This is a genomic window from Telluria sp. ZT3P26, from assembly GCF_059686035.1.
The window spans coordinates 171,211-283,255 of sequence record NZ_JCASII010000002.1 but is presented as its reverse complement, the minus strand read 5'-3'; the positions used below and the strand labels follow the sequence as shown (position 1 = coordinate 283,255).

Annotated in this window: 103 protein-coding genes and 1 tRNA gene (1 of these 104 cut by a window edge); 46 read left to right on the top strand and 58 right to left on the bottom strand. The window is 64.7% G+C overall.

Features of this window, described 5'->3' with window-relative positions:
* A protein-coding gene (locus AC56LN_RS09075; protein ID WP_499571601.1) for an alpha/beta fold hydrolase crosses the window boundary here: on the bottom strand, positions 1-558 show its 5' portion. 228 nt of this gene lie to the left of the window's left edge; the window shows 558 of its 786 coding nt (coding positions 1-558); its start codon is at positions 556-558; its stop codon lies beyond the left edge, outside the window.
* A gap of 1,154 nt (positions 559-1,712) precedes the next feature.
* Between AC56LN_RS09075 and AC56LN_RS09070 the strand changes: the two genes are divergently transcribed.
* Positions 1,713-2,480 (top strand): 5'-methylthioadenosine/adenosylhomocysteine nucleosidase, encoded by a 768-nt coding sequence (locus AC56LN_RS09070; RefSeq protein WP_499571104.1) that lies wholly within the window; start codon positions 1,713-1,715, stop codon positions 2,478-2,480.
* Here AC56LN_RS09070 and ald read toward each other — a convergent pair.
* Positions 2,477-3,592, bottom strand: coding sequence for an alanine dehydrogenase (gene ald / locus AC56LN_RS09065; RefSeq protein ID WP_499571102.1), 1,116 nt, complete (start codon positions 3,590-3,592; stop codon positions 2,477-2,479). The two genes, AC56LN_RS09070 and ald, sit on opposite strands and share 4 nt — an antisense overlap.
* A 111-nt stretch (positions 3,593-3,703) precedes the next feature.
* Positions 3,704-7,360 carry a trifunctional transcriptional regulator/proline dehydrogenase/L-glutamate gamma-semialdehyde dehydrogenase gene (putA, locus tag AC56LN_RS09060; RefSeq protein ID WP_499571100.1) on the bottom strand — a complete coding sequence of 1,219 codons (3,657 nt, stop codon included), beginning with the start codon at positions 7,358-7,360 and terminating at the stop codon, positions 3,704-3,706.
* A gap of 213 nt (positions 7,361-7,573) precedes the next feature.
* On the opposite strand from putA, the gene AC56LN_RS09055 reads away from it, so the two are divergent.
* Complete coding sequence (locus tag AC56LN_RS09055; RefSeq protein ID WP_183554882.1) at positions 7,574-8,029, top strand: Lrp/AsnC ligand binding domain-containing protein; 456 nt, start codon at positions 7,574-7,576, stop codon at positions 8,027-8,029.
* Positions 8,030-8,044: 15 nt separating this feature from the next.
* Here the strand turns inward: AC56LN_RS09055 and AC56LN_RS09050 are convergent, their stop codons facing one another.
* On the bottom strand, positions 8,045-10,015 hold the full coding sequence (locus AC56LN_RS09050) for a PKD domain-containing protein (protein ID WP_499571098.1): 1,971 nt from the start codon (positions 10,013-10,015) through the stop codon (positions 8,045-8,047).
* Positions 10,016-10,189: 174 nt separating this feature from the next.
* Positions 10,190-11,143 (bottom strand): LysR family transcriptional regulator, encoded by a 954-nt coding sequence (locus AC56LN_RS09045; RefSeq protein WP_183554886.1) that lies wholly within the window; start codon positions 11,141-11,143, stop codon positions 10,190-10,192.
* Between the two features lie 138 nt (positions 11,144-11,281).
* On the opposite strand from AC56LN_RS09045, the gene AC56LN_RS09040 reads away from it, so the two are divergent.
* Entirely contained in the window at positions 11,282-11,500 is a 219-nt protein-coding gene (locus tag AC56LN_RS09040; protein ID WP_499571096.1) for a hypothetical protein, read from the top strand.
* Positions 11,501-12,115: 615 nt separating this feature from the next.
* On the opposite strand, the gene AC56LN_RS09035 is transcribed toward AC56LN_RS09040, so the two are convergent.
* The 4 genes from AC56LN_RS09035 to AC56LN_RS09020 form a co-directional block, all read right to left on the bottom strand.
* Complete coding sequence (locus tag AC56LN_RS09035) at positions 12,116-12,376, bottom strand: YfhL family 4Fe-4S dicluster ferredoxin (RefSeq protein WP_183554890.1); 261 nt, start codon at positions 12,374-12,376, stop codon at positions 12,116-12,118.
* A 16-nt stretch (positions 12,377-12,392) separates the two neighbouring features.
* Positions 12,393-12,893 carry a pantetheine-phosphate adenylyltransferase gene (gene coaD / locus AC56LN_RS09030; RefSeq protein ID WP_183554893.1) on the bottom strand — a complete coding sequence of 167 codons (501 nt, stop codon included), beginning with the start codon at positions 12,891-12,893 and terminating at the stop codon, positions 12,393-12,395.
* 123 nt (positions 12,894-13,016) lie between these two features.
* Complete coding sequence (gene rsmD, locus AC56LN_RS09025) at positions 13,017-13,673, bottom strand: 16S rRNA (guanine(966)-N(2))-methyltransferase RsmD (protein ID WP_499571094.1); 657 nt, start codon at positions 13,671-13,673, stop codon at positions 13,017-13,019.
* Between the two features lie 78 nt (positions 13,674-13,751).
* Positions 13,752-14,645: a DUF6279 family lipoprotein gene (locus AC56LN_RS09020; protein WP_499571092.1), complete on the bottom strand. Its 894-nt coding sequence runs from the start codon at positions 14,643-14,645 to the stop codon at positions 13,752-13,754.
* A gap of 25 nt (positions 14,646-14,670) precedes the next feature.
* Here AC56LN_RS09020 and glmU point away from each other — a divergent pair, with 25 nt between their 5' ends.
* Entirely contained in the window at positions 14,671-16,047 is a 1,377-nt protein-coding gene (gene glmU / locus AC56LN_RS09015; RefSeq protein WP_499571090.1) for a bifunctional UDP-N-acetylglucosamine diphosphorylase/glucosamine-1-phosphate N-acetyltransferase GlmU, read from the top strand.
* 146 nt (positions 16,048-16,193) lie between these two features.
* Here the strand turns inward: glmU and AC56LN_RS09010 are convergent, their stop codons facing one another.
* The gene (locus AC56LN_RS09010) at positions 16,194-16,670 is read right to left on the bottom strand and encodes an Lrp/AsnC family transcriptional regulator (protein ID WP_499571088.1); all 477 of its coding nucleotides are present in this window, start codon (positions 16,668-16,670) and stop codon (positions 16,194-16,196) included.
* A 155-nt stretch (positions 16,671-16,825) separates the two neighbouring features.
* Between AC56LN_RS09010 and glmS the strand changes: the two genes are divergently transcribed.
* Complete coding sequence (gene glmS / locus AC56LN_RS09005) at positions 16,826-18,655, top strand: glutamine--fructose-6-phosphate transaminase (isomerizing) (protein ID WP_482896737.1); 1,830 nt, start codon at positions 16,826-16,828, stop codon at positions 18,653-18,655.
* Between the two features lie 138 nt (positions 18,656-18,793).
* Here glmS and AC56LN_RS09000 read toward each other — a convergent pair whose 3' ends face one another.
* On the bottom strand, positions 18,794-19,228 hold the full coding sequence (locus AC56LN_RS09000; protein ID WP_499571086.1) for a barstar family protein: 435 nt from the start codon (positions 19,226-19,228) through the stop codon (positions 18,794-18,796).
* A 549-nt stretch (positions 19,229-19,777) separates the two neighbouring features.
* On the opposite strand from AC56LN_RS09000, the gene mqo reads away from it, so the two are divergent.
* Entirely contained in the window at positions 19,778-21,367 is a 1,590-nt protein-coding gene (gene mqo / locus AC56LN_RS08995; protein ID WP_499571084.1) for a malate dehydrogenase (quinone), read from the top strand.
* A 78-nt stretch (positions 21,368-21,445) separates the two neighbouring features.
* On the opposite strand, the gene AC56LN_RS08990 is transcribed toward mqo, so the two are convergent.
* Positions 21,446-21,976 carry a DNA-binding protein gene (locus AC56LN_RS08990; RefSeq protein WP_499571083.1) on the bottom strand — a complete coding sequence of 177 codons (531 nt, stop codon included), beginning with the start codon at positions 21,974-21,976 and terminating at the stop codon, positions 21,446-21,448.
* Between the two features lie 198 nt (positions 21,977-22,174).
* The gene (gene tssK, locus AC56LN_RS08985; protein ID WP_499571081.1) at positions 22,175-23,527 is read right to left on the bottom strand and encodes a type VI secretion system baseplate subunit TssK; all 1,353 of its coding nucleotides are present in this window, start codon (positions 23,525-23,527) and stop codon (positions 22,175-22,177) included.
* A gap of 171 nt (positions 23,528-23,698) precedes the next feature.
* Between tssK and tssE the strand changes: the two genes are divergently transcribed.
* The 4 genes from tssE (at position 23,699) to AC56LN_RS08965 (ending at position 27,687) form a co-directional block, all read left to right on the top strand.
* Entirely contained in the window at positions 23,699-24,229 is a 531-nt protein-coding gene (gene tssE, locus AC56LN_RS08980; protein ID WP_499571079.1) for a type VI secretion system baseplate subunit TssE, read from the top strand.
* 1 nt (position 24,230) lies between these two features.
* Positions 24,231-26,072: a type VI secretion system baseplate subunit TssF gene (gene tssF, locus AC56LN_RS08975; protein WP_499571077.1), complete on the top strand. Its 1,842-nt coding sequence runs from the start codon at positions 24,231-24,233 to the stop codon at positions 26,070-26,072.
* Positions 26,036-27,205: a type VI secretion system baseplate subunit TssG gene (gene tssG / locus AC56LN_RS08970; RefSeq protein WP_499571075.1), complete on the top strand. Its 1,170-nt coding sequence runs from the start codon at positions 26,036-26,038 to the stop codon at positions 27,203-27,205. The genes tssF and tssG overlap by 37 nt, the downstream gene beginning before the upstream one ends.
* A 74-nt stretch (positions 27,206-27,279) precedes the next feature.
* Positions 27,280-27,687, top strand: coding sequence for a DUF2750 domain-containing protein (locus AC56LN_RS08965; protein WP_499571073.1), 408 nt, complete (start codon positions 27,280-27,282; stop codon positions 27,685-27,687).
* A gap of 22 nt (positions 27,688-27,709) precedes the next feature.
* On the opposite strand, the gene AC56LN_RS08960 is transcribed toward AC56LN_RS08965, so the two are convergent.
* Positions 27,710-29,695: a PAS domain-containing hybrid sensor histidine kinase/response regulator gene (locus AC56LN_RS08960; RefSeq protein WP_499571071.1), complete on the bottom strand. Its 1,986-nt coding sequence runs from the start codon at positions 29,693-29,695 to the stop codon at positions 27,710-27,712.
* A 236-nt stretch (positions 29,696-29,931) separates the two neighbouring features.
* Between AC56LN_RS08960 and AC56LN_RS08955 the strand changes: the two genes are divergently transcribed.
* Positions 29,932-32,193, top strand: a complete 2,262-nt coding sequence (locus AC56LN_RS08955; RefSeq protein WP_499571069.1) for a PhoX family protein — start codon at positions 29,932-29,934, stop codon at positions 32,191-32,193.
* Positions 32,194-32,268: 75 nt separating this feature from the next.
* On the opposite strand, the gene AC56LN_RS08950 is transcribed toward AC56LN_RS08955, so the two are convergent.
* Positions 32,269-33,168, bottom strand: coding sequence for a LysR family transcriptional regulator ArgP (locus AC56LN_RS08950; RefSeq protein WP_499571067.1), 900 nt, complete (start codon positions 33,166-33,168; stop codon positions 32,269-32,271).
* A 94-nt stretch (positions 33,169-33,262) separates the two neighbouring features.
* Here AC56LN_RS08950 and AC56LN_RS08945 point away from each other — a divergent pair, with 94 nt between their 5' ends.
* Together AC56LN_RS08945 and AC56LN_RS08940 are read left to right on the top strand one after the other, a co-directional pair.
* Positions 33,263-33,880 (top strand): LysE/ArgO family amino acid transporter, encoded by a 618-nt coding sequence (locus AC56LN_RS08945; RefSeq protein WP_499571065.1) that lies wholly within the window; start codon positions 33,263-33,265, stop codon positions 33,878-33,880.
* A gap of 79 nt (positions 33,881-33,959) precedes the next feature.
* Positions 33,960-35,297, top strand: coding sequence for a Xaa-Pro dipeptidase (locus AC56LN_RS08940; RefSeq protein WP_499571063.1), 1,338 nt, complete (start codon positions 33,960-33,962; stop codon positions 35,295-35,297).
* A gap of 148 nt (positions 35,298-35,445) precedes the next feature.
* Here AC56LN_RS08940 and gcvPB read toward each other — a convergent pair whose 3' ends face one another.
* The 3 genes from gcvPB to AC56LN_RS08925 are packed head-to-tail and all read right to left on the bottom strand — an operon-like array spanning position 35,446 to position 39,619.
* Positions 35,446-37,059 (bottom strand): aminomethyl-transferring glycine dehydrogenase subunit GcvPB, encoded by a 1,614-nt coding sequence (gcvPB, locus tag AC56LN_RS08935; RefSeq protein WP_499571061.1) that lies wholly within the window; start codon positions 37,057-37,059, stop codon positions 35,446-35,448.
* Positions 37,049-38,455 carry an aminomethyl-transferring glycine dehydrogenase subunit GcvPA gene (gene gcvPA / locus AC56LN_RS08930; protein ID WP_499571060.1) on the bottom strand — a complete coding sequence of 469 codons (1,407 nt, stop codon included), beginning with the start codon at positions 38,453-38,455 and terminating at the stop codon, positions 37,049-37,051. The genes gcvPB and gcvPA overlap by 11 nt, the downstream gene beginning before the upstream one ends.
* 33 nt (positions 38,456-38,488) lie before the next feature.
* Complete coding sequence (locus AC56LN_RS08925; protein ID WP_499571058.1) at positions 38,489-39,619, bottom strand: ATP-NAD kinase family protein; 1,131 nt, start codon at positions 39,617-39,619, stop codon at positions 38,489-38,491.
* A gap of 138 nt (positions 39,620-39,757) precedes the next feature.
* On the opposite strand from AC56LN_RS08925, the gene AC56LN_RS08920 reads away from it, so the two are divergent.
* From AC56LN_RS08920 to nfsB, 3 genes are all read left to right on the top strand, one after another.
* Positions 39,758-40,330 (top strand): TetR/AcrR family transcriptional regulator, encoded by a 573-nt coding sequence (locus tag AC56LN_RS08920; RefSeq protein WP_499571056.1) that lies wholly within the window; start codon positions 39,758-39,760, stop codon positions 40,328-40,330.
* A gap of 299 nt (positions 40,331-40,629) precedes the next feature.
* On the top strand, positions 40,630-41,637 hold the full coding sequence (locus AC56LN_RS08915) for a zinc-binding alcohol dehydrogenase family protein (protein ID WP_499571054.1): 1,008 nt from the start codon (positions 40,630-40,632) through the stop codon (positions 41,635-41,637).
* A gap of 67 nt (positions 41,638-41,704) precedes the next feature.
* On the top strand, positions 41,705-42,361 hold the full coding sequence (nfsB, locus tag AC56LN_RS08910; RefSeq protein ID WP_499571052.1) for an oxygen-insensitive NAD(P)H nitroreductase: 657 nt from the start codon (positions 41,705-41,707) through the stop codon (positions 42,359-42,361).
* 81 nt (positions 42,362-42,442) lie between these two features.
* On the opposite strand, the gene AC56LN_RS08905 is transcribed toward nfsB, so the two are convergent.
* Together AC56LN_RS08905 and AC56LN_RS08900 are read right to left on the bottom strand one after the other, a co-directional pair.
* Entirely contained in the window at positions 42,443-43,090 is a 648-nt protein-coding gene (locus AC56LN_RS08905; protein ID WP_499571050.1) for a DUF6624 domain-containing protein, read from the bottom strand.
* 129 nt (positions 43,091-43,219) lie between these two features.
* The gene (locus AC56LN_RS08900; protein ID WP_499571048.1) at positions 43,220-43,726 is read right to left on the bottom strand and encodes a GNAT family N-acetyltransferase; all 507 of its coding nucleotides are present in this window, start codon (positions 43,724-43,726) and stop codon (positions 43,220-43,222) included.
* A 150-nt stretch (positions 43,727-43,876) separates the two neighbouring features.
* On the opposite strand from AC56LN_RS08900, the gene AC56LN_RS08895 reads away from it, so the two are divergent.
* On the top strand, positions 43,877-44,653 hold the full coding sequence (locus tag AC56LN_RS08895; protein WP_499571046.1) for a glutaminyl-peptide cyclotransferase: 777 nt from the start codon (positions 43,877-43,879) through the stop codon (positions 44,651-44,653).
* Here AC56LN_RS08895 and AC56LN_RS08890 read toward each other — a convergent pair whose 3' ends face one another.
* Both AC56LN_RS08890 and AC56LN_RS08885 read right to left on the bottom strand, forming a co-directional pair.
* Positions 44,654-45,679, bottom strand: a complete 1,026-nt coding sequence (locus AC56LN_RS08890) for a zinc-dependent alcohol dehydrogenase family protein (RefSeq protein WP_499571045.1) — start codon at positions 45,677-45,679, stop codon at positions 44,654-44,656.
* Between the two features lie 26 nt (positions 45,680-45,705).
* Positions 45,706-46,995, bottom strand: a complete 1,290-nt coding sequence (locus tag AC56LN_RS08885) for an SDR family oxidoreductase (protein ID WP_499571043.1) — start codon at positions 46,993-46,995, stop codon at positions 45,706-45,708.
* 36 nt (positions 46,996-47,031) lie between these two features.
* On the opposite strand from AC56LN_RS08885, the gene AC56LN_RS08880 reads away from it, so the two are divergent.
* Positions 47,032-47,505, top strand: a complete 474-nt coding sequence (locus AC56LN_RS08880) for a hypothetical protein (RefSeq protein ID WP_499571041.1) — start codon at positions 47,032-47,034, stop codon at positions 47,503-47,505.
* Between the two features lie 7 nt (positions 47,506-47,512).
* Here AC56LN_RS08880 and AC56LN_RS08875 read toward each other — a convergent pair whose 3' ends face one another.
* Genes AC56LN_RS08875 through AC56LN_RS08865 form a run of 3 tightly spaced genes read right to left on the bottom strand, consistent with a single transcriptional unit; the run spans position 47,513 to position 49,462 of the window.
* Entirely contained in the window at positions 47,513-48,373 is an 861-nt protein-coding gene (locus AC56LN_RS08875; RefSeq protein WP_499571039.1) for an oxygenase MpaB family protein, read from the bottom strand.
* A gap of 1 nt (position 48,374) precedes the next feature.
* Positions 48,375-49,307: a DUF808 domain-containing protein gene (locus tag AC56LN_RS08870; RefSeq protein WP_499571037.1), complete on the bottom strand. Its 933-nt coding sequence runs from the start codon at positions 49,305-49,307 to the stop codon at positions 48,375-48,377.
* Entirely contained in the window at positions 49,286-49,462 is a 177-nt protein-coding gene (locus tag AC56LN_RS08865; RefSeq protein ID WP_499571035.1) for a hypothetical protein, read from the bottom strand. Before AC56LN_RS08865 ends, AC56LN_RS08870 begins: the two co-directional genes overlap by 22 nt.
* Before the next feature lie 49 nt (positions 49,463-49,511).
* Here AC56LN_RS08865 and AC56LN_RS08860 point away from each other — a divergent pair, with 49 nt between their 5' ends.
* The 9 genes from AC56LN_RS08860 (at position 49,512) to AC56LN_RS08820 (ending at position 57,692) form a co-directional block, all read left to right on the top strand.
* Positions 49,512-49,721: a BrnA antitoxin family protein gene (locus tag AC56LN_RS08860; RefSeq protein WP_183554960.1), complete on the top strand. Its 210-nt coding sequence runs from the start codon at positions 49,512-49,514 to the stop codon at positions 49,719-49,721.
* An 89-nt stretch (positions 49,722-49,810) separates the two neighbouring features.
* Positions 49,811-50,098, top strand: a complete 288-nt coding sequence (locus AC56LN_RS08855) for an HU family DNA-binding protein (protein WP_183554962.1) — start codon at positions 49,811-49,813, stop codon at positions 50,096-50,098.
* Between the two features lie 114 nt (positions 50,099-50,212).
* Positions 50,213-50,851, top strand: coding sequence for a LysE family transporter (locus AC56LN_RS08850; protein WP_499571033.1), 639 nt, complete (start codon positions 50,213-50,215; stop codon positions 50,849-50,851).
* A 141-nt stretch (positions 50,852-50,992) separates the two neighbouring features.
* The gene (locus AC56LN_RS08845; RefSeq protein WP_499571031.1) at positions 50,993-52,912 is read left to right on the top strand and encodes a DUF6600 domain-containing protein; all 1,920 of its coding nucleotides are present in this window, start codon (positions 50,993-50,995) and stop codon (positions 52,910-52,912) included.
* 82 nt (positions 52,913-52,994) lie between these two features.
* Positions 52,995-53,261, top strand: a complete 267-nt coding sequence (locus AC56LN_RS08840) for a DUF493 family protein (RefSeq protein ID WP_482896700.1) — start codon at positions 52,995-52,997, stop codon at positions 53,259-53,261.
* Between the two features lie 15 nt (positions 53,262-53,276).
* On the top strand, positions 53,277-53,984 hold the full coding sequence (gene lipB / locus AC56LN_RS08835) for a lipoyl(octanoyl) transferase LipB (RefSeq protein WP_499571029.1): 708 nt from the start codon (positions 53,277-53,279) through the stop codon (positions 53,982-53,984).
* Positions 53,981-54,973, top strand: coding sequence for a lipoyl synthase (gene lipA, locus AC56LN_RS08830; RefSeq protein ID WP_258836883.1), 993 nt, complete (start codon positions 53,981-53,983; stop codon positions 54,971-54,973). Before lipB ends, lipA begins: the two co-directional genes overlap by 4 nt.
* A 232-nt stretch (positions 54,974-55,205) precedes the next feature.
* Positions 55,206-57,212: a helicase-related protein gene (locus AC56LN_RS08825; RefSeq protein WP_499571027.1), complete on the top strand. Its 2,007-nt coding sequence runs from the start codon at positions 55,206-55,208 to the stop codon at positions 57,210-57,212.
* A gap of 57 nt (positions 57,213-57,269) precedes the next feature.
* Positions 57,270-57,692, top strand: a complete 423-nt coding sequence (locus tag AC56LN_RS08820; protein WP_367610061.1) for a PaaI family thioesterase — start codon at positions 57,270-57,272, stop codon at positions 57,690-57,692.
* A 4-nt stretch (positions 57,693-57,696) separates the two neighbouring features.
* Here the strand turns inward: AC56LN_RS08820 and AC56LN_RS08815 are convergent, their stop codons facing one another.
* From AC56LN_RS08815 to AC56LN_RS08795, 5 genes are all read right to left on the bottom strand, one after another.
* The gene (locus tag AC56LN_RS08815; protein WP_499571025.1) at positions 57,697-58,215 is read right to left on the bottom strand and encodes a TlpA disulfide reductase family protein; all 519 of its coding nucleotides are present in this window, start codon (positions 58,213-58,215) and stop codon (positions 57,697-57,699) included.
* An 81-nt stretch (positions 58,216-58,296) separates the two neighbouring features.
* Positions 58,297-58,944 (bottom strand): BON domain-containing protein, encoded by a 648-nt coding sequence (locus tag AC56LN_RS08810; RefSeq protein ID WP_499571022.1) that lies wholly within the window; start codon positions 58,942-58,944, stop codon positions 58,297-58,299.
* Entirely contained in the window at positions 58,937-59,533 is a 597-nt protein-coding gene (locus AC56LN_RS08805) for a phosphoheptose isomerase (protein WP_183555000.1), read from the bottom strand. The genes AC56LN_RS08810 and AC56LN_RS08805 overlap by 8 nt, the downstream gene beginning before the upstream one ends.
* Before the next feature lie 56 nt (positions 59,534-59,589).
* Positions 59,590-59,949 (bottom strand): YraN family protein, encoded by a 360-nt coding sequence (locus tag AC56LN_RS08800; protein ID WP_499571020.1) that lies wholly within the window; start codon positions 59,947-59,949, stop codon positions 59,590-59,592.
* Between the two features lies 1 nt (position 59,950).
* Complete coding sequence (locus AC56LN_RS08795; protein ID WP_499571018.1) at positions 59,951-61,258, bottom strand: penicillin-binding protein activator; 1,308 nt, start codon at positions 61,256-61,258, stop codon at positions 59,951-59,953.
* A gap of 11 nt (positions 61,259-61,269) precedes the next feature.
* Here AC56LN_RS08795 and rsmI point away from each other — a divergent pair, with 11 nt between their 5' ends.
* Both rsmI and AC56LN_RS08785 read left to right on the top strand, forming a co-directional pair.
* Entirely contained in the window at positions 61,270-62,175 is a 906-nt protein-coding gene (rsmI, locus tag AC56LN_RS08790) for a 16S rRNA (cytidine(1402)-2'-O)-methyltransferase (RefSeq protein ID WP_499571016.1), read from the top strand.
* Between the two features lie 58 nt (positions 62,176-62,233).
* A tRNA-Pro gene (locus AC56LN_RS08785) sits at positions 62,234-62,310 on the top strand.
* A gap of 96 nt (positions 62,311-62,406) precedes the next feature.
* On the opposite strand, the gene AC56LN_RS08780 is transcribed toward AC56LN_RS08785, so the two are convergent.
* From AC56LN_RS08780 to AC56LN_RS08715, 14 genes are all read right to left on the bottom strand, one after another.
* The gene (locus tag AC56LN_RS08780) at positions 62,407-63,318 is read right to left on the bottom strand and encodes a hydroxymethylglutaryl-CoA lyase (protein WP_499571015.1); all 912 of its coding nucleotides are present in this window, start codon (positions 63,316-63,318) and stop codon (positions 62,407-62,409) included.
* A 1-nt stretch (position 63,319) separates the two neighbouring features.
* Positions 63,320-64,249, bottom strand: coding sequence for a 2-hydroxyacid dehydrogenase (locus AC56LN_RS08775; protein WP_499571013.1), 930 nt, complete (start codon positions 64,247-64,249; stop codon positions 63,320-63,322).
* Positions 64,250-64,290: 41 nt separating this feature from the next.
* Positions 64,291-66,288 (bottom strand): acetyl/propionyl/methylcrotonyl-CoA carboxylase subunit alpha, encoded by a 1,998-nt coding sequence (locus AC56LN_RS08770; RefSeq protein WP_499571011.1) that lies wholly within the window; start codon positions 66,286-66,288, stop codon positions 64,291-64,293.
* A gap of 201 nt (positions 66,289-66,489) precedes the next feature.
* A complete protein-coding gene (bioB, locus tag AC56LN_RS08765; RefSeq protein WP_499571599.1) occupies positions 66,490-67,515 on the bottom strand; it encodes a biotin synthase BioB in 1,026 nt (341 codons plus the stop codon).
* A gap of 26 nt (positions 67,516-67,541) precedes the next feature.
* Complete coding sequence (gene bioD / locus AC56LN_RS08760) at positions 67,542-68,369, bottom strand: dethiobiotin synthase (RefSeq protein ID WP_499571009.1); 828 nt, start codon at positions 68,367-68,369, stop codon at positions 67,542-67,544.
* Entirely contained in the window at positions 68,366-69,553 is a 1,188-nt protein-coding gene (gene bioF / locus AC56LN_RS08755; RefSeq protein ID WP_499571007.1) for an 8-amino-7-oxononanoate synthase, read from the bottom strand. Before bioF ends, bioD begins: the two co-directional genes overlap by 4 nt.
* A gap of 4 nt (positions 69,554-69,557) precedes the next feature.
* On the bottom strand, positions 69,558-70,901 hold the full coding sequence (gene bioA / locus AC56LN_RS08750) for an adenosylmethionine--8-amino-7-oxononanoate transaminase (protein WP_499571005.1): 1,344 nt from the start codon (positions 70,899-70,901) through the stop codon (positions 69,558-69,560).
* Positions 70,902-70,916: 15 nt separating this feature from the next.
* Entirely contained in the window at positions 70,917-71,702 is a 786-nt protein-coding gene (locus AC56LN_RS08745; RefSeq protein WP_499571003.1) for an enoyl-CoA hydratase/isomerase family protein, read from the bottom strand.
* A 10-nt stretch (positions 71,703-71,712) separates the two neighbouring features.
* Positions 71,713-73,320, bottom strand: coding sequence for a carboxyl transferase domain-containing protein (locus AC56LN_RS08740; protein WP_499571001.1), 1,608 nt, complete (start codon positions 73,318-73,320; stop codon positions 71,713-71,715).
* 44 nt (positions 73,321-73,364) lie between these two features.
* Positions 73,365-73,823 carry a YchJ family protein gene (locus AC56LN_RS08735; RefSeq protein WP_499570999.1) on the bottom strand — a complete coding sequence of 153 codons (459 nt, stop codon included), beginning with the start codon at positions 73,821-73,823 and terminating at the stop codon, positions 73,365-73,367.
* A 73-nt stretch (positions 73,824-73,896) separates the two neighbouring features.
* Positions 73,897-74,220 (bottom strand): type II toxin-antitoxin system RelE/ParE family toxin, encoded by a 324-nt coding sequence (locus tag AC56LN_RS08730; RefSeq protein WP_499570997.1) that lies wholly within the window; start codon positions 74,218-74,220, stop codon positions 73,897-73,899.
* Between the two features lie 6 nt (positions 74,221-74,226).
* Positions 74,227-74,499: a type II toxin-antitoxin system Phd/YefM family antitoxin gene (locus tag AC56LN_RS08725; RefSeq protein ID WP_183555028.1), complete on the bottom strand. Its 273-nt coding sequence runs from the start codon at positions 74,497-74,499 to the stop codon at positions 74,227-74,229.
* A gap of 64 nt (positions 74,500-74,563) precedes the next feature.
* A complete protein-coding gene (locus AC56LN_RS08720) occupies positions 74,564-75,799 on the bottom strand; it encodes a D-amino acid dehydrogenase (protein ID WP_499570995.1) in 1,236 nt (411 codons plus the stop codon).
* 115 nt (positions 75,800-75,914) lie between these two features.
* Positions 75,915-77,252, bottom strand: a complete 1,338-nt coding sequence (locus AC56LN_RS08715; protein ID WP_499570993.1) for a serine hydrolase domain-containing protein — start codon at positions 77,250-77,252, stop codon at positions 75,915-75,917.
* A 158-nt stretch (positions 77,253-77,410) separates the two neighbouring features.
* Here AC56LN_RS08715 and AC56LN_RS08710 point away from each other — a divergent pair, with 158 nt between their 5' ends.
* From AC56LN_RS08710 to AC56LN_RS08675, 8 genes are all read left to right on the top strand, one after another.
* The gene (locus AC56LN_RS08710; protein WP_332531239.1) at positions 77,411-78,151 is read left to right on the top strand and encodes a GntR family transcriptional regulator; all 741 of its coding nucleotides are present in this window, start codon (positions 77,411-77,413) and stop codon (positions 78,149-78,151) included.
* Positions 78,152-78,254: 103 nt separating this feature from the next.
* The gene (gene murQ / locus AC56LN_RS08705) at positions 78,255-79,133 is read left to right on the top strand and encodes an N-acetylmuramic acid 6-phosphate etherase (RefSeq protein ID WP_499570991.1); all 879 of its coding nucleotides are present in this window, start codon (positions 78,255-78,257) and stop codon (positions 79,131-79,133) included.
* Between the two features lie 48 nt (positions 79,134-79,181).
* Positions 79,182-80,447: an AmpG family muropeptide MFS transporter gene (locus AC56LN_RS08700; protein WP_499570989.1), complete on the top strand. Its 1,266-nt coding sequence runs from the start codon at positions 79,182-79,184 to the stop codon at positions 80,445-80,447.
* A gap of 90 nt (positions 80,448-80,537) precedes the next feature.
* On the top strand, positions 80,538-82,127 hold the full coding sequence (locus AC56LN_RS08695; RefSeq protein WP_499570987.1) for a glycoside hydrolase family 10-like protein: 1,590 nt from the start codon (positions 80,538-80,540) through the stop codon (positions 82,125-82,127).
* 36 nt (positions 82,128-82,163) lie between these two features.
* The gene (locus AC56LN_RS08690; RefSeq protein ID WP_499570985.1) at positions 82,164-83,132 is read left to right on the top strand and encodes an N-acetylglucosamine kinase; all 969 of its coding nucleotides are present in this window, start codon (positions 82,164-82,166) and stop codon (positions 83,130-83,132) included.
* Positions 83,129-84,118 carry an N-acetylmuramoyl-L-alanine amidase gene (locus AC56LN_RS08685; protein WP_499570983.1) on the top strand — a complete coding sequence of 330 codons (990 nt, stop codon included), beginning with the start codon at positions 83,129-83,131 and terminating at the stop codon, positions 84,116-84,118. Before AC56LN_RS08690 ends, AC56LN_RS08685 begins: the two co-directional genes overlap by 4 nt.
* A 23-nt stretch (positions 84,119-84,141) precedes the next feature.
* A complete protein-coding gene (locus AC56LN_RS08680; RefSeq protein WP_499570981.1) occupies positions 84,142-85,041 on the top strand; it encodes a LysR family transcriptional regulator in 900 nt (299 codons plus the stop codon).
* A 14-nt stretch (positions 85,042-85,055) separates the two neighbouring features.
* Positions 85,056-85,667: a M15 family metallopeptidase gene (locus AC56LN_RS08675; RefSeq protein ID WP_499570979.1), complete on the top strand. Its 612-nt coding sequence runs from the start codon at positions 85,056-85,058 to the stop codon at positions 85,665-85,667.
* 3 nt (positions 85,668-85,670) lie between these two features.
* On the opposite strand, the gene AC56LN_RS08670 is transcribed toward AC56LN_RS08675, so the two are convergent.
* The 3 genes from AC56LN_RS08670 to AC56LN_RS08660 form a co-directional block, all read right to left on the bottom strand.
* The gene (locus AC56LN_RS08670) at positions 85,671-86,810 is read right to left on the bottom strand and encodes a GGDEF domain-containing protein (RefSeq protein WP_499570977.1); all 1,140 of its coding nucleotides are present in this window, start codon (positions 86,808-86,810) and stop codon (positions 85,671-85,673) included.
* Between the two features lie 245 nt (positions 86,811-87,055).
* Positions 87,056-88,528 (bottom strand): D-alanyl-D-alanine carboxypeptidase/D-alanyl-D-alanine endopeptidase, encoded by a 1,473-nt coding sequence (gene dacB, locus AC56LN_RS08665; protein ID WP_499570975.1) that lies wholly within the window; start codon positions 88,526-88,528, stop codon positions 87,056-87,058.
* Between the two features lie 10 nt (positions 88,529-88,538).
* Entirely contained in the window at positions 88,539-89,777 is a 1,239-nt protein-coding gene (locus AC56LN_RS08660) for a nucleoside recognition domain-containing protein (RefSeq protein WP_499570973.1), read from the bottom strand.
* A 215-nt stretch (positions 89,778-89,992) separates the two neighbouring features.
* Here AC56LN_RS08660 and AC56LN_RS08655 point away from each other — a divergent pair, with 215 nt between their 5' ends.
* The 3 genes from AC56LN_RS08655 to AC56LN_RS08645 all read left to right on the top strand — a co-directional run bounded on the left by AC56LN_RS08655 (position 89,993) and on the right by AC56LN_RS08645 (position 96,096).
* Positions 89,993-91,786 (top strand): ABC transporter substrate-binding protein, encoded by a 1,794-nt coding sequence (locus AC56LN_RS08655; RefSeq protein WP_499570971.1) that lies wholly within the window; start codon positions 89,993-89,995, stop codon positions 91,784-91,786.
* Positions 91,787-91,996: 210 nt separating this feature from the next.
* Positions 91,997-94,852, top strand: coding sequence for a TonB-dependent receptor domain-containing protein (locus AC56LN_RS08650; protein ID WP_499570969.1), 2,856 nt, complete (start codon positions 91,997-91,999; stop codon positions 94,850-94,852).
* Between the two features lie 206 nt (positions 94,853-95,058).
* Complete coding sequence (locus tag AC56LN_RS08645; RefSeq protein ID WP_499570967.1) at positions 95,059-96,096, top strand: S66 peptidase family protein; 1,038 nt, start codon at positions 95,059-95,061, stop codon at positions 96,094-96,096.
* A 4-nt stretch (positions 96,097-96,100) separates the two neighbouring features.
* Here AC56LN_RS08645 and AC56LN_RS08640 read toward each other — a convergent pair whose 3' ends face one another.
* The 6 genes from AC56LN_RS08640 to AC56LN_RS08615 all read right to left on the bottom strand — a co-directional run bounded on the left by AC56LN_RS08640 (position 96,101) and on the right by AC56LN_RS08615 (position 101,523).
* Complete coding sequence (locus tag AC56LN_RS08640; RefSeq protein ID WP_499570965.1) at positions 96,101-96,649, bottom strand: GNAT family N-acetyltransferase; 549 nt, start codon at positions 96,647-96,649, stop codon at positions 96,101-96,103.
* A complete protein-coding gene (locus tag AC56LN_RS08635; RefSeq protein WP_499570963.1) occupies positions 96,646-97,773 on the bottom strand; it encodes an acyl-CoA dehydrogenase family protein in 1,128 nt (375 codons plus the stop codon). Before AC56LN_RS08635 ends, AC56LN_RS08640 begins: the two co-directional genes overlap by 4 nt.
* A gap of 19 nt (positions 97,774-97,792) precedes the next feature.
* Entirely contained in the window at positions 97,793-98,461 is a 669-nt protein-coding gene (locus AC56LN_RS08630) for an SDR family oxidoreductase (RefSeq protein ID WP_499570961.1), read from the bottom strand.
* An 87-nt stretch (positions 98,462-98,548) separates the two neighbouring features.
* Positions 98,549-99,748: an acetyl-CoA C-acyltransferase gene (locus tag AC56LN_RS08625; protein ID WP_499570959.1), complete on the bottom strand. Its 1,200-nt coding sequence runs from the start codon at positions 99,746-99,748 to the stop codon at positions 98,549-98,551.
* Between the two features lie 26 nt (positions 99,749-99,774).
* Positions 99,775-100,959 carry an isovaleryl-CoA dehydrogenase gene (locus AC56LN_RS08620; RefSeq protein WP_499570957.1) on the bottom strand — a complete coding sequence of 395 codons (1,185 nt, stop codon included), beginning with the start codon at positions 100,957-100,959 and terminating at the stop codon, positions 99,775-99,777.
* 141 nt (positions 100,960-101,100) lie between these two features.
* Entirely contained in the window at positions 101,101-101,523 is a 423-nt protein-coding gene (locus AC56LN_RS08615; protein ID WP_499570955.1) for a MerR family transcriptional regulator, read from the bottom strand.
* A 133-nt stretch (positions 101,524-101,656) separates the two neighbouring features.
* On the opposite strand from AC56LN_RS08615, the gene AC56LN_RS08610 reads away from it, so the two are divergent.
* The 3 genes from AC56LN_RS08610 (at position 101,657) to AC56LN_RS08600 (ending at position 103,709) form a co-directional block, all read left to right on the top strand.
* The gene (locus AC56LN_RS08610; RefSeq protein WP_499570953.1) at positions 101,657-102,721 is read left to right on the top strand and encodes an MBL fold metallo-hydrolase; all 1,065 of its coding nucleotides are present in this window, start codon (positions 101,657-101,659) and stop codon (positions 102,719-102,721) included.
* Between the two features lie 261 nt (positions 102,722-102,982).
* Positions 102,983-103,396, top strand: coding sequence for a hypothetical protein (locus tag AC56LN_RS08605; protein WP_367610020.1), 414 nt, complete (start codon positions 102,983-102,985; stop codon positions 103,394-103,396).
* Positions 103,397-103,535: 139 nt separating this feature from the next.
* Positions 103,536-103,709 carry a hypothetical protein gene (locus AC56LN_RS08600; protein WP_183555071.1) on the top strand — a complete coding sequence of 58 codons (174 nt, stop codon included), beginning with the start codon at positions 103,536-103,538 and terminating at the stop codon, positions 103,707-103,709.
* Between the two features lie 33 nt (positions 103,710-103,742).
* Here the strand turns inward: AC56LN_RS08600 and AC56LN_RS08595 are convergent, their stop codons facing one another.
* Positions 103,743-104,345, bottom strand: coding sequence for a UbiX family flavin prenyltransferase (locus AC56LN_RS08595; protein WP_499570951.1), 603 nt, complete (start codon positions 104,343-104,345; stop codon positions 103,743-103,745).
* 4 nt (positions 104,346-104,349) lie between these two features.
* Positions 104,350-104,664 (bottom strand): Grx4 family monothiol glutaredoxin, encoded by a 315-nt coding sequence (grxD, locus tag AC56LN_RS08590; RefSeq protein WP_183555074.1) that lies wholly within the window; start codon positions 104,662-104,664, stop codon positions 104,350-104,352.
* 96 nt (positions 104,665-104,760) lie between these two features.
* Here grxD and AC56LN_RS08585 point away from each other — a divergent pair, with 96 nt between their 5' ends.
* Positions 104,761-105,096, top strand: a complete 336-nt coding sequence (locus tag AC56LN_RS08585) for a hypothetical protein (RefSeq protein WP_499570949.1) — start codon at positions 104,761-104,763, stop codon at positions 105,094-105,096.
* A gap of 80 nt (positions 105,097-105,176) precedes the next feature.
* Positions 105,177-105,461 carry a hypothetical protein gene (locus AC56LN_RS08580; RefSeq protein ID WP_482896654.1) on the top strand — a complete coding sequence of 95 codons (285 nt, stop codon included), beginning with the start codon at positions 105,177-105,179 and terminating at the stop codon, positions 105,459-105,461.
* Positions 105,462-105,471: 10 nt separating this feature from the next.
* On the opposite strand, the gene AC56LN_RS08575 is transcribed toward AC56LN_RS08580, so the two are convergent.
* Positions 105,472-105,921 carry a GNAT family N-acetyltransferase gene (locus tag AC56LN_RS08575; protein ID WP_499570947.1) on the bottom strand — a complete coding sequence of 150 codons (450 nt, stop codon included), beginning with the start codon at positions 105,919-105,921 and terminating at the stop codon, positions 105,472-105,474.
* Positions 105,922-105,931: 10 nt separating this feature from the next.
* Complete coding sequence (locus tag AC56LN_RS08570; protein WP_499570945.1) at positions 105,932-108,283, bottom strand: Tex family protein; 2,352 nt, start codon at positions 108,281-108,283, stop codon at positions 105,932-105,934.
* Positions 108,284-108,517: 234 nt separating this feature from the next.
* Between AC56LN_RS08570 and AC56LN_RS08565 the strand changes: the two genes are divergently transcribed.
* Positions 108,518-111,631 carry a DEAD/DEAH box helicase gene (locus tag AC56LN_RS08565; RefSeq protein WP_499570943.1) on the top strand — a complete coding sequence of 1,038 codons (3,114 nt, stop codon included), beginning with the start codon at positions 108,518-108,520 and terminating at the stop codon, positions 111,629-111,631.
* 99 nt (positions 111,632-111,730) lie between these two features.
* Here the strand turns inward: AC56LN_RS08565 and AC56LN_RS08560 are convergent, their stop codons facing one another.
* Positions 111,731-111,979, bottom strand: a complete 249-nt coding sequence (locus AC56LN_RS08560; protein WP_499570941.1) for a DUF3297 family protein — start codon at positions 111,977-111,979, stop codon at positions 111,731-111,733.
* Positions 111,980-112,045 lie beyond the last annotated feature (66 nt).

Here is a 112,045-nt window from a genome sequence, read left to right as displayed (position 1 = left end):
GAAATTGGCGCGGTAATAATTCAGTGCTGCCGTCAGGCGACCTGGCGGCGCAAGTGCCGCGATCCAGATCTCTTGCTGTTCACGGCTGCGGATCATTTTTCGCAGTGCGGCCCAATCCCCTGCTTTCAGCAATGCTTCTGCGACCACGGGCGTTTTGAACACCAGCATGTACCAGAAGCGCAGTTTCTGGCCGAGACCTGACGCTGCAATTGCCTTGGGATGGCCGACCGATAACGCGGCGTATCGCACAATACGTTGCGGCGCATGCATGGCCAGGTGCCAGCCGATCAATGCACCCCAGTCGTGACCGACGATGACGGCCTTCTCGATTCCCAGCGCATCCATCAATCGCAGCACATCATCGGCCAGGAACGACACGGCGTAAGCGCCAACGTCCTGCGGCATATCCGTCTTGCCGTAGCCACGCAGGTCGGGCGCAATCACACGCAATCCCGCGGCAGCAAGCGCAGGAATCTGGCGGCGCCAGATCTCGTGTGTATCGGGGAAACCGTGCAGCAGGATGACGGGTGGACCGTCGCCAGCTGTCACGTAGTGCATGTTCAGGCCATTGACCCTGGCGTACAGCGACGTGATTTCCATGCGGTTCCCCTTGGCGCTGACTCGATGAAACACAGCTTACCAGAACGTAAACGCCTGTCCAGACCCCACCTGTGGATAAGCAAATGGATATCCACAGGTACGGTTTGTGCAGAACTACGCTTTTGTACATAAGCGAAAATCTTGTCCAGATTTACCACCAGGAAGCCGGGCAACTAGTGCACTGGCTTATGCGCACTGTAAGTGGATGATTTTGTTCTCGTTAACCGGGTTGTCCACAGAAGCTGCCTGCCCTTACTTATTACTATCAATGTTGTATACAGTAATTGGTTGTAAACCTGAGATGCCTGTTTTAAAAAAAAATTTCTGACGTGGCAGATCAACCCCGTCCAGTGTTGCCAAACCTGATTGCAGGTCTGTGGAGAACCCGCTGCATATCCACAGGGCAGAATGTGCACAAACCCGTTTTGCAAGACGTCCGGCATTTCTATCCACCTTTGCTGCACGACGATCCGCATGGTTCTCCAGTCAGTTGGCGACCAGGTAAACCATTGATGTTGTGGAAAAATACTCGCTTATCCACAGAATGTGCCGCGTTTACTATTACTACTATTTTGTATACAAGCCTTTAAGTAAACAAACTGCATAACTTGCGCGCTGAACATCCAGAGCCAGCAACCCGACTGCAGATCGTCCTGAAAACGTTTTTCAAAAAAAAAGTGCACGTGGCCTCGACGATCTGCTGACAGATCAAACAGACCAGCCGCTCCGTTCACCGGAAACCAGCGCCAGGCCTGATGAGCTTGTGGACAAGCCGCTGCATATCCACAGCATCAGATGTGCAGAACCCGGACTTTTTCACCCATCCCATTTTTTGTCCCCGATCCGTGCCTGACTCACGCAAGCGTTGTCCCGCTCAAAAAAGCGCATTTAACGCGCTGATTCTGTTGAGAAAACCAGGCTTATCCACAAAAATTCACGCGTTTACTTACTACTACTAAATTTGTATACAGATCTCTTAATTAAATAAGCAAACAACGTGCACGCAAAAAAAAGCGTTTTCCAGAACGACCATTCAGGTCACGATATTTGTCTCCAATGCCTGGCAATGCTGTGTACAATCCGGCGCTTATGCACAACGGCCCAGTAAAAAAATGCGTTTAGGCATCATCAGCGCGTTGCACGAAGAACAGGCAGGGCTCGTGGAAGCCTTGCAAGGGCCCGCCACGCTCATCCATGGCCGGCGTGAGTACTTTCTCGGACAGCTATGGGGAATCGACGCCGTGTGCGTCCTGTCGCGAATTGGGAAGGTTGCTGCCGCTATGACGGCGACAACGCTTGTGGAGAAGTTCGGAGTTACCCACATCCTGTTCACGGGCGTGGCTGGTGCCGGGGATTCGACGATCAGTGTTGGCGACATCGTGGTGGCCGAATCGCTGGTCCAGCACGACATGGATGCCAGTCCTTTGTTTCCGCGCTTCGAGGTGCCACTGACCGGGAAAACCCATTTTCAGCCGGACGCCCGGCTGTCGCTGCGGGTGTCCAGTGCAGCGCATGCATTTCTCGACGACGACCTGGCGCATGTGATCGCCTCGGCGGACCGCACCACATTTGGCTTGAACCAGCCGCGCGTGCACCGTGGCCTGGTGGCCAGCGGCGACCAGTTCGTGCATGACGCGGCGCGGATCAATGCAATGAACAACGCGCTGCCTGGCCTCGTGGCCGTGGAAATGGAAGGCGCTGCAGTGGCGCAGGTGTGCCACGAACTGGACGTGCCGTTTGCCGTCATCCGCGCAATCTCGGATAACGCCAACGAACACGCGGCGCACGACTTCATGGGCTTCGTCAAGACCGTGGCCGCGCAGTACGCGTTTCACATCACCCGGCGCCTGTGCCGGGATCTGGCCCAGGCGCCGCTCTAGTCCAGCAGCGACCCGGCCGCGACGTAGTCGTAACCCAGCGCACGCGCCACGGCCTCGAACGTGACCTTGCCCTGGCAGACATTCAGGCCCTGGCGCAGGTGAACATCGTCCGCCAGCGCGCGCCGCCAGCCTTTGCCGGCCAATGCGAGCGCGTGGCCGATCGTGGCGTTGTTCAGTGCGAAGGTGGACGTGCGTGCCACTGCACCAGGCATGTTCGCCACGCAGTAATGCACCACGCCATCGACGACGAAGGTCGGATCGGCGTGGGTGGTGGCGTGGGACGTTTCAAAGCAGCCGCCCTGGTCGATCGCCACGTCGACCACCACTGCGCCCTTTTTCATGCGTGACACCATGCTGCGCGTGACGAGCTTTGGCGCTGCAGCACCCGGCACCAGCACACCGCCGATCACCAGGTCGGCCGAGAGCACGGCTTCTTCGAGCGCCTGCGCGCTGGAATGCAGCGTGGCGATGCGGTTGCCAAACACCAGATCGAGCTGGCGCAGGCGATCGACGTTCTTGTCGAGCACCGTCACCCGCGCGCCCGTGCCGACGGCCATCTGCAGCGCATTGGTGCCCACCACGCCGGCGCCGATGATGACGACGTGGCCCGCGGCCACACCCGGTACACCGCCCAGCAGCAGGCCCATTCCGCCCCTGGATTTCTCCAGATGCGCGGCGCCCGCCTGAATCGACATGCGCCCCGCCACCTCGCTCATCGGCGCGAGCAGCGGCAAGCCGCCGCCCGGGCCGGTCACCGTCTCATAGGCGATGCAGACGGCCCCTGAACGCACCAGGGCTGCCGTTTGTTCGGGATCGGGCGCCAGGTGCAGGTAGGTGAAGAGGATCTGGCCTGAGCGCAGCATCGCGCATTCGGCTGCCTGCGGCTCCTTGACCTTGACGATCATGTCAGCCTGCGCAAACACTTCCTGCGCGCTCGCCACGATACTGGCGCCGGCCGCGACGTAGTGCGCGTCGGGCAAGCCGATCTCGTTGCCGGCGCCCTGCTGGACGATTACCTGGTGGCCTTGCACCACCAGTTCATGCACCGACGCCGGCGTGAGGCCGACGCGGTATTCGTTGTTCTTGATTTCGGTTGGAACGCCTACAAGCATGGTGAGTCTCCTTGTTGTTGGTATGGTCCCTGCGACTGCCCTTGATGCTCCTGCTGGTTGAGTGCGTGTCAGAAAGCACATCGGCGACCGAAGTCGCCGATGTGGTGTGCATTACAGGCCCAGCGTCATCAGGCTGGCGTTACCGCCGGCCGCTGTCGTATTGACGCAGACGGCACGTTCGGCCACCAGGCGCCACAGGTCGATCGCTGCCAGTGGTTCGGTATCGACCACCCCGATGATAGCGCCGCTGCGCGCTGCCAGTTGCGTGCGCAGCGAGCCGGCCAGGCCCGATTCGACCAGGGCGAGCGCGAACTCGCCCGCATCCACCTCGTCCTTGCCGATGAAGCGCACGCGTTCCTTGACCGCCTGCGGCAGGTTGGCCGGGATCGCCTCCGGCGACGTGGTCAGCACCAGTGCACGGTTGCCGGTGGCCAGCGCAGCTGCCACTTGATTGAGCAGGCCTGACGGCGTGCCCGATGCGCACAGCACGACGCCGCGCGGCGTGAACGACAGGCGATTGCGCTCGCCGGTCGGTCCCGGCAAGTCAATTGACACGCCATTCAGCGACGTGCGCGCATAGCCCTCTGCCAGTGCCACCACGGGTTGCTGGTCACTCATGCGCAGCCAGGCGATCAGCGCTTCGAGCGCGGTGTCAGGCTGACGGACGTGGTCCATCAATGGCGCCGCGCCGCGCTGCAGGCGCTTGATGTACAACGGGCCGCCGGCTTTCGGACCGGTGCCGGACTTGCCTTCGCCACCGAACGGCTGCACGCCGACAACCGCGCCGACGATATTGCGGTTGACGTAGATATTGCCGACGTGGGCATGGCTGACGATGTAGTCGATCGTTTCATCGATGCGTGAGTGCACGCCCAGCGTCAGGCCGAAGCCGGTGGCATTGATCGACGCGATCACCTTCGGCAGATCGGCGCGGCGGTAGCGCACGATGTGCAGGACCGGGCCGAACACCTCTTGCTTGAGTTCCGACAGCGACGCAATCTCGAGCACCGTCGGCGGCACGAACGTGCCGCAGCTGGTGATGGCGGTCGGCAGCTCGAGCGCGAAGTGGCTGCGCGCCGTGGCCTTGGTGCGCTCGATGTGCGCCAGCAGGTTGCGCTGCGCTTCTGCATCGATGACCGGGCCGATATCGGTTGCCAGGCGATCCGGGCTGCCCACGCGCAGTTCCTGCATCGCGCCCTTGAGCATCTTGATGGTCTTGTCGGCGATATCTTCCTGCAGGAACAGCACGCGCAGCGCGGAGCAGCGCTGGCCGGCCGAATCGAAGGCCGAACTCAGCACATCGCCCACTACCTGTTCGGGCAGCGCCGACGAATCGACGATCAGCGCATTCTGGCCACCCGTTTCGGCCACCAGCGGAATGTCGATGCCTTCCTGTTCCGCGCGTTTGGCCAGCGTGCGGTTGATCAGCTGCGCGACCTCGGTCGAGCCGGTGAAGATCACACCCTTGATGCGGCTGTCGGCCGTCAGCGCGGCGCCGACGACTTCACCGCGGCCCGGCAGCAGTTGCAGCGCAGCGCGCGGCGTGCCGGCCTCGAGGAACAGCTCCACCGCGCGGTGGGCGATCAGCGGCGTCTGCTCGGCTGGCTTGGCCAGCACCACGTTGCCGGCCGCCAGTGCGGCGGCGACCTGCCCCGTGAAGATCGCCAGCGGGAAGTTCCATGGGCTGATGCAGCTGACCGGGCCCAGTGCCTGGACGCCTGACTGAAGGTTTGCAGCGCGGATCTGCACCGCGTAATAGCGCAGGAAGTCGACCGCTTCGCGCAGTTCGGCAATCGCGTTCGGCAGCGACTTGCCGGCTTCGCGCACGGCCAGGGCCATCAGCTCGACACCATGCTGTTCAAACAGGTCGGCGGTGCGTTCGAGGATCGCGGCGCGCTCCGCCGTGCCGGTGGCGGCCCATTCGCCGGCAAAGGCACTGGCCGCTGCCAGCGCGGCGTCGACATCGGCGCGCGAGGCTTCCTGCACCAGGCCGACGATATCGGCCGACTGGGCCGGGTTGACCACGTTGGCAAGCGGGCCGGCGTCGACCTTTGCTGCGGTCAGCGGTGCAGCGACATGGCGGCGCTGTTGCGACAGGCCATTCGCCAGCTGGCCCAGGATGTCTTCGTTGACCAGGTCCATGCCGGCGGAGTTCTTGCGCTCGCTGCCGAACATGTCCACGGGCAGTGCAATTGCCGGATGCGGCTTGCCGCCGCTGGCGCGGGCAGCCTCGAACGGATCAGTGATCAGGGTGTTGATGGCGACGCTCTCGTCGACGATCTGGTTCACGAACGACGAGTTGGCGCCGTTTTCCAGCAGGCGGCGCACGAGGTAGGCCAGCAGCGTTTCGTGCGAACCCACCGGTGCGTAGATACGGCAAGGCTTGTCGAGGTTCTTGCTGCCCACGACCTGGTCGTACAGCGTTTCGCCCATGCCGTGCAGGCACTGGAATTCGTAGTTGCTGATATTACCCAGGCGCGCCCAGGTATAGATGACCGACAGCGTGTGCGCGTTGTGGGTGGCGAACTGCGGGTACAGGATGTCGGCCGCGCCGAGCAGCTTGCGTGCGCAGATCAGGTAAGACACGTCGGTGTGGACCTTGCGCGTGTACACCGGATAGCCGGGCATGCCGTCGACCTGGGCGCGCTTGATCTCGGCGTCCCAGTAGGCGCCCTTGACCAGTCGCACCATGAACTTGCGGCCGCTTCGCTTGGCCAGGTCGATCACATAATCGATCACGTACGGGCAGCGTTTCTGGTACGCCTGCACCACCAGGCCAATGCCTTCGAAGCCGGCCAGCTCGGGGTCGAACGCCAGCACCTCGAGCATGTCGAGCGAGATCTCGAGGCGGTCGGCTTCTTCGGCGTCGATATTGATGCCGATGTCGTAGCGCTTGGCCAGCAGCACGAGGCTGCGCACGCGCGGCAGCAGTTCGCCCATCACGCGCGCGGACTGCGCGCGGCTGTAGCGCGGGTGCAGCGCCGAAAGCTTGATCGAGATGCCCGGGCCGTCCTTGATGCCGCGGCCATTCGAGGCCTTGCCGATCGCATGGATCGCCTGCTCGTACGATGCGTAGTAATGTTGCACATCGAGTTCGGTCAGCGCCGCTTCGCCCAGCATGTCGTACGAGTAGCGGTAGCCGCGCGTTTCGTTCTCGCGGCTGTTTTTCAGCGCCTCATCGATGGTCTGGCCGGTGACGAACTGGTTGCCCAGCATGCGCATCGCCATGTCGACGCCCTTGCGGATCAGCGGTTCGCCGCCCTTGGCGATCATGCGCGTGAGCGCCGAGCCCAGGCCTTGCTCGCTATTGGTCGAGACCAGCTTGCCGGTGATGAGCAGCCCCCAGGTGGCCGCGTTGACGAACAGTGATGGCGACTCGCCCAGGTGCTTGCGCCAGTCGCCCTTGCTGATCTTGTCGGCGATGAGGCGGTCCGCCGTTTCGCTGTCCGGAATGCGCAGCAGTGCTTCAGCCAGGCACATCAATGCCACGCCTTCTTCGGATGACAGCGAGAATTCGTGCATCAGGGCGTCCACGCCCGACGAGCGGGTGCGTTTTTCACGCACGGCAGCAACCAGGCGGTGCGCCAAGGCCTGGGCATCATGGCTGGCGCCGGAACCCTGGGCCAGCAGCCACTGCACTGCCTCGGTTTCATCGCGGCGGTAGGCGGCCGTGATGGCGGCGCGCAGGGGAGTCTGGTCGCGTTTGATTTCAGCGTGAAGGGCGTCGAACGGAACGAAGGTGGAGGCCGGGTGAGCAGCAATCTGCATGGCTATCTAGTCAAAAGAAAAATACACAACGAGGGCCACCGCACAGCAAAAGCGCCGTGCTGTTCGTAACAGCCGGCGCAGATTGGAACTTGGTGGAAATGATTCGATTGTAGAAGGATTTCTTCTGGATTTATTCTGGATTTAACCGATACTGGCAATAGATAGTTTTTGATGCGACAATCTGACCAAATAAAATTTATAAGGAGAGATAGCATGCTCGACAAGATTAGCAAAAAGATTCTGGCCGAGTTGCAGAACGACGGCCGCATCAGCAACGTCGAACTGGCGGCGCGCGTCAACTTGTCGCCGGCAGCCTGTCTCGAACGTGTGCGCAAGCTGCACGAATCCGGTTACATCATGGGCTACACCGCCCAGCTCAACCCGCAGTTGCTGGACGTGTCGCTGCTGGTGTTCATCGAAGTCGTGCTCGACCGCACCACACCTGAAGTGTTCGATGCCTTCAAGCAGAGCGTGCAGATGATTCCCGAAGTGCTCGAATGCCATATGGTGGCCGGCGGCTTCGACTACCTGGTGAAGGCGCGTGTGAAAGACATGGCAGCCTACCGCGAATTTCTGGGCAAGACGCTGCTGCAGAAAGGTGTGCGCGAGACGCACACCTATGCGGTGATGGAAGAAGTGAAGAATTCCACCAAGCTGCCGATTCGCTGAGTTATTTGCTATTTGCTATTGCTGGCCAGCCTGGCCAGTCTGACCCGTCAGGCGTAAAGCGCCGCGGTACAGGATGTCGGCTGGGAGCGCTTGCGCGGCCTGCTTGGCGTCCTGATCCATATCCTGCTGCGTATGGGCGCCGCGGCCTGCTTCGAACACTGCCTTGCGCAGCGCCCCCACCCCAGCCGCTTCTTCGATGCGCACCGCCATCCTGCTGGCGCTGGCTGGCTCGGCGCCCTCACCCGCCACGGCATCGATCACGAAGCGGTAACCGGGGCGATTGTCCAGTTGGCCCGTCCCTTCCAGTGTGATCCGGTTGCCATCGCGCGCGACCCGATCAAGCGTTGTACCCATGAACGACGTGCTGCCCAGCAGACGAAACACGAACGGCGTATCGCCCCCGGTCTTGAGCGTGAGTGGCGCTGCCAGCCGGAACAATGTTCTGGCAGCGGGCGCATTGACGCGGCTGCCGGCGCCCACGCCCGATGGCAGCATACCTTCACCCATCACCTGCGCGCCGTCGAGAAAGCCGACCCGGACCAACGCAGACATCGTCGTACGCCTGCGCCCCGAATCGGTGACGATCACGGTCGCGCGGTAATCCCCTGCAAACGCATATATGTGTTCAGCCTGCACCGTACCGGCGCCATTGCGCCCGCGCACGACCGCCGGCAGCGGCCCGCCGCCATCGCCCCAGTCAACAGTGGCGCTATGGGTATCGCTTGCATTGCGGTCGCGAAATGACAGCGTGAGCCTGGCAAGCTCTTTCTCGCGCAGCGCCGGTATTTGCAGCGGGCCCAGCACCGGCGCATCGGTACCGCTGCCAGCGCAGCGCAGGAACACCAGGCCGGCGTTCGATTGGGCCAGGATGTCGCCGTTGGCGGCAATACCCAGCCCTTCGGTCACCACCAGCCCTGCTGGCGCGTTGTGCAGGCGCAGATTTAGATCGGTTGCCACGCCCGTGCGCGACCAGCGATACGCGCGGCCTTCGTCGAGCATGCCGGAGCGGACCAGGCCCACGCTCACGCCATCATCGTTCAGAGCGTTGGCCTCGGACGTGAACATGCCCGCCGGGTGCAGGCTGAGAAAGCCGCGCGCACGCGAATAACGGAAGGCGCGAAACTCGTTCGTGGTCGGGCCCCGCACTGCGCCGATGACCTCACCCGCTTCGTTGAGTGTGGCCGGATAGGCGGCATTGATGCTGACTGCCGCCTTTCCCGGGCTTGACAGGAAGAAGCCCCGGGTCGCCGCGTCGACGATGCGCCATCCGAGAACGTCGCCCTGGTTATTGATGCGGATACCGTAGGCGCTGCGTGCCCCGAACGTTCCCAGATTCGTTGGCCGGCCGTCCGCGTTCCAGACCAGCGTGGTCGTGCTGCCATTGACAGCGCTGCCCGAGCCGACAACGGCATCGAGATCGTTGATACCGTAGGCAGCGCCTGGCACGAAGCCGGTGACGCCGGGTAGTGTCGACAGGCGATTTGCCGAGTTCCAGCGCACTGCACGCACGCTGCTGTTGTCGCTGGACGTGGCGGACAGGCCGGCGATCTGGCCATGTTCGTTGATCGCGTCCAGCGAGGCGTATTCGCGCGCATTGAGCGACGGTAGCACGACCCGGCCCCGCGCGGCCGACCAGCGCAACGGCTGGTACCGCAGGCCGCCGGGGCTTTGCGCATCAAGGAAGCGTGCGTTGAAAATCACTGCACCCTGTTCGTTCAGACCGCCGACAAACGTACGGTCATTGCCCGGAGGACTGATATCGACAATACGATCGCCATCGAAGAACGCCACTTGTGTGCGATCTTGCGGACCCAGGTACTCGAATGCCGCCTGACCTTGTGCATTGACAAAGCCGTTGTAGCTCGTCGGTGGGGCGAGATTGACGATGCTGTAGAGATCACCACCAGCGCGCTCGCTGCCAGTGGCACCATCGGCGACGGCCGCCCTGGCGCCACCCGGTAGCGCAAGCATGAATAGCAGCAGCATTGCAAACACCCTGTTTGGGCCCGTCGATAAATTGCGCATCGTCATCTCCATGTATGCACGGATGCGGTATGCACCGTGCATGACTATTCTGGAACGTGACGAATCGTGCAGGACGATCTGGCGCAAATTCGGTGGGGGAACGGTGGCGCGTGCGCGCCACCTGGGGTTACGACGTCAGACGACCTTGCGCACGCCGCCCTTGGAGGCGCTTTCGGCCATGCCTTCGAGGTTCTTGCGCAACCAGCGGTGCGCCGGGCTGCGGCCGTCGCGTTCGTGCCACAGCATGTCCAGGTGGACCGCCGGCAGCTGGAGTGGCAGTTCTTTCCAGATCAGCACATCGGCCATGCCGGTCGAGACCAGCAAGTGCTTCGGCAATACGGTGATCAGGTCCGAGTTGGCCACCACCCGGCCAGCCGTGAAGAACTGGTTTACCGTCAGCAGGATGCGCCGTTCGCGGCCCATCTGGCCCAGTGCTTCGTCCACCAGACCATGGGCGCGCCCCGAGAAGCTCACCAGCAGGTGGTTCGCCTTGCAATACGTGTCGAGATCGAGTTTTTCCTTGGCCAGCGGGTGATCCTTGCGCATCACGCACACGTACACGCCGGAATACAGCCGTTCGTGGCGGATCGGCGAGCCGGTTTCGTACGAGAGCTGCGCCGCGACACCAGGGAAGAAGCCCACTGCCAGGTCGATGTCGCCGCGCAGCAGCATCGGCCGGGGCTCACGCGTGGTCAGCGGCACCATGCGGATGTTCACGCCGGGCGCCTCGCCTTCGATCGAGCGCATCAGTGACGGCAGCCACAGGGCAGCAGTGGCATCGGCCATCGCCATCCGGAACGTTGCCTGCGCCTTGGAGACATCGAATGTTTCCGGCATCACCGCTGCTTCGAGCGCTGCCAGGGCCTGCCGCACGGCTGGCCACAATGCTTCGGCACGCGGTGTCGGCTTGACACCGTAGGCGGTGCGGATCAGGAGTTCGTCACCCAGGCTTTCACGTAATCGCTTGATGGCATTCGAGACAGCAGGCTGGGTCATGGCCAGGTGGCCGGCGGCGCGCGTCAGGTTCTGCTCGGTCATGACGGCGTCGAACACGCGCAGCAAATTCAGGTCAAGCGTCAGAAAGCTCATGGGATTCGGGGAAAAACTGTCGTGAATACAAGTGTACCTCAACTCATTCACAAACAGTATAAGGGCCATCAGCGATGGGAATTAGATTTATATGTTGCGATGCACTAGAGTTATCCACAATTACAGAACGAGTACATCATGTCTTCCACCGCAACCCTGGTTCAATCCGTCAACGCAGTCCCATACAGCCTGTTGTTCAGCCTGACCGTCTATCTCGCCCTGTTCGGCGGGATTGCCCTGTTCTTCCGGCCGCTGCTGGTGGGTATCGGCCGCGCGCTGTATCTGACAGTGCGCCCGCGTCCCGGCAAGTCGGCGGTGCAGGGCACCACCGCGTCGAGGCCGCCAGAATCGGCGTGATGACGCGCCCTCGCTGATCAGCTTTCCCCTACTCTCGCAAACGCGGCGCCGGACACGGTAGCCGCGTTTTTTTTCGCCGGTTGCTTCGTAACCCGGAAAAGAATGCCCAACTGTGCTGTTTTTCAGGGTGACTCGGTGTCACCTGACTTTTCACGACCTCAGTATTTGACAAAGTTCACATAGAATTACATAAGATCGAGATGTTGAAAACGAATTTGAATGAAATTGAACGATGATACCTGCGTTATAGCATCTTTATGACGATTTTTACGCAAATAAACCTTCGCCATCAAAAATCCAACAAATAAAAATTTATAGTTAAAAATGCTGTAAATTAGAAGATGAAATATACTTTTAAGAGATAAATAGCGGTATTTAACACAGTTCACGTTTTATTCAAAATTATCGATAACTAAAAGTAGTAATTACAGCGCGCAAAATTATTCTACTAAAAGTAGTCGCTCAAGCTAACCAGATGGCACGTCAAGTGATCTGGGGTGGAGGAAGAGAATTCAATGCACGAGCGAACACCGCCTGCCGGGGAAGCTGGCTAGCGGTAGAACAGTGATGGGAGGAAGGCAGGCGGCCGACAGAGGGTGTCGGCCAGAGGGGCAATCAGGCGGCGGCTTTGTCAGCCGTCAGACGTTCGTACTTGATGAGGAGTTCCTCACGCGATTCGCGCCAGGCCGGGTCGAGCGGGATGCAAGCGACCGGGCACAGGAGCTGACACTGCGGTTCTTCAAAGTGACCGACACACTCGGTGCACTTGTTCGGATTGATCTGGTAATACTCGTCGCCCATCGAAATGGCATCGTTGGGGCATTCGGGCTCGCAGACGTCGCAGTTGATGCAGTCGTCGGTAATCAGGAGGGCCATGGTACTTCCAGGTGGATCAGGCGACCGGTGCCGGGGGCAGGCTGGCGATCTTGTTTTGCAGCCAGCGGTCGACCGATGGGAAAACGAACTTGGAGACGTCGCCGCCCAGCATCGCGATCTCGCGCACGATGGTGCCCGAAATGAACTGGTACTGGTCGGACGGGGTCAGGAACAGGGTTTCGACATCCGGCAGCAGGTAGCGGTTCATGCCCGCCATCTGGAACTCGTATTCGAAATCGGATACCGCGCGCAGGCCGCGCACGATCACACGGGCATCATGCTTGCGCACGAAATCCTTGAGCAGGCCCGAGAAACTCTCCACCTGCACGTTCGGATAGTGGCCCAGCACTTCATTGGCGATCTCGAGCCGCTCTTCAAGCGTGAAGAAAGGACGCTTGTTCCGGCTATCGGCAACGCCGACCACCAGACGGTCGAACAGGCCGGATGCGCGGCGTACCAAATCCTCGTGGCCGCGGGTGAGCGGATCGAAAGTACCTGGATAGACAGCTACAACCATTGCGGCTCCTGTGAAAAATACACCGTGATAGAACGCGCATTATGCCTTAAATACCCGGCATTCGCCCCAGCTTGGGGCGCGGTTTGCCCAATGGCTGTGCAGTTTCCACAGCCTTTCAACAACTCATGCCTGCTTTTCTTGCAGCTTGAGCAGGTGATAGTAGACCATGCCGGCCTTGTCCGCACGTACAGCTTCCCAGCCTGCCAGCCAGTCGGGTACCTCATCGCCTTCGGCCAGCAGCGGCGCTTCGGCTTCCGCATACACCATGCCGCCCTCTGTCAGCAGCGCCGCGCACAGCGGCAGCGTCTTGGCCAGCAAGTCTTGCTGGTAGGGCGGATCGAGAAAGATCACGTCGAAGCGCTGGCCACGGCTGGCCAGGTCGCGCACGAGCGTCAGGGCGTCGGCGCGCAGGATGGTGACGTTGGTTGCCTTGAGCTTGTCGCGGTTGGCTTCCAGCTGGCGTACCGCCGGGCTATGGTTGTCGACCATCAGCACCGACGCCGCGCCGCGGCTGGCCGCTTCGAAGCCCAGCGCCCCGGAACCCGCGTACAGGTCGAGCACGGCAGCGGTATCCCAGTCACTGCCGAGCTGGTGATTGATCCAGTTGAAGACGGTCTCACGGACGCGGTCCGGCGTGGGCCGCAGGCCAAGGGCGTCGACAACGGGGAGCAAGGTTCGTTTGAAGGCGCCGCCGATGATGCGGACCTGGTGCTGCGCCATGCGCGGCGCGCCGTGCGGCCTGGGGCCGGCAGGCTTGGAATTGGTGGACTTTCTGTGCATGGGCGGCACTATAGCATGGGGTTTACATGCGATTGTGCGCCGCCCTTTGCGTGCTTCTTCAGTTACTTATTTACTGACTTATTTACCGGCCGCCAGCGCCTCAAGGTCGCCAATCCAGCCCTGGATACGCTCCTGCGCATGGGCTTTCTGCTGGGGCGTGGCGATGCGGATCGCCGTCAGGATGAACCTTGTGGTGTGGTCGATGCTGGCATCATAGAAGCCCTTGCGTTCCGGCGAGTCCATGCGGCTGGACAGTTCCCGCATCAGGCCGGATACGCGCGCTGACGCCTGCTCACGGTTGAGTTTCTTTTGCTGGATCTCTTGCAGCACGGCCAGCACGCGGCGCTGGCGGTACTGGCGCTCTTCCAGCCACAGGTTGTTGTCCAGCGGACGCAGATCGGACGCGCGGCGCAGGGTTGCCTCCTGTTCGCTGCTGAAGTTGCCGAACCAGAGTTCCATCTGTTCCATCGATTTCTTGAAACGGGCGCGCTGGCGCTTGTCGACGCTGCCATCCATGAACTTGCGACGGTATTCGTCGTTCTTGTCCTTGAACTTGCGCTCCATGTGGGTAATCTGTTCAGGCGTGATCGACATGGCGAGCGTCGTCAGTTCCGGCACGGCGCGCTGGCCCAGGCGATCGGCGCGCACGCGGATTTCGCGGTAGTCGCCGAGCAGGTCGGCCTGGGTCGGGTTGCCAGCCAGTTGACGCTTGAAGGTGCCCAATAATGCAGCATAGTCACGCAACTCGGTCTTGCGGTGCCACTGGAACACGGCTTTGATATCGCGCTTGGCCACATCCGCTTGTTGACCTTCGAAGTCGACGTACGAATTCATCCACCAGTACAGTAGAGTGTCGCCCTGGTTGTACGAGAAGCGAATCGAGCTGCAACCGGCCGCCATGACCGTCATGGCAAGCAGCAGGAGCGCAAACACGCGTCGGAACGCGCCATCGCGCATGCTAAAATTTTTCATATATTCAACTTTTTGAGAACGGCTTATGAACGTTGTGATCCTCGCCGCCGGTATGGGCAAACGCATGCAGTCTGCCTTGCCGAAAGTACTGCATCCACTGGCTGGTAAGCCCCTTTTGCGCCACGTCATCGATACTGCGCGTGGCCTGAGTCCGCAGAAATTATGCGTGATTTACGGACATGGAGGCGCAGCGGTGCCAGAGATGGTCGCAACAGTGGCAGAATCCACCGGCAGCACGATCGATACCGCGCTGCAGGAACCGCAGCTGGGCACCGGTCACGCCGTCATGCAAGCCGTGCCGCAACTGGACGATGGACAGCCAACGATCGTGCTGTACGGCGACGTGCCGCTGACCACGGTCGACACGCTGCGCCGCCTGGTCGAGGCTGCAGGCAGCGACAAGCTGGGCATTCTCACCGTCGAGCAGGCCAATCCGTTCGGGCTGGGCCGCATCGTGCGTGAAGACGGCAAGATCGTGCGCATCGTCGAAGAGAAGGATGCGACCGAGGCCGAGCGCGCCATCAAGGAAATCAACAGCGGCATCATGGCGATTCCAACCCGCCACCTCAAGAAGTGGCTGGCGGCGCTGTCGAACACCAATGCCCAGGGCGAGTACTACCTGACCGACATCGTCGCGCAGGCCGTGGCCGACGGCGTGCCGGTCGTCTCCAGCCAGCCGTCCGGCGAATGGGAAGTGGCAGGCGTCAATAGCAAGGTGCAGTTGGCCGAGCTCGAGCGTCGTCACCAGTTGAACATCGCCCACGCACTGCTGGAACGCGGCGTGACCTTGATGGATCCGGCCCGCATCGATGTGCGCGGTGAACTTGTTTGCGGCCGCGATGTCACGATCGATGTCGGCTGCGTGTTCGAAGGCCGCGTCGAGCTGGCCGACGGCGTGCGCATCGGCGCGCACTGCGTGCTGGTCAACGCCACCGTCGGCGCTGGCGCCAATATCAAGCCGTTCTGCCACATCGAGGACGCCACGATCGGCGCCGCCTCGCAGATCGGGCCGTACGCACGCCTGCGCCCGGGCACGGCACTTGGCGACGATGTCCACATCGGTAACTTTGTCGAGGTCAAGAACAGCACGGTCGCCGCGCACAGCAAGGCCAATCACCTGGCGTACGTGGGCGACGCCACGATCGGTTCGCGCGTCAATATCGGCGCCGGCGTCATTACCTGCAACTATGACGGCGCCAACAAGTTCCGCACCGTGATCGAAGACGATGTATTCGTTGGCAGCGACACCCAGCTGATTGCCCCGGTCACGGTGGGCAAGGGCGCCACGCTGGCCGCCGGCACGACGCTGACCAAGGATGCGCCAGCCGGCAAGCTGACCATCTCGCGATCGAAGCAAATCACCATCGACAGCTGGAAGCGTCCAGTGAAAATCAAGAAGTAATCCACCGGCCGTACACAGGCTAACCACAGGCTAACCACAGGAAATGAACAAGATATACACAGGGTAATACCCTGCTTATCCCATGTTCTTCCCTGTGGTCATCCACATTGTTATCCACAGGCATTGGCGTGGATTTTCTGGCCTGATTACACGGCGATACGCGTTTCGAACTTGCTGCGGTAGGTCGCAAAATAAGCCTTCACGTTACGCACATTGGCGTGCGCCGTGAACAGCCGGTGCGCCAGCTCGTGGTAGGCCGGCATATCAGCCACCTGCACGATCAGCACGAAATCCGGGCCCGGTGACACGCGGTAGCACTGCAGCACCGCGGCTTCTGTTTCTGCCAATCCCTCGAATTCGGCCATGCGCTCGGCCGCCTGCACATCCAGCGTGATTTCGACGATGGCGCTCAGGCTTGCTCCCACCTTCTCGGGCGCAACGATGGCCACCTGGCGCTGGATGACGCCGCTATCGGTCATGTTCTTCACGCGGCGCAGGCAGGTCGGAGGCGACACGTGCACCTGCTCCGCCAGTTGTGCGTTCGTCTGCGATGCGTCAGCCTGCAGAATGGTCAGAATGCGACGATCGATGTCGTCAAGGACGGGAAGAGCATTGGTTGGCATGAAATTTAAGAGTATTTATAGCTTCTATATGAAACAGGATTTCACAGAACACTGTTCGTGAAATAATATGACAAATATAGCTGCACACTGTACGCTTATTTCATGGTACTTGCTCTACGATAATACTCATTGAATACTTTGAAGTGAGGTTAGCCATGTGCGGTATCGTCGGAGCAGTCGCAAAACGCAACATTACCCCCGTCCTGATCGAAGGTCTCAAGCGCCTCGAGTACCGGGGCTATGACTCCTGCGGCGTGGCCGTGCACCTTGATGGCCGCCTGACTCGCTCGCGCTCGACGTCGCGCGTGGCCGAACTGGAAGCGCAGGTCAAGGAAGCGCATCTGGATGGCTTCACCGGCATCGCCCACACCCGCTGGGCCACCCACGGCGCGCCGGCATCGCACAATGCGCACCCGCACTTCTCGCCAAGCGAAGACAATGCGCGCATCGCGCTGGTTCACAACGGCATCATCGAAAACCACGACGAACTGCGCGCCGAACTGACTGGCCTGGGCTATGTCTTCATGAGCCAGACCGACACCGAGGTCATCGCTCACCTGGTCGACCACATGTACAACGGCGACCTGTTCGAGACCGTGCAGCAAGCCGTCAAGCGCCTGCACGGCGCCTACGCCATCGCCGTGTTCTGCCGCGAAGAACCGCACCGCGTGATCGCTGCGCGCCAGGGTTCGCCGCTGATCGTCGGCGTGGGCAAGGACGAAAACTTCGTCGCTTCCGACGCGATGGCGCTGGCCGGCACGACCGACCAGATCATCTACCTGGAAGAAGGCGACGTGGTCGACCTGCAACTGGCGCGCTACTGGATCGTCGATGTCGACGGCCGCCCGGTCGAGCGCGAGGTCAAGACCGTCCACGCCCACACGGGCGCGGCCGAACTCGGCCCATACCGCCACTACATGCAGAAAGAAATCTTCGAGCAGCCGCGCGTGATCGGCGACACGCTCGAAGGCGTCACCGGCATCATGCCGGAACTGTTCGGCGACGGCGCCTTCGCAGTGTTCAAAAAAATCGACCGCGTGCTGATCCTGGCCTGCGGCACCAGCTACTACGCAGGCCTGACCGCCAAGTACTGGATCGAATCGGTGGCCAAGGTGCCCGTGAGCGTCGAGATCGCCAGCGAATACCGCTACCGCGACAGCGTGCCGCATCCGGACACGCTGGTCGTCACCATCACCCAGAGTGGCGAGACGGCCGACACACTCGCCGCACTCAAGCACGCGCGCAGCCTGGGCATGGAACACACGCTGACCATCTGCAACGTTTCGACGAGCGCCATGGTGCGCGAATGCAAGCTGGCCTACATCACCCGCGCCGGTGTCGAAGTCGGCGTGGCCTCGACCAAGGCCTTCACGACCCAGCTGGCCGCCCTGTTCCTGCTGACGCTGACGCTGGCCCAGGTCAATGGCCGCCTGACCGATGCCGAAGAAGCCGAGCACCTCAAGCAGATGCGTCACCTGCCGGTCGCGCTGGCCGCCGTGCTGGCGCTCGAACCGCAGATCATCGCCTGGGCCGACGACTTCGCCCGCAAGGAAAACGCCCTCTTCCTGGGCCGCGGCATCCACTACCCAATCGCGCTGGAAGGCGCGCTCAAGCTCAAGGAGATTTCGTACATCCACGCTGAAGCGTATCCGGCCGGCGAACTCAAGCACGGCCCGCTGGCGCTGGTCACCGAAGAAATGCCCGTGGTCACGATCGCTCCGAACGATGCGCTGCTGGAAAAGCTGAAGTCGAACATGCAGGAAGTGCGGGCGCGCGGTGGTCAGCTGTATGTGTTCGCCGACGTCGATTCGCGCATCACGTCGGGCGATGGCCTGCACGTGATTCGTTTGCCCGAGCACTACGGTTTGCTGTCACCGATCCTGCACGTGGCGGCGCTGCAGTTGCTGGCGTATCACACGGCGCTGGCGCGTGGGACGGATGTGGACAAGCCGCGTAATCTGGCGAAGTCGGTGACAGTGGAATAAGGTTTCGCTGTTTGAAGCACAGCTGCTGTGGCGCGCCCATAAAGCGCGCCACAAGCAATAAAACCTGGCGCGTAGCGTTAGCCGCACCAGTCATCACTCACCGAGCAATGACCTGTGGTGCCAATGCGAAGGCGAATATCAATTGTCAGCCGCGCGCAGTGTAATGTTCGGATGATCAGCAAACACCTGTATCACCAGGTCAAAGTACGTCGGCCCACCCTGCCCAAGGCGTGCCAATGCCGCGTGAATCGGGCCAGGTTTGAACAGCTGCGGATGCTCGAGCTTTGCGAGATAGTAAGCACGGGTCGCTTCGACACCCAGAGCAATACGGCTGCTATCCATCTGGTCCCAGACGACGATTGCCGGGGCCTTGCCGCGCAGGACCCCATAGCCACCGTATAGCATGTCATCCAGGCCATCCAGGCTGGCGCCAAGCCGCCAATCCTCGCCCACCATGAAGACGCGGTTGATCTCGTCATAAAACGAGGCGATGTCGCGGATGCTCGCACCGTCGATCGTCAGGATTTGCGGTGCCGACGCGGTATCAACGCTTGTGGCATGGGTCATGGTCATCGAATCCCGGATCAAACATCTTACATGTGTCCATATCAGCCGGATTCAATCGCTTGTTCAAAAGCGGCTCAAAACCCGCATCGCACACCGCAAGAAACCCACCGCACAAACGTCGCGCCGCGGCCTCAGTAATAGTACGCAGAACGCTACCGCTTGAATACTGAGACGGCCTTTTAAGGGGGCCTGCCCCAAGCAAGGCGCATTTGTTTGGGCTATACTTGCCCAACTCCTATACAAGAGTTACCCCCAGTTTCGATGGACGCCAGGGATATTGACTGGCCCGCCTGACACTCCTGTCAACGCGTTATATCCTTGTTTGCCACCCCACGATGCCGCTGCGATCGCTACCCGGTCGCAGCAATGCATCGTTGTTGCTATTGCGTCGGTTGTCGAGGCTTGTTGCGGTGAATTGCCGCGACAGATCCCGACAACCCGTTCTCTATTGGCGCTTCCTGTTACTTCCGGAATGCGCCACTACCGAGCCGTTGAATTTTTAAATCAGATGTTGCATGCCAGGCCATCGCACACATTTTTTCAGGTGATACTCGTATGCGCAACTCGCTATTAGTCGTCCTCTCTTGCGTCATCGTTGCTTCGTGCTCGAAAGCGCCCGCTCCGTCCAATGACAAGCCGGTCGACGTTGTCCTGATCGGTGCCGGCGTCATGAGCGCCACGCTCGGCACGATGCTCAAGGAACTTGATCCGGAACTGACGATCCAGATGTACGAACGCATGGACTCGGTTTCGGCCGAAAGTTCGGATGCCATGAACAACGCCGGCACCGGTCACTCCGGTTTCGCCGAGCTGAACTACACGCCGGAAATGCCGGACGGTACCATCGACACCAAGAAGGCAGTCGACATCAACGAGCAGTTCGAAGTGTCGAAGCAGTTCTGGGCCTACCAGGTGCAAAAACAGTATCTGGGCGCGCCGCAGACCTTCATCAACAATGTGCCGCACATGGCCTTTGTCTGGGGCGACGACAACATCAATTTCCTGCGCAAGCGCTACGCCGCACTGCAGAAGGAAAACCTGTTCAAGGGCATGCTGTATAGCGAAGACCAGGCAGAAATCCGCAAGTGGGCGCCGCTGGTCATGAATGGCCGCGATGCAGCGCAAAAAGTGGCTGCCACGCGCATGGAAATCGGTACCGACGTGAACTTCGGCGCCCTGACCCGCAGCATGGTCAAGCACCTGACCGATTCGCACGGGATGACGCTGAACCTGCGTACCCAGGTCGAAGACATCAAGCGCGGCGAAAACGGCCTTTGGAACGTTACCGTCAAGAACCTGGCCGACAACAAGCTGTCGACCGTGAGCACCAAATTCGTGTTCATCGGTGCCGGCGGCGGCGCATTGCCACTGCTGGAAAAGACCGGTATTCCTGAAGCCAAGGGCTTCGGCGGCGTGCCGGTCGGTGGCCAGTGGCTCGTCACTTCCAACCAGGCGCTGATCGATGCGCACCAGGCCAAGGTGTATGGCAAGGCATCGGTCGGTTCGCCGCCAATGTCGGTGCCGCACCTGGACACCCGCGTCATCGACGGCAAGAAAGCGCTGCTGTTTGGCCCGTTCGCCACGTTCTCGACCAAGTTCCTGAAAAATGGTTCGTGGATCGACATGCCAGCCTCGGTCAACACCGGCAACGTGCGTCCGATGGTGCAAGCCGGTATCGACAACATCCCGCTGACCAAGTACCTGGTCGAGCAAGTGATGCAGTCGCAGGAAGACCGCGTGGCAACCCTGCGCGAGTACCTGCCGGAAGCCAAGAAGGAAGACTGGAAACTGGTCAACGCAGGTCAGCGCGTGCAGATCGTCAAGGATGATCCGGCCAAGGGCGGCCTGCTGCAGTTCGGTACCGAAGTCGTGGCATCGGGTGACGGTTCGGTCACCGCCCTGCTGGGCGCGTCGCCAGGCGCCTCGACTGCTGCGCCGATCATGCTGAAAGTGATTGCTGCCTCGTCGTTCAAGGACAAGCTGAAGACGCCTGAGTGGCAAGCCAAGATGAAGGAAATGATCCCTTCGTACGGCCGCAAGCTCAACGGTGATGCAGCGTATGCCAACCAGATCCGTCAGCAGAGCAGCGCTGTCCTGGGCCTGAAAGCCATCACGCTCGACGTGACGGCCGCATCGCAAGAGTAAGCAAGACCGTCGCAATAACAACAAAGGCCCCGGCGCTTCACAGCACCGGGGCCTTTTTCATTGTGCATGCAGAAGGTGTTATTTGCGTGCGCGCAGTGCTTCGAGCTCGGCCCGCAGCGCGCTGCGCTCGGCGCGCGAGGTGTCGAGTTTCGTCTGCAAATCCTTCAGCTCGCTTGCCAGGTTGTCGCGCTCGGTCGTGGCGCCGATCAGGTCCATCTGCGCTTGCAGGCGCGCATCCGACTCCGCCGCAGTGGCCGTTACATTGCGTTCGAGCTGCTGTCGCAGATCGACCAGTTGCGCATCCTTGCCGTCGATCGCCAGCTGGTCCTTGGCCTTGCCGACCAGTGCATCGGTGGCGATCTGGCGGGCGTTGCGCAGCTCGGCCGTCAGGCGCTGGATTTCTTCGTCGCGTTCCTCTGCCATCGACTGGGCATGGTCGCGCGCGGCCTGGGCTTCGTCCAGTTCGGCCTGCAGCGCCAGCTTCTCGTCGTCGGCCGCTGCCAATGCGTCGCGCAGGCCGGCGCCGGCATCATGCGCATACTGTTGGGCCCAGGCACTCAGCTCAGCGAGCAGGGCTGGGGGCATTTCGGCCTTTGGTGGGGTGGCCATGGCAGTGTTCATTGCGCGTCAGATCGTGTCGTGAAGAGGTGCTCATCATACGCCATAGTTTCCAGTGGGAATTAAACACGCTGCCAAATAACGCTGATGTGTTGCGTGGTTGCCGGGTGCAGGAACGCCGTCCATACAGAACGGCTGAGTATTCAGACTTATCCACAGGTTTATCCCCACCGGGTTGGCGGTACTGTTTCATGCCACCACGGCCAGCAATTCCAGCTTGAGTTCCTTCAGGCCTTCCGGCGCGTAGATCGAGATCGACTGCGCCTTGAGCATGCGCTCGAACATCGGCCCTTTCGATTCGAGGCTGAAGTAGCAGGTCTCGGGCCGCACGGGGATCGCGGCCGGTGGCTGCGGCGAATACTGCAGGCGCACGCCGGGCAGCGCCGAGAGCACGAATTTCTCGACGTCGTCCGGCGCGCCGACCTTGAAGCGCAGCGGCACGATCTCGACCAGTTTGAGCGCGGCGATGTCGGCCGATACCGCGATGTAGAACGTGGTGGTGTCGTCGATCTTGCCCGAGTCGAGCATCCCGATGTGGTACGACGGGCGCACCTCGTTGAGGGCGATGCCGAAGTACTTGGCCGAGATGACCGTGTCGAGCAGCTCGCGGATGATCGCGTGCAGCGTCGCAAAGGCCGGGCCGGGATCGGCGTGCTGGTAGGCCGGCAGGTCGGCCAGGGTCCAGCTCTTCGAGAACGTCATCAGGCCGCCGGCCACGTCCAGCAGCGACTGGAACAGGCGCTCCGGATGCAGCGCCGGCTGATGAAAATGATGCGTGAGCGCCGCGTAGGCCGAACTGGCCGTATGCAGCAGCCAGAACGACGACATGTCGCCCGAGCGGAATTCGATCACGTTGCGACTCGGTTCGCGGTGGTGGCCGTACAGCGCGCCGACCTTCGCCTGCAACGCGTCCAGCAGGCGCCGCAAGGCCTGGAACAGCTCCGGCGAGGCGCCTACCGACAGAGCCGGCGGCACCATGGCCGGATCGGGCTCGAAGCCGCCGGTGGGGGCGCGTCGCACGCGCAGCAGCGGAAAATGGATGTAGGCGTCGCGCGGCTCGAACTCGGCCACCAGGCGCAGCGCGCGCCGCAGGTAGGCCAGCTGCACCGGCGCGGCCTGCGTGAACAGGTCGGGCGCTTCCAGGTTCACCTGCAGGAAGCGCGCCGCATTGTCGGCGGACGTCGCAGCCTGCCCCGGCTGTACGAAGTTGGCATTGAACGGTTTGAGGCCCGGCAGCGCCGCGTAATACGTCACCGCCTGCACCGTTTGCGCCAGCGTGCCCAGGTCGATCGTGGCGGGTAGCTCGTCGCTGCCGGGCGCCTCGTACAGCTCGCCATCCTGGAAGCGCAGCGCCAGCCCGGTCACGCGCAGCATGCTGCTGGCCAGCGCTTCGCGATCGATCTCGCAATGCTCCACGCCCCAGGCGTAGGGATGGACCGCCTTGACGCTCTTGAACAGGCAATGCTCGTGATACGCATCCTGGCGCTGGAAGTGTTGTGGGCGCAGCAGCAAGCCTTCGCCCCAGAGAACTTTGCTTGTCATGGTGCTGTCTTCCCAGTTGTTATGTCCGGAAATAAACGATAACGACGACATAGCGTTGCCCACGTGAAGTTCATCAACGTTTGGCGACGAACCCCATGGCAACATGCGATTGGTTTTCACCGCGCAACATTTCCCCTCTCTCTCCCCTGCTCCACCGCGAAGGAACGCCTCATGAAGGGTTACACGCCGGATCTGTTCGACCGTCTGCTCGGCCAGCCGGTACGCCAGGGTGTCGTCGTCACGCGCCTGAATGCCGACGAGTTGAAGGACGCGGTGGCGCGCGACCTCGAGGCGCTGCTGAACACGCGCTCGATCGTCCAGGAGGGCGAGCTTGCCGGCTACACCGAATGCAAGACGTCGATGGTCGACTACGGCCTGTGCGATTTCGCCGACCGCTCGCTGTCGAGTCCTTCCGACCGGGCCCACATCTGCACCTGCATCGAAGCGGCCATCACGCGCCATGAGCCGCGCCTGACCGGTGTGAAGGCGCAACTGGCGCTGCGCGACGATGCAGTCGGACCGTCGATCAATCGCCTGAGTTTTTCGATCACGGCGGTGCTGGTGGGTAGCGTGTCGCAAGAGCCGGTCAATTTCGACGCCGTGCTGCAGCCATCCACGCTCCAGTACAGCATCCGCAAGGCCGGCCGCGCGGCAGCGACGGCTGTCGCAGCAACGGCTGCCGCAGCAACGAAGGAGGCCTGAGATGGACCAGCTGCTGCCGTATTACGAAAGCGAGCTGGCCTACCTGCGCCACAACCTGCGCGAATTCGCCGAACGCTATCCTCGCATCGCCGGGCGCCTGTCGATGAGCGGCGAAGTCTGCGAAGACCCGCACACCGAACGCATGATCCAGTCGTTCGCGTTTCTCAATGCGCGCATCGCCCGGCGCCTCGACGACGATTACCCCGAGTTCACCGAAGCGCTGTTCGACGTGCTCTACCCGCACTACCTGCGGCCGTTTCCATCGTGTTCGATCGCGCAGATCGACGGCGCCGTCGCCACCGGCCAGCAGACCGGCGTGACGACGATCGGGCGCGGCGCCGCCTTCAACACGCGCCCAGTGCGCGGCGTGGAATGCACGTTTCGCACCGTGTATCCGGTGACGGTGGCGCCGCTGGCAATCACGCGCGCGGCGTTCTCCCCGATCATCGGCGCGCCCGACACGGTGCGCCTGCCGGCCGGCGCCACGGCCAGCATCAGCCTGCGCCTGGCCATCACCGGCGACGGGCGCGGAATCGATGCGCTGGCGCTGCCGGCGCTGCGGTTATTCCTCGATGGCGAGCCGTCGCTGTGCGCGGCGCTGCGCGACGCGCTGCTGGTGCGCACGGTGGCGGCGTACGTGCAGGCCGATGGCGGGCACTGGCTCGCGCTGCCGGCACTGCCGGTACGCAGCGCCGGCTTCGGCGACGACGAGGCGCTGATCGACTTCCCGGCGCGCTCGCATGCGGCCTATCGCCTGCTCACCGAGTACTTCTGCTTTCCCGAAAAATTCAACTTCGTCGACCTTGACCTCGCCATGCTGACGGCCGCCCTGCCCCGCGGCACGGGTGCGCTGACGGTGCACCTGGCATTGGCCGGCATTCGCAGCGACTCGAACCTGGCGCGCATGCTGGGCGCCCTCACGACCAACAACCTGCTCACCGGCTGCACGCCGGTGATCAACCTGTTCCCCCAGCGCGGCGAACCGATCCAGCTGACCCACGCCAGGGCCAACTACCCGGTGCTGGCCGACGGGCGCCGCGCCTATGGCTACGAGGTCAATGCCATCAATGACGTCAACATGATGCGCCAGACGGCGCAGGGCGAAACAATCATCAAGTTCCAGCCGTTCTACTCGCTCAGGCATGCGCAGACGCCGCAGCACAATGGCCACTACTGGGCGATGGCGCGTGATGAAGCACTGGCTGAACGCAGCCCCGGCTTCGAAACGCAGATCACGATCGTCGACATCGACTTCGACCCGGCCAGGGTCGAAAAGACCACGCTCAATCTCGAACTGACCTGCACCAACCGCGACCTGCCATCGCTGCTGCCATACGGCCAGCCAGGGGGCGACCTGTTCACCGAAGGCGGCTCGGGAACGAGCGCCATCGCGTTCCTGCGCAAGCCGACGCGCACCTGGCGCTTCGCGCGCGGGCGCAGCGCGCAGTGGCGCCTGATCTCGCTGCTGTCGCTGAACCATCTGTCGCTGGCCGATGGCGGGGTCGATGCCTTCCGCGAAATGCTGGCGCTGCACGACGTGCCCCGTTCAGCCGCCTCGACGCGCCAGATCGGCGGCATCCTCGCGATTGCGTATACACCCACCAGCGCGTGGTTATCCGGGAATCCCTTCAATTGCCTGGTGCGCGGGATCGAGGTGCGGCTTGGCGTCGACGAAGAAGCATTCGTCGGCAGCGGCATCCACGCCTTTGCCCACATCATCGAGCGCTTCCTGGCGCTGTACGTGCACGCCAACAGCTTTACCCAGCTGGTGATCGTGTCCCAACAATCGTCAGAGGAACTGCTGCGATGCGCACTCCGAAGCGGCGATCTGAGTCTGCTGTAATCGAGCAGCTGTTTCGCGAGCCGTGGCGCTTCGACTTCTTCCAGGCGGTGCGGCTGCTCGAGTTGTGGCTGCGGCGCCGCGGCAAGCCGCCGGGCAGGCTGGTGGCGGACATGCTGCGCTTCCGGAATTCGGTCTCGCTGGGCTTCCCGGCCAGCCAGCTCGAAAGCATCCACGCCGATGTACGCGACCTGTCGATCGGGATGCCGTTCGCGCTGCCGATCGACGCCGCCGCGCTGGCCGACGCGGTGCAGGAAGGCACGCTGCGCCATGTGCACCTGACGCCGGCCTTCATGGGCCTGTTGGGCTGCAACGGCGTGCTGCCGGCGCATTACACCGAGCGCATCGCCGCGCACCAGACGGATCACAAGAACGAGGAAGACGACGACGGCCCGCGCGCCTTCCTGGACGCGTTCTCGAACCGCTCGCTGGCACTGTTTTACGACGCCTGGTGCAAGTACCGGCTGCCGCTGAAATACCAGCCCGACGGCGAGGATGCGTTCCTGCCAATCCTGATGAGCCTTGCGGGACTGGGTCATGAAGCGCTGCGGCGCCGCCTGGCCGACGTCGGTGACGGGGCGGTACTGGACGAATCGATCGGCTATTTTGCGGCGTCGGTCCGGCACCGGCCGGTGTCGGCCGTGCAGCTGGCGCGCGTGCTGTCCGAGTATTTCGGCCAGCCGATCGTGGCCGAACAATTCATCGGCGCCTGGTACGACATCCCGGCCGCGCAGCAATCGATGCTGGGCCAGGCCAGCGCCGTTCTTGGCACACGCGCGCTGGCCGGTGCGCGCGTCTGGCAGCGCACGCTGCGCCTGCGCCTGATCGTCGGGCCGCTGGCACAGGCGGGCTTTCAGGCCTTCCTGCCGGGCGGGCTTGCCGCGCGCGCGCTGAAAAGCGTGCTGGCGCTGTTTACCGGCGTCGCCCTCGAATACGAAGTCGAGCTGGTGCTGCGCGCGGCCGATGTCCACAACACCACGCTGGACGCCGTCAGCCCGGGCCGGCTGGGCTGGGACGCCTTCCTGGTGCTCGATGCGCCGCCGGGCGACCGGCACGACGTGCGCTACGACCTGCATGCCACGCCGCCCCCGATCGTCAAGACACCGTCCGCCACGTCGCAGCCGTTCGTTAGGTGACAAACGCACTGCGTCATGCCAATGGCGTATCCTGATGGTTGTGGGGCATCACGCCTCGATGGACGGGAGTGGTGATGAGCGAACAGATCATCTCGGCGATCAAGCTGGCCGGCCAGCAGCTGGCGGCCGTCGTGACGCTGGCGGGACCGGAACGCTACGAGTATTTCATCCGGCGCGCGGCCGAGGCGCGCGAAGTGTGGGGCCTGTACCAGGACGGCTGGGCGCTGGCCAAGACCGATGACGGCACCCTGGTGTTTCCGATCTGGCCGGCGAACGAATACGCCACGCTGTGCGCCGAATTCGAATGGGACGGCTACGACGCGCAGGCATTCTCGCTGGAAGAACTGATCGAAGAACTGCTGCCGCAGCTCGAAGAAGACAGCGTCCTGCCCGGCGTGTTCTATACGCCCGGCGACAAGGGCATCACGCCCACCGTGGCGCAACTGATCGGCGACCTCGAGGACGAATTGCGCCGCAACTGATCGCGCTGGCCGGGCGCCGGCGCTACAGGCCCGCCAGCAGCGCTTCGACCACGTCGAGCTGCACCGGTTTGGTCAGGTGGTGGTCGAACCCCGCCTCGTTCGAGCGCTGGCGATCGCTCTCGGCGCCCCAGCCGGTCAGCGCCACCAGCACGATGTCTTCCAGGCCCGGCGTGGCGCGGATCGCACGCGCTGTTTCATAGCCGCTCATGCCCGGCATGCCGATGTCCAGGAACGCCACGCGCGGGCCGAACGCCTGCGCGACCGCCAGCGCTTCGTAGCCGTCGTGCGCCACCTTCGCCGTGTAGCCTGATATTTCCAGGATCATCGACAGCGTCACGGCCGCATCGACGTTGTCGTCCACCACCAGCACCTTCAGGCCGCCGGCCGCATTGTCAGGCACCGGCGCCTGCGCGTCCGGCGCCGGCCCTGCCTGCAGTGCCTCGGCGGCCAATGGCAGGCGCACCGTGAAGATGCTGCCGGCATTGGTGCCGGCGCTGCTGGCGGCGACCGAGCCGCCATGCATCTCCACCAGGCGCCGCACCAGCGACAGGCCGATGCCCAGCCCGCCCTGCGAGCGGTCGACCGTGCGGCCGATCTGGCTGAACATCTCGAACACGCCGGCCAGCGCGTCCGCCGCGATGCCCACGCCGCTGTCGCGCACCGTGATCACGGCGTCAAGGCCATCGCGTCGCGCCGACAGGGCGATCTGCCCGTTAGGTGGCGTGTACTTGGCGGCGTTATTGAGCAGGTTGGCCACCACCTGCGCGATGCGGGTGGCGTCGGCATCGACCGGCAGCGCCGCATCGGGCACGTCGACCGTCAATGCGTGTTCGCCTGCGTCGATCAGCGGCATGCTCGTTTCAACTGCGCTGGCAAGGATGGCCGCCAGGTCGGTGCGCTGGCGCTTGAGTTCCAGCTTGCCGCCGCTGATGCGGGCGATGTCGAGCAGGTCGTCGATCAGGCGCACCATGTGCCCGACCTGGCGCTCCATCATGTCCCGCACCTTCGCCACCGCCGCCGGATTGTCGCCGCTCAGGCGCATCACCGACAGGCCGTTCCTGATCGGGGCCAGCGGGTTGCGCAGCTCGTGCGCCAGCGTGGCCAGGAATTCCGTCTTGCGGCGGTCGGCCTCGGCCAGGTCGTCGGCCAGGCGCCGCAGCGTCGATTCCGACTGCTTGCGCGCCGAGATGTCGTTGAACAGGAGCGCCACCTTGCGGCTGGCCGCGCCGCCAATGCGGGTCGCGTAGACGTCGAACCAGCGCCCCATGGCCGGCGCCTCGTTCTCGAAGCGCACCGGTTCGCCCGTGAGCGCCACGCGGCCATAGGTGTCGAACCAGAAGTCGTCGAGCCCCGGCAGCATCTCGCGCGCGGTGCGGCCCACGGCATCTTTCAGGCCCGTGTGCGCTTCGAAGGTCGGGTTCATCTCGAGGAAGCGGTAGTCGACGGGCCGGTCGGCCGCGTCGAACAGCATCTCGAAAATGCAGAAGCCTTCATCGACCGACTCGAACAGGGTGCGGTAGCGTTCTTCGCTGGTGCGCAGCTGCTCGACCATCCGTCTGCTCTCGATGTTCGCGGCCTGCAGCTGGTGCAGCAACCGTTCGCGTTCTTCGCTGGCCTTGCGCTGCTGCGTGATGTCGCGCGAGATCACCAGCAGGTGCGCGCGCAGCCCATCGCGGCTGGCGGTACGCGTGACCATCACGTCCCACCATTTCGGCGTGCCTTTGGCGGTGGGACAGGCAGCAACGAGATGGCCGGTACCGCCGGCGCGCGCCGTCTCCAGCGCCGCCCGCACGGCGTCGTGGGATTCGGCCGGCCAGAACGCGATCCATGACTGGCCACGCAGCAGGCTGATATCGTCGATCTCCATCGCGCTGCCGCCATTGCAGTTCATCGCGAGGATCGTGCCATCCGTCTCGAGCAGTTTCACGCAGTCGGGGATGGCTTCGAACAATGCCCAGCCGAAGGTGACGGCATCCTGTGCCGGCATGGTGTCGCGGGGTTGCTGCATGTGTGACCTTCCGGCTATGTCTCCAGACACGGAGAACGTTAAAACAATTTCAACAGGAAATTTTACCCACATCGCCGCGATCGTGCAGTGATCATGCATACGTCGTGCATCCGGCACGGGCCTGCCTTCCCGGCCATGTCATCAAACTGTGACCAAACTGTCACGCCGGCGTCATCTTGCCTTACTACTATTCACGGGCTTTCCCTTATCCACACAACAAATACAGGATCCATCCCGTGAACAAGCCGACCGATCTCGCCCGCCATGGCATCGACCATGACGATATCGACCTGAATACTTCGTCGAACGAGCAATTCAGCACTGTCATGAACGCCCGCCTGAGCCGCCGCAACATGCTGCGCGGCGGCGCCGCCACGGCCGCCACTGCTTTGCTGAGCACCTTCGGCCTGACCGCCTGCGGCGGTTCGGATGATGATCCTGTCACCGCAGCACCGCCAGTGGTCACCACGCCGCCGCCGGCGTCAGTCGAAAAGCTGCTCGGCTTCACCGCGGTCGGCAAGAGCCTGGCTGACACCGTCGTCGTCCCGGCCGGCTATACCGCCAGCGTGATCTATGCGCTGGGCGACCCGCTCACCAGCAGCACCGCCGCCTACAAGAACGACGGTACCGATACCGATTTCGAGAACCGCGCGGGCGACCACCACGACGGCATGGAATTCTTCTCGCTGTCCGCCGACGGCGCTGTATCGACCACCGGCGTCACGCGCGGCCTGCTGGCGATGAACCACGAAGCGACCACCAACGAAGGCCTGGCCTCGTTCTTCGTGCACGCCAATGGCGGCACCAACACGCTGCCGCGCCCTGCGCTGGAAGTCGACAAGGAGATGGCGCTGCACGGCCTGTCCGTCGTCGAAGTCCGCACCAGCAACGGCAAATGGGAATACCTGCAGAATTCGAACTTCAACCGCCGCGTGCATCAGCAGACCGAGGTCCAGATTTCGGGCCCGGTGCGCGGCAATGCGCTGGTCAAGACCAAGTACTCGCCGGACGGCACCAAGTTCCGCGGCACGCTCAACAACTGCGGCACCGGCCGCACCCCGTGGAACACCTATCTGTCGGGCGAAGAAAACTGGGCCGGTTATTTCACCCGCTCGGCCACCGACAACGCAGCGCGCGGCGACAAGAGCGTCGCATCGCTGAACCGCTACGGCGTGGCGCAGGGCGCGGCCTCGCGCCACGGCTGGGAAACGGGCGGCACGGACGACAAGTACGCACGCTGGAACATCAGCAAGAAGGGCACGTCGATCGACGGCAGCGATGACTACCGCAATGAACTCAACGGCGAAGGCTACATCGTCGAGATGGATGCCTACGACAAGACCCGCCCACTGAAAAAGCGCACCGCGCTGGGCCGCTTCGCCCACGAAAGCGCCGCCTTCGGCCGCCTGCTGGCCGGCGAGCCGCTGGCCATCTACATGGGTGACGATTCGCGCGGCGAGTACATCTACAAGTTCGTCACGAGCGCACCGTGGAATCCGGCCGATGCCGTGGCCGCTGACCGCATCGCCACCGGCGACAAATACCTCGACAGCGGCAAGCTGTACGTGGCCAAGTTCAACGCCGATGGCAAGGGCAGCTGGATCGAACTGAGCATCGCCAACGCCGCGATTGCCGGCTACGCTACCTACAAGTTTGCCGACCAGGCCGACGTGTTCGTCAATGCCCGCCTGGCAGCCGATGCCGTCGGCGCGACCAAGATGGACCGTCCTGAATGGTGCTCGGTCAACCCGGCGAACGGCGAGATCTACTATACGCTGACCAACAACAGCAACCGCCGCGCCGAACCAAGCGGCTCGAGCCAGATGGGCCTGGACGCGGCCAACCCACGCGCCTACACCGACATGAAGGGCACCACCGCCCAGCCGGGCAACCCGAACGGCCACATCATCCGCATGAAGGAAGATGCTGCCGGTTCGACCGCCACCACCTTCAGCTGGGACGTGTACCTGTTCGGCGCCGAAGCGGCAGCTGCTGCAAGCACGATCAACCTGTCGGGTCTCTCCGCGGACCAGGACTTCTCGAGCCCGGACGGCATGTCCTTCACCGTCTCGACCGGCATCTGCTGGTTCCAGACCGACGATGGCGCCTATACCGACGTCACCAACTGCATGATGCTGGCCGGCTTGCCAGGCAAGGTCGGCGACGGCAAGAAGGTCACCGTGCCGAACGCGAAGGCCGACGGTTCGGTCCTGAACGTCGACACCTACGTCGGCAAGGCCGCCACGCCGGATACGCTCAAGCGCTTCCTGGTGGGCCCGAAAGGCTGTGAGCTGACCGGCATCGCTGAAACGCCGGATGGCAAGGCACTGTTCGTCAACATCCAGCACCCGGGCGAAAACACGGCGGCTGCCAACATCGGCGACGTCACCAAGTACACGAGCCAGTGGCCAGCCAATGCCGGCTACGGCGGCGGCAAGCGTCCGCGTTCGGCGACGCTGGTCATCACCAAGAACGACGGTGGCCGTATCGGTTCGTGATCGCCTGACCTGACCGTTGTCTGACCTGAAGGGCCGGCTGCTTGCGCAGCCGGCCTTTTTTCATTGCGCCGCTGATCAAGGCCGCGCCAGCGGCAGCAGCGCAGCGCGCGCGGCCTTGAGCAGCGCCGCGCCCATGCGTTCGAGCCGCGGCGGCTGGATGCGCCACGCGTGCCAGTACAGCGGCACGTCGTGCGCAATCGCGGGCGACAGGTCGACCAGGTCGCCGGCCTGCAGCAGCGCCGCACACTGCTCGTGCGGCAGCATGCCGTAGCCCAGCCCGAGGCGCACTGCCTCCGCGAACGCATCGCTGGACGGCACGTAGTGAAACGGGTACGCACCGTCCGGCAGGCCGAATTGCGTGAGCAGGAACGACGACTGCATCGCATCCTTGCGATCAAAGACCATCAGCGGCGCGACTTGCGCAGTGGCGCGCGTGATCCCATCGGGGAACCAGCGCCGCGCGAACGCGGGCGAGGCCACCAGCCGGTAGCGCATCACGCCCAGCAGGCTCGCGCTGCAGCCGCGCATCGGCTCCGCCTCGCCCGAAATGCAGGCCACCGCATGCCCGCCTTCGAGCAGCGAGAACGTGTGGCCCTGGTTGTCGAGGATGAATTCGACCAGCAGCTGTTCGTCGATCAGGATGGGCGCCAGCACTGGCAGCAGCCAGGTCGCCAGCGTGTCGTTGTTGACGGCGAGCGTCACGCGCGCCGGACCCGGGTCGCCCGTCATCTCGGCCAGGAATTCCGATTCGAGCAGCGTGGAGCGGCGCAGGTATTGCAGCAGCCGGGCGCCGGGTGCGGTCGGGCGGCACGGGCGGCTGCGTACCAGCAGCGGCGTGCCCATGTCCTGCTCCAGCGCCGAGATGCGCTGCGAGACGGCCGATGGTGTGATCCTGAGCTGGGCAGCGGCGGCTTCCAGGCTGCCGGCGTCGATGGCGGCGAGGAAGGCGGCGCTGCGGCGGGGATCGAGTTTCATGATTAGCGTTTCTTACGTGGCCTGAATAATCATGAATATAATTGAAGTGGATCGTACGGACTGGAATAGTGGCGGCTTTCGTCCGGAGGCTGCCATGTTCTCGCAACAGATCTATCTTCAGGGGCTGGGCCTGGGCGCTGGTCTCATCATGGGCATCGGCGCCCAGAACGCGCACGTGCTGCGCACCGCGGTGCGGGGCCGGCACGTGCTGCCGACGGTCGCAACCTGCATCATCGTCGATGCGATCCTGATCGCGGCGGGCACCAGTGGTCTGGGCGCGCTGATCGAAGCGTCGCCGGTCCTGATGCCACTGGCGCGTTATGGCGGCGCCGCGTTTTTGATCTGGTATGGCCTGCGCTGCTGGTCGAGCAGCTGGCGTGGCGGCGCGACCCTGTCCGGCGACGCGGCAGCGCAGGCGCAGACGCTGGGCGCGGCGCTGGCGACCGTGCTGGCGCTGTCGCTGCTCAATCCGCACGTGTATCTGGACACCGTCGTGCTGCTGGGGGCGGTCGGCAGCAGCCTGGCTGCGAGCGAGCGCAGTTCGTTTGCGCTGGGGGCGATCACGGCCTCCGCGCTGTGGTTCTCGGCGATCGGCCTGGGGGCGCGGCGCTTCGCGTCGACGCTGGCGCGGCCGGGGGTGTGGCGCGTGATCGAGGCGCTCACGGGCGCCGTGATGCTGGTGCTGGCGGTGCTGCTCGTGGTCGATGCGTGAGGCTGCAAAAAAAGTGGAGGGACCGGGTGCAGGGCGGTGTAAAGTTGCATTTTGTCCATCCAATTTTCGAGGAGCTGGCTTGAACCGCAAGAACCGTTTGGCACTGAATCTGATGGCCCTGTGCATGGCCACCCTGGGCTGGTCCGGCGTCCACGCCGCCGACGTCATCATCAGCGCCGAGCGGCTGCTGGACGTGAAAACCGGGCGCATGATCGACAAGCCCGAGATCCTGGTGCGCGACGGTAAAGTCGTCAGCATCGGGCGCGCAGGTGGCGCTGGGACTGCGACTGCTGCCGCTGGCGAAGCCGCCACGCGCATCGACCTGCCCGGCATGACGCTGCTGCCCGGCCTGATCGACATGCACGTCCATCTCGATTCCGACCCTACCTACGGCGGCTACAGCAACCTCGAATACAACGACCGCTTCTGGTCGGCGCTGGCCGTGGCGCATGCGGGCAAGACGCTCGACGCGGGCTTTACCACCGTGCGCAACCTGGGCGCGGCCGACTGGAACGACGTCGGCCTGGGCCAGGCGATCGCCGCTGGCAAAGTGCGCGGCCCGCGCATCATCCCCGCCGCCTGGTCATTCGGCCCGACCGGCAGCCACTGCGACAGCACCTACTTCCCGCCATCGATGGACCAGAAAGGCCCGTACAACGCCGACGGCCCGGACGAAGTGCGCAAGTCGGTGCGCTCGCTGCGCAAGTACGGCGCGCAGGTCATCAAGGTGTGCGCCACGGGCGGCGTCTTCTCGCGCAACACCGAGCCGGGCCAGCAGCAAATGAACCTCGCCGAACTGCGCGCAGCCGTCGAAGAAGCACACCAGTGGGGCCTGCAGGTCGCCGCCCACGCGCACGGCGCCGCCGGCATCAAGGACGCCATCCGCGCCGGCGTGAACACGATCGAACACGCCAGCCTGATCGACGACGAAGGCATCGCCCTGGCCAAGAAGCACGGCGCCTGGCTGTCGATGGACATCTACAACGGCAGCTACACGGCGCTTGAGGGCAAAAAGAACGGCGTGCTGGAAGACAATCTGCGCAAGGACCGCGAAGTGACAGAACTGCAGCGCCAGAACTTCAAGCGCGCGCATGCAGCCGGCGTGAAAATGGTCTACGGCACCGACGCCGGCGTCCACCCGCACGGCGGCAACGGCAAGCAGTTCGCTGTCATGGTCCAGTATGGCATGACGCCACTGCAAGCCATCCAGAGCGCCACCATCAACGCCGCCGAAGCACTGGCACGCAAGGACGTCGGCATCATCGAACCCGGCCGCTACGCCGACCTGGTCGCCGTCGAAGGCAACCCGACGGTCAACGTCCGCCTGCTGGAAGCCCCCACCGTCGTCATCCAGAACGGCCTCATCGTCAAACGCCTCACCCCCCTGAACAATGAGGGTCAGAGTAGAATTAATTAGCAATATCCCAATAGCAAGCGAGAAAATTGCACTGGGTTAGCAGATTTAAATCATGTGAAAATTCTTATGATTTAATTGGGGTCAGAGTCGAATTAATTTTCAATTGATTTTTAAAAATTGGCAAACAATTCGACTCTGACCCTACTTTTTATTGCGGATTGACGTTGTGATGTGCGGTCAATTGATCTGTGGGTGACACGGGGCCCGGGTTTATATCAAGCACTTTGCGCCGGTAGGCGCGCCAGGTCATCGCCCATTGGGATGGATCATCAAGATGGCCCTTCAGGCGATGGATCGCTGCATTGTGCGGGGCGGTCTTGACCAGTTCCGGATCGCTGTAGGCTTCATCGGAAATCTGGGCGAGCACGGCAATCCAGGTGTCGAGTGCTTCCTTGCCGTACATCTCGCCTGCCTCCGGCGTGAACGGCTCGGGAATCAGCCAGGGGTGATGGCTGCTCCACATGGCATCAATGCCGAAATCGGTCATGCGGTTCTGGACGTCATGGGCATCTACCCCCGTGTCTTCCTTGAGTTGCTGGAGGCTGTAGCGCGTCATTTCCAGCCTCGGGCTCGTCGCATCCGGGTGCGAACGGGTCACGCCCTTAATCGCCAGCAAGCCTTTTTCCATGTAGTTGTTTGACAGGACCGAGATGTCGGCCGCCTCGGCCATGCCAGCTGCGCCCATCGCGCGCGCCCAGGCATAGGCTTTGATGATGACCGGCACATTGCCCCAGAATTCACGGATCTTGCCGCAGCTTTGTGGACGGTCGTGATCGAGCCGATAGCGCCCGTCCTCCAATACCACGACCGGCTTGGGCATGAACGGAGCCAGCTCGGCAGAGCAGCCATATGCCCCGACCGCCGGACCGCCGACGCCGCTCTTTGGCGCGCCAAAGGTCTTGTGCAGCATGAACATGCACGCATCGAAGCCGAGTTCGCGCGCGCGCAGGCGCGTCATCACGCCGTTGAAGTTCGCGTGATCGTAAAAGCACAAGCCACCTGCTTCGTGCACGATGCGGGTCCACTCCTTGATCTCGGGATTGTAGACGCCCATGTCGTCCGGATTGTTCACCATCAGCGCGGCCGTGCGCTCCGATACCGCGGCCTTCAGCGCTGCCAGCGACGGGTAGCCTGTGTCGTCGTCGATCATCAGCGTGACGACCTTGAAGCCGGCCGCCGCCGCCGTGGCGGCGCTGCTTGGATGGGTCTGGATCGTCGTGATGATTTCATTGCGCTGTTCCAGCTCTCCGCGCGCGGCATGGTAGGACCGGGTCACCGCGCAGCTGGTGTAGGCCGCATCGGCGCCGCCCCCGGCCTGAAATACAAACTGGTCCATTCCTGACAGCTCGCGCAGGATAAGGTCCATGCCATGAATAATTTCCAGTGCACCCTGCAGCGTGTCTTCGTCCTGCAGCGGATGGACATGGGTGACTTCGGGGCGCCATGCGAGCGCTTCGTTGATCTGGGCGTTGTACTTCATCGTGCAGGTTCCGAACAGGCTGATATTCATCATGCCGAGCGTTTGCTGCGACAGGCGCAGGTAGTGGTACAGCACTTCCGGCTCGGACATTTCGGGCAGAGCGGGCCTGCGCTTGCGCCGCATGGCCGCCGGTACCAGGCCGGCCCCGGTGCCGACCGTGGCGTGAATGTCCGCTTCCACTTCGGGAAAGACGACACCGCGGCGGCCCGGGTAGCCCATCTCGAGAACGATCGGTTCGTTCCAGACGGGCGCGTGGTATTGCTTGACTGGCTTATGCATCATTGATCACCTTGTTGATTGCCTGGACCAGGCGGTCGATATCGGCCTGGGTGTGTACTTCGGTAACGCAAAACAGCGCACTGGCACCCAGTTCGGGAAATTCGCGGCTCAAATCCTTGCCGCCGAAAATACCTTGCGCGAGCAGGCGCTGGTTAACCTCGGCCACGCCTGGCCCCTGCCCGTCGAATCGCACGACGAACTCCTTGAAGAAGCCGTCCGGGAACGTGACGGTCACGCCGGGAATGGCTGCCAGCTGGCGTGCGGCGTAATGCGCGCGCTGCAGGATCAATTCGCCAACCTGTTCGAAGCCTTTCGGCCCCATCATCGCCATGTAGGCGGCATTGGCGATGGCCCACATGTACACCGAGTGGCCCGTCCAGTCGTTCCCCTTGTCGCGCAAACCGTACGAGGATTGCTCGAACAGGCTCAGGCCGAAGCCGTACTCACCCGGCTCGGTGGTCTCGCCGATGCTGATGAACAGGGTCGGGTACTGGCGCGCGTAGCGCTCTTCGTCGCGCGAGGCCATGAACCCGCTGACACCGCCCCCGATATTCATGTGCACGCCCAGCGGCTGGGTGGTGCCCACGACGATATCGGCGCCATAGGTCGCTGGCGTGGCCAGGACGCCCAGCGAGATCGGATCGACTCCCACGATCACTTCGGCGCCGGCAGCGTGCGCAATGGCGGCAATGGCGGCGCCCTGCTGTTCGATGACGCCGAAGTAGGAAGGCGTCTCAAAGTACACCGCGGCGGTATCCGGGCCCACCAGTGTGCGCAGGTGGGTCAGGTCCATCATGCCCGTCGCCGGATCGAAGTCCACCAGCCGGATCGCAAGATGGCTCGCCATCTGTACCGGCTCACAGAAGTTCTGGATCACGCCCAGGCGTTCGGGGTCGATCGCGCGCACGACCACGACCTCATGGCGTTCGGTCAGGCGCGAGGCCATCCTGAGTGCATGGCCGGCAGCCACGCCCCAGCTACGCACCGGCAGCGCAACCAGGTCGAGCTCCAGCAGTTCGCCAAGCTGGCTGCAGAACTCGAACCAGGCCTGATTGCGGCCGTGATCCGAACTTGGTTCGCCGAACACGGAGGTGAGCCACTCATTGCGGCGCACGACTTCGTCGCAGGCCGCCGGTACGTGATGCTGCCACACACCGGCACCGAGGAAGTTCAGGTTGTCCTCGACCGTCTTGTTCTTCGCGAGGATGTCGAGGACATGGCGGCGAAGCTGTACTTCAGTCAGGGCTGGTGGCAGGTCGATCGGCCGCTGCGTGCGGTGATCGAGCGGAATTTGGCTGAACAGTGTCTCGATGCTGTCGACGCCGATTGCATCGAGCATCTCCTGCTGGATCGCAGGCACTGAATTGGCCATATAAGGATGGGCGATGTGGTCGCGCATGGGGCATTCCTTTCGTGGTGAACAGGGAAAAAGTTACTCGACCTGAAGAACGATCGAACGACCGGGTGCGAACCGTACTGGCAGGTGACCCGCAAGTCGGGTGTTGAATTCGTTGTCGCCGGTGTCGACGAACAGGCGCCGGGGAGTCAGCGCCAGCAGCTTGTCCATCGCGGCGACGACGACGATGCGCTCACGCGGAATCTGGCGCAGGACTGCCGTGCTGAGTTGCTGGTTACCCCGGCCGAACAGGCTTCCGTGGCCACCCAGCACGCCGGCGATCAGCGTTGTGGCGCGGCCCTGCATCAAGCGCAGCAGGTCGGCCTCGGCCAGGTCGGCGCCGACGAGCTGGCCGTCCAGTACCGCATCGACACCGAGCAGCGTTGCTGGCAGATCCAGCGCCGCCATCACCCGCCGTGTGGTGGAGCCCGGGCCCAGGATGTACAGGCCGCCTGGTTGCATCTCGCGGGCGATGTCGCGGCAGACGGCGTCGAGCGCTGCATCGGCGTGCAGGCTCGAGCCGGACTTGGCGTTCTGCGAATAAGCACGCAGGAAGGGACTGCGCGCATAGCCATACAGACGGGTCGAGACCCGGTCACTCCGTATGGCGTCTTCGTCGATGTCCATGACCTCGGCTTCGCGCAGACGAATGGCGGTGTCGCCGGCCAGATAGCGCCCGGCCAGCATCCCCGCGTTTGCGGGCGTGGTGCCGAACACCGCCGACACCATCTTGACGCCGGCCGGAATCCCGACGACGGGCACGGCCTCGCCCACAATGTCGAGAATGTCGCGCGCGGTGCCATCGCCGCCGGCGAACAGCAGCAGGTCGACGCCCGCTTCCAGCATCGCCTGAGCGGCAACGCGCGTGTCGTTCGCGCTGCTCTCTCCAGCTGCCATGTGCACGACACGGATGTCGAAGCCGGCTGTGATGGCGGCTTCGGCGCCAAGCACGCCGGAACCGGTGAGGATGATTGTGGAACCGGCATGTGGCGCCAGCTGCTGCAAGGCCTGGAGAACACGACCGTTCGCTGTGGGCTGGGCGCCACGGCGGCGCGCTTCGGCCAGTGCTGCCGGGCCATCCGTCCCTTTCAATCCGACGCGGCCGCCCATGCCGGCGATCGGGTTGACGATCAGGCCGATCGTCCTGTCGCTGTATCGTGTGGTCATGCGCGCTCCTGTAGATTCACATACGGTTCGTATGTGAGGTATACTATTTGCATACGCAGCGTATGTCAACTGACATTCGCCGCGTATGTGAATTTTTGACAGAAAGAGAGAAAGCGAATGGCACAGAAACGGGCGGACATGATTGCTGAGACGCGCGCCAAATTGATCAAGGCGGCGCGCGAGGCCTTCGCCATGAAGGGCTTTGCCGAAAGTTCGATGGACGACCTGACAGCGCAGGCGGGCTTGACGCGTGGCGCGCTGTACCATCACTTTGGTGACAAGAAGGGGCTGCTCGAAGCTGTCGTGGGCCAGATCGACCATGAAATGACGACCCGCCTGGGCGAGATCCTCGCCAATGCGGCCACGACCTGGGATGGCTTTGTCGATGAAAGCATCGCCTACATCCTGATGGCGACCGAACCCGAGATCCAGCGCATCATGCTGCTCGACGGCCCGTCGGTGCTGGGCGACCCGTCCCGATGGCCGGGCCAGAATTCGTGCATCCGCAGCACCGAGCGCAGCCTGCAAAAGCTGCTGGACGATGGCGTGATCCGCCCACTCGACGCGCAGGCCACTTCGCGCCTGATCAACGGCTCGCTGCTCAGCGCAGCGTTGTGGATTGCCCATTCGGACGATCCGCAGGCCGTTTCGAAGCAGGCAGTGGACAGCTTCAAGGTGCTCGTGTCGGGCCTGTTGCTGGATCCCCGCTAGAAGCATGTGCGCTACGAATATGGCGCCCCGACCGCACCTGATTTCAGCCCACCGCATGCGCCTGCTGCCGTCGGCGGCCAGCGGTCACCCACCTTTGCTTGACCTCTCAACAATCAGGGTCAGAGTAGAATTAAAAAGAAATTTTTTAGTTTTCCTCACAATGCGCCTCCGATCCTTAGCTCAGCAGCAGATATTGCAAATCAATTAGGGTCAGAGTCGAATTAATGAGAAATTGATTAACTGAAGTTGTCAAAGAATTCGACTCTGACCCTAATTGTGGTTTGTATCTTGGAGATAAAATGAAAGCGATTGTTTATACGCAGCATGGGTTGCCGATCGATGATCCGAAGGCGCTTGTCGAGATGGAATTGGCGATGCCCGTCGCGGGGCCGCATGATGTGGTGGTCGAGGTGCGCGCGGTGTCGGTCAATCCGGTCGATACCAAGATTCGCCTGGGCGTGGCGGTGACTGAACCGCGTGTGCTTGGGTGGGATGCCAGTGGTGTCGTGCAGTCGGTGGGTGACAGTGTCACCATGTTCGCGCCCGGCGATGAAGTCTTTTATGCCGGTTCGCTTATCCGCCCCGGCTCCAACAGCCAGTTCCAGGCGGTCGATGAGCGTATCGTCGGCAAGAAGCCCCGTACGCTCGGCTTTGCCGAAGCAGCTGCCCTGCCCCTGACGTCGATCACGGCCTGGGAGCTGCTGTTCGATCGCCTGCGCGTGCCTGAAGGCGGCGGGGCTGGCAAATCGCTGCTGGTCATCGGCGCGGCCGGTGGCGTTGGCTCGATCCTGATCCAGCTCGCGCGCCAGCTCACCGGGCTGACCGTTATCGGCAGCGCATCGCGCGATACCACGCGCGAGTGGGTCACCAAACTGGGTGCGCACCATACCGTTGACCATACGCGGCCGATGCAGCCGCAGCTGGCCGAACTGGGCTTCGAGCAGGTCGATATCGTCATCAGCCTGACCCACACCGATCATCACTACGCCGACATCATCGAGGCCCTCGCGCCGCAGGGCCAGCTGGCGCTGATCGACGATCCGGCCACGCTCGACGCGGTGCCACTCAAGCGCAAATCGATCTCGCTGCACTGGGAGCTGATGTTCACGCGCTCGCTGTTCGGCACACCCGACATGGTGCGCCAGCACGAGCTGCTGAACCGCGTGGCCGACATGGTCGATGATGGCCGTTTGACCACGACTCTGGGCGAACACTTTGGCGCGATCACCGCCGACAACCTGCGCCGCGCGCATGCGCTGATCGAAAGCGGCAAGGCGGTCGGAAAAATCGTCCTCGAAAACTTCTGACGCGCGAATCGCTTACCATCGTGGATTGAACAATCCACGACTACCCAGCAACAGCGAAAGGACCACCATGAACATTCTGTCGGCCGCCAAGAAGCGCCATACCGCCAAAGCCTACGATACCGAGCGCCGCATCCCCGAAGACGTGATGCAGCAGGTGTACGGCCTGCTGCGCAACAGCGCGTCGTCGGTCAATTCGCAGCCATGGCACTTCATCGTCGCCAACACGCCCGAAGGCCGCGCGCGCATCGCCAAGGCAACCCAGGGCGGTTATGGCTACAACGCCGCCAAGGTCAACGATGCGTCGCACGTGATCGTGCTGTGCGCCCGCGTCGACATGGACGAAGCGCACCTCGAGGCGGTACTGGACCAGGAAGAACGCGACGGGCGCTTCCGCGACGCGCAGGCGCGCGCCGGCCAGGACGCCACCCGCCGCGGCTATGTCAACCAGCACCGCTACGGCACCAAGGACGTGGCGCAGTGGCTCGAGAAGCAGGTCTATCTGGCGCTGGGCACCGCGCTGGTCGGCGCGGCCACGCTGGAGATCGATGCGACGCCGATGGAAGGCTTCGACCAGAAGATCCTCGACGCCGAATTCGGCCTGAACGAGAAAGGTTTGACCAGCCTGGTGCTGGTGAGCTTTGGTTACTCGTCGTCAGCCGACTTCAATGCCGGCCTGCCGAAGTCGCGCCTGAGCCAGGAAGCGACGTTCACCTTCATCGATTGATGCGAGCGTAAGACTGGCCCACTTCGGTGGGCCTTTTTTTGTCTTGCGTCGCCTCTGCTGGCACTGCCGGCTACACACGAATCACTGCGGTGATGGCGACGCTGGCTTGCGCTCCTGTTGCGCCCCCTGGCAGTTTGCATTCTTGATGACCATCTTCTTGTAGATATCGAGTGGGGGCATACCGAGGGCAGCACGGCGCGCTTCGACTTTCTGGCGATCGTCCAGCGGGTCGAAGTCAACATCGCACGGCTTCTCCGGCAGCGACATCAGCTGGGTGCCATACAGCTGCGGCCTGCGTTCGGCCACCGCGACACGGTCGGACAGATAGGCAAAGTTGCGTCCTACCGGTTCGCCACGCTCTGCAGCGATCTTTTCGAGCAAGGCCAACGTCTGCTTCTGGAATGCCCTGTCGTGATCAGCGTGCTGCACCAGCAGCCAGGCATCGCGCTCGGCGCGCTCGCCGTGCCTTTCGGTGTCAGGAAAACCGCACTGTGCAAACAGGACTTTCAGACGCGCCGTGTTGGCACGGTCGATCACGGCCATGTGCGCCCCGATTTTCTGCTGGGCCGGGGTATTGATCTTGCTGAAGTCGAGCCGCGAGCGCAGGGCCTGGTCGGCGCTGACCATCGTGCGCAGTTCCTTTGTGTAGTCTTCGCAGGCCGCCTGCACCGGGACGCAAGGCAGTGTGGTAGCAACTGCAATGCCCAGAGCCTTCAAAAAATTCTGCATCCATAGCCTTACTGGCAGTAATCAGCAGCACAATGTAAGACCGCGCTCTGGCGAGGTCCACGCATCCTGCATGATCTGATGGTGCCTTCCTCCCGACCAGTCACACTGGAACAGCGCAAGCGGCGACATTCATGTCCATCTGAGCGGTGCTGCGCCATCGCAGGCAGGTAACAGCATCTTCTCCATGTACACGGATGCGATGCCGATCCCGCTGCGATGCGCGTACACCTCATCGCGCACCCTTGTAAATCCAGCGCGTTCATAGAATGCCACCGCATTGAGCGACGCCGACAAAAACAGGCGTTGCACGCCGCGTCCCTGTGCCAGCACTTCCAGCCGGCGCAGCAAGTCGAGCGCGATTCCGCGCCCCTGATGCGCCGGATCGACAAATACCGCATCGACTTCGCCGCTGGCCAGGTCGAGCACCGCGAAGCCTGCCAGCGCGCCGTCTTCTTCGGCCACCAGGGCACTCCCGAGATTGACCAGTACCGGCAACGACGCTGGCGGCGCGCTGGCGCACCAGGTCTCGATCACGGTCACCGGATAGTGCGCCGCGCAACTGGCCCGCACGGCCCGCGTGCGCAGCGGCCACAAGGCGGCAAGATCGGCCGCAGTGGCCGCACGACAAAGCAGCATGACCCGCTCCCCACGTGTTGGTGAGCGTACATCGTACACGGGGGCGCTGTCGCAGGCCGCCCCTGCAGGCCGCCCCTGCATGCGCTGATGCGCCACCTGCCGTCCCGGCCTTCGTGCTACAGTCTGATGCCGCTTTCCTCCCGACCCGCCATGCTGAAACAGCTCACCACCTTTGCCATCGCCGCCCTCGTCGTCGCCAGCAGCGCCCAGGCTGCGCCGCCGGTCTATGGCTTCGTCGTCAAGAACACCTACCCCCACGATCCGCAAGCGTTCACGCAGGGCCTGTCCTACCGCGACGGCTATCTGTACGAAAGCACGGGCCAGATCGGCCACTCGACGATCCGCAAGGTCGAACTCAAGACGGGCAAGGTGGTGCAGAAGGCCGATTTGCCGGCCAACGTGTTCGGTGAAGGCTCCACGGCTGTCGGCAATACCCTGGTTGGCCTGACCTGGCAGTCGCAGGTCGGCTACGTGTTCGACCTCAAGACCTTCAAGCTCAAACAGCAATTCAGGTACGAGGGCGAAGGCTGGGGTCTGGCGGGCGACGCGAGGCAGCTGTACATGAGCGATGGCAGCGCCGCGATCCGCATCCTCGATCCCAAAACGATGAAGGAGCTGCGCCGCATCCAGGTCACGGCCGAGGGCCAGCCGGTGCCTCGCCTGAACGAGCTCGAATTCGTGAACGGCGAGCTGTATTCGAATGTCTGGGGCACGGACCTCATCCTGCGCATCGATCCCGACAGCGGCAAGGTCCTTGGCCTGATCGACCTGACCGGCCTGTTGCCGCCCGAAGCGCGCGGCACCACATCCGTCGACGCCGTCCTGAACGGCATCGCCTGGGACGACAAAGGCAAGCGCCTGTTCGTCACCGGCAAGCTGTGGCCCAAGCTGTTTGAAATCGAGCTGGTGCCACGCCTGCGCCGGTGATTACGCGGCTTTGGTGACGTCGATCACGACCTTGCCCACGTGCGCGCCGGAGGCCAGATAGCGGTACGCCTCCTGCGCCTGGCCAAACGGGAACACGCGATCGATTACCGGCTTGACGCCACTGGCATCGACGAAGCGCATCACGTCCTCCAGCATCGCGCGGCTGCCCACGTGCACGCCCACCAGGCGCTTGGCGCTGGCCAGCAGTGTCGCCGGATTGACTTCCCCGCCGAAGCCGCTCACGCCGCCGATGATGGCCACCGTGCCGCCCATCGCCGCGGCCGCCACCGAGCGGTTCACGGTCCCCTGGCCGCCCACTTCCAGCACCACCTGCGCGCCCACGCCATGGGTCAGGTGCAGCACTTCGTCCTGCCACTCGGGGATGGTCGTGTAGTTGATCGTGTGGTGCGCGCCCAGTTCGCGTGCGCGCGCCAGTTTCTCGTCGCTCGACGAGGTCACGATCGTGCGCAGGCCGGCCGCGCGCGCCAGTTGCAGGCCCAGGATCGACACGCCACCTGTCCCCAGCAGCAGCACGGTATCGCCGGGCTTGACGTGATTGCCCGAGACGAAGATGGCATTCCACGCGGTGACGGCCGCGCAGGGCATCGTGGCTGCCTCGATGAAGCTCAGGCCCGCCGGGACAATCGCCAGCGCATCCTCGTGCAGCACGACTTCTTCGGCCAGCATGCCGTCGATGTCGCCGCCCAGGCCATTGCGGATCTTGGCAGGCGTCGGTGCGCCCTCGTGCCAGAACGGAAAGAACGAACCGGCCACGCGGTCGCCGACCTGCACGCGCGTGACGCCCGGCCCGACGGCCAGCACTTCGCCGGCGCCGTCCGAGCACGGGATGACCGGATCCTCGACCGAGACCAGGTAGTTTCCGGCCGCGACCATCAGGTCGCGATAGTTGAGCGCAACGGCGTGCACGCGAATGCGCACTTCGCCGAGGCCAAGGTCGCGCACCGGATACTCGATGGCTTGCAGGCCGTCGATGGTGGCGCCGTGAAGAATTTGGTAAGCCCGCATGGGTGCTCCTGTGTCAGTTGAAATCGTTATTTTTCGTCGAGGTGGTACAGCAGCCAGAGCGCCGCCAGCAACGGCAGGTTCTTGACCAGGGGGCCGAACGGCTGCACCAGAAACTGGGGCAGCGTGAAGGCGATCACGGCGCTGCACAGTGCCACCACGCCCAGTTGCGTTACCCACAGCCAGCGCCGCCGCGCCAGGAACAGCGTGCCCAGTCCCAGCAGCAGATCCAGCCCCGCCGTGCCGTACAGCGCGGGTAGTTGCAGCTCGGGCGGCACACCCGCCTGCGCCAGCAGCGCCAGGCTGTCCTCGATCGGGAACAGGCCGAGCATGACGATCGCCGTGATGATCCAGACCGCGGCAATGCTGTAGCGCAGGACCGGCAGCAGCCAGCCAAGCTTGGCACGCGCGCGCTCGCACTCGGCGTCCTGGATGAAAGCACTGACGGGCCGTGGCGGATGGCCGATCAGGTTGGCCGTGAGCGTGGCGTCGGCGCTGTTGTCGTGATCGAGCATCTTCAACGCATCGCGATCGAGCAGCGAGCCTGGCAGCAGGCCCGCGACACCGGCCGCGAACCGGGCCACGCGTCCGGGCAAGTGCAGCACCGGCTGGCGGCCCATCGCCATCGCGCGGCGCAGGGTGGCCAGGTAGTCGGTGAAGGGCATCGCCTGCGGCCCCACCAGCGGCACGCGCATCGTTGCGCCGCCGTCCGGCGCCATCGGCAGCCGGTGCTTGAACAGGCCGATGATGGCCGCCACCAGATCGTCGATGTGGATCGGCTGCACCAGCTGTGGCTTGCTGCCAAAGCGCAGCGTGAACGGCATGCTGGCCAGCGTGCGCATGGCGCGTGCACTGGCGCCGTCGCGGCCATACACGAGCGATGGCTGGACGATGTAGGAACGCAGCGGCAGCGATGCGAGGTAGTCGTCCGCCTCGCGCTTGGACACGTGATACGGCGTGGTGCCTTCGCGGTCGGCGCCCAGCGCGGACAGCTGGATCACCATCTGCACGTCGTGCGATTCGGCGCAGGCGGCAAACAGGGCGCGCGGCGTCTCCTTGTGCAGACGCACAAACGTCTGGCGCCCGCTCTCGCGAAAAATGCCGACCGTGTTGATCACGGCGTCGATTCCCGAGAGGCGCGACAGCCACGTTGATTTATTGTTATCGTTGGTGAAATCAGCATGGATATAGCTGAGGCGTGGGTCGTCGCTCGTTTCGGGATGACGCACCGCACACACGACGTGGTGGCCTTCGGTCAGCAACGCTTGCAACAAGTGTTGCCCAACAAACCCGCTTGCACCCGTCAGCAAAATCCGCATCCGATGTTCCCTTTACGCGATCGAAAAGAGGATTGTATGAAATATACGGTAATACAGCGCGCACTCGTCTCCGGTGCGGCCTCGAGTATTGTCTCGACGGTCGCCATGGCGCTGGTCGCAAAGAAAGAAACCGGCAGCCCCTATGCCGCAACCAATGCTGTCAGTCACTATGTGCACGGTCGCAAAGCCAGCTTCCGCGACCGCTTCTCGCTGCGCTACACGGTGCCCGGCCTGTTGATTCACCATGCCAGCGCCACTGTCTGGGCGCTCGTGTTCGAGCGTGTGATGGGTGGCGTGCTCGATCAGAAGAACCCGTCGGCCATCCTGGCGTCGGCGGCGGCAACGTCGGCCTTTGCCGCCTTCACCGATCACAAGCTCGCGCCCCGGCCATTGCAGCCGGGGTACCAGAAACGCCTGTCGAACAAATCGCTGGGTGTGGTCTACACGTCGATTGCCGTCGGCATGGCCCTGGGCTCGATGTTCTTGCGGCGTAATCAGCCGCCGAAGTGATGGCTGTTTAGCGGTGCGGTCTGGCTGTCGCCAGCCGCCGGGTGGCCTGCGCCGGTGGCGTGTCGCCCAGTGGCAGCAAGCCGGCCCCGCGCGCCAGGGCCCGCACCAGCGTGGCCTCTCCCGGGCGCAGGCCATTGCCGCGCAGTTGCGGCAGCGAGCGCACCGGCTCCGGTGTGATCTCGATGGCGGCGCGCACCAGCAGACGCTGGAGCGGCCGCAGGGGCGCCGGCAGGATCGGCGCCTCGCCCATGATCCGGATGAAATCGGCCAGGATGGCCGACCCTTCCAGGCCAGGCGCCATGCTGGCCAGCATGACTTCCCACCCGGCCCACGAGCGCGGTGCACCCGTCGCGCCATACAACCGCGCCGCCTCCAGCGCTTCCGCGAATGCCGCATCCTGTTCAGGCGCCGACAAACGGCGCGCGTAGCGGTGATAGGCCTCGGTAAAGCCGAAGGTTGCCGTGGCCTGGACCCAGTCGAGCAGGCGCGGATCGTTCGCGTGGTATGGCATGCCATCGGGCGTGGTGCCCTGCACGTGACCGTGGATGCGCACCACGTTTGCGATCAGTTGTTCGGCCGCCGAGCGGGGGCCGTACACCGTCATCATCGCGGCATAGCCAGTGCGGCGCAGCCGCAGGCCCGGGTCGCGCCGGAAGCTGCTGTGGTCCCAGACGCCGCTGCGCACCGACGGTTCGGCCAGTTCGAGCAGCACCGCCGTCACGCCGCCAATGAACAGCGCGACCGGGTTGGCAAACACCTGCCAGGTGATGCCGCCGGCCGGCGCCAGCGCCGGTTCGCCGGCCGGCTGGCTGAAGTCGAACGCTATGCCGGCCGGTGGTTGCATCAGCGCCCGCAGCTGCGCCAGCACGTCAGCCTTTCTTGCCCCGCATGCGCTGGATCAGCGTCACCACGGCGACGATGATCGCGCCCACGAGTATGCCGACCAGCGCGTCGACCAGGGTCGGGACCAGGAACGCCAGCACGCCGCCGATGCCCGGCACGTCGGCCACGCCGGCGGCCATGTTTTGTGCGAAGTGGTGCACGGCAGGGATGGCGTGGGCGATGATGCCGCCGCCGACCATGAACATGGCGGCCGTACCGACCACCGACAGCACCTTCATCAGGCGCGGCGCAAACGCCAGCAAGCCCTTGCCCAGGCCGCGCGCGGCGCCGTTCTGGCTCTTGCTCAGGTGCAGACCGGCATCATCCATCTTGACGATGGCGGCCACCAGGCCGTACACGCCGATCGTCATCAGGATGGCGATCGCCACCAGCACGGCGACCTGCTGGCCGAAGGCGACGCCCACCAGGGTACCCAGCGAGATCACGATGATCTCGGCCGACAGGATGAAGTCGGTGCGCACGGCGCCCTTGATCTTTTCCTTCTCCAGCGCGACCAGGTCGACTTCGGGATTGGCCACGGCCGCCACGTGCGCGGCCTTGTGCTGTGCATCGTCTTCAGGGCTGTGCAGGAATTTGTGCGCGAGTTTCTCGGCGCCCTCGAAGCACAGGAACGCTCCGCCGATCATCAGGAGCGGCGTGATGAGCCACGGCAGGAACACCGAGATCGCCAGCGCCGCCGGCACTAGGATCGCCTTGTTGACGAATGAGCCCTTGGCCACGGCCCAGACCACCGGCAGTTCGCGGTCGGCGCGCACGCCCGTGACTTGCTGCGCATTGAGCGCCAGGTCGTCGCCCAGGACGCCGGCGGTCTTCTTGGCGGCGACCTTGCTCATCACGGCAACGTCGTCGAGGACGGCGGCGATATCGTCCAGTAAGGTCAGTAAACTTGCTCCAGCCATGGGTCGTGCTCCTTCAAAATTAAGTTGCAATGATAGTAACCGAGGCGACGTAAAGTACCTACACGGTTCAGCGCCGGTTTTTGCGTTTCAACCCCGCCAATCTGCATCTCGTCGCTTTTGGCGCGCGGTCGGGATGCGTTGTACGTATCGTCCATGCTGAAGGTTGCGGTGCTGCAGCCTCGTCCCCATCACGAAGGAGATCCCATGAACACCGATTCGATCCAGGCCGCCGCTCCCGTTCGCCGTGTCCGTCCTCCCAAGCGCAAGACCCGCATCACCATCTATCTCGATGACGAAGTCCTCAACGAATTTCGCACCCTGTCCGAGCGTTGCGGAACCGGATACCAGACCCTGATCAACGCCGCGCTGCGCAACCGTTTGAACGGCCCGATCGGCGAAACCGGCGTCGCATAAGGCTTCCTTTCGAATTTCCCTCCTGGCGCGGCATTACACTTGGCAATATTTATGCTAATCTTCCCGCTCTTTTAACCCCGGAGGGATTTATGAAAAAAGGCGAACTGATCGCAGAATTCGCGAAGCGTACCGAGATGTCCGGTGCTGCCGCTGGCGTGGCCGTGAACACGATCATCGAGATCATCACCGAGCGCCTCAAAAAAGGCGACACGGTCGGCATCACCGGCTTCGGCACCTTCTCGGTGACGAAGCGCGCTGCGCGCAAGGGCCGCAATCCTGCCACCGGCGAAGTGATCAAGATCGCGGCCTCGAAGAGCCCGCGTTTCTCGGCTGGCGCGACCCTGAAGGCGTCGGTCAACCCGACCAAAAAGAAGTAAGCACCATCCCACGGCCTTGTGCCGCGGCCCCTGTGCGGGTCGCGCGCGCGAGGCTGATGCCGTGACGTCCCGTCGTCCACCCTCTCCGCTGTTCCCCATTCCCCATCCGCCACCATGAGCTTCGCCACCTGGATCGCCTTCGTCATCGCCGGTTCCCTGATCGCCATTTCGCCCGGTTCCGGCGCGGTGCTGTCGATGTCGCACGGCCTGGCCTATGGCCTCAAGAAAGCCAGCGCCACGGTGCTTGGCCTGCAACTGGGCCTGGTGCTGGTGCTGATCATCGCCGGCGCCGGTGTCGGCTCGCTGCTGCTGGCGTCCTCGGTCGCCTTCACGATCGTCAAGGTGGTCGGCGCGCTGTACCTGATCTACCTGGGCGTGAGCCAGTGGCGCGCCGCGCCCGCTCCCGGCCCCACCGCATCGACCGTCGGCCTCGAAGCACATCCGCCGTTCGGTCGCCGCGTGCTGACGGGCTTCCTGACCAACACCACCAACCCGAAGGGCATCATCTTCATGGTGGCGGTGCTGCCCCAGTTCATCTCGAAAGACGCCCCGCTGCTCACGCAACTGGCAATCCTGGGCGTGACGATGGTCGTCATCGATTCGGTCGTCATGCATTGCTACGCCGCGCTGGCTGCGTCGATGCAGCGCTACATGCGCGATCCGCGCCACATGAAACTGCAGAACCGCGTGTTCGGCGCGGTGCTGGTGGTGATCGGCTCGATGCTGTTTTTCGTCAAGCGCCAGCCAGGCTGACGCACCGGTCGGTCGGCCGGCTGACGCACCGGTCGGTCGGCCGGCAGATGCAACTGTTTGTAAGGCGCGTTGCCCGGCCAGCGGGCGCGCGTTGTAATGTCCTTGTAGCTTTCCGTCTGCGTTCCCCTCCGGAGCACCACCATGACCCATCGTTTCGCCCCGACCGCCGCGCTGTTCGTACTGGCGGCATTTTCCACGTCCGTGTCCGCGCAAACGGTGCTGCGGACCGATGCGCTCGAACAGGGCCAGATGCAGGATGACACACAACTGGCCGAGGCCCCGGGCCGGGCCGGGCGCATCTCGCTGGTCCAGGGCAAGGTCGATATCGGCGGCGACGTCGGCGCCGAATCGTCGCCGGCGCAACTGAACTGGCCGATCACGTCGCGCAACCTGATCTCCACCGCGCCCGGCGCGCGCACCGAGCTGCGGGTTGGCTCCACCGCCATCCGGCTCGATGGCGACAGCTCGCTCGAGGTCACGGAACTGGACGACGACAGCCTGCGCCTGCGCCTGCATTACGGCAGCGTCAGCGTGCGCGTCATGAACGTCGACGTCGTGCCCGAATTCGAACTGCGCACCGCGCAAGCCACCGTGCGCCTGACGCAGCCGGGGCGCCTGCGCGTGGACGCCGAGCGTGAGCGCGATACGAGCCTCGTGAGCGTGCTCGATGGCGAGGCGCAGGTCGACGGCGCCGGCGCCAGCCTGACCGTGCGCAGCGGCCGCGCGGCCCAGGTGCGCGATGAAGACGTACGCACGCTGCAGGCGCAGCGTGACAACTTCGACGACTGGTCGCTCACGCGCGACCAGGCCCTCGTGGCAGCGCAATCGTCGCGCCATATCGGCACCGAGATGACCGGCTACGAAGAACTCGACCGCTACGGCAGCTGGAGCACCAGCTCGGACTACGGCAGCCTGTGGACCCCGCAGGTGGCCGCCGACTGGACGCCCTACCGCGACGGCAGCTGGACCTTCATCGCCCCGTGGGGCTGGACCTGGGTCGACAATGCGCCATGGGGCTACGCGCCCTTCCACTACGGCCGCTGGGTACAGGTCCGCAATCGCTGGGCCTGGGCGCCGGGGCGTCTCGAGCGGCGCCCTGTCTGGTCACCGGCGCTGGTCGGCTGGGTCGGCGGCAGCAACTGGAACGTGGGCTTCCAGTCGCACAACCTGGCGGCGCATGGCTGGTATCCACTCAGCCCGTACGATCGCTATGTGCCGGGCTACCGCCTGTCGGGCGAGCACCTGCGCCGCCTGAACGACTGGCGCCACGCCACGCGCCGCGAGCAGCAACAGCCAGGCCGCTACAACGGCCTGACCGTCGTGCCACGCGAGCAGTTCGGCGGGCGCGGTCCGGTGATCGTCCCGCGCGCGCCGCGTCCGAACCGTCCGGAGCAGCTGGCGCCGGGCACGCCGGGCAGCGCGCCGCCGCCGCCACTGGTGGCGCGTGCCGGCTGGAACCGCGACCGGCGCGACCTGCTCGAACGCGCGAATGTCGGGCGTACCGACATCGAGCGCCCTGCCCTCGAGCGCATGCAGTTCGAGCAGCAGGCACGCGAACGCGGCGAGCAGGAACGGCTCACCCGCGAACGCAATAACGGCGAGCGGCTGGCGCGCGAGCGCATGGAGGGGCAAGAGCGGGCGCTGCGCGAGCAGGGCGAACGTGAACGCATGGGGCGCGAGTTCGAGAACCGCAACCAGATGGACCGCATGCGCTTCCAGGTCGAGCGCAACGACCGCGAACGCATGGGGCGTGAGCGCATGCGCGAGCAGGCTGAACGCATCCAGCGGCAGCCGGTGATGTCGACCAATGCGCCGGCGTTTGCGCGGCCGGAGTCACGACCCGAATCGCGTCCCGAATCGCGTCCCGACCCGCGCCCACAGCAGCGTCCCGAGCCTGCGCCGATGCTGAACGCACCGCAGCGCTCTGCCGCGCCGCCGCAGATGGTGGCCCCGCCGGCACCCCGCCCGCAGCCATCGGCACCCGCCTTCACCCCGGCGCAGCGTAATACCGAGCAGCGCGCCAGCACCGACGCGCGCGGCGTGTCGCGCGTGGAGCGCTGACCGGTACCGGCGGTTTTCAGCCCACCCTCAGGGCGAAACCGCCGGTATTGGCTACAATGCGCTTTTACACAGGACTTCAGCCATGGACCCCAAAGATTCCCTCATCGAATACCCGAGCGACTTTCCGATCAAGGTGATGGGCGCAAGCCACATCGACTTCGCCCCGACCATCGTGGCGCTGGTGACCCAGCTCGACCCGACCTTCGACGAGAGCAAGCTGGAAACCCGGCCGTCGGCCAAGGGCAACTACACGGGCCTGACCGTGACCATCCGCGCCACCAGCCGCGACATGCTCGACGAGGTGTACCGCACGCTGTCGACGCATCCGATGGTCAAGATGGTCCTGTAACGGCGTTCGTCCCCGATGTCAGCGACCTTCCCCCTGATTCGTGAACTCGGCCAGGCCGACTACGAGCCCACCTTCGCCGCGATGCGCGCCTTCACCGATGCGCGCACGCCCGAGTCGCGCGACGAGCTGTGGATTGTCGAGCATCCGCCCGTGTTCACGCTGGGCCTGGGCGCCGACCGCGAGCACGTGCTGGCCCCGCACGATATCCCGGTGATCCAGACCGACCGTGGCGGCGAAGTGACCTTCCATGGTCCCGGCCAGGTCGTGATCTATCTGTTAATGGACCTGCGCCGCAACAAGCCGGGCGGCAAGCTGTACGCGCGCCAGTTTGTGGAAAAAATCGAACAGGCGGTGATCGATGTGTTAGGGGCGTATAATCTTGGCGGTGAGCGCGTTGCCGGTGCACCCGGCATCTATATCGCAGACGGTCCGCGCAAGGGCGCCAAGATCGCCGCGCTGGGCCTGAAAGTACGCGGCAATGGTTGCACCTACCATGGCGTATCGCTGAACGTGGCGATGGATCTGGCCCCGTTCACCTGGATCAATCCGTGCGGTTACTCCGGACTGGTTACAGTCGATATGCGCACGATGGGCGTCGAGGCGCCGCTGCACGATGTACAGCGGGCGCTGGCCCAGGCCCTGGTCGATCAGCTGGCACCCGAGGGCGTCCAGCCAGACCCGAACAAACCAACTGACAGCCCCGCGAGGGCAACGAGCCTATGACTTCCGAAATCGATACCGGCGTCGCCGCCGCAGCCGCCTACAACGCCAGCGAAAAGCAAAAAGGCGCCAGCAAGACCTCGCGCATCCCGATCAAGATCGTGCCGATCGCCGAGATGGAGCGCCTGAAAAAGCCCGACTGGATCCGCGTCAAGGCGGCCACCGCCTCGTCGCGCTTCTACGAAATCAAGGACATCCTGCGCGCCAACAACCTGGTGACGGTGTGCGAAGAAGCGAGCTGCCCGAACATCGGCGAATGCTTCGGCAAGGGCACTGCGACGTTCATGATCATGGGCGACAAGTGCACCCGCCGCTGCCCGTTCTGCGACGTCGGCCACGGCCGTCCTGACCCGCTCGACATCAATGAGCCGGCCAACCTGGCCAAGACCATCGCCGCGCTGCGCCTGTCGTACGTCGTGATCACGTCGGTCGACCGCGACGACCTGCGTGACGGCGGCGCCGGCCACTTCGTCGAGTGCATCCAGAAAACGCGCGCCTCGAGCCCGGGCACCAAGATCGAAGTGCTGGTGCCCGACTTCCGCGGCCGCCTCGAGAAAGCACTGAATATCTTCGCCGACGGCCTGCCAGACGTGATGAACCACAACCTGGAAACCGTGCCGCGCCTGTACAAGGAAGCCCGTCCGGGCGCCGACTACACGCACTCGCTGGTGCTGCTACGCGACTTCAAAAAGATGTACCCGAGCGCGGTCACCAAGTCGGGCATCATGGTCGGCCTGGGCGAGACCGATGAAGAAATCCTGCAAGTCATGCAGGACATGCGCGACCACGACATCGACATGCTCACGATCGGCCAGTACCTGGCACCGACCAATTCGCACCTGCCGGTGCGCCGCTATGTGCACCCGGACGTCTTCAAGATGTTCGAGCAAAAAGCCTACGAGATGGGCTTCGTGCATGCCGCCGTGGGTGCGATGGTGCGTTCGTCGTATCACGCCGACCAGCAGGCGCATAACGCGGGCGTGGCGGCGTAAAGCCCTGCACAGTAAAAAGCGGCGAGCCTCAGGGCAGCCGTTTCAGTGACATCATGCACGTCGTCCCCGCGCAGGCGGGGATCCAAGTTTTCCAGCATCGCGGTAACGCATGCAAAGCTTGGGTCCCCGCCTCCGTGGGGACGACGTTTTTGCGCTGGTGAAAAGTGGCACCCGCGCGGTGCGTTAGCCGCCGCCGCGATATAGTGACGCCATCGACCTTCAGCACTGCGCCATGACCGACCTCCAAGACTCTTCTTCATCCGACCACACCGACGACGCCGCGCTCGAGCGCGAACTTGACCTGGCCGCGCGCGGCATCGAACTGGTCAAACTGGAAGGTCGCGTGTTCCTGCGCTTCTCGGGCGTGGTGCGCTACGAGGGTTTGCACGTGCCGTATCGCCTGGTGCCGTCGCGCGGCGTGCTGGCCAAGCCGAGCAAGTGGCGCAAGCTGGATCTGGCCGGGCGACGCGCGCTGATCGAAGAGCGCACCGGTGACGCCGACCTCGCGCGCCTGCACCAGGACGCCGAAGAATTCGTGCGCGACCTGGCGGGCGATGCTGACGACGCCGGCTATGATCCGATGCTGTTTCTCGATGTGCTGGACGAGCTGCAAACGTCCGAGCCGGCCGAGTACGTGTTCCAGCGGATTTCGCAGCGCCTGACCCACGCGATCGAGCGCGACGCCGAAGAGCGCCATGCGGCGCGCACCAAGGAGAGCATCAACCTGGCCGAGTATCCGCGCTCGTTCGACGTCGCCAGCCGCATGGGCCGCAAGTTCATCGCGCTGCTGGGGCCCACCAACTCGGGCAAGACGCACCGCGCGATGGAAGCGCTGGCCAAGGCGCCCAGCGGCGTGTACCTGGCGCCGCTGCGCCTGCTGGCGCTGGAAAACTACGAGCGCCTGCAGGCGGCGCGCCCGCACGGCGACGCGATCAAGGTCAGCCTGATCACGGGTGAAGAACGGCGCCTGGTGGAAGGCGCGACGCACGTCGCCAGCACTGTTGAAATGCTGGACACCAAAACGCCGATCGACGTGGCCGTGATCGACGAGATCCAGATGCTGGCCGACCGCGACCGCGGCGCCGCCTGGACTGCCGCCGTATGCGGCGCGCCGGCATCCGTCGTGTACCTGGTCGGCGCACCGGAAGCGCGGCGCGCAATCGAGGCGCTGGCCGAGCGGCTCGATGTGCCGCTCGAGGTGCATGTGCTCAAGCGGATGGGGCCCCTGGAGATGGAGCCGATGGCCGTGCGCAAGCTGTCGAACCTGCGCCGGGGCGACGCCGTGATCGCGTTCTCGCGCCGCGAGGTGCTCAAGTGGCGCGACATGATCACCGACAAGGGCCTGTCGGTGGCCACCGTCTACGGCAACCTGTCGCCCGAGGTGCGTCGCGCGCAGGCCGAGCGCTTCCGCGACGGCCAGGCCGATATCGTCGTTGGCACCGATGCGCTGGCGATGGGGTTGAACATGCCGATCGCGCGCATCGTGATGACGACCACGGTCAAGTACAACGGCGTCGAGGAAGAAGAAATCTCCGCTGCGCTGGCCAAGCAGATCGCGGGCCGGGCAGGGCGCTACGGCGTGCACGACGAAGGCTTCGTCGTCGGTTATGACGACGAGACGCACCAGGTCATGCGCTCGCTGATGAAGGAAAAAATCCCGGCGGTGGCAACCAGCGGCTTTGCCGTCGCGCCGTCGCTCGAACAGCTGCACCGCATTTCAGCGGTGACGGGCGAGACCTCGCTGGTCAAGCTGCTCAAGCGGTTTGTCCACAATATCGACGTGCCGGACGGCTTCTTCTACCCGCGCATCACCGAAGACCAGAACGAGCGCGCCGAGTGGCTCGACACGCTGCCGCTGTCGGTGGCCGAGAAGTTCATGCTGTCGCTGGTGCCGATCTCGAGCCGCGTACCGGCGCTGCAGAAGGCGTGGGAACACTGGTGCCTGTCGCTGGCCAAGAAGATCGTCGTTAAGCTGCATGGCCACAGCAATCCGCAGCAGCTGTTCTACATGAACCTGCAAGAGGTCGAGGACCAGTGCCGCGTGTATTCGGCCTATGCGTGGCTGGGGTACCGGGCGCCGGACTACTTCCCGAGCATCGCGCTGGCACAGGAGCTGGCGCGCGAAGCGTCCGAGCGGGTCGACGCGCTGCTGCAGCAGCAGAACGCGGCGGCCCGGCAGCGGCATGGTGGCAAGCAGGGCGGCAAGGGTGGCAAGCACCACGAGGGCCGGCGCCGCTGACGCCAAGGGTGGTCTCGGTGTACGATGCCGCTTTCATAAAAACACCGAGACAAGCCCATGAGCATCCCGCACACCCCCGACGCCTTCAACACCTTCGGCGCAACCTACCTGCCTGGCCACCTGGGCATCCGGATTACTGAAGTCAGCCCCGGCAAGCTGGCCGCTGAAATGCCGGTCGCGCCGCACCTGCTGGCGCCGAACGGCTACCTGCACGCCGGCAGCGTGGTCACGCTGGCCGATACCTGCGCCGGCTATGGCTGCATCAGCAACCTGCCGGAAGGTGCGCAGAACTTCACGACCATCGAATTGAAATCGAACCACCTGGGCACCGCGCGCGAAGGCACCATCGCCTGCGTCGCCACCGCCGTGCACCTGGGCCGCACGACGCAGATCTGGGACGCCACCGTCACGGACAAGGCCAGCGGCAAGACCATCGCGTTGTTCCGTTGCACGCAGATGATCCTGTACCCGAAAGCGTAAGCGCTTAGCCGGCCAGCTCTTTCTCGATCAGCTTGTGCACCGCGCCGAAGTCCGGCGCGCCGACATAGGTCTTGATGATGCGGCCCTGCTTGTCGATCAGGAAGGTGGTGGGCGTGAGCGTGACGTCGCCGAACTGGCGCGCGATATCGCCCGCCGAATCAAGCGCCACGGTAAATGGCAGCTTGCGCTGCTCGGCGAAGTTCAGCACGTAGTCGGGCCGGTCGTATTGCATCGCGACGGCGACGAATTCCAGGCCCTGGCCCTTGTACTTGTTGTAGGTCGCGACCATCTCGGGCATCTCCTTGACGCAGGTGACGCACGACGTGGCCCAGAAGTTGACCATCACGACCTTGCCGCGCAGTGACTGCGTCGACACCTTGTCGCCGGCGATACTGATGAACGTGACGTCCGGGGCCGGCGTGCTGCTGGCCAGCGACGCGTAGCCGATACCGGCCAGCGCCAGCACGACGGCGCCGATGGCGGCAGGCTTGATCCAGGAGCGGGAAGGTGTGGATGCGGTCATGGTCGGCGATCGTGTAAAAAAAAAGCGGCAGGGCCATTATAGCCCTGCCGCTTTTTTGCATGGCGCAGATGCACCCGGGGTTCAGGAACCCTGCGGTGCGTTCTGCGCGTTGGTCTGCTTGGCGCGCGCGTCTTCTTCGCTGATGTATTCGAAGATCTTCACCACGCTCGTCACGCCCGAGACGCCCTTGGCGACATCGGCGGCGATATTGCCTTCGCGCGGGGTCACAAGACCCATCAGGTAGACCACGCCGCGTTCGGTCGTGACCTTGAACGAGATCGCCGAGACGGTCTTCATGTCGACCAGGCTGGCCTTGACCTTGGTGGTGATCAGTGCATCGTTGGAACGCGACGTGTAGCTCGACGAACCCGAAATCTTCAGTTCGTTGATGACCGACACGACGTTCTCGATCTTGCGCACTTCGCGCTCGGCCGCGGCCTTCATGGCCTCGTCGCGTACTTCGCCGGTGAGCAGCACCTTGCGGTTGAAGCTCGTGACGTTGATGTTGCCGTTGCCGTTCGTGATATCGCGCATCTTGATCTCGGCCTTGACCGTGACCGACTTGTCTTCGGTCTGGGCGCCCAGCGTGCGACGGTCGACCGCCGAAACGGCGCTGCCGATGCCGGCGCCGACGATCAGGCCGAAGCAGCCCGACAGCGATGCCAGCAGGGCCGAACCCAGAACAACTTTCGTCAACAGCACGGCCATGGGCCGGCGGGTATTACGCATTCTCGTCTCCTCCGAACAGTGCGACGTCAATGCCGTCGCAGATGCAGTGAATGGCGCACAGGTGAACTTCCTGGATCCGCGCGGTGCGCGAATGCGGGACGTTGACGTGGACGTCGGCGTCGGTCAGCAGCTTGGCCAACTGGCCGCCGTCCTTGCCTGTGAACGCCACGATGCGCATTTCGCGCTCGAGCGCCGCTTCGACCGCAGCGAGCACATTGCCCGAGTTGCCCGAAGTGGAAATGGCCAGCAGGATGTCGCCGGCCTGGCCGAAGGCCTGCACCTGCTTGGAATAGATCTCGCGGAAGCTGTAGTCGTTGCCGACGGCAGTCAGGATCGAGGTGTCGGTGGTCAGCGCGATGGCCGGGAGCGGAAAGCGCTCGCGTTCGAAGCGTCCGACCAGCTCGGCAGCAAAGTGCTGGCAGTCGGCGGCCGAACCGCCGTTACCGCAGGCCAGGATCTTGTTGCCATTGGACAGGGCGCCGAACATGAGTTCGACCGCCTGGGAAATGTGGGGAGCCAGGGTTGCAGCCGACCTCATCTTCAGGTCAGCGCTCTCCTGGAAGTGAGCGAGGATGCGTTGTGTGTTCATAGCCGAGGATTATAGTGTAGTAGCAAGGGGCACTGGGCAAGGTCGGTAAAAATTGCTTACACTTCAATCACGTTCTGCAGCCACTCGATCTGTTCGCCATCGATGGCGATGACGTCGAAGCGGCAGGGCGGGGTGACGGGAAAGCGCAGCAGGTACACCTGGGCCGCGCAGACCAGGCGCCGGATCTTGGTCGGCGTGATGCTGGCGGCGGCGCCGCCCTGCGCGCTGCTGGCGCGCTGGCGCACCTCGACGAACACGAGCGTGGCGCCGTCGCGCATGATCAGGTCGATTTCGCCGCCCTTGCAGCGAAAGTTTTCTTCCACCGGCGCCAGCCTGCGGCGGCGCAGGTAGGCGCTGGCGGCAAGTTCATACTGGTGGCCCTGGGCCTGCCGTTGGGACAGGCGCCCGGACCACATGTCACAGGCCGGTAGAAACCGCTTCGAACACGCGACCGGTGACGGCGGCGCCATCGGCGCCAGGCATCGCATCACGCACGACGACGCCGGTTTCGACGCGACGGAACGCGCGCGCTCCCTGGCCCATGTCGATCGACAGGCGGCCCGTGGCGCCGTCGAGCTCGAATGCGCCGGACGGGCGCAGCGACAGTTCGCGTGCGATGCGGTAGGCGTCGATGCCCAGCGCATACAGGCGCTGCAGGTCGAGGCCCTGGCCGCCGCTGCTCCAGCTCGGGTAGCTTGCCACGGCCGGGTGATCAGCCTGCACGGTCCATGGCAGGTCGAGGATGCGCACGCCGACCAGCTCGGCCGGGATGCTGGCCGGGTCACGGCCCGGGTTGACCGAGGCCGTGCCATAGGTCGGTGTCGAGGTGCCGAGAGCGCTGCGCACCTGGCGCAGGCTGTTGGCGTCGAGCGCGGCGTAGACCAGTTGTGGCGGCTGCGATTGCAGGCGCGCGCGCAGGTCGGCCAGCGCATTGCCGTCGACATAGCCGCCGGCATTGGGCAGTTCGACCGTGGTGTGACTGCGGCCCAGTTCGGACCAGCGTACGCTGAACGCGCCCGACAGGCGCTGCTGCCAGGTGGCGCGCCCGGTCAGCACCAGCGCCTGGCCGGATGGCTGCTCGCCGGCAGCCCAGTCGGCCACCTGGCGCGCTTCGTCTTCGAGCGACAAGCCGATGACGAGCATCTTGGGCGGCAGCGCCGACGCCAACTGCGGGTGGTTCAGTGCGATGGTGGGCTTGGTGACGGCGCCGCTCGTGGCCAGGGCCGCCACGGCAGGACGCGCGAGCGGACCGACGACGATGTCGTTCTCTGCAGCCGCCATGCGGTAGGCGTCGAGCGCCGCTTGGGACGAGTCGCCGGTGGGCACGAGGTTGACGGTGACGTTGCCGCGCTGCTGGTCGTACGCGGCCATGAAGCCGGCGCGCACCGCTTCGGCGGGCTGGGCCAGTCCCTGCGATTCGAGGGGCAGGAGCAGCGCGACGCGTACCGCCGGGCCGCCTGGCGCCGTCGCGGCACTTGGCGTGCTGCCATCGGCGCTCGGCGGCAGTTCAACCGGACTGGTCTGGACACCGCTATCGTAACGCGGCGCAGGTGGTGTATAAGCAGGTGCGGCAGGCGCGCCACTTGTCACTGGCGCGCCTGGGCCGCACAATCCGCCTGGCATGCCACAACCGGTATCGGGTGGCAGGGGCGTACTGCCGCACGCGGTCAGCAGTGTCGTGACAGAGGCGGCAATCAAGCCCGTGAGATTTTTTTTCTTCAGCATCGGAACCCTATATGACAGAACAGCAGACCATCGACATCGCCCGACTTCCCGTCATGGGCGAGGCGGCCCAGCAGTCCTATCCTACCGCAACGCTGTATGTCGTGGCTACTCCGATTGGCAACGTCACCGACATCACCTTGCGTGCTTTACACCTGCTGGCCCTGGCCGACGTCGTCGCCTGTGAAGACACGCGCAAGACTGGCGCGTTATTGCAACGCTTTGGTCTTTCCAAGAGCACGATCGCCGCGCACCAGCACAACGAGCGCGAGGTGGCCGACAAGATCGTCGAGCGCCTGCGCGCCGGCCAGCGCGTGGCGCTGGTGTCCGACGCCGGCACGCCAGGCGTATCCGATCCGGGCGCGCGCATCGTTGATGCCGTTCGCGCCGCCGGCCTGAACGTGGTGCCGTTGCCGGGCCCGTCGGCGGCGATCGCGGCGCTGTCGGCCAGCGGCCTGGTTAACGACCGCTTCCACTTTGTCGGCTTTCTGCCGACCAAGGCCAAGGGCCGCGAAACGGCACTGGCGCCACTGACGCGCGAAACCTCGACGCTCGTGTTCTACGAGGCGCCGCACCGGATCGTCGATTGCGTCGAAGCATTGGTGGCGGCCTTCGAGCCGACCCGCCAGGTCGTGTTTGCCCGCGAACTGAGCAAGATGTTCGAGGAAATTCACCGCTGCACACTGGGCGAGGCGCTGGCCTGGGTCAAGGCCGACGCGCACCGCGAGAAGGGTGAATTCGTCGTGCTGGTCGAGGGGGCAGTCGCCGCGAGCGACGCCGAAGACATCGAGGCCGAGCGTGTACTGCAGATCCTGCTCACCGAATGCAGCGTGAAGCAGGCGGCCAATCTGGCGGCGCAGATCACGGGCCGCAAGAAGAATGCCTTGTACGAGCGGGCGCTGCAGATCCGGGGGGAGTGAGGATTTTGACGCGAAATCCTTGACCAAGTGACGGCAAGCCGGTATTATCTTGCTTCTTCGGAGTGTAGCGCAGCCCGGTAGCGCACCTGGTTTGGGACCAGGGGGTCCAAGGTTCGAATCCTTGTACTCCGACCAGCATTAAGAAAAAAGCCGACAACGTGAGTTGTCGGCTTTTTTCGTTGTGCGCCCGTTTTCCCTGAAACAGCCCCCGGCACACCGGGGGCCTGCCTGTCACCCGGCCCGTTTGGCGGCCAGCGCATTGCCGGCGCGGCTGATGCTCTTGCGGCCCAGCTGCGCGGAGATGAACAGCCCGGCATCGACCACCTGGTCGAGATCCACGCCCGTCTCGATCCCCAGCCCCTGCATCAGGTACAGCACGTCTTCGGTCGCGACATTGCCGGTCGCGCCCTTGGCATACGGGCAACCGCCCAGGCCGGCCACTGACGAGTGGAAAATCGCCACGCCCACTTCGAGCGCCGCGTAGATGTTCGCCAGCGCCTGGCCATACGTATCGTGGAAGTGGCCGGCCAGCTGGCCCAGCGGGAACGCCTGCGCTGCGCGCAGCATCACGGCCTGCGTCTGGCGCGCGGTCGCCACGCCGATCGTGTCGGCGATATCGATCTCGTCACAGCCAAGATCGCGCATGCGCGCCACGACGTCGCCCACGGCATCGAGCGAGACGGCGCCCTGGTACGGGCAGCCAAACGCCGTGCTGATCGAGCCGCGCAGGCGCAGGCCGTGCTCCCTGGCAGCGCGCGCGACCGGCTCGAAGCGCGCGATCGACTCGGCAATCGAACAGTTGATGTTCTTTTGCGAAAACGCCTCGGACGCTGCGCCGAACACGACGACCTCGTCGGCCTTGCCGGCCAGCGCGGCCTCGAAGCCCTGCATGTTCGGCACCAGCGCCGAATAGATCGTGCCGGGCCGGCGTTCGATGCGGGCCAGCACTTCGGCGGAGGTTGCCATTTGCGGCACCCACTTGGGCGAGACAAATGCTGCCGCCTCGACATTGACGAAACCGGCGCGCGCCAGGCGCTCGACCAGCTCGATTTTCACGTCAGCGCCGAGCGCTTCTTTTTCGTTCTGCAGGCCGTCGCGGGGGCCGACTTCGACAATCTTGACCTTCGTTGGCAGGGGTGTCATTTCAATATCCACGTTGGCGGTCGACGAGGTCGTCGACCGGTTGGCCGCGTTCCAGGGCGTCGATCTTGTCGACGATCTGGCGCACGGCGTCCTGGCGCATGGTGAGCGCCGAAATATGCGGGGTGAGGGCGATGCGCGGCTCGTTCCAGAACGGGTGCTGGGCCGGCAGCGGCTCATGGCGGAACACGTCGAGCGTGGCGCCGGCGATGTGCCCGGAGCGGATCAGCGTCATCAGATCGGGTTCGGCCAGGATCGCGCCGCGCGACACGTTGATCAGATACGCGCCGGGCGCCAGCTTGCCCAGGTTGTGGCGGTCGAGCAGGTTGGTGGTGTCCGGTGTCAGCGGCAGCAGGCAGACCAGTACGCGCGTGCCGTGCAGGAAGTCACCCAGCTGCGCCATGCCGGCATAGGTCGGCACGCCCGGGATGTCTTTCGGGCTGCGACTCCAGCCGCGCACGGGAAAGCCGAAATGGCGCATCGCCTCGACCACCGGCATGCCCAGCCGGCCCAGGCCCATGACGCCGATCGTGAACGACTCTTTCGGATGCTGCGGCAGCGGATTCCAGGCGCCGTGCCTGGCCTGCTGTTCATATTCATCGAAGCGGCGAAAGTAGCGCAGCACCGCATGCGCCACATACTCGGCCATCTGCACGCCCATGCCGGCGTCGCCCAGGCGCACCAGCGGTACATCGGGCAAGGCATCGCCAAACTTGAGCAGCGCGTCGACGCCCGCGCCCATCAGGAAGATCGCTTTGACGTCACCCAGCTGGGCCAGCAGGGCCGGCGCCGGGTTCCACAGCACCGCGTAATCGCAGTGCGCCAGTTGCTCGCCTTCTTTCCAGATGACGGTCTCGATCCCCGGCAGTACGCTGGCAAACGCGTGTTCCCAAGGCTCGCTGACGCCATCGCCCCGGTACAGGACAATACGCATGTCTCCCCCTCATCGTGTAGGGTGGTTTTTATGGGTGTTGCTTACGCCGCCTTGAAGGCCAGCAGCGGCGCGCCATCGGCAACTTGGTCGCCGACCTCGTACAGCACGTCCTCGACCACGCCGTCTCCCGGCGCAGCAATCGTGTGCTCCATCTTCATCGCTTCCATGATGACGAGCGGTTCGCCCTTCACCACGGTGGCGCCGGCCTGGACCAGCACCGCGACCACCTTGCCCGGCATCGGCGCCGTCAGGCGACCGCCGAGCGTTTCGACTTCGCCGGCGTGGGCCATCGGATCATTGTACGTCAGCGTGAAATGCTGACCGGCGGTAAATACGTGGAACACGTCGCCGTCGCGGCGCACGACGCCATGCACGGCCGTCTCGCCGAGGCGCAGCGCCAGATCGTCGCCAGCACCACCGACGCGTTCCACGCGCTGCGCCTGGCCATCGAGGTCGATCTCGAGCCCGTCGCGGCGGTAGGTCAGGCCGACGCGGTAGGCGCCGGATTCGTCGGACCACGACAGCACGCGGCGGTAGTCGCCGTTCATGCGCCAGCCGCTGGCCTGGCTCCATGGATCAGCGTCATTGGCCGCGTTCTCGCGCAGCGCGAACACGGCCAGGGCCAGCGCGCCCAGCGGCGCCGGTGCGGCAGGCGGGAACAGCGTCGCGCCATGGCGCTCGATCAGGCCCGTGTCCAGGTCGGCCGTGGCAAATGCCTCGCCCTCGACCAGGCGTTTCAGGAACGCGATATTGGTGGCCAGCCCGACGATGCGAAACTCGCTCAGCGCCTGTGACATACGCGCCAGCGCCTGGGTGCGGTCCGCGCCCCAGACGATCAGCTTGGCGATCATCGGATCGTAGAACGGCGAAATCGCATCGCCTTCGCGCACGCCGGAATCGACGCGCACGGCGGCGGGGTTCGCGCCGTCGCTGCCCAGCTCGAACGCGACCGCGCGCGGCACGTCCATATGGCGCAAGGTGCCGATCGACGGCAGGAAACCCTTCTCGGGATTTTCGGCATACACGCGCGCTTCGATCGCGTGGCCGTGGATGCCCAGTTCATGCTGCTGCTTCGGCAGCGCTTCGCCAAAGGCGACCCGCAACTGCCATTCCACCAGGTCGGTCCCGGTGATCATTTCGGTTACCGGATGCTCGACCTGCAGGCGCGTGTTCATCTCCATGAAGTAGAACGAGCCGTCCTGGTTGGCGATGAATTCGACGGTGCCGGCGCCGACATAGCCGACGGCGCGCGCAGCGTTCACGGCCGCTTCGCCCATCGCGGCGCGGCGCTCCGGCGGCATGCCGGGGGCGGGCGCTTCTTCCAGCACCTTCTGGTGCCGGCGCTGCACCGAGCAATCGCGCTCGTGCAGGTAGACGCAGTTGCCCAGGCTGTCGGCAAACACCTGGATCTCGATGTGGCGCGGGCGGATCAGGTATTTTTCGACCAGCACCTTGTCGTCGCCGAAGCTGGAAATCGCTTCGCGCTTGCACGAGGCCAGCGCGCCTTCGAAGTCTTCGGAACGCTCGACCACGCGCATGCCCTTGCCGCCGCCGCCGGCACTGGCCTTGAGCAGCACCGGGTAGCCGATGCGGTCGGCCTGCTCGCGCAGGAACGCGGGATCCTGCTCGTCGCCGTGGTAGCCCGGTACCAGCGGCACGTTGGCGCTTTCCATCAGCTGCTTGGCGGCGGACTTCGAACCCATCGCGCGCATCGATGCCGCAGGCGGGCCGACGAACACGAGGCCGGCGGCGTGGACGGCCTCGGCAAACTCCGCGTTTTCGGACAGGAAGCCGTAGCCGGGATGGATTGCCTGCGCGCCGGTGGCCTTGGCAACTTCGATGATTTTCTGGCCGCGCAGATAACTGTCGCGCGCGGCGGCGGGGCCGATCAGGATGGCCTCATCGCAGACCGCGACGTGCTTGGCGCCGGCGTCGGCCTCGGAATACACGGCGACGGTGCGAATACCCATGCGGCGCGCAGTAGCGGCCACACGGCAGGCGATCTCGCCACGATTGGCGATGAGGAGTTTGGTGAACATGCGCGTTATCTTTCGCTTATGGTTGTTCGGGTGATGCTTTGGCTGTGTCTCTCCAGCCGGATCATTGCGCTGCCACTACGTCGTTCCCGCCCTCGCCGGGCGCCTTGGCGGGAACCCAAGTTTGCACGCGTATCAGCTACGTTCAACGCGAGTGGCTAAGCAAACGACTTAGGTTCCCGCCTCCGCGGGAACGACGGGGATTCAGCAGCCGCAGGCTTCCTTCGGCGCCGATTCCAGCGTCGCGGCGCGGGTTTTCAGGCCCAGTTTTTCCAGCAGCACGCGGTCGTCGTCGGCTTCCGGGTTCTCGGTGGTCAGCAGCTTGTCGCCGTAGAAGATCGAGTTGGCACCGGCCATGAAGCACATCGCCTGCACCGCTTCGCCCATTTCGCGGCGGCCCGCCGACAGGCGCACGCGCGCTTGCGGCATCGTGATGCGCGCGACCGCGATGGTGCGCACGAATTCGATCGGGTCGAGCTTGTCCATGCCGTGCAGCGGCGTGCCCGCCACCTGCACCAAGTGGTTGACCGGCACCGATTCCGGATACGGGTTCAGGTTCGCCAGTTGCGCGATCAGGCCGGCGCGCTGTTCGCGCGTCTCGCCCATGCCGACGATGCCGCCGCAGCAGACCTTCAGGCCTGCTTCGCGCACGCGGCCCAGCGTGTCCAGGCGGTCCTGGTATTCGCGGGTCGAAATGACGTTGTTGTAGAAGTCCGGCGCGGTGTCGATATTGTGGTTGTAGTAGTCCAGGCCAGCGCGCTTGAGCTGTTCGGCCTGGCCGGCTTCGAGCATGCCCAGCGTGGCGCAGGTTTCCATGCCCAGCGCCTTGACTTCACGCACCATCGTCTCGACCTTGTCCATGTCGCGCTCTTTCGGGCTGCGCCAGGCTGCGCCCATGCAGAAGCGCGTGGCGCCGCTGGCCTTGGCCGCGCGCGCCGCGTCGAGCACCGTGTCGATGTCGAGCAGCTTCTTGGCTTCCACGCCCGTGTCGTAGCGCGCCGCCTGCGGGCAGTAGCCGCAGTCTTCTTCGCAGCCGCCGGTCTTGATCGACAGCAGCGTCGCCAGTTCGACGTCGCCGTCCGGGAAGTTCAGGCGGTGCGCGGTCGACGCGCGGTGCATCAGTTCGGTGAACGGCAGGTCGAACAGCGCGAGCACGTCGGCCAGCGGCCAGGTCGCATTCTCGGGCGGCTTGATGGCTGCCGTTGGGCGGTGCAGGGCGACAGTGTTCATATTGGTCATTTCGGTTCCTTCAAAAACTAGACCCGCGTGGACGGCCAGTTCGGCAGTCCGGCGAGGTCGATAAATTCGGCTGCCGCAGCAGCCGTCGGTTCGTTCAGGCGTGGCACGTGGCCCAGCAGCGGCGCCGGGATACGCTGGGCCAGCGCCGCGATGTTCTCTTGCGCAAAGCGCATGTCCGTGTCGACCGTGTTGGCGACCCAGCCGGCCAGCACCAGGCCGCGCGCCACGATCGCTTCGACCGTCAGCAGCGCATGGCTGATGCAGCCCAGCCGCACGCCGACAACGAGGATCACGGGCAGGTTCAGTTGTGCGGCCAGGTCGGCGCTGTCGAAGTCGTCGTTGAAGGGCACGCGGAAGCCCCCCACGCCTTCGACCACGACCGCATCGGACGCGGCCTGGATCTCGGCGAAGGCGGCCAGGATCGGTACCAGCTCGATCGTCACGCCCTCGAGTGCGGCGGCGATGTGCGGCGCGGCCGGTTCGCGCAGCAGGTAGGGCGTGGTCAGCGATGCCGGCAGGTGCACGTTGCCGGCTGCGATCAGCTGGTCGGCGTCGTCGTTGTGCAGCACGCCGTCTTTCAGTTCGGCGCCGGCCGCCACCGGCTTCATGCCGCAGGCGCGCTGGCCCGTGGCCACCAGCTTGTGCAGGATCGCGGCCGAGATCAGCGTCTTGCCGATCTCGGTGTCGGTGCCGGTGACAAAGCAGGCAAAGCGCATTGGCAGATCGTCGGCGCGCAGTTCCAGTTCAGGCTCCAGGACCGGTTCGTCGAGCTCGGTCAGGTCGACCTCGGGGTCAAGTAGGGGTTGCGCGATGACCGGTGCATCGGTTTCGTTCAGGTTGTTCATGGTGCGGCCTTTTCCAGTTCGTTGAGCGCCTGCGCCAGCCGCGCCACGTCATCCGTGGCGTGGGCGGCGGACAAGGTCACGCGCAGGCGCGCGGTGCCGGGCGCCACGGTCGGCGGGCGGATCGCCGGCACCCACAAGCCCTGCGCATGCAGACGGCTCGCGGCGTGCAGCGCAGCGTCGTTGCTGCCGATGATGACGGGCTGGATCGGGGTGGTCGACGCCGCCAGTTCCCAGCGTTCCAGGCGCAGCGAGCCGCGCAGCTGCGCCACCAGTTGCGCCAGGTGCGCGCGCCGTTCTGCGCCCTCGTCACCGCCCATGATAGCAAGGCTGGCGAGCAAGGCGTGTGCAAGCGCCGGCGGGCAGGCCGTCGTGTAGATATACGGGCGGGCGCGCTGGATGAGCAATTCGATCACGCTGGCGTGCGCGGCGACGAAGGCGCCGCCGACACCGGCGGCCTTGCCCAGCGTGCCCATGTAGATCAGGTTGCTCGAGCGCAGGCCGAAATGTTCCAGTGCGCCGCGCCCGTTCTGGCCCAGCACGCCGAAGCCGTGGGCATCGTCGACCACCAGCCAGGCGCCGTGGCGCTCGCATGCGGCCAGCAGCGCCGGCAGCGGCGCCAGGTCGCCATCCATGCTGAACACGCTGTCGGTGACGACGATCTTGGTGCTGGCGCTGCTGGCGGCCAGCAGTCGTGTCAGCGCCTCGACGTCCCCATGCGGGTAGACCGTCACGCCCGCTTTCGCAAGCCGGGCGCCGTCGATCAGCGAAGCATGGTTCAGCGCCTCGGAAAAGATCATCGCATCGGCATCAAGGCCCAGGGCGCTGAGGATCGCCAGGTTGGCCATGTAGCCGGTGCACAGCGTCAGCGCGCGCGCCTGCTCGAGGTGCGGCGCCATCCACCCGGCCAGCGTTTCTTCGAGCAGATGATGCGCGCGGCTGTGGCCCGACACCAGGTGCGAGGCGCCGCTGCCGGCGCCATACAGCTGCGCGCCTTCGCGCAGCGCTTCGATGACCTGCGGGTGCGCGGCCAGGCCCAGGTAATCGTTGCTGCAAAAGGCCAGCAGGTCACGGCCGTCGACCAGCTGGCGCGGCGCGCAGGCGCCATCGGTGATGCGGCGCCGGCGCGTGAGGCTGCGCGCAGCCAGCGTGTCGAGCTGGCGGTCGATGGTGGCGATGAGATCCATCACATCACCCCGCGATGACCGATTCGAACGTCTTGATCGTGCGCGCGGCCAGGCCCGCGACTTCTTCTTCGTCCAGCACGTACGGCGGCATCAGGTACACGGTGCGGCCGATGGGGCGCAGCAGCAGTTCGTTCTCGGCCGCCGTCGAAAAGAAGCGGCGCGCAAAGGTCGAGGCAAGATCGGTATCCGGTTCGATGGCATCGAACGCGAAGATCATGCCGCGCTGGCGGAAGTGGCGCGTGCGCGGGTGGTCGGCCAGCGGCGCCAGCGCCACCGTCATCCTGGTGGCCAGCTCGCGGTTGCGGTTCAACACATCGTCTTCTTCGAAGATGTCGAGCGTGGCCAGCGCCGCGCGGCAGGCCAGCGGATTGCCGGTGTACGAGTGCGAGTGCAGGAAGCCGCGCGTGATGTCGGTGCTGTAGAAGGCCTGGTAGATGTCGTCGCGCGTGAGTACGAGCGAGAGCGGCAGGTAGCCGCCGCTGATGCCTTTCGACAGGCACAGGAAGTCCGGCCAGATGCCGGCCTGCTCGCAGGCGAAGAAGGTGCCGGTGCGTCCGCAGCCGACCGCGATCTCGTCGGCGATCAGGTGCACGCGGTGCTGGTCGCACAGGTCGCGCAACAGCTTGAGATACAGCGGGTCGTACATCGCCATGCCGGTGGCGCACTGCACCAGCGGCTCGACGATGATGGCGGCGATCTTGTCGCCCCGTTCTTCGAACAGCGCTTTCACTTCGAGGATCGCGCGCCGCGCGACGTCCTGCGCCGTCTCGCCCTCGAACGCGTTGCGGGCATCGGGCGCGCTCACCACATGCGATGCGCGCAGCAGCGGGCCGTAGGCGTCCTTGAACAGCGGCACGTCGGTGACCGACAGCGCGCCAATCGTCTCGCCGTGGTAGCTGCCCTGCAGGCAGACGAATTCCTGCTTGGACGACCGGTCGGCATTGCGCCACGCGTGAAAGCTCATCTTCATCGCGATTTCCACGGCCGATGCACCGTCGGAGGCGAACGTGGCGTGGCCCAGCGCGTGGCCGGTCAGCGCGGCAAGGCGCTCGGCCAGCTCGACCACGGGCGCGTGCGTGAAGCCGGCCAGCATCGCGTGTTCGAGCTTGTCCAGCTGGTCCTTCAGCGCGGCATTGATGCGCGGGTTGGCGTGGCCGAACAGGTTGACCCACCACGAGCTGATGCCGTCCAGGTAACGCTTGCCGTCATAGTCGTACAGCCACGGCCCCTTGCCGTGGCTGACCGCGATCAGCGGCACCTCTTCGTGATGCTGCATCTGGGTGCAGGGATGCCAGACGCTGCGCAGGCTGCGCGCGATCCAGTCGGAGGAGGTGGTTTGCTGCTTCACTATACATTTCCAATACTAGTTAATCCATGTCGGCTTGCGCTTTTCAAGGAACGAGGCCACGCCTTCGCGGCCTTCGGTCGATGCACGGATCGCGGCGATGCGCCCGGCCGTGTCACGCAGCAGCGCATCGTCGACCGGCTGGCCGACGATCTCGCGCACCAGCGTCTTGGCCTGCCGGACGGCGTGCGGGCTGTTGTTCACCAGCGCCTTGACGATCCCGGCGACGGTGGCGTCGAGCGCTTCCGGCGCCACGACGGCATGCGCGACGCCGATGCGCTGCGCCTCGGCTGCGTCGAAGCGCTCGGCCGTTATAAAGTACCGGCGCGCCGCCTGTTCGCCCATCGCCTTGATCACGTAAGGCGAGATGGTAGCCGGAATCAGCCCGAGCTTCACTTCGGACAGGCAAAAACCGGCCGCCTCGCTCGCAACGACGATGTCGCAGGCCGCCACCAGGCCCATGCCGCCGGCGTAGCAATCGCCCTGCACGCGCGCGACCACGGGCTTGGGGCACAGGTAGATCGTGCGCAGCATGGCGGCCAGGCGCATGGCATCAGCCTCGTTCTCGTCATGCGAGTAGCCGGCCATCTTCTTCATCCAGTTCAGGTCCGCGCCGGCGCAGAACGACGGGCCGTTGGCGGCCAGGACGATCACGCGCACGGCGTCGTGGCGGCCGAGTTCATCGAACACGCGCGCCAGTTCGGCAATCGCCTGTTCGTTGAACGCGTTGCGCAGGTCGGGGCGGTTCAGCGTGACGGTGGCGACCTTGTCGGCCACCGTCACGAGCAGGGTTTCATAGGTCATCGTCATCCCCTTACATGCGGAACACACCGAACGTCGTGTCGCCGGTCGGCTGGTTCATGGCCGCGGACAAGCCCAGGCCCAGCACCGTGCGGGTGTCGGCCGGGTCGATCACGCCGTCGTCCCACAGGCGCGCCGACGCGTAATACGGGTGGCCCTGGTGCTCGTACTGGTCGCGGATCGGCTGCTTGAAGGCGGCTTCTTCTTCCGGCGACCACTGGCCGCCGCGGCCTTCGATGCCGTCGCGCTTGACGGTGGCCAGCACCGATGCGGCCTGGTCGCCGCCCATCACCGAGATGCGCGCGTTGGGCCACATCCACAGGAAGCGTGGCGAGAATGCGCGCCCGCACATGCCGTAGTTGCCGGCGCCAAACGAGCCGCCGATGATGACGGTGAACTTCGGCACGGCAGCCGTGGCCACGGCCGTGACCATCTTGGCGCCGTTGCGCGCGATGCCCTCGTTTTCGTATTTGCGCCCGACCATGAAGCCGGTGATGTTCTGCAAGAACACGAGTGGAATCTTGCGCTGGCAGCACAGCTCGATGAAGTGCGCGCCCTTCAATGCCGACTCGGAAAACAGGATGCCGTTGTTGGCGATGATGCCGACCTTCATGCCGAAGATGTGGGCGAAGCCGCACACCAGCGTGGTGCCGTAGCGCGCCTTGAATTCGTCGAACACGCTGCCATCGACCACGCGCGCGATCACTTCGCGCACGTCGAACGGTTTGCGCGTATCGACCGGGATGACGCCGTACAGTTCCGACGCCGGATAGTGCGGCTCGACGCTCTCGCGCCGTTCGCCCTGTTGCGGCTTGACGCGGTTCAGGTTCGACACGATCGTGCGCGCCAGCGACAGCGCATGCGGATCGTTCTGCGCCAGGTGGTCGGCCACGCCCGACAGGCGCGTGTGCACGTCGCCACCGCCCAGGTCTTCGGCGCTGACGACTTCACCGGTTGCCGCTTTTACCAGCGGCGGGCCGCCGAGGAAAATCGTGCCCTGGTCCTTGACGATGATCGACTCGTCGCTCATCGCCGGCACGTAGGCGCCGCCGGCGGTGCACGAGCCCATCACGACGGCGATCTGCGGCACACCCTTGGCCGACAGGTTCGCCTGGTTGTAGAAGATGCGGCCGAAGTGGTCGCGGTCGGGGAACACGTCGTCCTGGTTCGGCAGGTTGGCGCCGCCCGAGTCGACCAGGTAGATGCAGGGCAGGTTGTTCTGCTCGGCGATCTCCTGCGCGCGCAGGTGCTTCTTGACCGTCATCGGGTAATAGGTGCCGCCCTTGACGGTGGCGTCATTGCAGACGATCACGCATTCGTGGCCGGAAACGCGGCCGATGCCGGTGATGATGCCGGCGCTGGGCGCGGCGCCGTCATACATTTCGTAGGCGGCCAGTTGCGAGAATTCGAGGAAGGGCGTGCCCGGATCGAGCAGATGTTCGACCCGCTCGCGCGGCAGCAGCTTGCCGCGCGCGAGGTGACGCGCGCTGGCTTCGGCGCCGCCGCCCTGCGCCAGTTGCGCCACGCGCGCGCGCAAGTCGTCCACCACGGCCTGCATGGCGGTGGCATTGGCCTTGAAATCCTCGCTGCGCGGATTCAGTTTGCTTTCGATCTGGGGCATGTGCCGTCCTCTGGTCTGTCGCCGCCCTGGGTGTCTGGCAGCGCTTACTTCTTGTCGGGGAAACTGCCGTCCAGGTAAAACCAGCGTGGCGCGCCATCGGGGCCGGCTTCGCGCACGAAGCGGCTGCGCTCGTGGAGACGGTGCGCGCGCCCGCCCACCTTGAAGCGGGCGACGAATTCGACGTGGTCTTCGTCGCGGGGGTGGTCATGGTCGCCTGGAACGTCCGGCAATTCTGCTTTACGTTGACGTAAACGTAAAGCAGTTTTTATCTCCAGGCCAAGCCAGCGGACGGGATCCTTGTCGACGATCGGTTCCTGCGGCCGCGTGCTGGGGTGCCAGGTGGCGCGCAGGTAGGCTTCATCGCCCAGCGTGAAGGCGGTATAGCGCGAGCGCATCAGCTGTTCGGCAGTGGGCGGCAGGGCTGCGCCGGCCAGGAACGGGCCGCAGCAGCTGTCGAACGAGGGGCCGCCGCAGGGGCAGGGTGAGGTGGGGCGGGGAGGCATGGCGGCAATTATCCGCGATTTCCCCAACGATGGTCAGATGGGCGTTTCGGGAAGGCCTCGCGAGACCAGCCGGCTAACTCGACAGGATTCGTCGACGTAACAGTGCTGCCAGATCGCGGCTCGTATGGCAAACGATGTAAATATAAAAGCATTCACGATCGCCACGCTCAAAAATGATACGGTGTGGACCGGCCAGAAGCTGACGGTATCGGGGGAGGTTAAGCTCTTCCAGCTCGCCTACGAAGGTCCCTTTATTTGGCCATTGCATCAGGGATGCCACTTCATCGCGGATTTGCTGCGTCACCTTTCTGGCGTAGTCCGGTGATTCGGACTGCTTCAGGTATTGGCGGATCATGAGCAGGTCGTCCTGGGCAGATTCGGTCCAGATGATCTTCATGATCTGTCAGGGCGCGTTGTCTTGTGCATCCAGCTGCGCAAAAAAATCATCATGACCGGTAACCTTGCCGTCTTCAATTTGCTTCCTGCCATGGGCAAGCAGCCGTAGCATCGTCAATTGATCCTGCGTCTTCTGATAGCTCACCGGATCCTGGACGATCGCCTGCACCCGGCCATTGACAGTAATGGCCACGGGATCATGGGTTTCCTGAACCAACTTGACCACATCGCTGGTATTCGTTTTCAAATAACTGATGGGTTGGATATTGGAAAAGTTCATGGTGCCTCCGCTGGTCGACCTTGATCATAGCACTGTAAATCTAAATTAGGTACTAAATATAGTGCTAGCCGCGCAGCGTCAAGCCATCGAGCGCAAACGGCGGCGCCTTCCCCTGCACCAGATCCGCCAGCACGGCTGCGCTGCCGCAGGCAAACGTGAAGCCCAGCGGCCCGTGTCCGACGTTGAGCCACAGATTGTCGTAGCGCGTGGCGCCGATGATCGGCGCACTGCCCGGCGTCGCTGGCCGCAGCCCCGCCCAGGCCGACACTTGCGAATAATCCGCCGCGCGCGGCATCGTCTCGCGCACCAGGCGCGTCAGGCCCGCAACGCGTTTGGCATCGAGCGAGACATCCTCGCCCACCATGTCGACCATTGCCGCCACGCGCAAGCGGTCGCCGATGCGCGCGAACAGCACCTTGCGCTCGAAGTCGGTCACGCTGATCTCGGGCGCGATGTCGTCCTGGCGGATCGGCGCGCTCAGGCTGTAGCCCTTGAGCGGGTACAGCGGCAGGTAGATGCCCACCGTGTCGGCCAGTGAGCGGCTCTGGATGCCGGCGGCCAGCACGTAGGCGTCGGCCGTGACCAGGCCACCAACGGTGTCGATGCCGGTGATGCGGCCCCGCTCTGCACGCAGCCCCAGCGCGGTGCTGTTGACGACCCCGCGAAAGCGCGGATGCTCGCCCAGCCGTTCCGCCAGCGCCACGCAGAAGGCGTGACAGTCGGCTACTGCTTCGCCCGGGTTATAGATGCCGCCGGCCAGCAGGTGCCGGGCCGCGCCCAGCGCGGGTTCATGCGCCGTGCATTCTTCGGGCGACCAGATCTGGCCCGCACCCGGCTTTGACGCGGCGACATCGAATGCGGCGCGCGTGCGAAACACCACCAGTTTGCCGGCGTCGCGCCAGCCGAAGCGTTCGGGCGGCACGACCAGCGAGAGCGAGGCCATCGCCCGGCGCGATAGCTCGCCCAGCTCGAGCAGCTTGGCCGTGGTGCGGCGGTTGACGTCGGCGCGGCAGTGGGCCAGGAAGCTGGCCAGCCAGCGGTACTGGCGCAGGTCGGCTTCAGGCCTGTAGCGCAGCGGACCGTCGGCCTGGAACAGCCATTTGAAGGCCTTGAGTGGGATGCCGGCGTCGGCCAGCGGCGACACGTACCGGTAGCTGAGCTGCCCGCCATTGCCGTAGCTGGCGCCGCTCCCCACGTCCGGCGCGCGCTCGAGCAGCGTGACCTCGTGCCCTGCTTCCAGCAGCCACCAGGCGGAGGCCAGGCCGACGACGCCGCCGCCGATGACGATTATGTGCTGCATGCCAGACTCTTTTTTTCAGATGGGGACAGGGAGCTTAGGGGCAGCCGGCACGCACTGCCAATGAATCTAGCGCGCGCGCTCATAACCGGGATATATGTACGCGCGGGCATGCCGGTCAATCGGCCAGGCCGAGGATGGCGCGGCGGTGCAAGGCTGCCACGATGCGCTCTTCATAGCGCGCCAGCGCCGTCTCGCGCCCCGGTGTGGCGGCCGGGTCGGTTCCGGTACCGCCGGCCAGCACGACCACGCCGTTGCCCCGTGCGCGGTCCATGGCGAATACGGAACGCAGTCCGTAGGCGTCGCCCAGATGGCCCACCGCATCGAAGCCCGGCGCCAGCCGCAGGCCGGGACGATCCGGATAGTGCGCGTTGCCGAATCCGCGCGGACTGAGGATGCTCCCCAGCGGATTGCCGTTGCCGCCCACGCCGTCGTACGACCAGTGGCGCGCGAACATGCGCTCGAGCGTTGCGCCCTGCAGCAGGCGCTGCCCGCCATGCACGCCACCGGCCATCAGCATGCGCATGAGGACGCCCAGGTCGCGTGCGGCGATGCGCAAGCCGCCGGTCGGGCTGAAGGGCGTTGCGTTGGTGCCCGGGACGTAGCCGTCCAGGCCGGGCGGCGGTACCGGTGGCCGCGCACCCACATCGTCGGCCTGGGCGATCCACGGTCCGGCCGACGCCCAGACCTCGCTGTCGACGGCGCGCTTGCGGTAGATGGTCGCGATCTGGTCCTGCGCGGCCTTCGGCAACCCGGCCGGGTTATAGCCGGCCTGCAGCCCGAGCGGCTGCAGCACCAGGCGCGTCATCAGGCGATCGAACCGTTCGCCCGCGATGCGCTCCATGATCGTGCCGATGATGCCAAACCCCAGGTTGCAGTAGGTGTAGTAGGCGCCCGGGCCGGCCAGGCTTGACCACATCGGCTGCGCCGCCGGCGTGACGACGTCCTTCAGCGCCGTCGTGGCCGGCCAGAAGTAGCCGGCATCGTCGCGCAGCGAGGACGTGTGCACGAGCAGGTGGCGCAGCGTGATGGCCTGGGTCGGGAAATGGGGATTGCGCAGCGTGAAGCCGAGGTAGCCCGAGACGTCGGCGTCCAGGTCGACGCGGCCGGCTTCCAGCAGCCGCATCAGCCCGAGCGTGGTGACGAGCTTCGAGATCGAGGCGATCCGGTACAGCGTCGCCGGCGTGGCCGGGCGGTCGGGGAACAGGCCGTTGCCGATCGTGCGGCGCCCGAACGCGCCTTCGTACACCGGCTGCCCGGCGCGCAGCGCCAGCACCGACAGGCTGGCCAGCGGGCAGGCCGGATCGTCGGCAATGGCCGCCAGTTCGGCGTCGAGCTGGCGCTGCAGGGCATCGCCAGCGCCGTCCGCGCCGCCGCCGGCCGGCATCGCTGCAAATAATGGTCCCATCGTCCCCAGCATGGCCATGCCGAGCAGGGTGCGCCTGCCGTGATTCATGTTCGTCCCTTGGCGTTGCGTGATTGTGACTATCGGTCCAGCATACGGACTGGCTGAAACCCTTGACCAATGAATACCCGTGCGCAGGGCATAACCGTTTTGTATTGGTCGCAAGTGGTATGCTTCGACGGTATGCCAGCCCCCTTCGCCACGACGCCATGAACAGCCCCAGCCCCGGATTCCAGGTCGACCACGACGACAATTCGCCGCTCTACAAGCAGCTTGCGCGCAAGCTGGCGCAGGACGTGCGCGACGGCCGTTACCAGGCCGACCAGGCGCTGCCGTCCGAGCGCATGCTGTCCGAGCAGCTCGACGTCTCGCGCGTCACGGCGCGCAAGGCAATCGACCAGCTGGTCGACCAGGGCCTGGTGGTGCGCCGGCGCGGCTCGGGCAACTACATCGCGCCGCGCATCGAGCAGCCGCTGTCGACGCTGTCGAGCTTTTCCGAACAGCTGCAGCAGCGCGGCTACACCCCGCGCTCGCAATGGCTGCGGCGCGACACGATGCTGGCCGACGCCGACGAGCAGCTTTCGCTCGGCCTGTCGCCCGGTGCGCGCATCGCCCGCCTGGAGCGCCTGCGCTTTGCCGACGACATCGTCATGGCCTATGAAGTGAGCGTGATCCCGGCCGCCGTGCTGCCGCGCCCCGAGCTGGTGGCAGCGTCGCTGTACGCGCACCTGTCCAAGTCCGGCCACCTGCCGGTGCGCGCGCTGCAGCACATCCGCGCGATGAATGCCGACCTGGAACTGGCCACGCGGCTCGAAGTGCCCGAAGGCCGCGCGGTGCTGTTCATTACCCGCGTGGGGTATCTCGAATCGGGCCAGCCGGTCGAGCTGACGCATTCCTACTGCCGCAGCGACCATTACGATTTCGTGGCCGAGCTGCGCCGGCAAGCCTGAATGCATAACCTGGCGGCATGACGGCGCCCGATCCTTTCATGGAAGCGCTTGTCAAAGTGGTATTACACTGGTTTTAACCAAACTGTGCAGGTTCGAGACGGCGATGCTCAATACCGAAACCCCCTCCCTGGCGCACACTGCGCTCGACCAGTATCCGACGACGGAACTGGTCAATGCCCTGGTCGATGACCAGTTCCATGCGGTGGACGCCGTGCGCAAGGCCGGACCGCGCATCGCCGCTGCCGTCGCGGCGGCATTGCCGCGCATGGAAGCGGGCGGGCGCCTGGTCTATGTCGGCGCCGGCACCTCGGGCCGCCTCGGCGTGCTCGACAGCGTCGAGCTGTACCCGACCTTTTCCTGGCCGAACGAACGCGCGGTGGCGTTGCTCGCCGGCGGCCAGGGCGCGATGTTCGCTGCAGTCGAAGGCGCTGAAGACGATCTGGAGCAGGGCGCGGCGGATATCCAAGGTGTGAACGTGGGCCCGAACGATGTCGTGCTGGCGCTGGCGGCCTCCGGCGCCACGCCCTACGTGCTGGGCGCGATCCGCGCCGCGCGCGCTGCCGGCGCGCTGACGGTGGGCTTTGCCAACAACCCGGATGCGCCGGTGGCCACGCAGGCGGAGATCGGCATCACGCTCGATACGGGCGCCGAAGTCATTTCGGGCAGCACGCGCCTGAAAGCTGGCACCTCGCAAAAGATCGCCCTGAACACCTTTTCCAGCGCCCTGATGGTGCGTTTGAACAAGGTTTACGGCAACCTGATGGTAGACTTGAAGGCCACCAATGCCAAACTGGTACGACGTGCGATCCGCCTGACGAGCTTTGCCACCGGCGCCGACGAGGCGGCCGCGCAGGCGGTGCTGGAACAATGCGGCTTCCACGTCAAGACCGCGATCGTGGCCTTGTCCAAACAAACCAGTGTCGAGCAGGCGCAAGCGCTGCTGGAAGCGGCGCGCGGCAGCGTGCGCCAGGCGCTCGCGTAAGCACGCGCCTTTTCAGCAGCGCCGGCCTGTACGGCGCGCGAAAGAGTCATGCAAAAACCGCAAGCGAACAGCCCGTGGCTGTGGGTGCCGTCCCTGTACTTTGCCCAGGCGATTCCCTACGTTGTCGTGATGAGCCTCTCGGTCATCATGTACAAGGACATGGGGATTTCGAATTCCGACATCGCCTTCTATACGAGCCTGCTGTACCTGCCGTGGGTGATCAAGCCCTTGTGGTCCCCGATCGTCGACATGTTCGGCACCAAGCGGCGCTGGACCGTGCTGCTGCAACTGGCCGTCGGCGCCTCGCTCATTGCGGTGGGCACCGTGCTGCACCTGCCCACCTTCTTCGTCGTCAGCCTGGCCGTCCTGTGGATCATGGCGTTCAGCTCGGCCACCCACGACATCTCGGCCGACGGCTTCTACATGCTGGGCCTGCGCCAGAAGCAGCAGGCGGCCTTTGTCGGCGTGCGCAGCACCTTCTACCGCCTGGCCACGCTGTTCGGACAGGGCCCGCTCGTGGTGCTGGCCGGTTACCTGGCCGTGAGCCTGGGCGACGTGCGCCAGGCCTGGTCGATCGTGTTCTACGTGCTGGCCGGCCTGTTCTTCGCTGCCTTTGCGTGGCACCAGTGGGCGCTGCCCGTGCCAGCCGACGACCACGCGGTCGCCAAGAGCGACAATCCGCTGCGCGACTTCATCGGCACCTTCGTCGCCTTTTTCAAGAAGCGCGATATCTGGATGATCGTTGCGTTCATCCTCACGTTCCGGCTCGGTGAAGCGCAGCTGCTCAAACTGGTGGCGCCATTTCTGAAAGACCCCATCAGCGCCGGCGGCCTGGGTTTGACCACCGCCGAATACGGGATCGCCTACGGCACCGTCGGCATCATCGCGCTGACGCTGGGCGGCCTGGCCGGCGGCTGGCTGATTTCGCGCGTGGGCCTCAAGCGCTGCCTGTGGGTCATGGTGTTCGCGATCCACGTGCCGGACCTGGTGTTCGTCTACCTGTCGCAAACCCAGCCGACTGACCTGATGATCGTGTCCGCCTTCCTCGCGCTCGAGCAGTTTGGCTACGGTTTCGGCTTTACGGCAATGATGATGTACATGATCATGGTGGCCGATGGCCCGAACAAGACCGCGCATTACGCGATCTGCACCGGCCTGATGGCGCTCGGGATGATGGTGCCCGGCATGTGGAGCGGCGACCTGCAGGAATACCTCGGCTACCAGCACTTCTTCATCTGGACCTGTCTTGCGACCATTCCCGCCTTCATCGTGGCGGCGCTCGTTAAAATCGATCCGGAATTCGGAAAAAAATAAGCGGACGGCTGACGCCCGCGCTGCCGCGCCCGACGTGGCGCCGGCGCGGACTGTCAGCCTCCGGCACAGCATACTCAAGGAGCCCTTTTTTTGCTTCCCAACCTGAACAAACGTACTTTCACGCTCGGCATGGCCAGCGCCGTCGCCCTGGGCCTGGCCGCCTGCGGCACCAAGCCCACCAAGCCTGGCGCCACGACTTTCATCGGCGGCAATGAGCCGCCGGCCGCGCCGCGCGAGTTTCGCGCCGCCTGGGTATCCACGGTCGCCAATATCGACTGGCCCAGCAAACCGAACCTGAGCGCCGCCAGGCAGCAGCAGGAAGTCCTGGCCATCCTCGACCGCGCCCAGGCCATGAACCTGAACGCGATCGTGCTGCAGGTGCGCCCGGCCGCCGACACCATCTATCCGTCGAACCTCGAGCCCTGGACCGAATACCTGAGCGGCGTGCAGGGCAAGGCGCCGCAGCCGTTCTACGATCCGCTCGCGTACTGGATCACCGAGGCGCATGCGCGTGGCATCGAGCTGCACGCCTGGTTCAATCCCTACCGTGCGCGGATGGACGCTTCGCGCGGCCAGTCGGCGCCGAACCACATCACCAACACCAATCCGGCCGTCGTCAAGCGCTACGGCAAATTCATGTGGATGGACCCGGGCGAGCCGGCCGCCGTCAAGCAGACGCTCGACGTGATCCTCGACGTCGTGCGCCGCTACGACATCGACGGCGTGCACATCGACGATTACTTTTATCCGTACCCGATCGACGCCGCGCCGCAGGTGGCCGGCAACGCCGCGGCCCTTGACGGGCGCACCGGCACGCGCGAGCTGGACTTCCCGGATGATCCGGCCTGGCACCGCTACCTGGCCGGCGGTGGGCAGCTCGACCGCGCCAACTGGCGCCGCGACAACGTCAACCGCCTGATCGAAGCGATGTACAAGGGGATCCACGCCGAAAAGAGCTGGGTGCGCTTCGGCATCAGCCCGTTCGGCCTGGGCCGCCCGGACCGCCGCCCGCCCGGCATCAACGGCTTTTCGCAATACGACAAGCTGTATGCCGACGCCGAGCTGTGGCTCGAAAAAGGCTGGCTCGATTACTTCGTGCCGCAGCTGTACTGGCCGATCAAGCCGCCGGGCCAGGCCTACGATGTGCTGCTCGATTACTGGATCAGGCAAAATCCCCAGCGTCGCCACATCTGGCCGGGCCTGTTCACCAGCCGCATCGGCGCCGCGACCAAGGCCTACGAGCCGCAAGAGGTGCTGGCGCAGGTCGACGTGACCCGTACGCGGCCGCTGGCCACTGGCCACGTCCACTTCAGCATGGTGGCCCTGATGCAGAACCGCAAAGGGATCGCCGACCAGCTGCGCACGACGCGCTATGCCGGGCAGGCGCTGGTGCCGGCCACGCCGTGGCTGGGCAATGAGCGGCCCGGCACGCCGCTGGTGGGGGCCTCGCGCCGCGCGCGCTCGGTCGACCTGACGCTCAAGGCGGGCAAGGCCAATGCGCTGTATGCGGTCTGGTCGCGCCACGGTGGCCAATGGCGCTTCGCCGTGGTCCCGGCCGTGCGCGTGGCCTGGTCGGTGCCGGATGACGCGACGCTGGGCGCAGCCGAGATCGTGGTGGTCAGCGCGGTCGACCGCCTTGGCAACGAGGGCGCGCGGGTGCGCGTATGGGGCAAAGCGTGATGCAGGCAGCGTCGGGTTTGATGAACGGGTGTTTGTATGTCATCTGATCGGAACATGATGAGCGGCCCGGGCCTGGGCATCGACGCCGGGGGTACCGAGACGCGCTGGGCGCTCGCGGCACCCGGCGGCGCCATCCTGGCCGACGGCGTGGTGGCGGGCCTGTCGGCGCTGCAGATGGCCACGCCGCACGGACGCGCTGCGGTACGCGCCAGTCTGGAAGAACTGGCGGCGGCAGTGCTCGCGCATGCCAGTCCGCTGCGCATCCAGGCCGGCCTGACGGGGTTCGGCGGCGACGACGAACTGCTGCAGTCCTGGCTGGCCCAGTTGCTGGGCGTTGCACCCAGCGCCGTCACGCTGTCGAACGATATCGAACTGGCGTATCGCGCCAATTTCGCGCCCGGCGCCGGCTACCTCGTGTATGCGGGCACCGGCTCGATCGGCGCCTATATCGACGCCGGCCACGTGTTCCACCGCGCCGGCGGGCGCGGCGTGCTGCTCGACGATGGCGGCGGGGGTTTCTGGATCGCGCGCGAAGCGCTGCGCCACATCTGGCGCAACGAAGACGAGCAACCCGGCTGCTGGCGTGATTCGCCGCTGGCACAGGCCGTGTTCGAGCATATCGGCGGTGCCGACTGGAGTGTGTCGCGCCAGTTCATCTACCAGGGCGAACGCGGCGCGATCGGCAAGCTGGCGCTGGCCGTTGCCGCCAGTGCGGAGCGCGATCCGGCCGCCGCCACGATCCTGAGCGAAGCGGGCCTGGAACTGGCGCGCCTGGCGCTGGCGCTCACGCGCCGCTTCGGCCCGCGCCCGGTGGTGCTGGCCGGCCGCGCGAGCGAACTGCACCCTTTGATCATCGAGACCATGCGCGCTGCGCTGCCGGCCGGGATGGTGCTCACGCAGACCGGCCTGCGCGCCCATCACGGCGCCGCGCGGCTCGCGTTGCAACCGGCCGCCACGCCACCGGCGCGCGCAACCCACAAGAACATCAACGAGGAATCCCCATGAAATCGATCTTTGCCGCTCTCGCCCTGGCCGTGCTGGCGGGTTGTACCACCACCCCGACCACGCCGAAATACGACACCACCTATGACGCGGTCGGCCAGTCGAGCCGCGCGCGCTTCCTGGTGCTGCACTACACGGTGGCCAACACGCCCGCCTCGATCAAGATCCTGACGCAGCAGCAGGTCAGCTCGCACTACCTGCTGACCGACGAAGCGCAGCCGAAGATCTACCGCCTGGTCGACGAGAACCGCGCCGCCTGGCATGCGGGCAACTCGAGCTGGAAGAACTTCACGCAACTGAACAACAGCTCGATCGGCATCGAGATCGTCAACGCCGGCTGGAAGGATACGCCGCAGGGCCGTGTCTACGCACCGTTCCCGCAGGCGCAGATGGATGCGCTGCTGCCGCTGGTGAAGGACATCGTGGCGCGCCACGGCATCGCGCCCGAGAACGTGCTCGGTCACAGCGATATCGCGCCGCTGAGGAAGCAAGATCCGGGGCCGCAGTTCCCGTGGCAGCGCCTGGCGCAGGAAGGCCTGATACTGTGGCCGGATGCGAACCGCGTCGCCGCAGTGCGCCCGGCCTTCGATGCCCTGCTGCCGGACGTCGCCTGGTTCCAGCGCAAGCTGGCCACGCACGGCTTTGGCCTGGTGCAGAGCGGCACGTACGATGAAGCGACCCGCACAACGCTGGCCGCGTTCCAGATGAAGTACCGTCCGCGCGATATCTCGGGCGTTGCCGATGCCGAAACAGCGGCGCTGCTCGAAGTGCTGACCACGCCGGCGAACACGCCGCCGCCGGTGGTGCCGGCAGCCCTGGCACCCATGGCGCCGGGCGCGATGCCAGCGCCGCTGCCAGCGCCCGCACCAGTGCCAGCGCCAATGACAACGCCGACGCCGACCTTGCCCGAGCCGACGCCGGTCCTGCCGGTGGAACCGACGCCGGAAACCGCACCAGCGCCGGCCACGCCGGTCATTACCACGCCATGATGGCCGTGATTGGGGGGTAAGCGATGCGTCTGCGCCATATCGAAGTATTCCACGCCATCATGCAGGTCGGCACCATCAGCGGCGCCGCCCAGGTGCTGCATATCTCGCAGCCGGCCGTGACCAAGGTGCTGCAGCACGCCGAGCTGCAGCTGGGCATGCCGCTGTTCGAGCGCGTGCGCGGCAAGCTGTATCCCAGGCCCGAAGCGCACCGCCTGTTCGTCGAAACCGAAAAGCTCAACCGCGACCTGCAGGGGATCCGCCGCCTGGCCGCGAGCCTGAAGGGCCGCGCGGTGGAAACCGTGCGCCTGGTGTCCACGCCGACCATTGCAGTGAGCGTGCTGCCGGCCGGGATGACCGCCTGGCGCCGTGCCTTCCCCGAAACACGGTGCGAGCTGTCGACGCACCACACGAGCGAAATCGTCAATGCACTGCGCCTGGGCGAAGCCGATGTGGGCCTGTCGCTGCAGGACCCGCGCCACCCCGGCATCGTGGCCGAGCCGATTGCGCAAGGCTTGCTGACGGTGATGGCGCCGCGCGGCACCTGGACCGAAGCCGAATGCCGCACACCCATTGCGGCCGACGGCCTGACGGGTGAACTGATCGGCATGGCCGACCGCGATCCGCTGGGCGAGATGGTGCTGGCCGCCTGCGAAGCGCAGGGCGTCCAACCGGTGTTTCGCACCGTCGTGCAGACGTACCAGATCGCCCGCTCGCTGGTCGAAGCCGGCGCCGGCACGGCCGTACTCGACCCGTTCACGGCCGCCTCGGCGGCAGCGAACCAGGTGCAGTGCCGCCAGTGGTCGCCGTCGATTCCGGTGCACCTGTACCTGCTCACGGCCAGCCACTCGCCGCTGTCGCACGGCGCGCGCGAGCTGGCCAACTGCATCGCCGCGACCGCGCGCGCCTGTCTCGAACCAGCCTAGGATTTTTCAGCATCATGCACGCGTTTCTCGCCAGCGAAGACATTGCCGCCAGCCCGGCATTCCGGCACCTGGACAGCATCGCCGGTATCCGGGTCGACCTGCGCTATGCCACCGCCAACAACTTCGTCGGGCGCGATCTGTATTCGCCTTTCGACTGCGCCTGGCTGCATGTGCAGGCGGCCGAGGCGCTCGAGCGCGTGGTGGCCTGGCTGGCGGCGCGCCGGCCCGACCTGACGGTGCTGGTGCTGGACGCTCTGCGGCCGCAGCGCGTCCAGCAGCAATTATGGGATGCGCTCGAGGGCACCGACCTGCGCCAGTACCTGGCCGATCCGGCGCGCGGCTCGATCCACTCGTATGGCATGGCGCTGGACCTGACGCTGGTCGATGCAGCCGGCCATGAACTGGACATGGGCACCGGTTTCGACGACATGACCGAGCTGTCGCATCCGGCGCTCGAAGAAGGATTCCTGCTGGCCGGCCGCCTCACCGAAGCGCAGGTGGCCAACCGGCGCCTGCTGCGCGAGGCGATGCTGGCGGCGGGCTTTCTGGGCATCCGGACCGAATGGTGGCACTTCGATTGCGGCGACCGCGATCTGGTGCGGCGCACGTTCAGCCGCGTGCTGTAGCCGTCAGTTCATCGCGATCGCTTCGACCCGGTTGCGGCCATTGTGCTTGGCCGCGTACAGCAGCTTGTCGGCCGTCAGGATCAGGTCGGGCAATGTGATGCGCCCGTCGTCGCGGGCGAAATCGAACGTGACCAGGCCAAAGCTGGCGCTGGTCTGCAACGCGGGGCCATCGGCATCCGGCGCGACCCGGTTGGCCGCGAACGCCGCGCGCAGGCTCTCGGCCAGGCGTGTCCCTTGCGCCAGGTCGATGCCCGGCAGGACCAGCAGGAATTCTTCGCCGCCGTAGCGCACCACGGCATCGACGCCGTCGCGCACCATCCCCTGCAGCAGACTGGCGAAGGTGCGGATGACCGCATCGCCCTCGTGGTGGCCGAAGGTGTCGTTGATGCGCTTGAAGTGATCGATGTCGCACAGGATGACCGACACCGGATGCTTGCAGCGGCGGGCCTGTGCCAGTTCGTGGCCCAGCAGATGATCGTGCAGGTAGTGGCGGTTGTAGCAGCAGGTGAGCTGGTCGCGCTGGGCCAGCTGCTTGAGTGTCATCTGCAGCCGGAACTGTTCGCGCGCCACCCAGTTGTAGCGGCGCGCCGCCAGGATGCCGAACGTGTTGATCAGCACCAGCAGCATGCCCATCGTGAGCAGGTCCGACACGGGCCTTGGCGGCAGCGCGAACGTGGCCAGCGCCAGGAAGACGATCGAGGCGCCGGTGCCGAGCGCGGCCGCATACACCAGGCGGTTCGGGATATACAGGTAGATCACCACCAGCATGATCAGCATCGACATCGCATGCCAGTGCACCTCGTGCGGCCGTGCCAGCGCCACCACCATGAAGCAGCACAGCGCGATCCCCACGCACAGCGACGCCGCCAGGCGCATGGCCGGGATCGACAGGGGACGGCGGTAAGCCAGCCAGGCGCAGGTGCCGGCGATGGCCGCGACCAGCAGGCGCGCCGGCAGTGTGTCGCGCAGTGCTGCAGCCAAGCCAAGTACCGCGATATCCGTCATAAAAAAGCTGAGGAAAAACGCGACACAGAACACCAGCGTGAAACCGAGCATGGCGCGCATGCGCTCGATCTGGCTGGAAAGGAACGCAGTTTCGCTGGCGCTGCGCGCGAATTCGCCGGTCAGGTAATGGATGTGCATGCGATGGACAGTGCAGCAGATGATGGTGCCTGCGACACACGATCCAGCATGTGGCGATCGTCGGACAGGACGGGATGATCCGGCGTCGGCGCCGGCCGGGCCGATTACCAGCATCAGTATCGGACAAGTGACTATTGTGGCAAGGTTTTCTTACTAGAAACTAACAAAATGTATCAGTTCATTAATTATTTTGTTTGTTTTGCAAGATCGCCTGAATCAATCCCGTAACAATTGTCCAACGCTCGTCAAGGCAGCGCTGTCGCCTGTGTCATTCCCGACCGCGCCACCCAGTCGACCAGTGCATCGAGCACCGCGCGCCCGCGCCCGTCGCCGGCCCGTTCGCTGTTGACCATCGCCACCACCACGCACAGATTGCCATTCGCATCCGGCACGTAGCCGGCCACTGCGGTGACGTTGCGCAGCGTGCCCGTCTTCAGGCGCGCGCGTCCGGCAGCTGGCGTGCCGGCCAGGCGTCGGCGCATGGTGCCGTCGACCGCGCCGATCGGCAGGCTGGCCTGGAATTCGGGCGCCCATGGGCTCCTCAAGCCCGCCTGCAGCAGGCTGCCCATCTGCTGCGCGCTGATGCGCTCCACGCGCGACAGGCCGGAGCCGTTGTCGATCACGAACCCGGTGTCGTCGATGCGCTGCGCGCGCAACCAGTCGCGCACCGCGCCATCGGCGCGCGCGAAGGTGGTGACCTCGCCGCCCGGCAGCGCCAGGCTGCCGTCGACGGGATCGCCCTGCAGGCTGCCCAGGCTCAGGAACAGCAGGCGCGCCAGCGTGTTGTCGGACGTCTTGTTGATGTCGCGGACCACTTCAGGCAAGGCGCGCGCGGCGTGCGCGGCCAGTACGCGCGCATCGAGCGGCGTGGCGCCGGTGATCGTGCGGCCACTGAGCGTGCCGCCCAGATCGGTCCAGGCGCGGCGCACGAAGCGGCCCACGTAATCATCGCGGTCAAGCACATTGATGCTGTAGCTGCGGTTGCAGTTTTTCGGGAAGGTGCCACGCAAGACCACCTCGATGTGGCCATCGGGCGCGCGCCGCGTCTCTGGCAGCTGCCAGCCGTCTTCCCACTTCGCGCAATCGCGCTCGACCAGCGTCATCGCCGACGTGACCGACACGCGTTCGAGTTCCGGGAACATGCGCAGTTGCAGCGTGGCGCCGGTCGCGCGCATGTCCAGCTGCAGCATGTTCTTGTTGAGGAGGAGGGCGTCCGGAATCACGTTGTAATAGGCATCGGGCGACTCGTCGAACGGCGGCAGGCCGACGTCCGGCCGCGCCGGCTGGAACAGGCTGCGATCGAGCACCAGGTCGCCCTCGATGCGCTCGATGCCCTGGTAGCGCAGCGCGCGCAGCATCGCTTCGAGGTGTTCGCCGGCCAGGTCGGCATCGGCGCCGCCCTTGACGTACAGGCTGCCGCGCAACACGCCGTCTTTCACATCCCCGGTCGTGCGCAGCTCGGTGCGGCCGCGGAACGTGGGGCCAAGCCGCTCGAGGCCGATGAGTGTCGTCACCAGCTTGATCGTCGATGCCGGCTGCATCGGCAGCGCCGCCTGGTGCGACAGCACGGCCGCATCACCGCGCAGCACCAGCAGGCCGACTTCGCCGGACGCGATGCCGCTTTTCTGCATCAGCTGCGCTACCGGCGCCGGTAGCTGGGCCTGGGCGAGCGACGCGGCGCACAGCAGCGACAGGACGAGGGTGGCGCGTTTGAACATGCGTGAATCCTTAACCGAAGAAGAGATAGGCCACGAAGATCGCGGCGATGATGCCCACCAGGTCGGCCAGCAGGCCGTAGCTGACCGCATAGCGCGTCTTGCGGATGCCGACCGAGCCGAAATACAGCGCGATGATGTAGAACGTGGTGTCGGACGCGCCCTGCATGATGCTGGCCAGGCGGCCGACGAACGAGTCCACGCCATAGGTCTTGATCGCATCGATCATCATGGCGCGCGCGCCGCTGCCCGAGAGCGACTTCATGAGGGCGGTCGGCAGCGCGCCGACGAAATCGGTCTGCAGGCCCAGCGCAGAAAAGACCCAGGCAAAGCCGCTCGTGACCATGCCCAGGATGCCCGAGTTGCGCACCACGCTGATCGCCACGATCATGCCGACCAGGTAGGGAATGATCTTGATCGACGTTTCGACGCCGCCCTTGGCGCCTTCGATGAAGGCTTCGAACACATTGACCTTCTTGCGCAGCGCCCCGGTCATGAAGGCGGCGATGACGCCGAACAGCACCAGGTTGGCCGCGACCGACGACACCAGCTGGATCTGCGTCTTGTCGAGGAAGTAGGTGAAGGAGAAAACCATCGACGCGATCAGCGCCGCGGTGCCGCCGATCCAGGCGAAGATCACCGGGTCGAACAGGTTGATGCGCTGGCGCAGGCCCACCATGATGATGCTGAAGATGGTGGCGGTGTAGGTGGCGATCAGGGTCGGGATGAAGATGTCGGCCGGGTTGGCCGCGCCCAGCACCGCGCGCTGGGCCATCACGGCCAGCGGGATGATCGTCAGGCCCGAGGTCTGGATCACCAGGAACATCAGCTGCGCATCGGTCGCTTCGTCCTTGTTCGGGTTGAGCGACTGCAGGCTTTCCATGGCCTTCAGGCCGAACGGCGTGGCGGCGTTATCGAGCCCCAGCATATTGGCCGAGAAGTTCATCACCATGTGGCCGTTGGCCGGGTGGTTGCGCGGCACGCCGGGGAAGATGCGCGAAAAGAACGGGCCGATCACGCGCGCGAACAGGTTGATGGCGCCGGCCTTTTCGCCGACATTCATGATCCCGAGCCAGAACGTCATCACGCCGGCCAGCGGCAGGGCGATGTCCATCACGGCCATTTTGGCTGAATCGAAGGTGCCGTCGATGATGCGCTTGAAGATTTCGGTGTCGCCGAGGAAGAGCCACTGCGCCATTGCTGCGAGGAAGCCGACGAGGAAGAAGCCTGTCCAGATGTAATTGAGTGCCATCGATAACCAGTAAGTGCTGAGAGGTGCTGATCGGTGCTGATCGAAGCGTTGCCGCCGGGTTCGGACGATTGTGCAGCGCCCGAGGGCCAAGGGCAAGCCGCGTGGATGAAAGAATGCAGCCGCGCCATGCGCAAAAGTTATGAGCGTTGCTTGCCAAGGCGCAGCGCGCCTATGATACGGCACGCCCTATGGGATGCTCCAAAGGATCTGCCCTCATGAAATTTTGCTCCGCCGCTGCTGCGCTGCTGTCGCTGTCGTTCCTGCTCGTGCCGCATGCCGGCGCGCAGGCGCAGGCGCAGGCGCAGGACAAGGTCCTGCACATGTTCCTCTCCACCAGCGAGACGGGGCTCGACCCGGCAGTGGCGTCCGACAACGCCACGCTGTCGCTGCTGGAAAACCTGTTCGATCCGCTGCTGCGCTACGACTACCTGGCGCGCCCGGCCACGCTGCGCCCCAATACGGCCACGGCCATGCCGACCGTCAGCAGCGACGGGCTGACCTATACCTTCCGTATCCGCCCCGGCATGTACTTCACGCCCGATCCTGCGTTCAGGGGCCGCAAGCGCGAGGTCACGGCCGCCGACTATGTCTACAGCCTCAAGCGTTTATACGACCCGGCGCTCAAGTCGCCGTGGGCGTATATGTTCGAAGGCAAGATCGCGGGCGACGCCGCGCTGCGCGCGCGCTACGGCCCGGACGTGCCGGTGGCCGGCCTGCAGGCGCCAGACCGCTACACGCTGCGCATTCAGTTGGCCGCGCCCGACAACAATTTCCTGTTCTACCTGGCGACGGCGGCCAGCAGCGTGGTGGCGCGCGAAGTGATCGAAGCGTATCCGGGCCAGGCGGGCAATCACCCGATCGGCACCGGGCCGTTCATGCTGGGGGAGTGGAAGCGCAGCGACCGGATCGTATTGCTGGCCAATCCGGATTCCACCGCCGTGTTCGCAGCCACGCCGGGCGACGACCCGGAGGACCGGGCGATTGCCGCCGCACTGAAGGGCAAGCGCCTGCCACGCGTGGACCGGGTCGAGGTGCGCATCGCCGAGGAATTCCAGGGCCGCATGCTGGGCTTCCTGAATGCCGACTATGACTACCTGGAGCAGATCCCCGAATCAATGACCGAGATGGTCGTGCAGGACGGCGCCCTCAAACCTGACCTTGCCGCGCGCGGGATTGTGCTGTCGCGCTTTCCCGTATTGCAGACCTACTATATGTGGATGAACATGACTGACCCGGTCGTGGGCGGCTACAGCAAGGAGCGCATTGCGCTGCGGCGTGCGATCTCGATGGCGTACAACAGCGCCGAAGACATTGCGCTACTGAAGAAAGGATTCGCGATCAAGGCCGAGTCGCCGCTGCCGCCGAACGTGCGCGGTTACGATCCGCGCTATCGCAGCCCGGTGCCATACGACCCGGCGCTTGCCAATGCCTTGCTCGACCGCCATGGCTACAACAAGCGTGACCCGGACGGTTTTCGGCGCGCCCCCGATGGCAAAGCCATGACCTTGACGATGCACAGTGAAGCGACTGTCGGCGGGCGTCTGCGCGACGAACTGTGGCGAAAATGTCTGAATGCCATCGGTGTGCGCGTCGTTTTCAAGTCGGACAAGAAAACGGAGATCATCAAGGCCTCGCGCCTCGGAACGGTGCAGATGTTCGAGAGTAACTGGATCGCCGATTTCCCCGACGGCGACAACTTTTATCAGCTCTTGTACGGCCCAAATGCGGGCCGCGCGAACTATGCGCGCTTTAACCTGCCTCAATACAATGTGCGCTATGAAAAAGCACGCTTGCTGCAGGATGGTGCAGAGCGGAACACACTCTATTTTGAGATGAACCAGCTGCTGCATGCGTACAACCCATGGGTGCCTTTGACCCATGTTTTATCGGGCGATTTGCGGCATCCGTGGTTGAAAAACTACAAACGTCATCCCGTTGAATTCACGAACTGGCGTTACCTCGATATCGATGTTGCGCAAAGGGCACGCTCGGTCAGGGGCAAGCGATAGATTCCATTAGTTTTTCCGCAAGAAAATATTCCCGCTGGTTATACTCCCCTCCGGATAATTCATTGGCTTGTCACAAAATTGTGAGCGTACTCTGAATTGAAAACATAACGTAATGCCAAGAATCAACTTGGCATGCGATACGCAGGCCGGCGCAGTGCAATGCACCGCATCGCCGGCCGAAGACCGCCCCGGAACGCAAGGAGAAACATCGTGAAATTGAAGAAACTGGCCCAGCTGATCGCCTTGATGGGGGCAGTTGCCCCTGCTGCCATGCCGCTCGTGGCGCAAGCGCAAACCGACACGTCGATGCAGCGGGTGGAAATCACCGGCTCGAGCATCAAGCGTATCGCCAAGGAGGGCGCGCTGCCGGTTGAAATCATTTCGCGCAAACAGATCGAAGACCAGGGCATCGTCACGGCCGAGCAACTCATCGCCACGCTGAACATCAACGGCAATGGCTCGGACAACCTGGCCTCGAACGCCGACGTCACGTCGGGCGCCCAGCGCGGCAACAACGGCGCCTCGAGCGCCAACCTGCGTGGCCAGGGCTCCGATTCGACGCTGGTGCTGCTCAACGGCCGGCGCGTCGCGACGCACGGCATGAAGGGCTCGGCGGTCGACCTGAATTCGATCCCGATGGCGGCGGTCGAGCGCGTCGAAGTGCTCAAGGATGGCGCGTCGGCCGTGTACGGCACCGACGCCATCGGCGGCGTGATCAACTTCATCCTGCGCAAGAACTACAGCGGCCTGGAAGCGCAGGCCTTCACCGACGTGGCCGAGGCAAGTGGCGGCGAAATCGGCCGCGCCAGCCTCACCGGCGGCTGGGGCGACCTCGATACCCAGGGCTGGAACGTGCTGGCGACGCTGTCGCACAGCGAAAACAAGGCGCTGCGCGGCAACCAGCGTGACTTCGTCAATACCTTCCAGCCGAACCGCGGCGTGTCGGTCGATACGCGCGGTACGCCGAGCGGCAATATCTTCGCCACGACGCTGGCGCCAACGCTGCTGTCGCGTACCGGCACCGGCCCGACCCTGCCAGGCAGCAGCGTCGCCTACAACGGCATCAGCCTCCTTGACCTGCCGGGCGGCGCCGGTTGCGACAGCATCGACGGCATGGGCGCGTACGACGAAAAGCTGTGGGACACGCCGGGCGCCGCCTATGGCTGCGCCTGGGATACGGGCCGCGCCGCGGTGCTGCAGCAGCCGGTCAAGAACACCAACGCGCTGGGCCGCGCCACCTTCCGTATCGGCGAGCATGAGCTGTTTGCCGAAGGCGTCGCCTCGCGCGTCGAAGTGTCCAAGCGCTTCTCGCCGAACCAGATTTCGCCATCGGCGTCGACCTTCGGCGCGAGCTCGTTCTACCCGAGCACGGGCGCGGCCTACAACGACGTCTACAACGCGCTGGTCAAGACCTTCCCCGGCATCTCGGCCAACTACGGCTTGCCGATTGCGTACCGCTGGCGCTGCATGGAGTGCGGTAACCGCGAGATCACCACCGAGACCAAGGCTGGCCGCCTGCTGGTGGGCGCCGATGGGCCGCTGACCCTGTTCGGCAACCGCTACGATTACCGTGTGGGCCTGTCGCGCGCCTACAGCGAATCGGAGTCGCTGCTGGGCACCGGCTACAACTACACGGCGGCGCTGGGCCGCGTGCTCGGCTCGGGCATCGTCAACCCGTTCCTGCTGCCGGGCCAGACCCAGAGCCAGGCCGCGATCGATGCGATCCGCGCCACCTCGGCCGAAGGCGTCGTCATGTACGGCGGTAAAACCACGCTGACCCAGTTCGACGCTGCGCTGTCGGGCGAAATCTTCAAGCTGCCGGCCGGCGCCGTGATGATGGCGCTGGGCACCGACTTGCGCCGCGAAGAATACAAGTTCAATGGCGACCTGCGCGCCGTCAGTGCGCGCCCGGCGATCCTGAATGCGCCGTTCGATGACGTCAATGCGCTGCCGAAGGTGAGCCGCGACATCAAGGCCGTGTATGCCGAAGTGCTGGTGCCGGTCACGCAGGCGCTGGAACTGACCTTCGCCATCCGCCGCGACGATTACACGGGCTTTGGCGCGACGACCAATCCGAAGGTGTCGTTCCGCTACCAGCCGATCCCGCAACTGATGTTCCGCGGCTCGTACAACGAGGGCTTCCGCGCGCCGTCATTCAATCAGCTGTTCAACGGCGTGACCGAGACCGCGTACGCCGGCAAGGACTTTGCTGACCCGGCCACCTGCCCGAGCGGCCGCGTTGACACGACAGTGGCAGGCTGCCAGGCGGTCAATCCGGTCACGCTCACCGGCGGCAAGCCGACGCTGGGCCCAGAGACCGCCAAGCAGGCCAGCCTGGGCGTGGTGTTCGAGCCGGCCGGCGGCTTCTCGGCCAATGCCGACCTGTGGGAAATCCGCAAGGAAAACACGATCGACTCGTTCAACCTCGCGACCATGGTGGCCAATTACAACCTGTTCCAGGACCAGTTCATTCGTGACGCCGCCGGCAACCTGGCGTTCGTCGACCAGCGCTGGCTCAATGCCGGCGAGCGCATCACGCGTGGCCTCGAAGTCGGCGCCCGCATGACCGGCAAGTTCAGCACCGGTTCGATCTGGGGCATCGGCATCGACGGTTCGCGCCTGCTCGAGAAGAAGTCGCGCGCCACGAAGAACGCCGAATTTGGCGAGAGCGAAATCGGCCGCTTCCTGTTCACCGGCGACCTGGGCCTGAAGTGGAAGCACAGCGCCTACGTGACCTACAAGTACGGCAACTGGAGCGGCATGCTGCAGAATATCTTCCGCTCGGGTTACACCGACCAGGTGCTGCCAGGCGTGGCCAGCGGCCGCATCAAGCCGTCCGAGTACAACAGCAAGGTGGACGATTACTCGATCTTCCACCTGACCGCGAACTACACGGGCTTCAAGAACCTGACGCTCACCGCCGGCATCAAGAACATCCTGGACGAAGATCCACCGTTCGCGATCACCTACGACAGCAACACCGGCGCCGGCAGCAGCTGGGAGCCACGCGTCGCCGACCCGCGCGGCCGTTCGTTCACGATGATGGCAACCTACAAGTTCTTCTGATAAAGCGGGGGTCAGGTCTGACATTCGGACACGAGCTCGACAATCGGGTAGTCGGAAGTGGCTGGCACCGGGCCATGCTGATGCTGGCAAGACACCATTGAACGTGGCTAAGGCTGGGGTCGTGTCTGAATGTCAGACCTGACCCCAGCTGTTCCGGTAGGGTGGACGGCTCTGCCGTCCACCCTACAGCTAATTCTGGATTCCACATGAAGATCAACCGCCGCCACTTTGGCGCCATCGCCGCCGCCATGTCGGTGACTGCATCAGCTGCTGCGCGTCCTTCTTCGCGAACCATGCTCATCAAACCTCCACGCCTGCGCCGGGGCGACGTCGTCGGCCTGATCGCGCCAGGCGGTTATACCAACGATCGCGCGATCGAGAAGGCAGTGCGCAATATCGAAGCGCTGGGTTTTCGGGTCAAGCCGGGCGCCTATCTGCGCGAGGTGTTCGGCAATTACGCCGGCTCGGCGCAGCAGCGGCTGGCCGACCTGCATGCGATGTTCGCCGATCCCGAGGTCAAGGCGATCTGGCCGATCCGCGGTGGCTCGGGCTGCATCTCGCTGCTCTCAGGCCTGGATGTCGCGCTGATTCGCCGCAATCCCAAAGTGCTGATCGGTTATTCAGACATCACCGCGCTGCACCTGGCGATCTTCAGGCAGACGGGCCTCGTGACGTTCCATGGGCCGGTGGCATCGTCGACGCTGACCGACTATGCGACGCAGCACATGATGGCAGTGCTCACCGAGCCGCGGGCGACCTACACGATTCCGATGTCAGTTGAAAACGCCGAACGCGCCGCGCAGGAGCCGCATTTCGGCATCCATACCTTCACGCATGGCGTGGCCACGGGGCCGCTCATGGGCGGCAACCTGTCGATGGTCGCGGCGCTGGCCGGCACGCCGTATGCTGCCGATATCAGGAACAGCATCCTGTTCCTGGAAGACGTCAACGAAGCGCCGTACCGGATCGACCGCTGGATGACGCAGCTCGACCTGGCCGGCGGCTTTGCCAATGCGGCCGCGCTGGTGGTGGGGATTTGCCAGAACTGCGGGCCCGAACATGAAGACGTGTCGCTCACGCTCGAACGCACGCTGGCGCTGCACCTGCATCCGCTGGTCATTCCGGCAGTCAGCGGCTATTCGATCGGGCATATCCGCAACCAGTTCACGCTGCCCATGGGGGTGCGGGCGAGGCTCGATACGCAGGCGCAGACGATCACGCTGCTGGAAGCCGCCGTGACGTAGATGCTTATCGCAGGCGCCGGCTCATCGTCACCGAGCCATGCGACTCGCCATCGATCCGGTACAGGTCGTGCACCTCGCCGGTGACGACGAACCCGGCGCGCTCGTACAGCCGGCGCGCTGCCAGATTGCCTGACAGGACATCCAGATCGACCCATTCGAGTGGTGGCGTGACGCTGGCCCATGCCAGCGCGTGCTCGACCAGCTGGCGGCCCAGTCCTGCGCGGCGGTAATCGCGGTGCACGCCCATGCCCAGCAGCGCGCGGTGGGCGGCGGCGATTTCGGGCCGCGCGCGCAGGTCGACGTGGCCGGCGATCGCGCCCCGGGCGTCGAGCGCGAGCCACATGCGGCGCCAGCGCGGCTGGCCGAACGGCACGGTAAAACTGGCGGCAAACGAGGCCGCCTTGTCGGGTGGCAGGCGCGACTGCCCGCGCGAGACTGGCTGGAACAGCGGCACGGCGCCGCGGCCGTTTTCCTGCAGCTGGTCGTCCAGGTACATGAACAGCTGCGGCAGCTGTTCCAGCACCAGTGCCTGCAGGGTCAGGGGCCCGTTCACAGGGCGCGGGCGATCAGGATCTTCTGGATGTCGCTGGTGCCTTCGTAGATCTGGCACACGCGTACATCGCGGTAGATGCGTTCAACGGGGAAGTCGGCGACATACCCGTAGCCGCCGAAGACCTGCATCGCATCGGACACCACGCGCTCGGCCATTTCGGACGCGAACAGCTTGGCCATCGCCGCTTCTTTCAGGCAGGGCAGGCCGGCATCCTTCATCGACGCCGCATGCAGGATCAGCTGGCGCGCGGCCTCGATCTTCATCGCCATCTCGGCCAGGCGGAACTGCACCGCCTGGTGCTCGAAGATCGCCTTGCCGAAGCTTTCGCGGTCCTTCGCGTACGCCAGCGCCGCTTCGTACGCAGCGCGCGCCATGCCGACTGCCTGCGACGCAATGCCGATGCGCCCGCCCTCCAGGCCGGACAGCGCGATCTTGTAGCCCATGCCTTCTTCGCCGATCAGGTTTTCAACCGGAACACGGCAATTCTCGAACACGATCTGCGCCGTGTCCGACGAGTGCTGGCCCATCTTGTGTTCGACGCCGGCCACGATGTAGCCTGGCGTGTTGGTCGGCACCCAGAACGCGCTGATACCTTTCTTGCCGGCCGCCTTGTCGGTGACGGCCATGACGATTGCCACGTCGCCGTACTTGCCGCTGGTGATGAACTGCTTGGTGCCGTTGATGACGTAATGCTCGCCATCGCGCGTGGCGGTCGTGCGCAGCGCCGCGGCGTCGCTGCCGGTGTGCGGCTCGGTCAGCGCGAATGCGCCCAGCAGCTCGCCCTGCGCCAGGGGCCGCAGCCACTGCTGCTTCTGCGCTTCGCTCGCATACATCATCGCGATGCTGCACACGGGGCAGTTGTTGACCGAGATGATGGTGGAGATGCCGCCATCACCGGCCGCGATTTCTTCGAGTACCAGCGCGAGCGCCACATAATCCAGGCCGGCGCCGCCATACTGCTCCGGCACCGCCACACCGAAGGCGCCCAGCGCGGCCAGTTCCTGCAATTCTTCGCGCGGGAAATGGTGGTCACGGTCCCAGCGCGCAGCGTTGGGGACCAGGCGCTCCTGGGCAAAGCTGCGCAGGGCGTCACGGATCATCTGGTGTTCGTCGGACAGGATCATGGGGTCTCGTTATCGTGTGTTACCAGGCGATCGGCTCGCCGTCGTGGTTCAGGAAACTGCCATTGGCGCCCGCATCGACTTTGGCCAGCGTGGCGCGCAGATCGCGCACGCTGTCCTGCACGGTGAGCGCTGCGCCGCTGCCGCCCATGTCGGTCTGGACCCAGCCCGGATGGAAGGCGATGCAGGTCACGCCTTGCGCGCCGTAGGTGATCGACGCATCCTTGAGTACTGAGTTCAGCGCCGCCTTGCTGGCGCGGTACAGCGTGCCATCGGTGCCCGAGCGCTCGCCAATGGAGCCCATGCGCGACGACAGCACCGCCAGCTTGCCTTTTGAGTCGGCCAGCAGGGGCGCGACCACCGGGATCAGGCGCATCGCCGAGAGCACATTGGTGTGCATGACGGTGTCGAATTCCGGGCCGGTCGGGAAACTCCCGTGGGCCGGGCCATACACGCCGGCCACCAGCCAGGCGCTGTCGATCTTTTCGTCGTCCAGGCGCCAGGCCAGCGCCGCGATCGATTCGGCATCGAGCACGTCGAGCTGGTGCGCTTCGGCGCCCAGCGCGACGAGGCCATCGCAGTCTTCCTGCTTGCGTGCGGTGGCGATGACGCGCCAGCCATCCTGGTGATATTGGGCGGCCATTTCATGGCCAATGCCGCGCGAGGCGCCGACGATCAATACGGTGGGCATGCTGCACTCCTTGTGAAGGGTTGGTAACGACAGACCTTCAATAGTCGCATGCTTTGTTCATCGTTGCAGCGCACCGTGCGGGCCGGTTTACACCAGCTCGATCGCCATCGCCGTGGCCTCGCCGCCGCCGATGCACAGCGCCGCCACACCGCGCTTGCCGCCCGTGCGCTTGAGCGCGCCCAGCAGCGTGACGACGATGCGCGCACCGGATGCGCCGATCGGGTGGCCCAGTGCGCAGGCGCCGCCGTGCACATTGACCTTCTCGTGCGGGATGCCCAGGTCGCGCATCGCGGCCATCGGCACCGCGGCAAACGCTTCGTTGATCTCGTACAGGTCGACGTCGCCCGCCGTCCAGCCGGTTTTCTTGAACAGCTTCTGCATCGCGCCGATCGGGGCGGTGGTAAACAGGTTCGGTTCCTGCGCATGGGTGGCGTGACCGAGCACGCGCGCGATCGGCGTCAGGCCCAGTTCTTTGGCGGTCGATTCGCGCATCATCACGAGCGCGGCCGCGCCATCGTTGATCGACGACGACGACGCTGCCGTGACGGTGCCATCCTTCTTGAATGCGGGCTTCAATGACGGGATCTTGTCGATCTTGGCCTTGAGCGGGCCTTCGTCCTTGGCGATGACGGTGTCGCCGGCGCGGCTGGTGACGGTGACGGGTGCGATTTCCCAGTCAAAACCGCCGTCGGTGGCGGCAGCCTGCGCGCGCTTTACCGAGGCGATCGCGAAATTATCCTGCTCTTCGCGCGTGAAGCCGTAGCTGGCCACGCACTCTTCGGCGAAGGTGCCCATCGAGCGGCCTTCACCCGTTTTTTCGTTGCGCGAGTAGGCGTCTTCCAGGCCGTCGAGCATCATGTGGTCGAACATCGGCGCGTGGCCGATGCGGTAGCCGCCGCGCGCCTTCGGGATCAGGTACGGCGCGCCGGTCATCGATTCCATGCCGCCGGCAACGACGACGTCGGCGCTGCCGGCCACCAGCTGGTCGTGCGCGAAGATGGCCGCCTGCATCGCCGAGCCGCACATCTTGGAGAGCGTCACGGCGCCGGTGGACATCGGCAGGCCGGCCTTGAGCAGCGCCTGGCGCGCCGGGGCCTGGCCCTGGCCAGCCATCAGGCAGTTGCCGAAGTAGACGTGTTCGACGGCGGCAGGATCGACGCCGGCGCGCTGCACGGCGGCCTGGATCGCAACGGCGCCCAGGTCACTGGCGGTCTTGCTGGAAAAATCGCCCTGGAAGGCGCCCATCGGGGTGCGCGCGGCGCCGACGATAACGACTGGATCGTTCATGGTATGGGTCTCCGAATTGGAAAGGATTACATGGTCTCGCCGAACAGCTCGCGGCCGATCAGCATGCGGCGGATCTCGCTGGTGCCGGCGCCGATTTCGTACAGCTTGGCGTCGCGCCACAGGCGGCCGACCGGGTATTCGTTGATGTAGCCATTGCCGCCCAGCGTCTGGATCGCTTCGCCGGCCATCCACGTGGCTTTTTCGGCGCTGTACAGGATGGCGCCGGCGGCGTCCTTGCGCAAGGCGCGGATCTGCTCCGGCCCCGTGGCGCGGTCGCAGGCCTGGCCGACTGCATACACATAGGCGCGGCAGGCCATCATGGTCGAGTACATGTCGGCGATCTTGCCCTGCATGAGCTGGAATTCACCGATGGCCTGGCCGAACTGCTTGCGGTCGTGGATGTACGGCACCACGACGTCCATGCAGGCCGACATGATGCCTAGCGGGCCGCCCGACAGCACGGTGCGCTCGAAGTCCAGGCCCGACATCAGGACATTGACGCCCTTGCCGACGCCTCCCAGCACGTTCTCGAGCGGCACTTCGCAATCCTGGAACACCAGCTCGCCCGTGTGCGAACCGCGCATCCCCAGCTTGTCGAGCTTTTGCGCGATCGAAAAGCCTTTAAAACCTTTTTCGATCAGGAACGCGGTCATGCCGCGCGCGCCTGCATCAAGGTCGGTCTTGGCGTAGACGACCAGCGTATCGGCGTCGGGGCCGTTGGTGATCCACATCTTGGTGCCGTTCAGCACGTAGCGGTCGCCTTTGAGCTCCGCGCGCAGGCGCATGCTGACCACGTCCGAGCCGGCGTTTGGCTCGGACATCGCCAGCGCGCCGATGTGCTCGCCCGAAATCAACTTGGGCAGGTAGCGCTGCTTCTGCGCTTCGGTGCCGTTGCGCTTGATCTGGTTGACGCACAGGTTCGAGTGGGCGCCGTACGACAGGCCGACCGAGGCCGACGCGCGCGAGATTTCTTCCATCGCCACGATGTGGGCCAGGTAGCCCATGTTCGCGCCGCCGTATTCCTCGCCCACGGTGATGCCCAGCAGGCCGAGTTCGCCCATCTTCTTCCACAAGTCCATCGGGAACTGGTCGCTGCGGTCGATCTCGGCCGCGCGCGGCGCGATTTCGCTGGCGGCGAATTGCTGGACGGCTTCGCGCAGCGCGGCGATGTCGTCGCCATGGTCAAAAGTCAGGCCTGGAAGGTGCAGCATGTCGTCCTCGCGGTGAACAGTGGGTGGAAAATTGAGAAAGGGTGCGCGTCAATCATACTCGCGTGTTACGTTAACGTAAACGTCAATCAGCAGGCAAAAAAAGGCGCCGACAAGTGGTCAGCGCCCGTTTCGCCCGCAGACTCAGGCAGCGTCGCGGCCGGCTTCACCGTCGCCGTTGCCATGCGTGCCGCCCAGCAGGCGACGGCATTCGTCTTCATGGGCGACGATTTCTTCCAGCGCCATCTCGATGTCGGCGCGCTGCTGTTCGAGCGTCACGCGCTGCTGGCCCAGCACGGCGAGGAAGCGGTCGATCTGCGCCTGCGTGTCCTTGGGCGACTCGTACATGTCGACGATGCTCTTGATCTCGGACAGCGTCAAACCCAGGCGCTTGCCGCGCAGGGTCAGTTTCAGGCGGGTCCGGTCACGTGGTGTGTACACGCGGTTGCGGCCGCCGACGCCTTCGCGTTTCGGGCTGAGCAGGCCCTGGTCTTCATAGAAACGGATGGCCCGTGCAGTAATGTCGAATTCGCGCGCCAGTTCGGCGATGGTGTAGGTGGTCGGCATGGGGTTCTGTAGCGGTTGGGAAATAACCAAAAATCGCGTAAAATCGAAACAAGCAGTAACTTCCGTTAACGTAAATTGCCGTTGCGTCGTATTGTAGCGCGCCCGCCGTTCCGCCAGAAAAGGAAAGATTTGCATGAATGCGCTTGAATCCCAACTGTCGTATGCGTTTGGCGAGACGATCCCGGTACCGGGCGAGGCGCTCGAGCTCGTCCCGGGCCTGCGCTGGGCGCGCATGCCGCTGCCATTTGCACTGGACCATGTCAACCTGTGGCTGCTGCACGACGACGCGGACCAGGGCGGTGCAACGGGCGCCGGCTGGAGCCTGATTGACACCGGCGCCGGAACCGACGCCACCCGCGCCGCCTGGGAACAGCTGTTGGCCCGGGGCCTGGACGGGCAGGCGCTGGTGCGCGTCATCGCCACCCACTGCCACCCCGATCACGTCGGGCTCGCTGGCTGGCTGTGCGAACGCTTCGGCGCGCCGTTCTGGACCACGACGGGCGAATTCGGCTTCATGCGCATGATGGCGGCCGCTTTGCCGGGCGTGGACGGCCCGTCGGCGATCCCTCACTTCGAGCGCCACGGCTTGCGCGATGCGGCGATGCTGGATCAGATGGGCAGCCGCCGCAACTACTATCCGTCACTGGTGCCGAGCGTGCCACTGGCCTATACCCGGTTGCAGGATCAGCAAAATGTCACAATTGGCGGTCAATTGTGGCGCGTGATCACTGGTTTCGGGCACTCGCCGGAACACGCCTCGCTGTACTGCGCCAGTCTGAATATCCTGGTGTCGGGCGATATGGTCCTGCCACGGATTTCGACGAATGTCTCGGTATTCGCTGTGGAGCCAGATGGCAATCCGCTGCAACTGTATCTGGACTCGCTCGGCAAGTTTGCCGACCTGCCCGACGATGTACTGGTGCTACCCTCCCATGGCAAGCCGTTTCGCGGGCTGCACACACGTATCCGGCAATTACGCGAGCACCATGTAGAACGGCTGGCCGAGGTGCTTGCGGCCTGCGCGGCGCCGCAATCGGCAGCGGACATCGTGCCCATCATGTTCCGGCGCCCGCTCGATGCGCACCAGCTCAGTTTTGCGCTGGGCGAAGCGCTCGCGCATTTGCACAAGCTCTGGTATGAAGGCCAGTTGACCAGGATCGCAGGCGCGGATGGGGTGTTACTTTTCACGCAAAACTAACATCCGATATGTCACCATCGGATACATACTAAACAGGCCATGTGTTCTCTCATACCGTTCTAAGTAATGGTACGTAGTTGTTTCATTTCAGTTAATCCGATTTTCGATACCAAGCGTTCTTGTGAGAATTGCTGTTGGGAATTCGACAAATCGCGTGTAAAACTATTAAAAAACCACATCTTTGTTACTTTTTAGTTGTATAGTCTACAGATGAGGTTTCTCGTCTGAAAAACCGTCCTCTGTCTAACAACAAGTATCACAATGAATTCAACAAACGAACGGGAGAGCTTCAGCGAACGCCTCCAGCATGCTCTGAAGAACGCACACTACTCCCCGGACAGCCCTACGCGTCTGGCGCGAGAATTCAATATCCGCTTCGAAGGTCGCCCGATCACGGTCCATGCCGCCCGCAAGTGGCTGGTCGGCGAAGCGATTCCAACCCAGGAAAAACTGCGCATGATCGCCCAGTGGCTGGGCGTGCCTGCTGACTGGTTGCGCTTCGGTGGCGCCGAGCAGGCTGCCGGCGACGCCGGTGCCGGCGGCGCGCGCTTCGAATCGGCCGACGTCAAGCTGATCGCCGACCTCCAGCGCCTCGATGAACACCACCGCCAGCTGGCGCGCGAGTTCATCCGCATGCTGGTGCGTGTGAATCACACGAAGCCGGACGCCAAGTAAACGGCCATCGCAGTAGCGTTATTGCTGGTTTGCACTTTTGTCGTGCAGAACAGTACAAAAGGGCTGGTCTGGTCCATAATCTGATCAGGTGGTAGCGGTTTCCGCCACCGTTTCAGGTTCACCCAGGAGCAGCTGACGCATGCGAAACAACTACGCCAATACCGCCCAGCTCAAGGATTTGATGACGGTGCCGCCGATGACGGCAGCGCGTCATGCTGAACTGATGCGAGAACGCAACGCCCGGCGGCGAATGCTCGAAGAAGCGCGTGACTTGAAAAAGTCCGAAGACAACCGTTACGACGACAAACGCTGATGCAACCCATGCCGGCGCAAGCCGGCATGCCGGTTACTCTGGCCTGTCGTTCTGTTCACCCTTCATGCCGCCCCAGCGCGCGGCCTGGTCATTTTCTATCCCCAGCAAGTCCATGACACGGTCTACCGTGTGCTCGACCATGTCCGCGATCGTTGCAGGCCGGTGGTAAAAACTGGGCAGGGGCGGGAAGATGATGCCGCCCATCTCGGTCACCGACGTCATATTGCGCAAGTGGGCCAGGTTGAACGGGGTTTCGCGCACCATCAGCACCAGGCGCCGGCGTTCCTTCAGGATCACGTCGGCAGCGCGCGTGACGAGGTTGTCCGAGAAACCGTGGGCCACGGCGGCCAGCGTCTTCATCGAGCAGGGTGCAACGACCATGGCGTCGACCTGGTACGACCCGCTGGCAATGGATGCGCCGATATCGCGGTTGCGATGCACCACGTGGGCCAGCGCTTCGACGTCCCGGCGCTGCAGGTCGAGTTCCTGGTGCAGCGTCAGCGTGGCGGCATCGGAAATGATCAGGTGACTTTCGATGCCGGCCGTTGCGTGCAGCCGCTTGAGCAACTGCACGCCATAGGTTGCGCCGGTCGCGCCGGTGAGGGCAACGACAATGCGGCGCGGACGATCAGCCATGCAATCAGCCGTTTTTCAGCAGGGTCTGCAGTTCGCCGGATTCGTACATCTCGTTCATGATGTCGGTGCCACCGATGAACTCGCCGTTCACGTACAGCTGCGGCACGGTTGGCCAGTTCGAGTAGTCCTTGATACCCTGACGCACTTCAGCATCGTCCAGCACGTTGACGGTGGCAACGTTGTCGACGCCGCATGCTTTCAGCAGCTGGATGGCACGGCCGGAAAAGCCGCACTGTGGGAACTGGGCAGTGCCTTTCATGAACAGCACGACCGGGGTCGAGGTCACGGTGTCTTTGATCCAGGTTTGAACGTCGCTCATTTGATGTGTGCCTTTTGGAGAGGATTAGGTAGATGGCGTCATTCTATAAGAATTCCACGTTGACAGCATCGCCTGCCGTTACGACGCTGCAGTATCATGCCTCGATTCAAGATGACGGGAAACACGATGAAGAACACGTTCGCTACCTTGCCCATCGCGGCCCTGTGGGTTTTTGCCGCGCTGCTGGGTTTGCCGGCGCTGTATGACGGCGCCAATGCCTTGAGAAGCGGCCGCGCGGTCGACGTCTTCGTCCAGATCGGCCCTTTGATGATGGCGCTGTTCCTGGCCTGGTGCGCGCTGCAGCGGCGCGCCGGCCGGCTGGCGCTGCTGACCTCGCCGCGCGTCACGCTGATCGGTTTCATCTGCTTCGGCGCCTTCGCCGGCTGCTTCCTGATCAAGCTCGTGCTGCGCAACACGACGCTGTTCGCCTGAGCGCCTTCGCGCGCCGTCAGTGCCGGCGCCCGGCATTGCGGTATGATCGCGCCGTTTGTCACCATCCACCGGAGCACCCGATGCAGCAACCCCGCCGCCGCGTACCATCGCCGAACGCGAACCTCGTGATCGCCGCCCTGCTGGGCATTCCCGGCATCCTGAATATCTACACGGGATTCACGCGCCCGAGCCCGGGAGACATCCTGTCGGGCATCGCCGCGCTGATCTACGCGCTGCTGCTGGTGCGCGACGCAATGCACATCAAGAAGACGGGCGCGCCGGCGATCCCGCAGCACAAGATGCTGCTGATCGGCTTTGGCTGCCTGGGCGTCTACCTGATCGGCATCCTGATCAAGCACAGCTGAGGCAACAGTGTCAGGGCAGGCGCCGGCCGAGACAGACCGATGCCGCGCGGCCGACATACCGGCCGTACGGCGCCACCAGCGCGTAGCCGTGGCGCTCGTAGAACGCCACCGCGCGCGCATTCACGCGTCGCGTCGATAGCCATAACTGGCGGTAGCCGCATGCCGCGGCGTGCCGCTCGAGTTCCGCCAGCAGGTGCGCGCCGGCGCCGCTGCCGGGCCGCGCATACATCCGTTTGAGTTCCCCGATCTCGCCCGCCAGCGCGCGCACGGCGCCGCAACCGACTGCGCTGCCTTGTGCATCGTAAGCCAGCACGAAGCAGGCGCCCGCGCCCCGACAATCCTGCGGATCGAACGAGGCCGCGCCGCTCTCGCCCGTGATTGCCGCCAGCGCCGTATCGAGTTCTGCAACAATGCGCCGCGCGTCGGCGTGGTCGGGATCGACGTGGACCAGGCGCAGCATTGGCTGCCCGTTATTTGCGCAGCTTGGCAAAGGCATCGGCCATCGCGCCACTCGCCGGCGCCGCCGCGCGTTCCTGGCGCTGGTGCTGCTGCACGCGTTTGGCGTCGTTGCGGTCGGGACGCTGCGCAGGCTGCGCGCCCGGTTGCGGCGCGCTGTCCGTCAGGCGCATCGTCAGCGCGATGCGCTTGCGCTTCGGGTCCACTTCCAGCACCTTGACTTTGACCACCTGACCGGCCTTGACGACCGTGTGCGGGTCTTTCACGAACGTGTTCGACAGCGCCGAGATGTGCACCAGGCCGTCCTGGTGCACGCCGATGTCGACGAACGCACCGAAGGCGGCGACGTTGGTGACCACGCCTTCCAGGATCATGTCCGGACGCAGGTCCGAGATCTGCTCGACGCCATCCTTGAAGGTCGCCGTGGTGAATTCGGGCCGTGGATCGCGGCCCGGCTTTTCCAGCTCCTTCAGGATATCGGTGATGGTCGGGACGCCGAACTTGTCGTCCGCATACTTCGCCGGATTCAGGCTTTTAATGAGTGCGCCGTCGCCGATCATGGCTTTCATGTCGCGCTTGACGTCGAGCAGGATTTTTTCGACGAGCGGGTACGATTCCGGGTGCACGGCCGACGCGTCCAGCGGGTTGGCGCTGTTCATCACGCGCAAAAAGCCCGCTGCCTGTTCGAAGGTCTTCTCGCCCAGGCGCGGCACTTTCTTGAGCGCCGCGCGCGATGCGAATGCACCGTGCGTGTCGCGGTACGCGACGATGCCCTGCGCCACCGTGGACGACAGGCCGGACACGCGCGCCAGCAGCGGCGCCGACGCGGTGTTCACGTCCACGCCGACAGCATTCACGCAATCCTCGACCACGGCGTCGAGCGAGCGCGCCAGCTGGCTCTGCGACACGTCGTGCTGGTACTGGCCCACGCCGATCGACTTCGGATCGATCTTGACCAGTTCGGCCAGCGGATCCTGCAGGCGGCGCGCAATCGAGACCGCGCCGCGCAGCGACACGTCCATGTCAGGCAATTCGCGCGAGGCGAATTCGGACGCCGAATACACCGACGCGCCGGCTTCCGAAACGACGATTTTCGTCAGCTTCAGGTCGGGCTGCTGCTTGATCAGATCCTGCGCCAGCTTGTCGGTCTCGCGCGAGCCGGTGCCGTTGCCGATCGAGACCAGCGACACATTGTGTTTCGCCGCCAGCAGGCCAAGCGTGTGCAGCGCGCCATCCCAGTCGTTGCGCGGCTGGTGCGGGTAGACCGTTGCGGTATCGACCACCTTGCCGGTGGCGTCGACCACGGCGACCTTCACGCCGGTGCGCAGGCCGGGGTCGAGCCCCATCGTCGCGCGCGGGCCGGCCGGCGCGGCCAGCAGCAGGGCTTTCAGGTTGCGCGCGAAGACGCCGATCGCATCGAGTTCGGCCTTGTCACGCAAGGCGCCCATCAACTCGGTGTCCAGGTGCATGAAGCTTTTCACGCGCCAGGTCCAGCGCGCCGTATCGAGAAGCCATTTGTCGGCCGGGCGGCCCTGCGCCTTGATGCCGAAGCGCGCCGCGATGCGGCCTTCGCACGGATTGAGGGGTGCGTCCCACTTCGGTTTTTCGGGCTCGGAATCCAGCCGCAGCGCCACGTCCAGCATGCCTTCGCGGCGCCCGCGCAGGAGCGCCAGCGCGCGGTGCGACGGCACCGCGGCCAGTGGCTCGCTGTAGTCGAAATAGTCGGCGAATTTTTCGCCTTCGTCCTGTTTGCCGGCGACGACCTTCGATTCGACGACGCCGTGTTCCTGCACGTACTCGCGCAGCGTCTGCAGCAGCGCGGCGTCTTCGGCAAAGCGCTCCATCAGGATCTGGCGCGCGCCATCGAGCGCCGCCTTGGTGTCAGGCACACCAGGGTTGGCGCCGCCATCGGCGTTGGTGAACGCGTCGCGCAGGTAGCCTTTCGCGATGGCCTCGGGATCCTGCTGCGGGTCGGCCAGCAAGCTGTCGGCGAGTGGCGCGAGGCCCGCCTCGATCGCGATCTGGGCTTTCGTGCGGCGCTTCTGCTTGTACGGCAGGTACAGGTCTTCGAGACGCGTTTTATCCTCGGCCAGCGCGATCGATTCCAGCAGCGCCGGCGTCATCTTGTTCTGCTCCGTGATCGACGCGATGATCGAGGCGCGCCGGTCTTCCAGCTCGCGCAGGTAGCGCAAGCGTTCTTCGAGCAGGCGCAGCTGGATGTCATCCAGGCCGCCGGTGGCTTCCTTGCGGTAGCGCGCGATGAACGGCACGGTGGCGCCTTCATCGAGCAGGGCGATGGCGGCAGCCACCTGGGCTGGCCTGGCGGCGAGTTCTTTGGCGAGGCGTTGTTCGATGGATGGCAGCATAGGCAGTGGTGAAGCGGGGATCGTGGACCAAGCGGTCAATGATACGCAAACAACGCCGATACGCCAGTCTTGACAGCGTCACACGAACATGAGAGAACAGTCGGTTGGCAGAAGACACACGCGTTGCGTGCGCGCACCATTTGTCCGCAAGGTGCGATTACGAACAAATCGGAAGTGTTCGTATGCGAGATAATAGTTGTTATTGCCGTTTTTTATACCCTGCCACGAGACCCAATGACAACAGTCGATTATCTTCGCGAGAAAGCCAGCGACGCCCCATCCGCCCGCACGCCCGCACGCTCTCCGGCACTGCCGGCGCCGGTGGTGAGCTGGCTGCAGCGGGTCGAGGCAGCGGCGCATCCGCAACCGAAGCTGACCGACGAAGTGGTCGACCCGAAGGCCGCGCAATACAAGTTCGTCTACGTGATGGCCCCCACCAGCGGTGGACGCCACGTGGCGCTGTGCCTGTGCAAGGCGCGCCTGCGGCCCAACGGCGACGTGGCCGCGGCCAGTCCCGTCAGCGAAGTCTTTTCGTTGCTGTCGGCGCCGCCCGCGTATCTCGAAGGTGACGACATCGACCTGGTGCGCTTTTTCATCGCCATGCGCAGCGGGTCGGCGCAAGGCACCAGCGCCACGGAACCGAAAGGCAAGGTCGGCGCGATCCTGCTGCAGATGCTGCTCGAGCAGGGCAAGCTGCTGTGGGCGAACTCGTGGGCCGACATGGCCGGTGGCCTGGTCTACCCGCTGCAGTGCGGCCCGACCCGCCTGGCCAGCCTGGCCTGGCGCGACGAAGGCCGCGTCGCAAAACTCGGCTGGTCGGTCGAACCTGTAGGCGGCGCAGCCGCGCACAGCGCTGCCGACCAGATCGACTACATGCTGCCGACCGATCCGCCGTGGTACATCGACAATCTGTCGTGCGGGCCGCTGGACCTCAATCGCGGCGGCATCGACATTTCGCTGGCCGAACTGCAGGCGCTCGTGGCGCAGGCGCCCACGCTGACCGGCACCGACAAGAAACGCGTCTCGCAGCTGCTGCTCGCGCACGGCCTGCAGCAACTGATGCCGCTGCCGCAGCCGCTTACGCAGCGGCTGCGCAATGATGTAAAACCAATACCGCACCTGCTGCTCGATGCGGTGCAGCTGGCCGACGGCAGCGCCGCGCGCTGGCAGGACTTCGCCGTGCTGGCCTTCGATTACGACGGCCAGCGCGTCTCGTTCGATCCGTCGCAGCGCGTCGTGCGCCAGGTGGGCGACCTCACCGAAATCATCGAGCGCGATCCCAAGCTCGAAAGCGACGCGCTCGACAAGCTGGGCGAGATCGGTTTCCGCAAGCCGGCCACGGCGCCGCTGAACGTGATGGCCGGCGCGCTGCAGCTCGAGAGCCAGGCGCACTGGCTGCGCTTTGCCGAGCAGTCGGTCGATGCGCTGTCCGACGCCGGCTGGCACCTGCAAAAATCGGCCAAGTACCGCTACGACGTGGTGCCGGTCGAAGACTGGTACGCCGACATCGACGAACCGGCGGAAGCAGGCAATGCCTGGTTCGAACTGGAGCTGGGCATCGTGGTGGCCAAGAAGCGCGTGCCGCTGCTGCCGGTGCTGGTGCAACTGATTCGCAGCGCGCCGCTCGAATTCGATCCGAGCGTGCTGGCCGCCCATGGCGAGGCCGACCAGATGCTGGCCGTGCTGCCCGATGGCGAGCGCGTGGCGTTGCCATGGAGCCGCCTCAAGCCCATCCTCGCCACGCTGGGCGAGCTGTATTTCAATGACAAGATCAAGGCGCGCCTGCGCCTGTCGACGCTGGATGCAGCGCGGCTCGAAGAACTGGCGCGCGGCGTCGACCTGCAATGGACGGGCGGCGAGCGCCTGCGCGAGACCGGCCGCAAACTGAGCCAGTTCGGCGCCGTGAAAAAAGTCGAGGCCCCGGCCGGCCTGCAGGCGACCTTGCGCGACTACCAGCTCGATGGCCTGGCGTGGATGCAGTTCCTGCGCGAGTATGACCTGGGCGGCATCCTGGCCGACGATATGGGCCTGGGCAAGACCGTGCAGACGCTGGCGCACATCCTGGTCGAAAAAGAAGCGGGCCGTTTGACGAGTCCCGCGCTGGTGATTGCGCCAACGAGCCTGATGGCCAACTGGTTTGACGAAGCCGCGCGCTTTGCCCCGAGCCTGAAAGTGCTGCTGTTGCAGGGCAAGGAGCGGATGGAGTCGTTCGACCAGATCGACGGCGCCGACATCGTGCTGACCACCTACGCGCTGCTGCCGCGCGACGAAGAAGAACTGCGCAAGCACCACTATCACCTGGTGATCCTGGACGAATCGCATTACATCAAGAACACCCGTTCCAAGGCAGCGCAGACGGCCGGCTCGCTCGACGCCAGCCACCGCCTGTGCCTGTCCGGTACGCCCCTTGAAAATCACCTGGGCGAGCTGTGGTCGCAGTTCCACTTCCTGATCCCGGGCCTGCTGGGCGACGAAAAGACCTTCAACACCCAGTTCCGTCATCCGATCGAGCGCCAGGACGATCCGGTGCGCCGCACGCTGCTCAATCGTCGCATCCGGCCGTTCCTGCTGCGCCGCACGAAGGACAATGTGGCCAAAGAGCTGCCGCAAAAGACCGAGATGGTGCGCCGCATCGAGTTGTCCGGCCCGCAGCGCGACCTGTACGAAACGGTACGCCTGGCGATGGACAAGAAGGTGCGCGACGAGATCGACCGCAAGGGCGTGGCGCGCAGCCAGATCGTGATCCTCGAGGCGCTGCTCAAGCTGCGCCAGGTGTGCTGCGATCCGCGCCTGGTCAAGTCGATGCCGTCCAAGAAGAACACGGCGGCGGTGTCGGCCAAGCTGACTGACCTGATGCAGATGGTCGAAGACCTGCTGGGCGAAGGCCGCAAGATCCTCGTGTTCTCGCAGTTCACCAGCATGCTGGCGCTGATCGAAGAAGAACTCGCGCTGCGCAAGATCCCGTATGCGCTGCTCACCGGCGAGACGCGCGACCGCTCGGCGCAGGTGGCCGCATTCCAGCAGGGCGCGGTGCCGATCTTCCTGATCAGCCTGAAAGCGGGCGGCGTCGGGTTGAACCTGACGGCGGCCGACACCGTGATCCACTACGACCCGTGGTGGAATCCGGCGGCCGAGAACCAGGCGACCGACCGCGCCTGGCGCATCGGGCAGGACAAGCCGGTGTTCGTCTACAAGCTGATTGCCAAGGGCACGCTGGAAGAAAAGATCCAGCTGCTGCAGCAGAAGAAGTCGGAGCTGGCGCACTCGATCCTGTCCGAAGGCGAGTCGCAGAAGATGGCACTGACGCAGGAAGACCTGCAGGCGATCTTTGCGCCGCTGGCCGAGTAACCGGTTCGGGAGCGCCAGTAAGCGCTGCGCAAGCTGGCGCTGGTATAGATAAAGAAATGGCGGGCTCGCAAGCCCGCCATTGTTGTATCGACCGAAGGATTAGGCGTAATACGCTTCGACTGTGCCTTTCAGCTTGATCAGCATCGGGCGGCCTTTGCGGTCGAGGGTCTTGCCGGCGGCGACCTTGATCCAGCCTTCGCTGATGCAATACTCTTCGACGTCGGTGCGGTCCTTGTCGTTGAAGCGAATGCCGACATCGTGCTGGAAGACGTCACGGTTGTGGAAAGGGCTGCTCGGATCGATCGAGAGCCGGTCTGGGAGTGGGGGGCGGGTAGCGGTATCGTTCATGGTAGTGAAATTATCGCCCAAACCCTGCCCATGTGGCGTATTTGTTTCGTTTGCAGTCCGCATGGC

What these genes read in the sequence shown, in the direction of transcription:
- AC56LN_RS09070 (WP_499571104.1), top strand. Translation starts at nt 1,713, where the DNA reads ATGCGTTTAGGCATCATCAGCGCGTTGCACGAAGAACAGGCAGGGCTC.
- ald (WP_499571102.1), bottom strand. Translation starts at nt 3,592, where the DNA reads ATGCTTGTAGGCGTTCCAACCGAAATCAAGAACAACGAATACCGCGTC.
- putA (WP_499571100.1), bottom strand. Translation starts at nt 7,360, where the DNA reads ATGCAGATTGCTGCTCACCCGGCCTCCACCTTCGTTCCGTTCGACGCC.
- AC56LN_RS09055 (WP_183554882.1), top strand. Translation starts at nt 7,574, where the DNA reads ATGCTCGACAAGATTAGCAAAAAGATTCTGGCCGAGTTGCAGAACGAC.
- AC56LN_RS09050 (WP_499571098.1), bottom strand. Translation starts at nt 10,015, where the DNA reads ATGCTGCTGCTATTCATGCTTGCGCTACCGGGTGGCGCCAGGGCGGCC.
- AC56LN_RS09045 (WP_183554886.1), bottom strand. Translation starts at nt 11,143, where the DNA reads ATGAGCTTTCTGACGCTTGACCTGAATTTGCTGCGCGTGTTCGACGCC.
- AC56LN_RS09040 (WP_499571096.1), top strand. Translation starts at nt 11,282, where the DNA reads ATGTCTTCCACCGCAACCCTGGTTCAATCCGTCAACGCAGTCCCATAC.
- AC56LN_RS09035 (WP_183554890.1), bottom strand. Translation starts at nt 12,376, where the DNA reads ATGGCCCTCCTGATTACCGACGACTGCATCAACTGCGACGTCTGCGAG.
- coaD (WP_183554893.1), bottom strand. Translation starts at nt 12,893, where the DNA reads ATGGTTGTAGCTGTCTATCCAGGTACTTTCGATCCGCTCACCCGCGGC.
- rsmD (WP_499571094.1), bottom strand. Translation starts at nt 13,673, where the DNA reads ATGCACAGAAAGTCCACCAATTCCAAGCCTGCCGGCCCCAGGCCGCAC.
- AC56LN_RS09020 (WP_499571092.1), bottom strand. Translation starts at nt 14,645, where the DNA reads ATGAAAAATTTTAGCATGCGCGATGGCGCGTTCCGACGCGTGTTTGCG.
- glmU (WP_499571090.1), top strand. Translation starts at nt 14,671, where the DNA reads ATGAACGTTGTGATCCTCGCCGCCGGTATGGGCAAACGCATGCAGTCT.
- AC56LN_RS09010 (WP_499571088.1), bottom strand. Translation starts at nt 16,670, where the DNA reads ATGCCAACCAATGCTCTTCCCGTCCTTGACGACATCGATCGTCGCATT.
- glmS (WP_482896737.1), top strand. Translation starts at nt 16,826, where the DNA reads ATGTGCGGTATCGTCGGAGCAGTCGCAAAACGCAACATTACCCCCGTC.
- AC56LN_RS09000 (WP_499571086.1), bottom strand. Translation starts at nt 19,228, where the DNA reads ATGACCATGACCCATGCCACAAGCGTTGATACCGCGTCGGCACCGCAA.
- mqo (WP_499571084.1), top strand. Translation starts at nt 19,778, where the DNA reads ATGCGCAACTCGCTATTAGTCGTCCTCTCTTGCGTCATCGTTGCTTCG.
- AC56LN_RS08990 (WP_499571083.1), bottom strand. Translation starts at nt 21,976, where the DNA reads ATGGCCACCCCACCAAAGGCCGAAATGCCCCCAGCCCTGCTCGCTGAG.
- tssK (WP_499571081.1), bottom strand. Translation starts at nt 23,527, where the DNA reads ATGACAAGCAAAGTTCTCTGGGGCGAAGGCTTGCTGCTGCGCCCACAA.
- tssE (WP_499571079.1), top strand. Translation starts at nt 23,699, where the DNA reads ATGAAGGGTTACACGCCGGATCTGTTCGACCGTCTGCTCGGCCAGCCG.
- tssF (WP_499571077.1), top strand. Translation starts at nt 24,231, where the DNA reads ATGGACCAGCTGCTGCCGTATTACGAAAGCGAGCTGGCCTACCTGCGC.
- tssG (WP_499571075.1), top strand. Translation starts at nt 26,036, where the DNA reads ATGCGCACTCCGAAGCGGCGATCTGAGTCTGCTGTAATCGAGCAGCTG.
- AC56LN_RS08965 (WP_499571073.1), top strand. Translation starts at nt 27,280, where the DNA reads ATGAGCGAACAGATCATCTCGGCGATCAAGCTGGCCGGCCAGCAGCTG.
- AC56LN_RS08960 (WP_499571071.1), bottom strand. Translation starts at nt 29,695, where the DNA reads ATGCAGCAACCCCGCGACACCATGCCGGCACAGGATGCCGTCACCTTC.
- AC56LN_RS08950 (WP_499571067.1), bottom strand. Translation starts at nt 33,168, where the DNA reads ATGAAACTCGATCCCCGCCGCAGCGCCGCCTTCCTCGCCGCCATCGAC.
- AC56LN_RS08945 (WP_499571065.1), top strand. Translation starts at nt 33,263, where the DNA reads ATGTTCTCGCAACAGATCTATCTTCAGGGGCTGGGCCTGGGCGCTGGT.
- gcvPB (WP_499571061.1), bottom strand. Translation starts at nt 37,059, where the DNA reads ATGATGCATAAGCCAGTCAAGCAATACCACGCGCCCGTCTGGAACGAA.
- gcvPA (WP_499571060.1), bottom strand. Translation starts at nt 38,455, where the DNA reads ATGCGCGACCACATCGCCCATCCTTATATGGCCAATTCAGTGCCTGCG.
- AC56LN_RS08925 (WP_499571058.1), bottom strand. Translation starts at nt 39,619, where the DNA reads ATGACCACACGATACAGCGACAGGACGATCGGCCTGATCGTCAACCCG.
- AC56LN_RS08920 (WP_499571056.1), top strand. Translation starts at nt 39,758, where the DNA reads ATGATTGCTGAGACGCGCGCCAAATTGATCAAGGCGGCGCGCGAGGCC.
- AC56LN_RS08915 (WP_499571054.1), top strand. Translation starts at nt 40,630, where the DNA reads ATGAAAGCGATTGTTTATACGCAGCATGGGTTGCCGATCGATGATCCG.
- nfsB (WP_499571052.1), top strand. Translation starts at nt 41,705, where the DNA reads ATGAACATTCTGTCGGCCGCCAAGAAGCGCCATACCGCCAAAGCCTAC.
- AC56LN_RS08905 (WP_499571050.1), bottom strand. Translation starts at nt 43,090, where the DNA reads ATGCAGAATTTTTTGAAGGCTCTGGGCATTGCAGTTGCTACCACACTG.
- AC56LN_RS08900 (WP_499571048.1), bottom strand. Translation starts at nt 43,726, where the DNA reads ATGCTGCTTTGTCGTGCGGCCACTGCGGCCGATCTTGCCGCCTTGTGG.
- AC56LN_RS08895 (WP_499571046.1), top strand. Translation starts at nt 43,877, where the DNA reads ATGCTGAAACAGCTCACCACCTTTGCCATCGCCGCCCTCGTCGTCGCC.
- AC56LN_RS08890 (WP_499571045.1), bottom strand. Translation starts at nt 45,679, where the DNA reads ATGCGGGCTTACCAAATTCTTCACGGCGCCACCATCGACGGCCTGCAA.
- AC56LN_RS08885 (WP_499571043.1), bottom strand. Translation starts at nt 46,995, where the DNA reads ATGCGGATTTTGCTGACGGGTGCAAGCGGGTTTGTTGGGCAACACTTG.
- AC56LN_RS08880 (WP_499571041.1), top strand. Translation starts at nt 47,032, where the DNA reads ATGAAATATACGGTAATACAGCGCGCACTCGTCTCCGGTGCGGCCTCG.
- AC56LN_RS08870 (WP_499571037.1), bottom strand. Translation starts at nt 49,307, where the DNA reads ATGGCTGGAGCAAGTTTACTGACCTTACTGGACGATATCGCCGCCGTC.
- AC56LN_RS08865 (WP_499571035.1), bottom strand. Translation starts at nt 49,462, where the DNA reads ATGGACGATACGTACAACGCATCCCGACCGCGCGCCAAAAGCGACGAG.
- AC56LN_RS08860 (WP_183554960.1), top strand. Translation starts at nt 49,512, where the DNA reads ATGAACACCGATTCGATCCAGGCCGCCGCTCCCGTTCGCCGTGTCCGT.
- AC56LN_RS08855 (WP_183554962.1), top strand. Translation starts at nt 49,811, where the DNA reads ATGAAAAAAGGCGAACTGATCGCAGAATTCGCGAAGCGTACCGAGATG.
- AC56LN_RS08850 (WP_499571033.1), top strand. Translation starts at nt 50,213, where the DNA reads ATGAGCTTCGCCACCTGGATCGCCTTCGTCATCGCCGGTTCCCTGATC.
- AC56LN_RS08845 (WP_499571031.1), top strand. Translation starts at nt 50,993, where the DNA reads ATGACCCATCGTTTCGCCCCGACCGCCGCGCTGTTCGTACTGGCGGCA.
- AC56LN_RS08840 (WP_482896700.1), top strand. Translation starts at nt 52,995, where the DNA reads ATGGACCCCAAAGATTCCCTCATCGAATACCCGAGCGACTTTCCGATC.
- lipB (WP_499571029.1), top strand. Translation starts at nt 53,277, where the DNA reads ATGTCAGCGACCTTCCCCCTGATTCGTGAACTCGGCCAGGCCGACTAC.
- lipA (WP_258836883.1), top strand. Translation starts at nt 53,981, where the DNA reads ATGACTTCCGAAATCGATACCGGCGTCGCCGCCGCAGCCGCCTACAAC.
- AC56LN_RS08825 (WP_499571027.1), top strand. Translation starts at nt 55,206, where the DNA reads ATGACCGACCTCCAAGACTCTTCTTCATCCGACCACACCGACGACGCC.
- AC56LN_RS08820 (WP_367610061.1), top strand. Translation starts at nt 57,270, where the DNA reads ATGAGCATCCCGCACACCCCCGACGCCTTCAACACCTTCGGCGCAACC.
- AC56LN_RS08815 (WP_499571025.1), bottom strand. Translation starts at nt 58,215, where the DNA reads ATGACCGCATCCACACCTTCCCGCTCCTGGATCAAGCCTGCCGCCATC.
- AC56LN_RS08810 (WP_499571022.1), bottom strand. Translation starts at nt 58,944, where the DNA reads ATGCGTAATACCCGCCGGCCCATGGCCGTGCTGTTGACGAAAGTTGTT.
- AC56LN_RS08805 (WP_183555000.1), bottom strand. Translation starts at nt 59,533, where the DNA reads ATGAACACACAACGCATCCTCGCTCACTTCCAGGAGAGCGCTGACCTG.
- AC56LN_RS08800 (WP_499571020.1), bottom strand. Translation starts at nt 59,949, where the DNA reads ATGTGGTCCGGGCGCCTGTCCCAACGGCAGGCCCAGGGCCACCAGTAT.
- AC56LN_RS08795 (WP_499571018.1), bottom strand. Translation starts at nt 61,258, where the DNA reads ATGCTGAAGAAAAAAAATCTCACGGGCTTGATTGCCGCCTCTGTCACG.
- rsmI (WP_499571016.1), top strand. Translation starts at nt 61,270, where the DNA reads ATGACAGAACAGCAGACCATCGACATCGCCCGACTTCCCGTCATGGGC.
- AC56LN_RS08780 (WP_499571015.1), bottom strand. Translation starts at nt 63,318, where the DNA reads ATGACACCCCTGCCAACGAAGGTCAAGATTGTCGAAGTCGGCCCCCGC.
- AC56LN_RS08775 (WP_499571013.1), bottom strand. Translation starts at nt 64,249, where the DNA reads ATGCGTATTGTCCTGTACCGGGGCGATGGCGTCAGCGAGCCTTGGGAA.
- AC56LN_RS08770 (WP_499571011.1), bottom strand. Translation starts at nt 66,288, where the DNA reads ATGTTCACCAAACTCCTCATCGCCAATCGTGGCGAGATCGCCTGCCGT.
- bioB (WP_499571599.1), bottom strand. Translation starts at nt 67,515, where the DNA reads ATGAACACTGTCGCCCTGCACCGCCCAACGGCAGCCATCAAGCCGCCC.
- bioD (WP_499571009.1), bottom strand. Translation starts at nt 68,369, where the DNA reads ATGAACAACCTGAACGAAACCGATGCACCGGTCATCGCGCAACCCCTA.
- bioF (WP_499571007.1), bottom strand. Translation starts at nt 69,553, where the DNA reads ATGGATCTCATCGCCACCATCGACCGCCAGCTCGACACGCTGGCTGCG.
- AC56LN_RS08745 (WP_499571003.1), bottom strand. Translation starts at nt 71,702, where the DNA reads ATGACCTATGAAACCCTGCTCGTGACGGTGGCCGACAAGGTCGCCACC.
- AC56LN_RS08740 (WP_499571001.1), bottom strand. Translation starts at nt 73,320, where the DNA reads ATGCCCCAGATCGAAAGCAAACTGAATCCGCGCAGCGAGGATTTCAAG.
- AC56LN_RS08735 (WP_499570999.1), bottom strand. Translation starts at nt 73,823, where the DNA reads ATGCCTCCCCGCCCCACCTCACCCTGCCCCTGCGGCGGCCCCTCGTTC.
- AC56LN_RS08730 (WP_499570997.1), bottom strand. Translation starts at nt 74,220, where the DNA reads ATGAAGATCATCTGGACCGAATCTGCCCAGGACGACCTGCTCATGATC.
- AC56LN_RS08725 (WP_183555028.1), bottom strand. Translation starts at nt 74,499, where the DNA reads ATGAACTTTTCCAATATCCAACCCATCAGTTATTTGAAAACGAATACC.
- AC56LN_RS08720 (WP_499570995.1), bottom strand. Translation starts at nt 75,799, where the DNA reads ATGCAGCACATAATCGTCATCGGCGGCGGCGTCGTCGGCCTGGCCTCC.
- AC56LN_RS08715 (WP_499570993.1), bottom strand. Translation starts at nt 77,252, where the DNA reads ATGAATCACGGCAGGCGCACCCTGCTCGGCATGGCCATGCTGGGGACG.
- AC56LN_RS08710 (WP_332531239.1), top strand. Translation starts at nt 77,411, where the DNA reads ATGAACAGCCCCAGCCCCGGATTCCAGGTCGACCACGACGACAATTCG.
- murQ (WP_499570991.1), top strand. Translation starts at nt 78,255, where the DNA reads ATGCTCAATACCGAAACCCCCTCCCTGGCGCACACTGCGCTCGACCAG.
- AC56LN_RS08700 (WP_499570989.1), top strand. Translation starts at nt 79,182, where the DNA reads ATGCAAAAACCGCAAGCGAACAGCCCGTGGCTGTGGGTGCCGTCCCTG.
- AC56LN_RS08690 (WP_499570985.1), top strand. Translation starts at nt 82,164, where the DNA reads ATGTCATCTGATCGGAACATGATGAGCGGCCCGGGCCTGGGCATCGAC.
- AC56LN_RS08685 (WP_499570983.1), top strand. Translation starts at nt 83,129, where the DNA reads ATGAAATCGATCTTTGCCGCTCTCGCCCTGGCCGTGCTGGCGGGTTGT.
- AC56LN_RS08680 (WP_499570981.1), top strand. Translation starts at nt 84,142, where the DNA reads ATGCGTCTGCGCCATATCGAAGTATTCCACGCCATCATGCAGGTCGGC.
- AC56LN_RS08675 (WP_499570979.1), top strand. Translation starts at nt 85,056, where the DNA reads ATGCACGCGTTTCTCGCCAGCGAAGACATTGCCGCCAGCCCGGCATTC.
- AC56LN_RS08670 (WP_499570977.1), bottom strand. Translation starts at nt 86,810, where the DNA reads ATGCACATCCATTACCTGACCGGCGAATTCGCGCGCAGCGCCAGCGAA.
- dacB (WP_499570975.1), bottom strand. Translation starts at nt 88,528, where the DNA reads ATGTTCAAACGCGCCACCCTCGTCCTGTCGCTGCTGTGCGCCGCGTCG.
- AC56LN_RS08660 (WP_499570973.1), bottom strand. Translation starts at nt 89,777, where the DNA reads ATGGCACTCAATTACATCTGGACAGGCTTCTTCCTCGTCGGCTTCCTC.
- AC56LN_RS08655 (WP_499570971.1), top strand. Translation starts at nt 89,993, where the DNA reads ATGAAATTTTGCTCCGCCGCTGCTGCGCTGCTGTCGCTGTCGTTCCTG.
- AC56LN_RS08645 (WP_499570967.1), top strand. Translation starts at nt 95,059, where the DNA reads ATGAAGATCAACCGCCGCCACTTTGGCGCCATCGCCGCCGCCATGTCG.
- AC56LN_RS08635 (WP_499570963.1), bottom strand. Translation starts at nt 97,773, where the DNA reads ATGATCCTGTCCGACGAACACCAGATGATCCGTGACGCCCTGCGCAGC.
- AC56LN_RS08630 (WP_499570961.1), bottom strand. Translation starts at nt 98,461, where the DNA reads ATGCCCACCGTATTGATCGTCGGCGCCTCGCGCGGCATTGGCCATGAA.
- AC56LN_RS08625 (WP_499570959.1), bottom strand. Translation starts at nt 99,748, where the DNA reads ATGAACGATCCAGTCGTTATCGTCGGCGCCGCGCGCACCCCGATGGGC.
- AC56LN_RS08620 (WP_499570957.1), bottom strand. Translation starts at nt 100,959, where the DNA reads ATGCTGCACCTTCCAGGCCTGACTTTTGACCATGGCGACGACATCGCC.
- AC56LN_RS08615 (WP_499570955.1), bottom strand. Translation starts at nt 101,523, where the DNA reads ATGCCGACCACCTACACCATCGCCGAACTGGCGCGCGAATTCGACATT.
- AC56LN_RS08610 (WP_499570953.1), top strand. Translation starts at nt 101,657, where the DNA reads ATGAATGCGCTTGAATCCCAACTGTCGTATGCGTTTGGCGAGACGATC.
- AC56LN_RS08605 (WP_367610020.1), top strand. Translation starts at nt 102,983, where the DNA reads ATGAATTCAACAAACGAACGGGAGAGCTTCAGCGAACGCCTCCAGCAT.
- AC56LN_RS08600 (WP_183555071.1), top strand. Translation starts at nt 103,536, where the DNA reads ATGCGAAACAACTACGCCAATACCGCCCAGCTCAAGGATTTGATGACG.
- AC56LN_RS08595 (WP_499570951.1), bottom strand. Translation starts at nt 104,345, where the DNA reads ATGGCTGATCGTCCGCGCCGCATTGTCGTTGCCCTCACCGGCGCGACC.
- grxD (WP_183555074.1), bottom strand. Translation starts at nt 104,664, where the DNA reads ATGAGCGACGTTCAAACCTGGATCAAAGACACCGTGACCTCGACCCCG.
- AC56LN_RS08585 (WP_499570949.1), top strand. Translation starts at nt 104,761, where the DNA reads ATGCCTCGATTCAAGATGACGGGAAACACGATGAAGAACACGTTCGCT.
- AC56LN_RS08580 (WP_482896654.1), top strand. Translation starts at nt 105,177, where the DNA reads ATGCAGCAACCCCGCCGCCGCGTACCATCGCCGAACGCGAACCTCGTG.
- AC56LN_RS08575 (WP_499570947.1), bottom strand. Translation starts at nt 105,921, where the DNA reads ATGCTGCGCCTGGTCCACGTCGATCCCGACCACGCCGACGCGCGGCGC.
- AC56LN_RS08570 (WP_499570945.1), bottom strand. Translation starts at nt 108,283, where the DNA reads ATGCTGCCATCCATCGAACAACGCCTCGCCAAAGAACTCGCCGCCAGG.
- AC56LN_RS08565 (WP_499570943.1), top strand. Translation starts at nt 108,518, where the DNA reads ATGACAACAGTCGATTATCTTCGCGAGAAAGCCAGCGACGCCCCATCC.
- AC56LN_RS08560 (WP_499570941.1), bottom strand. Translation starts at nt 111,979, where the DNA reads ATGAACGATACCGCTACCCGCCCCCCACTCCCAGACCGGCTCTCGATC.